The following is a 114,793-nucleotide window of genomic DNA, read 5'->3' on the forward strand; positions in this document are numbered from 1 at the left end:
AGCGTGACGCCCTGCGCTTTCGACACAGGTGTGCGACGTCAGGCCTGCGAGAACTACTTTCTCAATTTTATGCTCTTTAAGCTTTGCCAGCATGTCCGTGTTGACAAAGCTGTCAAATGTCCTGTGGCGGCTGATGATCACATCGCCCTCGACGGGTGCGAGCGGGGGAAAGAAGTCGGCACCCCACTCTCCCTTCCAGAACAAGCGGTTCTCCATCGCCCACTGCCATCTGGGATGAACATGCTTCACATCGTCAAAGCTGTGCTCATGCAAGCCGTGAGGCACATAGAAAATTTTCACGCCTGCAGTACGCGCACCGGCCACCAGGCGGCCAAGGTGCGCAATTAGGTCCGTCTTTCCGAGCATCGGACCAATGCGACCGGCCAGCTTGCCTTTCTCATCCAAGAAGTCGTTGAGCACGTCAACGAGGAGGAGGGCTGTGTCGTTTAGCGAATACGTTTCACTCATAGTGATTTCCTGACAATGTGTGGGTTAACGCTTGGACCGCCAAGGATCGACTAGTCGTCATGACTACTCATCATCGCGGGAGGTTGGCGGGATATGTTTTGCAGTGTAGTCCCCTGATTTTCCCAGCCACGTGTTTGAGACATAGGCGGGCGAATATTGGTGCCGCGCATGCCCCGCTTCTTCACTTCCGACGCCTGGCTTCAGAACCTGAATGTCATCATAGTCGCCCCCGTTTTGGGGAATGAACGGGATCGGTTCCGTGGTGGATGCGCTCAACAATCGTTCGACAAAGGTCTTTGCCATGGTCTCGACGGCATCCGGTTCGGCGCGATTGACCTCGTAGAAGACCGTTGGGGGCAGTACGTCAAAACCTGGGTAGTAGAGCACCCCGTGTTGGATGGGCCAGAGCAAGTCGTCGATCGCTCCGTTCACACCGCGAGGACCATAGTGCGCCATGCGTCCTCCGACGGTCATTGCTATCATCGCACGCTTTCCCTTGAATACTCCTTCGCCAAACCGGTTGCCCCAGTTGGCACCGCCAGATGGCCCGACACCATAAGTGAAGCCGTACGCGTAAACGCGATCGACCCAGCCCTTGAGGATACCTGGCATGCCATACCACCAGAGTGGAAATTGCAGGACGACAACGTCAGCCCAAAGCAGCTTCCGCTGCTCCTCCGCGACGTCGGCTGATTGTTCTCCGGCCGCAAACGCCTTTTTGGAAGCCCGTGAATAATTCAGAGGCCCCTCGTTCTCCGCCCGACTAGGGAAGTCTTTGGCATCGGCGACTGCCTTCCACTCCATTTTGTAGAGATCGGAAACCTCGACCTCGTGACCGGCAGCCGTGAGGTCAGCTACCGCTCGATCTTTAAGGTATGCCGAGAGAGATGCAGGTTCAGGATGAGCATGGATAATCAGATATTTCATTGGGGAACCATTCCGAATTTGATAATCTCGTGGCGAAGGGGCCAACGAGCCTGGGTCACTTGTTGTGTGGGGAGGCATAGCGGCTAGGAGGCTTTAGTCGCCTCTGCAGCGGCTTTCATTGCTTCAACCATTCCCTGAAACCGTGGACGAATCCGACCCACTGCAGCTTCCCTCGCTGCCGCGTCCATGGTCGTCTGATCATAGTTGATCGTGTAAATTAGCGTGGAACCGCGATCACCCGCATCCTCCAGCGCGACACTCCCATGATAGCTGAAAGCCGCCATTGGTCCCTTCGTCTGGGTGTAAGTGTAGGAACGGGGGCCTTTGCCCACCATTACCTCGACGATTGAATTGCCGATCGTTCGAACGCTTCCGATCCCTCCGTCGCCGCTTATCTGCTCGCTGTCGACATTGAGGTATTTACCCGCATCGCCGTAAGCGCCGATCGACGACCAAGCCTCATCAGCTGGCTTTGAGATTTCGATCTTAGAGATGATGACCATGAAGTCTGGGGCAAGCAAATCTGGGGATTTGGAGGCTTGACTGACTGACATATGCTGGGCTTTCTCGGTTTCCTATTAGCTTCACTAAATGAAGCTAAAATTCGGGATGTCAACTGATTTGCTTTTGCGCGTCCCTAGTGGTGGACTTCGCGCCGAAGGGCCTCTGTCGTAGCTTGACGTTTCCATTCTAGCTTCATATTTTGAAGCTTATTGGAATTTGCCGGTGCAGTTCTGTGCTGGTGGCAAACCGGCGAACTTTCGCCGAAATCGGAGATCTACCGTGAAGGTTCTATTTATTGTAACGAGCGCCGACCTTGGATACTGGTTGGCGGAACTCACACGCCCTTATTGGCACCTAACCGAACGCGGACACGAGGTCACTTTGGCGAGTCCCAAGGGCGGCAAGGTAAAGCATGACAGATTGAGCAATCCCCTTAGTGAGGGGTCATGGGAGGCCAACGACATTGTCAGCAAGGGCTTCCTCTCGGACAAAACGCTCGCCGAGCTGTTAGACACAACGAAATCACTCGATGAGATCAACCCCAGTGATTTCGATGCAGTTCACGTTGTAGGCGGTACGGGAGCAGCAGTCGATCTCTTCCCCAACGACCGAGTTGCCGCGATCCTTGAGCACTTCTGGTCGGCAGATAAGATCGTCGGGGCGATCTGCCACGGAACCATAGCTCTCGGAAACAATCCTGACCGTGTGAACGGCAAGCACGCGACCGGCTTCTCGCTTGATGAGGACCTCGCCGCTGAGAAGCTTTACGGGAAGAATTTTATCCCTAATTACCCGCAGCCCATTCTCGAAAAGGCGGGCGTCAACTTTTCACACGTTGAACAGTGGGGAGTGCGCGTCGTAACCGACGGCAAACTCATCACTGGCCAAAATCAGCAGTCTGCCTCGGAATATTCCCTGGCGTTCAACCATCTGCTTGCTAAGCAGAGCCCGGTTGTGGCGTTCTAATCAGGGCAGGGATGGCAGCCGTCGGCGCTATATTCCCCTGCCATATTACTCACTCGTGTGTCGTGCGATCGCCAGGGTGGCGATCGCTTTAGACCGAGTGATTGGGCAAATCCCAGCATCGAAAGTCAATGCAGTGACAGTATCATCTCGTGCGCCTTACACGCTCCGTCGCCTAGACGGGCTTGAGAAGGCCTTTTGGCTGCTGAACCAGAACCGCAGCACGCATTTTTGCACAATCGCGGAATTAGAAGGCGCATTCCCGGTGACCGACTGGCTGAGGGCGGCTGAGCATATTGGGCGGCAACTTACTTTCGCCTCGGCACAGATTAAAACGGACAATACCGGGCATGCAATCTTCGAGATTGGCGAGCCACGGGGAATTCCAATAACTGTGGCAGAAGGCGATCCCCGAGCATGGACCGACCACGTCGAGGATGAACTGTCTCAGCCTGTTGATGCTTTGGTCGATCCCCTAATCCGGCTGAAGGTGATCTCAAACGGATCTCTGTCGACTCTGATCCTTACGATGCACCACTCGGTGGGAGACGGGCCATCTAGTGTGCATCTAATCCGAGATATTCTTCAGGCAACCAATGGTCAGATGGTTACCGTAGCGGCTGACTTCAGGTCGCTGGAACAGGCAGTTGATGATCTTTCGATGCCGATCAAGTCGTTCCCACCGGTTCGAACTGATGCCCTTTTTCCGCCACCCGGATACCGACCGGCGGATATAGAAAGACCGCAAGTCAGGATCGGCTCCGTGGCGAAAGATGAAGTGACCGCCCTTCGCACCTTAGCGAGGGAGCAGGGTGCGACACTCCACGGTGCCCTGAGTGCAGCCGCCGCTCGTGCGTTTGCCGCATTGGCACCGCATTACGCCGTCGTACCACCCCGGGTCTTCTCACCAGTTGACGCGCGTCGCCGGCTTCTGAAGCATACCGAGAACCTGGGGGCATACGTCAACGCGGTTACAGTCGATACCCTTAAGTTCTCTGAGAACTTTTGGGAGGATGCTCGCCATTTCTCCTCAAAAGTCGGGCTTTTCAACGATCCGGACGTGCTCGCGTTTGGCGTTCGAGGTGTAAGAGCCGCGCTGGCTGGAAACCCGACTGTCGCAGAGACAGCCGCCGTATGGGCGCACGTTTACGGCGCTGAGATCCTAATGACCAATCTCGGAGTGCTGGAATTCCCGACTAACTTTGGAGATGTCAGAGTCACTGGGATTTGGGGGCCAGCCGTGTCGACGGGGATATCGCAAGAACAGACATTGGGCATTGCTTCATTGGAAGGAACGCTGCGCATCCTGCATACGAGCTTCGAACCACTCGATGGCCTTGTCGAAACCATGCTTGACATCCTGATCGGTCAACTCACAAGTCGATAAGGAATGCGCGGCTTAAGGAGGCCCGGCGAGAGAGCCGGTCTCCTGCCTGCTGATGTGAATGCAGACATAGCAATACGAGTGAAGCGATGAAATCCATAAAACACAGCCCGCAGGGACAATGGCCTGTCCAACGGCGCGGGATCCTCGACTGGCTCATGCTCGATGTCCAGAACGAGCGCTTCATAGACAACATTCTCGTGGAGCTGTGTCTGCGACTTCGATCGCAAGGTGTCGCCGTTGGCAGGGCGACCCTCCATTTCCGCACCAACCACCCCGAGTGGCTCGGCGCTCGAATTGTTTGGCGTCATGGAATGGCTCAGGCCGAGATCGACACGTTCGGCTACGACGTTGAGAGCACGCCTGCCTTTCTACAAAGTCCTGTAAATGAACTTTTTAGCGGCGCGCCGGTGGTCAGGCAGCGGCTCTATGGGCATCAGGGCGAGCCCGCGAAATATCCAATCTACGACGATCTTCGCGCAGAAGGCATGACCGACTACGTTGCCTGGCCTCTCGTGCACACATTGGAAAAAAAGCACATCATTAGCTTCGCTTGCGATGCCCCTGGCGGCTTTAGCGAAGAAGACATGCTGGTCCTTCAGGATTTGCTACCGGCAATCACACTGCACAGCGAGATACGAATAAAGAACGTTATCACCCGAACCCTTTTACGAACCTATGTTGGACCCCACGCCAGTGAGCAAATTCTGGCCGGTGCGACCACAAGAGGGAGCGGCGAGACGCTAGGCGCGGCAATCTTGATCTGCGATCTTCGAGACTTCACCACCATTTCTGACCTTTGGCCGCGCGACGATGTCATTGAGATGCTGAATGGCTATTTTGACGCCATGTCAGAGCCGATAGAACGGCACGGCGGTGAAATCCTCAAGTTTATGGGCGACGGGCTTCTCGCTGTTTTCAGGCTCAAAGATCCGGATGCCTGCGGGCGGCTTCTAGTGGCTATCGACGAGGCGAGAATCGCCATGGAGGCTCTCAACTTCGAGCACGAGCGGGACGGACGAAGCATTCTTCGGTATGGCATGGGCGTCCACGTGGGCGATGTAATGTATGGGAACATTGGCTCGCGAAAACGTCTGGATTTCACCGTAATCGGCCCGGCCGTCAACGTCACATCTCGGCTTGAAGAATTGACCAAGGAGACACAGCGCTCCGTGCTGTTTTCGAGAGCGTTTGTGGAAATGGGTGGCTACTCCGACGAGATGGAAAGCTTGGGCGCATATCCACTAAGGGGGGTGGGGGCACCAGTCGAGGTCTATGCCCTAAAACGACCAACGTAGCATTGAAGTTGAACGGCATCTCTATCCATCTACTCGATTAGACGCCGGAATGAAAACTCCAACCAATGCTACTCAGCCGAGACGATCGAGACAGTTGGTTACTGAGCGCGATAACAATAATCACTGTTTTGCCGTTCTAAGGCGTCGAAATGTTCAGCAGTTTCAGTAAGTCGGTTGACTCCAAGCATTATAGGCATCATGTTTCGTACTGCACGGCGGCCGTCGTGTGAAGCCGCGCCAACTACGCTGCGGTCTGCCCTAGACTGTGAGAGCTGTTGGTTTGAAGGCTGACGCGGGCCGCCTGGGGTTGGGCGGTCCGCGTTTTCCGCAAGAGCATTTCTAGGGCATTTTGATCTGCTGCAAACGGTTCGAAGAGTGCCCATTTGTTGCTGTTGCTCCAGCGCCAAAGGCCTGGTGATCACGATGCCATGCTGGTCAACATCGCGTTTTAAGATCCTCGCGAAACCGTGAACTGACACTCGGGAGCGTCGCTTGACCGCTCCCCTTTAGCTTCATATTTTAAAGCTGAATAAGCGACCCACAATTGCTGAAGAACACGTTGACCTATGCAAAAATGGAGAATGCATTGAAGATCCTATTCGTTACTAGCAGCTCGGACATGGGCTATTGGCTTGCTGAGTTGACCCATCCGTTTTGGCACTTCTCCGAACGTGGTTGTGAGATCGACTTCGCAAGCCCAGCAGGCGGCAAGGTCAAATACGACCCAATGAGTGATCCGTTTGCGGAAAATACCTGGGAGCCGGATGATCTTGTTTCCAAAGGCTTCCTGACCGACAAAGCCCTCGTTGCAAAGCTGTTTTCCACTATTGCGCTCAGGGACGTTGATCCGTCTAGTTACGATGCGATACATATCGTCGGCGGCGGTGGTGCTGCTGTAGACCTGTTTCCGAACGAGGATCTGGGCAAACTCTTGGAACACTTTTCTGCTGAAGGGAAGGTTGTCGGCGCGATCTGCCACGGATCTATCGCATTGGCAAATATTCCAGGGCGAGTTTCTGGACGACGGGCGACGGGTTTCAGCCGCGCGGAAGATGCGCAACTGGAACCGATGTATGGCAAAGACTTCCTTCCCCATTGGCCACAGGTAGAGATGGAGAAGGCTGGAATCGTCTACTCGGCCTCGACGGACGTTGGCACCCAAGTGGTGATAGATGGCAAGTTAATTACAGGGCAGGATCAGAAAGCCGCGTCAGAGTATTCGATCGCATTCATTCATCTGTTGTTTGGTAACGACGTGGTCGTCACTGTCTAGTGAGGCTGAGCGAGCCAGGTGCGCCACACCTCCGGCGCACCGGACTCACAAGTGCATCCAGGGACGCGCAAGCGCAAATTCGACGACCTCTGCTTCAGGCATTGGCTTTGACAGTCGGAAGCCCTGAAGCGTCGTGCATCCTAGCGCTCGTAGAATCTCGATCTGCTCGAAAGTCTCGACGCCTTCAGCTACGACCTCAATGTCCATTGATCGCGCGATATCGACGATCGACGAGATCAGCTTTCGTTGCGAGCTGGAATTGGCAAGCGGCTTGACTAGTTTCCGGTCAATTTTCAGCCGATGAGGAGCCAATTCGATCAAGCTGACGATCGACGCATGACCAGTTCCGAAATCATCGATTTCGATGTCGATACCCATTTTCCGGATGTTCTCGATAGCGGTGATTAATGTCTGGTCTTCACCATCGAAAGAGATCGACTCCAGTAGCTCGAACGACAACGTCCCGGGACTGAAATGCAGCGAAGAAAGTTTCGCAATGAAGCTCTCTTCCCGGAGACGCTGCGCAGACACATTGACAGATATACGGGGTAGCCGGAATCCCTGAGCTTCGAAACTCTTCAGAGCCGCAAGCGATTTGATGAGGATCAATTCGTCAATGGCACAAAGTTTGCCGATTTTCTCGGCGACAGGGAGGAAGGCTGCAGGGGATATCAAGCCCCGGACCGGGTGCTTCCACCTAACCAAAGCCTCGGTTCCAGCGATTTCCAATGTCCGCGCATCGAACTGAGGCTGGAAATAAGGCACGAACTGATCTTCCTCGAGCGCGATAAGGATTTCGTCGGCGAGCTGCCTACTCGTCACAAATTCGCTTCGAAGTGTAGGGGTGTAGAGCCGGACACGCCCTTTGCCTTGCTTCTTGGCTTCGTAGAGCGCGATGTCAGCGTCGGCAATGAGCTGGGAGATTTCGCACGAGTTGTCTTGGACGGCGATTCCTACGCTCGCTCCGAGACGCCATTCTCTGCCGTCCACTGAAATAGGCTTTGCGAGCTGCTTCACGATCTCGGAGCCGATTTCGCTCGCAAGCTCGCCCGCGTTTGACGCCTGGATGAAAATCACAAACTCGTCGCCGCCAATTCTCGCGAGGAAACATGCTGAGTTGCTAAGGGCAACCAGCGCTTGAGATATCGAGCGAAGAACGGCGTCACCGACATTGTGTCCCGCAGTGTCGTTCACTTCCTTGAAGCGGTCCAGATCAATGTGAATGCAGGCAATTGGTTTTCTTTCTGAAGGCGTCGCTGCTTTCAATCTCTCGATGAATCTATCCACATAGCGGCGGTTCGGCAGACCCGTAAGTGGGTCGTGGAGCGCCTGGTGTTCGAGTTTCGTTTGGGCCGCCTCCAGCTCCTGGTTTTGCTGCCGTGCTCGCTCTTCGGCTTCACGAAGCTCCTCATGGAGCAAGACGTCTTTAGTGACATCCCAGTTCGCGCCGATTATGACGCGCTCACCGCCCGGCATCGAATGCGTGACCCCGTAAGCCCTGAGGATACGTCTCTCTCCAGTCGGAGTGGTAATGCGAAACTGGCCAACCAGCTTTCGGCGGGCCTCAATGGCATCTGTCAGCGCTTGTTCTACTTCGGCTATGTCATCCGGGTGAACACGCCTGCGAAAATCGCTGTAATCGAGTGGCATTGATTGGGACGCGATGCCGAAGATATCCCTCATCCGGTCGTCCCATATCAACCGCCCCGTGGTCGGATGATATTCCCAAACGCCTACGCCTGAAGCCTCCAAAGCCAGCTCCAGCCTGCGGGAGACCAGAAGGAGTCGATCCTCGTGCTGATCCTTCTCGGGCTGACTGCCATCCGATCCTAACGTGGGCGAAACCGGCGATGAGGCCAATGACGAGCGTGGGAACAGACTTGTGATGGAGGAAAACCGAGTTCTGAGCGACGTGAAGCTTTCGATATATGACATGAACGCCCTGAATATTGGGTGGGATCTAGTGTCGCGCCAATTTGCATCGCATATGGCTGTGGTGACGGTGGCGTACCGAAGTGGCACTAATAGAAATATGATAAGGTTCTTAATGACCCTTTAACCTTGAGTGGAAAGTGCTCGAAAAAGTTGCACACTTACTCCTGGGGATTTCGAACTTCCTTTTTTCGAGGATTCCACGTATTCCGGACACAGGCGGGGAGGGCTTCGTGGCGAGCATTTCAGATCTTTTATCGAACGATACTTCGCTAGAGGCGGCTGCCGATTTGAAGTCGTTGCCGCGAGTAAGACGGATTGGACTTGACTATCTCTTGCAAAGTCTGAAACGATCGGTTTCATTCGATTACATTGCTGTTTGCGGATTAGATTTCGATGGCTACGAGTTGGAGACGGGCAAGTCGTTTGATACGGATCTCCCACCTCTATTCGTCGAAAAGTACCTTGCGTCCGGATGGCATGCTCGTGACCCATTAATATTGGAAGCAAAGAACGGCGAGAGACTGCTCGTAGACGGTCTCGAATATTATTCACTGCCGCATGAGCTTGCCGACCTCCTGTCGTTCTTCAACTTGAAGAACCGGGCGCTCATTCCAATTGAACGACAGGGTAAGGTTTACGGAGCCGTGATCTTTGTTCGCTCAGTTGCTTTTAAGACTGAGGAACTCGCGTATCTTGAGTTTATCGCGAAGCCACTTTACGACGCAGTTGTTCAGCCCTTAATGGAGAAGTTTGCGGCTGTCGAGCTCCAACTAACTGCGGGCGAGATCAACTGCCTCCGTCACGCAGAGTTGGGCCTAACCAGCGATGAGATTTCCGCAGAGCTTGGATTTGCTACGCAGACGGTGAATGCGTATATCCTATCGGCAACCCGGAAGCTCAAGGCGAACAACAGAACCCATGCGATTGCCACAGCGCTACGTCGGGGTTTGCTAGAGTAGCCGCTCAACCGGGCAGCGGGACTCCAGATACTTCAGCGCAGAAGGCCAGAAGTTTGTCCTGAACCACAACATCCCGCGTCTGAGCGTGAGGCTCGGCCTTTTTCAAGTGGAAGAAATAACTCCCAGTCGTTTTGGCGTTAGAATCGTCACTCGATGCGAGCCATGCCTGCGTTTCGCATCCTTCTTGCAAGTCGTCGGTCGCTGCAGCGCCTCCCATCCTTGTGGGTACCCAACCGGGAGAGAGGGTATTCGAAAGAACGTCCGGCCAAAGTCTAGCAAACGCGAATGCGAGCAACACGTCATAGAACTTCGATTCAGAGTACGCGGCCCATCCATCCCATGGCCTGGTCTTCCATGAGATGTCATCGGCATTAAAGTTGGCCTGCTTATGCATGTTGGAGCTGAGGTAGATTAGTCTCTTCGGCTTCGCAATTAACGCGGTCAGCACGTACGGTGCCAACGTGTTGACAGCGAAGATCTCGGGGAACCCGTCCGAAGTCAGAACCTTCGTCTCTTGGTGGCCGATCGCCGCATTATGGATGACCGCGTCGAAATGGCCGCAAGCGTTCACCTGCTCAGCAACACCTTTTGCTCCGTCGATTGTGCTCAGATCGCCAACGACAATGTCCTCGACCTCGGGCAGCTCGCGCTGCGCGTCAAATGCACGAAGCTCATTGCGGGCGTGAAGCGTCACCTGATGGCCTTGTGCAACGAGCAGCTTTCCGGCGAGCAAGCCAAGCCCAGTGGACGAGCCGGAGATAAAAATGCGTGACATGGTTGGGTCCTTGCTGTCGAAATCTTGGCAGTGGTGTCACCGCCACCTACGCGTACTGAGCGATACCGTTGCCGAACGACCAGTTTTCGCGTTTGACCTCAATCAGGTTGATGAACACGTCCTCTCTCCGCATGCCAGCGCGACTGTGGAGGTCATCAGCAACCCGCTGATAGAAGGCCTTCTTGAGATCGGTTGCTCTGCCTTCGTTGAGCGTTATCTGAATGATTAGCGCGTCCGAGGAGCGTTCGATCCCAAGGTATGTCGGATCCATGATGAGGCTATCTTGACTATGCTCGCTGATGATCTGAAAGCGGTCGTCCTTCGGAGCGCCAAGCACTTCCACAAGCGCCTCGTACACAATGCTGCCGATAACCTGCTTAAATTCGGGAGACTTCCCCACTGGGATTTCAATTCTGGCAAGTGGCATTTCTTCATCCTTTTCGTCGTGATGACTGATAGCGAATCCGGACAACTGTGCCATACGACATTCATGTTATTGACTTCAAAATTCGAAGCTGATCTGTGGCGCATACTCTCTGAGCACCTCGGTGCTTGGTATTCGCAGCTTACTCTGAATTTTCAACGTTGGAGATCAAAATGGAATATCGATATCTTGGCGGCTCGGGTTTCAAGGTTCCCGCGCTGAGCTTCGGCACGGCGACGTTTGGAGGGAAGGGTGACTTCTTCGGAGCCTGGGGCAAGACGGACGTCAGTGAAGCCAAGCGCCTTGTCGATGTATGCTTGGACGCTGGGCTAAATCTCTTCGACACGGCTGACGTCTATTCCGCTGGCGCTTCTGAAGAAATTCTCGGCCAAGCGATCGAAGGTAAACGCGGAGATGTATTGATCTCCACAAAGGCGACTTTTCGGTCTGGCGACGGTCCTAACGACGTTGGCTCTTCCAGGCATCATCTGACGCGGACGGTCGAGGCATCTCTCAAGAGGCTGAAGACCGATTACATCGATCTCTTCCAGCTCCACGGTTTCGACGCTAAGACGCCGATCGAAGAGACCCTTTCCACCCTCGACGACCTCGTTCGAGCTGGCAAGATTCGTTATGTTGGCTGCTCGAATTTCTCCGGCTGGCACCTTATGAAATCGCTGGCCGTAGCGGAAAAGTACAACCTCCCGCGATATGTCGCTAACCAGGCATACTATTCGCTCGCCAACCGTGAGTACGAGTGGGAGCTCATGCCTTTGGGCGTTGACCAGAGAGTCGGCGCGATGGTCTGGAGCCCGCTTGCGTCCGGACGCCTGACCGGCAAAATCCGGCGTGACAATCCCCAGCCAGCGGGCACTCGGTTCGCGGCTCGTCCGGGAGATGGTCCGTTCATCGATTCCGAGCATCTGTATAACATCGTTGATGCTTTGGATAAGGTCGCAGCCGAGACGAACAAGTCCGTCTCCCAGGTTGCCTTGAATTGGCTTTTGCAGCGGCCTACCGTCTCCAGCATCATTATCGGCGCTCGCAACGAGGAACAGTTGAAGCAGAATCTTACTGTGACCGACTGGAGCCTAACGAGTGAGCAGGTATCGTTCCTGGACGAGGCGAGTGCTCAGACACCTGCATATCCGTATTGGCATCAGGCCGGGTTCGGAGAGCGCAACCCATCGCCCATTGCTCAAGCGGCTAGCTGAACGCTCGACCATCGGTGAGGGTCAAAAAGTTCTTCTTGATGGTCGAACCAAGTTCAACACAAAATATTCGCTTCAAAATATGAAGCGTATTTGCTATGTGTGATCTCGACACCGCGAGCGCGGTGTCGAGATGCGCATGGATGATTGTTGCGCCTTGTCTCGTCCGGATAGCTATGAAGGCTAGGCGCGGATCAGCGTGAGACTCCAGATGATTTCAATAATTTCAACCATGCGACCGTTCCTCAGTGGCTTCCGGGGAGGGTCAAGCAAGGCAGATCAACCAGAAACGATCGAATTGCAGTCGGGTCAGCGGTCGACCGTGAGAACGGCGAACGCTTCGCTAGCGGTTAGCGCCATTCCGCAAGCAACGATCGATGCGTTAGCCGGGATCAATGTGTCGGAACAAAAGTCTGATCTGGTTGGCAAAGTCGGGGATGAGTTAGGCATCAGAACTTCTGATTTCGCTAAATGGGACGACTATCAGAACGCAATTGCTGCAAAGCTTGAAGAGCTGGGGCAGACCTCAGACGGCCAGAATGTCCTAGATGATCTCGAAGGCAAGCTTGGTCTGTCAAAGCTCGGTGTCTCGTTACAGATTATCCAAGGCGCGATGACGACCCCAGGCGGTGAGGACGATCAGAAACTCAATGCGGCGTTCCGTAGCGGGTCCGACATCGAGCGCGAGTACCAAGAGGCAATGCAGCGCTACCAAGGCTCTCACGATGACGGTACGTACAGTCCGAAGGTCGCGAAAACTAGGTGACTGCATTAATCGAATTTAAAAGGTTGGCCTTTGTAGCTGAGAGAATAGCTTCTGCGAGCGCCGGATCATCGGTTGCTCTCGCCAAGGATATCGAGCCTATCATGGCAGTTACAGCGGCAAGGGCCCGTCGCCCTCGCGTCACCTCGTCAGCGGCAGGGATTAGCTCGGCGATGATTGTTGAGAGCGCCTGTATATCGCCCGCCAACGCAGATCGAATCTCTGCACTCTGACGTCCGAGTTCCTGAGAAAGGCTGCTCAGCGCACAAGGTCCGCTCAATCCCGAAAGATTGGCGCTAGAGAGGTAGAAATCGAAGAGTGCTTCGAGCGGTGCTTCTGGGTGATCGTTGATGATCTGCTTCCAGTTCTGCTCTGTCTTGTGAAACAGATGTCGGCTTGTTTCGTAAGCCAGCTGCTCTTTGGAGTCGAAATGTCCGTAGAAGCCACCATGCGTGAAGCCCGCTGCCTTCATCACTTCCGCTACGCCAATAGCAGAGAAACCCTTATCGAGAAAAAGCTCGCTGGCAGCGTCTATGATCTTCTCGCGGTTTTGCGCGAACTGTGCGCGACTAACTCTCATCATCTGCTCCGAACATAATACTTGACAAGCATACATGATGAGTATCAGGAATGACAACAAGCCTTATGAATATCAGGCTTCAGCAGCTGCAGCTGAGCGCTCGTGACATCCGCTCTCGCTAGGCTGAACAGCACTAGGGACCCTCAATGGTATCGACAGTTCTCGCGTCAACTCTTGCTCGTCGCAACATCCACTACGGCTGGGTAGTGGTCGGAGCTACCTTCCTCACCATGCTTGTGACGGCGGGTGCGATGGGGGCACCAGGAGTCTTGATCAAGCCGCTCCAAGACGAGTTTGGTTGGAGCACGTCGGAAATCTCTTCTGCCCTCGCCGTGCGACTGGTTCTGTTCGGCCTGATGGGGCCTTTCGCGGCAGCATTCATAAACAACTTTGGCGTCCGCAAGGTCGTGGTTTTCGCCCTATTGCTGGTGGGGACGGGCTTCATAGGCTCTCTGTTCATGACCCAGCTCTGGCATCTCCTGGTTCTGTGGGGTTTGATCATCGGCTTTGGTACCGGGCTGACCGCCGTCGTTCTGGGAGCTACGATCTCCAACCGCTGGTTCACAAAACACCGAGGCTTGGTCATTGGGATGCTGTCGGCGAGTTCCGCTACCGGCCAGTTGGTGTTTCTTCCCATGATGGCCGCCCTCACCGAAAACTATGGTTGGCGAGCTGCCGTTTACCTCGTCTGTGGGATGATTGTCGTCGCAATGGTCGTGGTTGTCGCATTGATGCGCGATCATCCGGCGGATCTTAACCTCCCGTTGGTTGGCGAGGTCCATGTGACTCAGGTGAGTGGAAAGCCAAAGGACAGCCTGGGCAAGATGCTCCTGTCACCAATCACAATCCTGAACGAAGTATCTGGTTCATCGACGTTCTGGATCCTTTTTTCTACCTTCTTCATTTGCGGGCTGAGCACAAACGGCTTGATTCAAACCCACTTCGTGACCCTCTGCGGAGACTTCGGCATCAAGCCAATCGAGGCGTCCGGTTTCCTTGCCATCATCGGTATCTGTGACTTCATCGGAACAATCGGATCCGGCTGGCTGTCTGACCGCTTCGACAACCGTTGGCTCTTGTTTTGGTATTACGGGTTGCGCGGTCTCTCCTTGCTGTTCCTGCCATTCACCGATTTCGGGTTCTACGGTCTGTCGGTATTCTCGATCTTCTATGGTCTCGATTGGGTGGCCACAATTCCTCCAACCGTACGTCTGGCGGCTGACCGCTTTGGTCGCGAAAAGGTCGGACTGGTCTTCGGCTGGATCTTCGCGGCCCATCAGCTCGGTGCTGCGACGGCGGCGTACGGCGCGGGCCTCTCTCGCACAGAGCTCCAGAGCTACCTGCCAGCGTTCTTCATTGCCGGTGCCTTCTGCATCCTGGCTGCGATCCTATGCATCACACTAAACAAAGTGACCCGATCAGCTTCCGCTGCGGCCGTTGCTCACTGACCTTGTCACTATGATCGCTTTGGGCGGCGCAAATAATTGGATTTTCCATGGCTGAAGTAACCACAACACCCACCATATCGCACACCCCTTCGCTATACTGGCTGGCGCTGGGCACCTTCGCAGTCGGAACCGAAGGTCACATGATCGCGGCTATCTTGCCTCGGATCGCCACCGACCTCTCTGTTTCCGTTGAGGCAGCGGGGCAACTGGTTACGATATTCGCGTTGACCTACGCCTTTTCGTCTCCGTTGCTCACCACGCTCTTCGGGCATGTCGACCGGCGTAGAATCCTTCTGTCGGGTATGGGCCTCTTCGTTGTCTCCAACATTCTGGCCGCAGTTTCCTCCAGCTATGAACTTTTGGCTGTCGCTCGCGTGCTACTGGCCATGTCCGCCGGACTTTACGTCCCCAACGCAAATGCACTTGGTAGCGCACTTGTCCCTCCCGAGCGTCGGGGTAGGGCGCTTGCGATCGTCAGCGGGGGCTTGGGAGTTGCGGTGGCCATCGGGGTGCCATTGGGTTCGTTCATCGGAATTTCTTTCGGCTGGCGGATGCCGTTCGTCGGTGTCGCGATATTGTCCTCGATCGCTTTGATCGGCCTTCTCATTGGTCTACCCAAGGATATTGGCCAGGGCCTCTCTGCGCCAAGTCTTGGCGACCGCATCCGGGTGATCAAGAGACCGGGCGTCGGACTTGCTCTCATCCAGACCGTCTTCCTTGGTATGGGTGCTTACTGCGCATATACCTACGTCACGCCGTTCCTTGAGGCAGTGGGCGGCATCAAAGGCTCTGAACTCACAGGAGCCCTGTTCGCGTTCGGAGTGTCTGCTTTCGTGGGTATCATCGTAAGCGGCCACATAAGTGACCGTACAGGAAGCCGCCGTGTTGTCGCTTTCGCATTCGCTGCGGTGATCCTCGATTATTTGGCGATGTTTTTCATCCCACACCTTTTGCCGCCTGAAGGCGCGAAGATTGCGACATTCGTCCTCGTTGGTATCTGGGGCTTTGCATCATGGGCTTTCTTCCCAGCACAGCAGTCGAGATTGATTGCCGTCGCCGGGCACTCGGTTGGTCCAATTGTTTTGTCATTGAACGCGTCGGGAATGTACTTGGGCTTCTCAATAGGCGCGGGCATAGGGTCGGCGGTCCTCACGAGGCTTGACGTCGTCAATCTGGCGTGGGTGTCGGCACTCTTCGTGATGGTATCGTTCGCACTGCTTGTTGCGACAGGCGGTCGAGAACAGCACGACGTCTCTCGGCGCTAACGCGCCTCATCATCAAGAATTTGGAAATCTCAAATGTTGAATACCTGGCACCGATATCGCGCGATCCGCGATTTGTCATACGAAACTGCCGAGCTCACACTCGCAGAAGTCTATGGCTTGCCCGTCCGCCTGACACAAATTGATGAAAACGCCTTGGAGGCATTTGAGGAGCATTGGCTGCACCATCCGCATCGTCGATTTGAGTGGGATTGGCGTGAGGAGGTGGAGTCCTGGGAGAACCGTCCATCTCATTTCGAAGTCGCGATTTGGTGCAACTCATACCTGTCGGGGCTAGCTATCGGGAAGGTGTCCGATGGCAAGATCGTGTTGTCTATCTACCTTCTGGAGGGTTCGCCAGTCGATACCCATCCGCTCAAAGGCCTTGTTCGTTTCTGTGTCGTTGAAGCCGCTGAAGCCTATGGGTCGATACTTGGGTGCGACGAGCTTCATCTGCGTCAGCCGGTCGCCGAGGCGCTTCCTCTCTATTTCGACATGGGCTTCTCGCTTGAGACCAATGAGGCCAATATAGTAGTATGCGCGAAGGAGCTGAACCGATGAACCCCGAAGATCTACCATCTCTTGAAGAGGCTCGGGAACGAGCACGCCGTTTCGTGGCCAGGCGGAAGGCCGAGGGCGACGTCAGACTCCAGAAATACAAAGAGACTGCAAAGGCACTTCACGTCGAGGCAGCTGACGAGGCTGACGGCGATCTGACGTTGGACAAGAACGATCGTGAGACAGGTACCAAGTTCGAAATTTAACGTGGGATACGATGCCCCCGGTTGGTCACAAGCTTAGAGTAAACCCATCGAGGTAGATTTCCGGCAGAAGGTCGAGGTCTCCTCGCTCGTCACGTTGCCAACCGTGAAGGGTGTAAAGCCGTTGCACTCCATCAGCGCCACGTCTTACCCGCAGGCAAATCGCTGGGGCCTCCCAGGACTGGGCAAGCTTTTTCGCCTCCGCCAGGAAGATCGTGGAAAGGCTCTTTCCGGCGAAACGCGGCTCTATCGCCAGATATCGAAGCCCCGCAGAGCCATCGACCCAGGCCTCGTTACCTGATGCGCCCCAGCGGTAAAGAGTGATCGTCCCCGCGAGGATACCGTCAACCTCGCCAACGAGGACTGTAGCTTCTTCCCTCTTTTGCGCTCTGTTGCGCAGATCTGCATACCGCTCCGGGGAGGAAATGACCCCCGGCATTTTGGCGGAGTTCTGCGTGTCGAATGCCCTGACCAGAAGTTCGCCGACGGCATCGTCGTCCGCCTCTTCCGCGTGACGCAGCTTCATCATGCTCTATCCCCCTCAAACTGAGGCCTAAACTCTCTTGCCCTGGGCATCACTGAAGACCTCTGCTGCCAGACGAGACGCACTCATAGCAGAAGGCCACCCGGCGTAGAACGCGAGGTGGACGAGGATCTCTCGAAGCTCATCTTCGCTGATGCCGTTCTGTCTTGCCAGCTTGAAGTGATCGACTAACGGTTCGAGGCGTCCGGTAGCAACCAATGTCGTCACAGTGATCAGGCTTCGGTCGCGGTTTGACAGGCCCGGTCGCTCCCAAATGTCCTTGAATACGAGGTCCTTCGTCAATTGCGCCAGTTCGGGTGCAAACTCCGCAACATGGTTGATGAACGGGGAGCCTTCTTTAGCTAGCGTTGCCACGTTGATATCCTTTAAAGCCTGATGTTCATCATGTTTCGACGCAAAAGAAAAGGCCAAAGCTGAACCTTGGCGTTCCGTTAAAATCAGTGAATCCTCGGCACGTCTGGTAGCGAAGAAAGCTCGCATGCGGTAAGCGCACTGATGGCCACCAGCACTTCCTTGCGCGTGAAGCCACTCTCTTCGCCCTTGGCTATCAGGTCGGTGAATTCCACTGCGATCTCGCCACCGCAATCGGTTATCCGCTCCTGAGACACGACAAGAGCCTCTTCGATACTTATCATGATACCCTCCAATTGGCTGCCGTAATCCGACGCTATGGCGTCGATGCGTGCGCCGGGTTTGTTGCCTGGTGTGCCGTTGGCGTCTTCCACCCGTACAACCTTGGTATTCACGTGGTGACGGCGAGCGCGAGGTTCAAGTCCTTTCGCTTTGTATTTTGAAGCTTACAAAACCGGGTATGCTACAGGCGGGTGCCGACAGGTCAGCAGTGTCGGAGGTGCTTTATTGGATAGCGCCCCAGCTACGTTTGCAGGACAGCGGAACCGTGTACTACAGGTGCTTTCGCTTCAAATTTCGAAGTGATAATGTTTGCGCCGAAGCTGCTAGACAGGTGCCGCGAAATATGGATGACGAAACCAACACATTGGCCGCCAATGTCTCGCAACAAAAATGGGTTCTGCCCGTCTCGATCCTTGGAAGCAGCCTTGGATTCATCGACAGCTCTGTCGTCAATATCGCGCTACCTGCCATTCAGTCTGACCTGCACATTGGCCTCTCCGCCGTTCAATGGATATCGAATGGCTACCTGTTGACGCTCGCTAGCTTCATTTTGCTTGGGGGCGCTCTGGGGGACCGGTTTGGAACCCTTCGCGCCTTTTGTGTCGGGTTGAGCTTATTCGTGTTGGCTTCCATGGCGTGCGGGCTGGCAACCTCTCCCACAGTCTTGATAATCTCCCGATTTATCCAGGGAGCGGGTGCAGCTGCGCTAGTCCCGACGAGCCTCGCCTTGATAAGTCAAGCGTACACCGGCGAAGCAAGGGGCAAGGCAATCGGGACCTGGGCTGGAGCAGGGGGCGTCCTGATGGCGCTCGGGCCCCCTCTCGGCGGCTGGATGGTTGACCATGTGGGGTGGCGCTCGATTTTCTATATCAACGTGCCGATTGGGGCTTTGGCATTGTTACTCGCCAGAAATGTGCGTGAGAGCCGAAAAGCAGACGGATCACGCCAGTTGGACATCCCGGGATCGATTTTTGCCGTAGTCGCCCTTGGTTTGTTCACCTATGGACTGATTGCTGTCGGGGAGGGAGATATCTCTACCGGGCCAGCCATGTTGGCTTGCTCCGTAGCTGCAGGCGGATTGTTTTTATTTGTGGAGCAAAGGTCCCCTTATCCGATCCTGCCTCTGCGGTTATTCCGAAGCCGTAATTTCACGGGCTCTAACATCTTGACCATCATTCTATACGGAGGACTCGGTGGTGCCCTGTTCATGCTGCCATTCCATCTGATCAAGGTCCATTCTTTCTCGACCACGATGGCGGGCGCGGCGTTTCTGCCATTCTCCGTAATCCTTGGCCTTGGCTCTAGGCCCGCCGGTGGGATCTCCAGCCGGGTCGGACCACGGCTACCGATGATCCTTGGGCCGCTTATAACCGCCAGTGGCTTTGTTTTATTGGCCCTTTCCGGTGGGCAATCGGCGTATCTATCAGGATACTTTCCCGGTCTTGTACTCATCGGACTAGGTATGACCATCACAATACCGGCGCTGACCACTGTGGTGTTCGATTCCGCACCACCTGACGACAGTGGCGCGGCTTCGGGCATCAACAATGCCGCAGCGCGAAGTGGAAGCCTCTTCGCCGTGGCAGCACTTGGCATCGCGTTTGGCAGCTCGGATATCGGATCTCTAGCGCCTTCGGATATTTCCCAAGCTTACTCTGCGGTGATGGCTGTATCGGCAGCATCGGCGCTACTGAGTGCTTTGCTTGTATGGATCCTGATCGGCCCGGCTGAGCCGGACAAACCGGGCCTTTGAGGTCAGCGCTCGAACCAATCAGAAGAGATGACAGAATGGCAGCCTTTGTTTCCGGCTTGAGTACGAGCGGCTTTGACCTCTCAGATTACGAGGGCGCGTGGAGCCTTCATCGGCAATCGACAGACGGAGCCGAGATGCTTGGCCAGGCGACTATTACGCGTGACAATGAGCATTACCTATATGAGGAGAGTGGCGAGCTGACCCTTCCGACCGGCGAGAGGCTGCTCTTCAACCGAACGTACTGTTGGGTGGGCGACGGGGCTACGCTGCGTATCTTTTTCGACAGGGCCTGTCGTAACCTTTTTTTACATTTGATACCCGTTTTCGATCGCACGAATTATATCGGCAGAGCATCACACAAGTGTGGTGACGATTTCTATGATGCCGAATTTACCTTTGAGGGTGGTCAGGCGTTCCGAACAACGTACTCGGTAAGCGGGCCTCGCAAGGATTACGTTTTGACGTCAGAGTATAGGCGATCGAGGGACTGACCTGACCGATATTGGATTTCGCGACCTGCTCACCGCGAAGACGAGCTTGGATCGACTGCAGCAATTCATCTCGTCGTTGGCGACTATCTTGGTGCGGCTCAATCGTTTCGAAGCCGATTCGTTCCGGCATACGAATATTATCCGCTGGCGGTCTGACACGGCACCATTAGTTAGTCCCTGAGCATTTGCTTGAAGATAAACCTGTTGTCGCCTTTGCGGCCGCAGCGCTTGCAGTGAAGGTAGCGAGCAAGTTCGCTGGTCCGCGACGATGGACTGAATTTTTTGCGCGTCTTTTTGATATCGATTCCGCGAAAGTAGCCGCACCTGCAGAAACCGTACAAGATGAACCACTCGGGCACTTCGGAGAGCGCCATGTCCGCCAGCATATACGTCTCTGCTGGCAACTTAAGGGCGTCCACGGGCGATGGCTTTTCGTTGACCGACTTGAACGAGCTGTGCGGTGTCTCAAGTCGGCAGCCCATATGACCGCTCAAATCAACACGTTGGCACCCAAGGGCTCGGGCCAAAGTTACACCGAGGCTGCTGACGGCTACATCGCCCACCGCCGCAAGGACGCGCTCGACTGAACTGCTCTTGCTAACTCCGCAACCCGAGCAACGGATCTCGACGCTGCAACGGCTGTAAAACGAGAGCCAACGTATCCCATTGCGCCAATGCTCGTTCCGATCTTCCATGGCAACCAAGTAGGCGTGGCTTACGCGACTTTGCGGCAAAGCGCCTCAGCGATCTCGGCCGCTTCCAGACGACCTGACGTCTTGTACGGATAGTGCTTCCAACACCACCAATCCACGTGTTCAGCTTTACCGAAGCCGAAACCTGCCCAATCGCCACAATGGCATTTCCGGGCCACGAGCGTGGGAGCGCGTTTTAAAGTAGGACGATCGATGTCACTCATCGTGGATCCCTTCGTTGGGAGTGTCTGGACAGCAGGGTCGTTGTGCTCAGCTTTTACCAACGAAGTCGTTGTTCGCCGCTGCGGGCGTTCCTAGTTTGTTCTTTTTGTGCTAGGAGTCAAGGCAGGTGTTTGTGAAAGCAGGAGTGGAAATCGTGGCTAAGAAGTTGACGATCGCAACAATCAATCGTGGCTGGCCTCATCAGGTTGCGCTCCAGGCCGGTTCAAACGATGGTCTCGTGGAAAAGCAGTCACTTTTCTCCAAACGGCTGCTCCGCTGCGCCGAGATCCTCACCGTGACCCATGGTGGGCTGGCTTATAACGTCCACTGTTTCGCTACGCGGGCGGGCACTGTCGCTTTCATGTCAGAGTTTGGCGGCGAATGGTTTGATCTGAGCGAGAGAGGCAGGGGTCCACATACAGATCAATTCGGTCCGTCGACGTGCGGCGTTTGCTATTTAGCGGTTGAAGGCCTGGTCTTCGCCAGCTTAACCACGAGGCATTGCCGACGAAGCTCTTCAAGGTCGTTGGAGAGACCGGCATGCAGAAGTGCAGCACCGAGCATGCTCATGCAGGGCTCCTGGCCGAGAGCACTTTTAACATCGCCACCACCCAGGAGCTCACGAGCCGCATAAGCCGCAAGCCTCGCGTCTTCGGCATGTCCATCAGATACACCTGATGTGACGAAGGCTTCAAAGACTAGGATTTCGCCGGGCTCAGCGGGTAGACTTGTCCAATCTTGCCAAGCTTTGAGGCCGGGGATGTTTGAGGCGAGCCTGTCCAAAATCGCGGGCACCAAGGCCAAGGCCATCGCGGTGACGCTAGCTCCCGCTCCGGCGCTCCATGGCCGACCCGTCTCTCCGGGGCGCTGTTGAAGGGTTGCTCCGATATCGCGTTTGGTAGGTACATACATCGGAGCCTCGAACCCGAGGACGACCGGTCCAGCGAGAATTGCTTCGGTTAGACTGACAATCAGATCTTCAGGGCCGGTGCCCCCATCCTCGATGAAGGGGCCCGTGATCCACCAACCCAAGTTGCCTTGCTTTGGCGATCCAATATCAACTACGGCGTAGTGCATGCTTGTCCTCCAGACTGGGAGCTTCGCGTAGCTAAACCGTGCTCCTGCTACCGGAGATGAGTGTTGTCGCGAATTTGTCACGCAGTATGAAAGTTATCACCGCTGAAAGCTGGATGACTTGCCGGGAATCGGCGTTGGCTTTGAGATAGGCCGGGACCGAATAAGGGCATTGGGATGTTCAGGGTAATCGAAGGTGGCTTGAGCCAATCCAAATCTGTCGCTCAGAACAAGAATGAGCATATCGAGGCAGAAGGGCAAAGGCGTTTGCGGGAGGCGGGAGTGGACCGTTTTCAAGCACGCGAAAAACTGACCGGCGTCGCTATGCCTAGTTCACTCCGCCTATTTATGCTGCAGGTGGAATTCGCAGTAGAGGCGTTGTCTAAGCTGTCGCCGATCCCAATGAACATCATGGATGATGGCTACTGGCCGAAATATGACAGGGCTGCCCCATTCGAGACAGCCCTGATTAGGCGTTAGGCTGCTTTCGCGCCTTTAGCGTTCGCTGCTGTTTTGGCGAGCTGCGTTAGCTTCTGATCTGTCGCTTCCTCTTCCTCGAGGTTCGCCTGGAGCAGCGGGACCGCATCCTTCAGGCCAAGCTGGGTGGCCCAGGCGATCAGGGTGCCGTAACGGGCGATTTCGTAGTGCTCCACCGCCTGTGCCGAGGAAATCAAACCAGCGTCAAGGGCAGGGGAGCCCTTGAACTCTTCGATGATTTCCTCGCCTTCGGAGATGATGCCTTGGATCGCTTCGCAAGTCTTGCCACGGGCAGGCTTACCAAGGAGTTCGAAAACCTGTTCCAGGCGTTCGATCTGACCCTGCGTTTCATCGCGATGCTGAAGGAAGCCTGCTTTGCCTTCCTCGGACTGTGCGGCGCGGGCCATCTTAGGCAGTGCCTTGAGGATCTGCTTCTCGGCGAAGTAGATATCCTTGAGCGTATCAAGGAAGAGATCATCAAGCGTCTTCGTGTTGGTCTTAGTTGTAGCCATGGTGTCCTCCTATGAAATGACGATGGAAAACCCGCTAAGAGAGAAGCGGTTCCAATGTTCACGCCTGACTCATGGCTTCTTTTCAGCTCTGTACCCTAACGTACACGCGGTGCAGGCTGGCGGAACGTCTCGATCTCTTTTGCATTTCGAAACCGGGACCACGAGCGTGTCAACCGGACGCGACAGGGATGGTGAACGCAGCGATTTTTCCGGTTTCTCGCTGCGGGCAACGGAACGCCAGTCGAGCGCCCCACCTGTCCGCCGTGGTCCCGCCCTACCGGGGAACCAAGCCTCTCAGTGGACGTTGCCCCCGTGCGATTTAAAAAAGGAGAAAACACCATGATTTCTGCAGAACAGGTTCGCGAGCATATGGAAGTCATCGGCGCAGATGGTGCACATGTGGGCACAGTAGACCACATGGATGGCACATCGCGCATCAAGCTGACGAAGTCGGATTCCGACGATGGTCAGCATCACCTCATTCCACTTGATTGGGTCGACCATGTTGATCAGCACGTCCACCTGACCAAGAGCGCTGAAGACGTCCGCAGTCAGTGGTCTTCGGTCAACTAATTGTTTCAGGAGCCGCTTTCGAGCGGCTCCTTATTTATTCGCCCCCCGCCGCCCGCCATGCGAGACTAACCAGCCACCATGCCAAGAGTCGCCATCATCGGATCTGGACCCACCGGGATTTATTCGCTTGCCGGATTGATTTCCAGCGCCACGCCGCTGTCTATCACTATCTTCGAGGAAACACCTGACGCAGGGAAGGGAACGCCCTACCATCCGGCGGTCAATGACCGCGCTATGCTGGCAAATATCGCCAGCATCGAAATCCCTCGCATCGAGCATACGCTCGTCGAGTGGCTGTCGTCGCGGAGTGATAGCGAGCTGCAGGAACTGGGCGTAGAAAGATCAGGGATTGGCGAACGTGAGTTTTATCCTCGGATCGTTCTTGGCGAGTTCTTGGCAGCGCAATTTTGGGCCCTGGTTAAGCGGGGGCTCTTGCACGGCCATTCCATCGATGTGAAAGCCAGCCACCGCATTCTCGATATCAAGCTTGGTAACGATGATATATCGCTTAAGTTCAAAAGGCACGGCGGGGAGGATGCCACGATGTCGTTCGACCACGTGGTCATGGCCACAGGTCACGATTGGCCCGAGAACACGGAAACGTCGCCTGGCTACTTTGCGTCGCCGTGGCCTGCAGCGGCGATAAAGAGGATTGGCGCTGTCAATGTCGGTGTCTTGGGCACGTCGCTTAGTGGGATCGACGCAGTCGTATCCGTTGCCACCGCCCATGGCATGTTCCTTCGGGACGACAATGGAACGTTGCGATATGAGCCTGACACCTCGGGCACCGGCTTCTCTATCACTATGATGTCTCGTAAGGGTTTGTTGCCCGAGGCGGACTTCTATTGTGCGATCCCATACGAGCCTCTCAGGTTTTGCACGGAAGAGGCCGTACGGTTGCTGATGGAGCAAATGCGGGAGCGGCTTCTCGATGAGGTCTTTGAGTTGTTTCGGCGAGAGCTTGCCGCAGCCGATCCCGACTACGCTGCCAGCATTGGACTTGCCCTGGCGTGCGTGGAGGACATTGCCGAGCGCTATTTTCGGGCGCGACAGAAAGTAGACCCTTTCGTCTGGGCAGCGCAGAACCTTGCGGAAGCCAAGAAAAACAAAGCCGAGCGGCAAACCGTCCAGTGGCGTTACGCCATCCTCAGGATGCACGAAGTCATCGCACTTGCCATCCCTCGTTTGAATGACCGAGATCTGAAGCGCTTCCACAAGGATTTCAAGACAGTTTTCGTGGATGACTACGCGACGGTTCCGCACGAATCCATCGAACGGCTCCTTGCCCTGCATCAGGCAGGGAAGTTGTCCGTTAAAGCGCTGGGCGACGACTACGACATTGAACAACATGATGGAACCCCGGGTGTCGCCGTGATCGTTGATGGAAACGAGAGCAGGTACGATGCCTTCATCGACGCTACTGGGCAGCACGCGCTCTCCGCTTCCGATCTCCCATTTCCCAGCCTTCGTAAGACCGGCGCAATCAAGGAAGCAAAGACCCAGAAGTTCGAGGCCAGCGCGAACGACGAGACCCGTCGGACAGGTGGCATCGAGATTGACGACGACTTTCGGCCCCGCGTTGAAGCTGGGCTGTCGAACAATCTCTACTGTGTCTCGGTCCCATTCCTGTTGCATAAGATGCCGTTTATCCAAGGCATCACCAGTGCTCATGAAATGGGAAGTACAGTGGCAGCGGCGATCATCGATGCAGTCGCAAACTCGGATCTCCTTGTGCACTCCGGATAATGCTTATCCGACCTCGATCTTATCTCCAATGGAGATAACGCCTTCGGCACCGACGTCGGCATATACACCGAAACAGCGCTGACGGCTCCTGACGACCGTGCGGAGGACTTCGGGGTCTTCGGGCAGGTCAGTTTGCGCGATCATGGTCATGCCACAACGTTTGGTTTTCTCCGTGACGGTGCCACGGTAGTCGCCAATAGCGATTTGGCTGCCAATCCAATTGTTCTCGTCCGCACTGGTATCCATGACGATATTCGGGCGAAATCTGCGCACGTCCAAGACCGCCTGCGGGATCAGGCCAGACAAGTCCGAAAGTGACCTTGTTGACAGTAAATGGAGTGGGCTTGCGACATAGCGCGGGCTCAGCGTGACTTCACCCTCGTCGGTTGGGAGAGTGCTGCCAACACCACGGATCGCGCAGCGGAAGCCAAAATGGTCCGACAGTGCGTTATCCAACTTGGGATCATCGACGAAGAAGTTCCAATCAACCGAGGAGATCAAGAGGCCCCCATCGTCGGTGCGAGCATCAATCATCAGTGCCGGACGCCAGCGGGCAATTTTCTCTGGTGCAGCTATCTCCCCCGACACGAGGTCGACGAGAAGGTGACTGCGATCTCCTCGAATTCCGTCAGCCGTAACAGTATGGGTCTTGAGGCGCTCCCCACGCAGCGAACTGACGGGGTAGCGCCAAAGTGCCTGGACTGTAGCCGCGACCTCTATCGGGTCGCTCCCCAAATCCAGGCTACTGCCGCGACTATGCCAACCGCAGTGAGCGGGCGTTCTTTGACCAATTCTCCAACGCTTTGAATGACTGATTTGGCCTCAGCCTTGCCCACTGCTACAGCACCGCTGGCGACCTCCGAAGCATGATCCGACAAGCGTACAGCGTCTCTGCGAAGCGATTGAACGCGTCCGCGATCCTCAGTGCCGCCAAACTCGCCGGTCGATCGCAAAGCTTCATCGACAAGCGGGAACTCACCAAGATCGTTCGCGGAGTGGCTATCGACTGTGCTTGCAACGGATGACTGGGTTGCCGACACGGGATCGGACGCAGGGAAGGTTGCTTCGAGGCCCTGATCGAGATCATCAGGCTCGGCGGAGCGCTGCCGAGCTATTTCTGCATTATATGACTGAACGGCGGGTGACTTGCTGGGATCTACCATGGTGTCCTCCTGTTTGATTGAAGAACATCCTATTGCGATTTGAGTTCCTGCAAAACGTCACTTACTCGCGGATTTTGTGAGACCGTTGGAAGTGTGACCCGCTAGGCTGTTCGATCTCATCATTCTGGACGGCCGATATTCAGCCTTCACGTTAAAGGGCATCGCGCCGAACCCAAACGCTGACACTTCCGCCATTTGTGGGGAAAGCCGCTCGACCTTGATCGTCGACAGTAACTTCCGCTTCATGGTGACCCAAAAAGTCTACAAACAAGGCACTAGAGTGGTTTGGACCGAGATCAACCGAGATATGGCCAGCAGCGCCATTGGACATGACGACAACACAGCCGGGTTCGGTATCGGTTCCATGACGTGTGAAGCCAATCACGCTGGGGTCATCGAATTGATCGACTTGCGGCCCGTTTGCGAAACGCTGACGTGCTTCCATCAACTTGGGTAAGCATCCGATTGCTGGCATCTCGACCTGGTGCTGGCTCTCGTCGTCGCCCTTGTCGCTGTATTCCGCGCCGTATAAATCCGGATAGAACACGCAAGGCGTTCCTTGTTCCCGCAGCAGGATCAATGCGTAGGCGAGGGGCTTGAACCAGGGCTCAACCGTCGCTTCAAGCGACTGCAATGGCTGTGTGTCATGGTTGTCGACAAGCGTTACGGCGTGCTCAGGGATGGCCGAAACGAGCGACCCATCGAAGATGGTCCGCATGTCAAAGTCTCCACCCGCCTTGGAGGCATCGTGGAAACGGTGATGGAGCGCGATGTCAAAAAGCATCAGCTGCTTGTCGACAAGTTCCAGGTAATTCGTGAGCGTCTCCATGTGCGGATGCCAGTATTCGGCGACGACAAACAAATCGTCGCCGACAGTATCGCGCATATGGCCGACCCAATCCTTGAAAAACCATGCAGGAATGTGTTTCGCCGCATCCAGTCTAAAGCCACCAACCGGCACCTGTTCGGAAAACCAGCGTCCCCAGTATTTCAGCTCCTCGTAGACGGCTACGTTGCGGAACTCGACATCGGCACCCATTAGGTAGTCGAAGTTTCCAAGCTCATCGTCGACTTCGTCGTTCCACTGTCCCTCGCCATACTCGTTCATAAGCCGGAAAACACCGCTTTCATCGGGTTCCTCAATCAGGTCCACGCCACTGAAGCACTGTTTGTCCCAGATGAACTTTGAATATTTGCCGTTTCTGCCAGGAAAGGTAAAGCGCGTGTAGGCGAGCGCTTCCACGTCTTCTTCCGCGATTTGCGTCCGGTCGTCTGCATCGACGCGTCGAACGACCACGCTTTCCTTCTCGTCGGCACCCATCTTGTGGTTCAGCACGACGTCATGGATCGGCCGGATGCCGTGTTCGACAAGGGCCTGGCAGCTAGCCTCAAAGGCAACCCTGTCACCATACTTGGTCGCCTTGCTCCCTTTCTGATCGAACTCCCCAAGATCAAAGAGATCGTAGGTATCATACCCTACAGAGTAGGCTCCTGACGCACCCTTATAGGCGGGTGGCAACCACACGTCAGTGATCCCCATATCCGCGAGATCTGAAGCCTTCTCGGCGACCTCTTTCCAGAGACGGCTGTCGCCGAGCGAGTACCAGTGGAAGAATTGAAAGAGCGTCCGCTTGATCATCATTGCCCCAGATGAAATTTCTTGTGCGGTAGAATGACTTGGCCGTCAGGGACCATCCGCGCGGATGGCTTACCGGACTTTGCCGGGGAGACGGCAGTTTGCGAGCAGCTCGTGGAGAGTGGCAAACTGTCCGAACAGCCTCAGAAGATCGCGTTTCTGCTTTTCGTCCAACCCCTGCCGGTTGGCAAACTCGTCCACCCGGAGCACTTTGTGAACTCGGTCTGTCGTGAAGTCTGCAGTTTGGAAATGATTACTCACATTGACCCCTCGAAATTTTGCGCGGGGGAAATGAGTTTGGCGGGAATTGGTTCCACGGGTATTGCGCGGAAAATGAGTAATGAAGCTTTTCACGTCTTGGGGTACGCAAACTTACGAAACTTGTCACTCAGGCTCTTCGGGACAGCTTAAAAAGCATGTCCAAAACTGATCTTGAAAACGTGCAGCGCAGAAAAACGATGACCCGGCGGGAACGGTTGGATCATTCCAACGAACCCATGAGATCGCTATGTCGACGATAGCGTCTAAAGAGGAAGCGCACCGCAAGAAATCAGATCGACTTCGTGCAACCCGCGAGGCCGCGACGAAGGATATCGGGAAACGAGTAGCCTGGTCTGCAGGATCACCAAACGTTTGTTGTAAACTGTCAGCCTCTGCGTGTTTGTAGGCCATCAAGAGAATGTAGATGGAAATGCCGGGCAACTGAAAGCCGCCCGGCCGATATCGCTTAGGCTACCGTAGCGTACAGGGTACTGTTTCTGATGTAAGCGATGAAGTTTTCTCAGCGTGGGAACGTCAGGGTAAAAATTGTGCCCGACTCATTCTTATATTCGTATCGTCCTCTCAGCTGCGCCGCGAAATTGGTCACCAACTTGGTTCCCATCCCCTTTCGCTGCTGGACCGGATCAAACCCCGCCCCGGAGTCGGCAATGACTAGCTCGATCTCTGTATCAAACGTCTTCAATTCAACCCGAAGAACGCCTGACCCGTCGTCAGTAAGGCCGTATTTGAATGAGTTCGAGACAACCTCGTTTACGATCAGTCCCAACGGGAGAGCTTGGTCACGGTCAACCAGCACATGCTCCAGCTCGATTTCGAGAGCAACGGGCTTATTGTAGAGGGTGGCAATCTGGGTAACGAGTTGGCGCACATAAGGCTCTGCATCAACTCGCTCGTACTGGTCGGTGAGGTAGATTTGTTCGTGGACCGCCACCATCGCCTGTATCCTCGACGTCATGTCGGCCCGCGCCTCAGGCGGAAGCGGTTGAAGTCTGATCAACGCCATAACGGCCTGGAGATTGTTTTTGACCCGATGGTGTACCTCGCGGAGAAGAAATGTGTTCTTCTCGTTTGCCTTCTCCAGATCGTCGTTTCGACGGCTATACCGATGGAGTTGCCAAGTTAGCAGCCCAGCACCGGCAAAGGTCGCGATTGCAAGTGGCAGGACAAGTAGAAGCTCTGACCAGAGATTTCGCCAGAACACTGCAAGTACCTCTTGCCGGTCCACTGCGGCGAGGGCAACGATGGGCCAACCGTCTACCTTTTTGAACGACAGAATCCGCGATACGCCATCGATAGGAGATACAGGACTGTGGAAGATCCCCTTGTCTGCTGCGGCAAGCAAAGGATACCAGGCAGTTTTGCTAAGATCGACGGGCTCGGTGGGCTCAGGATGATGGGCGAGGAGCCGACCGTCCGCGCGGATAATGGATATCGTCGAGTTGTCTCCTAGTCCCATGGTCGACCAAAATTTCTCGACCGAAGCATTTGTGATGGTGATCGTCGCAACACCCTTAAAGACACCGTCTCTGTCGATCCGGTGGGCCACAATGAACGCGAAGCCATCTTGAGGCGTCTCCCTCTCTGCCCGCGCGATAGATAGGCGTTCACCTTTGGCCAGACGTTGAAAGTAGGGGCGATCCGAGTGATTGACGGCGAGCCAGTTCGCTGCCGTCGAAGCACGGAGTTGTCCAGTCTCATCGAAGACCGAATACGTAAAGCCGAGCGGCAAGTCACCCACGGCTCGTGCGATGTCTTGCCTTAATTCCTGTGAGGTAGCGCCGTCCGGACCAAGCGCAGAGTCGATCCGGCGAAGCGCTTGGTCGCTAGCCTGCATCATCCAATTTGCGTTGGTCGCGACTACGTTGGCCGCTGCTGATGCACGCATCTCGCCTTCTTGAATGGCAGAACTATAGTTCTGTCGCACTAGCATCGCTCCAGCGCTAAAAACTGCGGCCACGATCAACAGACCAATCCAGACGGGGAGGGACCGCCGGTTTGCTAGCATGGCAAATCTGCTGGGCATGGGGTCACCTGGTACAAACTTTCGAGAAAGTGATCACTCGCAAATTTCTTCACGGCTTCAGACCGGCGACGTCAAGGGCCTCCAAGAGCGACTTCTGCGAGATCGGCTTCATGAGGAATTGTGCCCCCTGGGGAAGGGAGCCTTGAACGGGATGATAGCGACCGGAAATGATTACTATCTTGCACTCGTTAGATTTTGCAGCGACATGGTGTGCCAACGCAATTCCATTCATGGTCCCTGGCATATCAATGTCTGTAAGGAGAGTAGCAAACTGCTTCTTCCCGAAGGCAATGAGAGCTTCATCGGCATTTGCCGCTTCGACTACCTCGTATCCAATGTCAAGGAGAGTGTCGGCGAGGTCCATACGGATCAAGCCATCGTCTTCTACGAGGAGAAGTGAGTTCGGCATCAATGCTCTCTCTGGAACGTTTCGAGATCAGCCTCGATCCGACATTTCAACCCGGTTGGGGCACTAATACGACTTTGCTATCCAAGGTGCCGTTAAGACCCGCTGTAATAAGCCTGGTACCAGACCCAGCTGAGTGCGGCTCCGTGACAGGGGGCCACCTGATTCAACCCACATCAATTCGAAGCGGTCGCTGTCCGGACCTGAGACAGCCCACTCGATTTTTACACGACCCGAGGGTTCCGAAAGAGCGCCGTGCTTAAGAGCGTTGGTCGCCAGCTCATGCAAGATAAGTGCAATTGACAGGGACGGCCTCGACCCGACCCGTAACTCGGGGCCATTGATCGTAAAGCGGGGATTATCAAGTTCATCGTGAAGCGCGATCATCTGTTTTACAAGCCGTCGAACCTTTGAAGTTCCGGTCCCGCCTTCAAGGATCGTATCATGAGCGTCGCTGAGGACGGCAATCCGATCCGAAAGTCGCTGTCGCGCTGTGGCGATATCTGGGGCGCTTCTAAGTGTCTGAGATGCGATGGCCTGAAACATCGCTAATTGGTTCTTTAGCCGATGCCCGAGTTCATGTGAAAGCAACTCCTGCCTTGCTTCTTCCGCCCGAATTTCGGTGACATCCCGAGCTTGCACGAGGATTCCTGTTACCGAGCCACCGTCATTGAGCATTGGCTGGTATACCAAGTCTATCAAGCGCGACTGTTTCTCGCCATCAGGACCACGGTTGAGTTCGACATGAAGGCTCTTTGCGACGAACGGCTCACCGGTCTGATAGACACCATCGAGGATTTTGATAAACCCTTGCCTCACCACCTCTGACACTGCTTCACGCACAGACTTGCCGATGATGGCCCGGCCGACGCCAATCATCGAATAGTATTCTTTGTTGGCATACTCGAATACGTGGTCCGGTCCCACTAACATCGCTATACCTCCTGGGCTGAGTTCAAACACTTGAAGCATGCGCTCCCTCTGTGTTCGCTCCGCTGTCCGCATCGCGACTTGCGCCGTGATCTCGGTGCATGCACAGAACATCCCAAGCACTGTTCCCCATGGGTCCCGAACAGGAGTATATGAAAACGCGAAGTGCGTTTCTTCCGGAAAGCCGTTTCGATGCATGAGGAACTGAATATCGTCCATCGCCGTTCCCTTTCCGCTATAAGCGTCAGCGATGATAGGCTCGACCTGATCCCATATGTCGTACCAGAGGCTTTGAAAGCTTCCGCCAAATGCTGCGGGATGCCGAGAGCCACACATCTCGGCGTATCCATCGTTGTAAAGGGTGGCCTGGGACGGGCCCCATACGATCAACATCGGCTGGAGCGATCCGAGCATGACGTTGCCTAAGGTTCGAAGCTCGACAGCCCAAGCTTCTATGGGACCTAACGGTGAATTTGGCCAGTCATGATCCCGGAAAAGCTTTCCGCAATCAGGGTTCGGTAATTGCATGCATTTTCCCCGGCACCGGATGTAGCGGGATATCTAGAGAGATTGAGTCAAAATCAAACGGCGCTGACAGAATATTCGGGGTGGACCTGAAGTGGCGAGGCCGGAGTGACGGTAGCTCATTAGCCAAATTTTAACTCTGGCTATTCAAGATAAGAACGTCGGAGGCTCCATCCTCTGGTTCTCCTAAGCCATTCAATGTGGCCACTTGGCGCTCGTCCCATGTTGTGCGTGGCGAGCCGCCTCTCTTCCTGCATTAGGCGGACAATGGAACAACTGTCAGATCTAACAGAAGACTTGGCGAAACTTCCGTTAAGTGAGCGGAGACGGCGAATCTTTCTGAAATGCGTCACCAAATATCGCGAGTTGGGCACTCCCATCGATGGCGATGCTAGGTTTTTAGAACTGATTGAGAAATGGATTGAGGGCGACATTGAGATGCGAGAAGTCGCAACTCTTCTGCGAGTGCCAAAAGGCGTAGATCCAGCACCGCTACCAGGAGGATTGTCGAGTGGTGAGGAGCGTCGAACTGCGGGTTCTCCTGTTTCGGTCGACGCACCGGATACGCCCCTCGAATTAATTAACGCTCCGCCAAATCCATTGTCCAGCGTCATCGATGAACTCGAGCTCGAAGTGTCTTGGGAAATTCGTTCGTCTAGTGATTAGACCTGTGCCAGGCGCGCAAACGCGGGAACCAACGCCTCCGGACGCATCCAGCTGGATGCCTCCGAAGGCAAAGGGGTAAGCTCGACGACAATGCTTTCCCTTAAGCGTACCGATCTTCATGAGTGAAGCGCTTTCAGGCGATTGCGCCCCCGTCTGCGGTTAAAGTTGCTCCGGTGATGACGCTCGCGGCTGGACTTGCCAGGAATACCACAGCGTTCGCGACTTCGCGCGGATCCCCGAAGCGTCCGAGCGAAGTGAGGCTGCGTTGAAACTCCGCAGCCGCGCCGTCCGATGGGTTTGCGTCTGTGTCGGTTGCTCCCGGCTGTACCAGATTCACTGTGATGCCGTTGGGACCGAGTTCGCGGGAGAGACCACGAGTGAAGGACGTGAGTGCAGCTTTTGACATTGCGTAAGGAGTGATCCCAGGGAAGGGCACGCGCTCCCCGAGCCCCGATCCAATCGTGATGATGCGGCCGCCGTCACCTAGATGTGGGATGACAGCCTTCGCGAAGAGCACTGGGGCTCTCACATTCACGTCCATGAGGGTCTGGAAATCGTCTTCGTTGAGGTCGGCTATCAGTCCCGCATGGCCGATTGCAGCGCTGTTGACGAGAATATCAATGCCGCCGAGCGCAGAAACCGCCTCGGTCACTGCACGGCTGATGGCAGCTGGGTCCCCGCTGTCGGCTTGAATGGCGACGCCTTGCCGTCCCGTGTGTCGGATGGCGTCCGCAACTTCCTTAGCCTTTTCCACCGCACGTTGATAAGTGAAGGCCACGTTTGCACCGTTCTCGGCCAGTGCAAGAGCGATCGCCGCGCCGATACCTCTCGATCCACCTGTTACCAGGGCACGTTTGCCGACAAGATCGATCATAAGTTTATCCTCTCGATTTGTTTCTGTAGGGCCAACAATCTGTCGGCCGCCCAAGAGATCAGATGCTTCCAGGCAGTATCCAAGTCTCAAAAGTCGCGAACTGTGTCGCACAAAGCGGAACGCAGAAACTGTTCCGCGTTGGGCAACAGCGTGTCACCGGCGTTGATCTGGCCATAGCGTTCGCATGCCTTAGATGAGACAAAGGCTCCACCGATCCGAGAGAGGTGAAAATTGAAGCGCATAGAATTTGAAAGTGGCTCCATCAACGTCGTCGGAAATCTTCACCTTCCTCCTGATTTCGACGAGGGTCGTGGCTATCCCGCGATAGTTCTTTCAACCCCGGGCAGCAGTGTTAAGGAACAGATCGGCGCTATCTACGCAAACAGACTTGCCGCGCATGGCTATCTCGCGCTGACCTTTGATCCCTCGTTTCAGGGCGAAAGTGGGGGAGAGCCGCGAGACTCGGAGGATCCGGCGGCTCGCGTTGGAGATATCCACTCCGCAGTTGACTGCCTGATGACGTTACCCTTCGTCGACGACCAGCGTGTTGGCCTGCTGGGGATTTGTGCTGGCGGCGGATACGCAATAAAGGCAGCTCAAACAGAACGACGGTTCAAAGCCGTGGGGACAGTGGTCGCCAATGACATCGGCGAAGCCATGCGACGGTTGCTTCCCGATTATCGTCAAACGCTTCTAGATGTCGCCGAGCAGCGCACCTCAGAAGCGAGAGGTGCTGAGTTGCGAAGAGATCCTTGGATCCCGGACAGCTTGCAACAAGCTGAAGCCGCAGGGATCGATGATCCGGAGCTACTCGACGCTGTCAGCTTTTATAGAGAGTCCGAATATCGCCATCCCAACTCAACCAATCGGCTGCTGTTTATCAGTTATGGTCCACTGCTAGGTTTTGACGCCTTCGGCCTCGTACCTGAGCTGTTGACCCAGCCGCTACAAGTGATCGTCGGCGGACGTCGCGGTCCAACTGGCCAGTATGAGGCAGGTCAGCGCCTGTTCGACTTGTCCCCGAGCGCACACAAGGATTTTCTCGTGATCGATGGCGCGGGACACTACGACATGTACCACAAACCCGAGTACGTCGACCAGGCCGTCGAGCGGCTTGCCGCATTCTACGCCCGATACTTGCCGCCGGGGTCATAGCCGCAACGGTGGCTTCTATGAACCTTTATCGAAGCACTCGATAAGCATATCGGTGAGCACCCGTACCTTTTTGGCTGGGTGCTGCCCAGGCGGCCTGACGACAAAGATTCCGGCTGGCGGCGGCGGGTAACTGGTCAGCACCTCAACGAGCGTTCCCGCCTTGATGTGTTCATCAGTCAGGCCGTTAGGAATCCTCGCAATACCAACACCTTCTAACGCTGCGGCCAGAAGTGCGACGCCATTATCGGCTTTGAAGCGCCCCTGCGGTCGGATGGTGCGGACCACCTCTCCATCCATGACTTGCCAGCTTTCAGTTCCCTGCATGAGAGCTTGGTGAACGAGAAGGTCGTCTGGCGTCTCAGGCAAACCATTTGCCTCGATATAATCAGGGCTTGCAACAAACTTCCCGTAGAGAGGGCCAACACGTCGGGCGACAAGGTTGGAATCCGGTAGGTAACCGACACGTATAGCGCAGTCATATCCCTCCGTTATCAAATCGACGAACCGGTCGGTGTAGCAAGAGGAAATCTGTAGATGCGGATGGCGTCGTGCCATCTGTGCAAGGACGGGTGCGAAATGTGTAGGCCCGAAGGAGAGGGGAGCAGCAACTCGAAGGCGGCCGCGCAACTCACCCGCAGGCAGGATCGTCTCGCGGGCAGCATCCATTTCGGCCGTAATTCGCGCCGCGTAATCCCTTAACGTCGCGCCTTCCTCGGTTAGGGCGATGCCCCGCGTGTTCCGAGCGACAAGCTGTGCTCCAAGCTCGGCTTCCAGCCGAGAAATGCGTCTACTGACCATCGACTTGGAGACGCCGAGCCTAACAGCAGCAGGTGTTACACCGCCCGCATCGGCGACTTCAACGAAAGTCCTGAGGTCTTCGATGTCCACGTGCGTTCCCCTTTGTGCAACACAGCTCGGCAGACCTGAGGACTACCCCATCACTGACACGGATGACAAGTTCCCTGCGGTTCGCTCCCAAACGGAGCTTTCCCTGTGCCAACGAACCGCAAACATAGGATAGTCCATGACCTTTCGTAACGGCCTCAACTCCCTCCTTCGACCCGAGGACTCCGTTCTCGTCCTTATTGACCACCAGCCGTATCAGCTGGCGAACGTGAACAGTCACGAGCCGACAATGGTCGTCAATAACACCGTCGGGCTTGCAAAGGCTGCAAAGGCTTTCGACGTGCCAACCATTCTTACGACCGTCATTGCAGAACGGGGCGGCAACCTTTTCCCACAGATTGCGGATGTCTTCCCGGGCCAGGAGATAATCGACCGGACCTTCATCAACACTTGGCAAGATCAGAAGGTCGTCGCCACGGTGAAAGCCACTGGCCGCAAGCAGCTTGTCATTGCTGGCCTCTGGACTGAAGTCTGCGTTGCAATGCCAGCGATCCAGGCCGCAGGCGAGGGTTGGGACGTTACTGTAATCACTGACGCCTCGGGTGCCGTCTCGGTCGAGGCCCATCAAGTGGCAATTCAGCGGATGATCGGAGCTGGCATCAACATGATGACGTGGCTGGCGCTTGCAGCTGAGTGGCAACGTGACTGGGCCCGCGCTGAGCAAGCCGCTAAAATTACGGATGTTATCGTGCAACACGTTGGCGGCAGCGGTATAGCCTACCTTTGGGAACAGCAGTTGCTGAACACTCCGGTTCCAAAGTCGACTACCGGAGCTTAACGACGGCTTGACCCTGACTGTCAACGTCAGGGCCAAGGCAGCTTCTAGCCGCTATCAATGAGCAGTTCGGGAGCGACAGCTTTGGCTGCGCGAAGAAGCCCCAAAGGCGTGCATATTTGCGATTCAGTGTCCGCCAGTTGTAGCCAGCGGATGCGTAACCGTTTAATCTGACGGAGGCGGTGTAAGTGAAACCCACTGCCACGAGGTCGTTCCAGCCAACCCATCCCTGGGGCGGCCTCACTAACCACGCGGCTATCGACGTAAACTCGGACCGGATTGAAGCAGCCCAAAACGGCAGCCTCGTTCATCGACCGCCCATTTGGCAGCGAGGCGGGATTTGGCCTAACAACAGGCTGGGCAGCGTGTGAGTTTGTCCCTGCTTCGTGTAGAAAACGTTTCAGCCGTCCGTCGTGCTATCGAACCACAAGCAAGGATCTTCACTCGTCAGCAGGGAAGCTCTAGGTTCGCGGACCTTCAGGACAGTTCGATATTGATAGCCTTCGGTCCCTTGCCGCGCTTGTCGGGTTCCGTGTCGAACGTGACCTTCTGACCTTCACGCAATGTCTGAATTCCGGAGGCTTGAAGAGCCGAGATATGCAAAAAGATATCTGCTGACCCGCTGTCAGGCGAGATGAAACCGAAGCCCTTGTCAGCGTTAAAGAACTTGATTGTCCCGGAAGCCATGCGTGTTTCCTCGATTATCCTGATTTCGAAAATAAGATGGCTTCAAACGCTCGACCATGCAAGCACAAAGCCGATCAAAGCATGGGGTTGCGCAGAAGCTGGCGACTGGGGAGTGCCGCCGCCCAGAAGGGGCTTCTGGGGCACATCGGCGACCTCAAAAATCGCTGGGGACGGTCGCGAGAAGAAGGCCCAGGCAAACTTGTCTCGATGCCTGTAACGATCAGCATTTGACGGCTGGGAGCGGTAGGGGGAGACGGCGACGTGATCCGCGCGCCTTCGCGAGCCGCCGACCTCGCGCACTCAAGGCACCCAAACTGCCGGTGCCTTGTCCAATTGCCGTAGCAACCCCGGTCTCTTTTGCGCGATGCCTACTACATGCTTGGCGAGACGCCGATGCGCGACACCTTCTCTTCGCCGTCGAAATCGACGCGAGTAAAGTCGGGATGGTAGAACATCTGGTCGCCGAACCAAGCCTGGGCGGGGTCAATACCCGCTTTGTGAGCCGCGACTGCTTTCTGCAGTGCGTCATCTTCAGAATTTGCGATCACGTCAATCGATGCTGCGAGCGATAGCTCAGCGGTGAACACAGGCATGCGCGTATTCCAAGTCTCGATATCATGATGGTTCGAGATATTTGAAGCGGCGTCAAGCGTTGGTTCAGCGGCCTTGAATTGAAAGCTTTGCATGCCCCTATTCCAATGGATCGACGTCCCTCTCCCGATCCACCGCATCGATGAGGTCGCTGGCGTGTAGGCGGAACTGGCGCGGAAAACGCGGTTTCGCGTCTTGGATTTCTGGCTGATGGCCGTCTTCTACTTCCGCAATCCAGCGCAGCAGCCTTGCCTTGAGATCGTCAGACACCTCCCGGAATGACGTCAGGCCCACCAAATTGACCATTTCGTAGGGGTCATTATCGAGATCGTAAAGATATGCCTCTTTGTAGATATCGGACCGGGGCTCGTCTTTGTCGTACGCTGACGTCACGCCGTACTTCCAGCGATGCGTCCTAACGGCGCGGCCTGTCTCCGTTTCCGAAATCTGGAAGAACACATCCTCCCTCCATGGCGCACGATGATCTCGAATGGCAGGCAAGATTGATTTTCCCGTCATCGCGTCCGGAACTTGGAGACCGGCCGCATCGATCAGGGTAGGGGCGACGTCGATGGTAGAGAACAGGGCGCGAACTTGCCCTCCGGCTTCAAAACCAGGGCCGATGACCATCGTAGGAACGCGCACGGCACTCTCATGGCAGGAACGCTTATATTCGTTGTTGCGCGTCTTGAAGTGGCAGGCGTGGTCAGAGGTAAACATGACGATGGTGTCGTCGAGCAGGTCGAGGCTCTTGAGAGCATCCACCAATCGTCCGAACGCCTCATCAAGGCGCTTCACCATACCGTAGTAGCCGCCTAGATGCCACGTGCTGGTGCCCTTCAGTGTCGCCAAATCTGGTGGCGTCCAGGTCTTGGCATCCATCATTTCGCGGGAACCGTCGGGGGCTGGGTATGCGTCCGTGTGGTTCTGATGATGCGGTTCCAAGAAGGATACGAACAGGAAGAAGGGATCGTTCTGGTGATCGTCGCAATAGCGGATCGCGGCATCCGTCAGCGCGTCAACGCGGTAGCCAGGAAGCTTCTTTCGCTGATCGTCGACATCGTAGACTACGGTATCGTAAGCGTCGGAGGTGAATTCCAGCAGGTTGGCTGCTAGCCAGCTCTGGTAGCCGCCGCGTTCCTCCTTGGGAACAGGGTCAGAGCCCCCAAGGTGCCACTTGCCGATGTAACCCGTTTTATAGCCATTTTTTGCGAAGACCTTTGCGATGGTCTCCGCGTCATCGGCTAACGGGATGCCGTTGCGGAATACTCCAGTCTGTGTTGCGAATTGGCCCGTCTGCATGGACGAGCGGGCAGGTCCACAAAGAGGTTGGCTCGTGAAGGAGTTGAACAGGTGAGTGCCCTTGGTCGCCAGTCTATCGAAGTTCGGCGTGAGCCCCATTGGATTGCCGTGAACACCGGTGGTGTCGTGCCGCTGCTGATCCGTAAAGAAGACGATGACATTGGGCTTACGCATTGGGGTGCTCCAAATTGGAATTTGGCGCGAAACTATGGAATTCATCTTGAAAGAGGAAATGACTTCGCAAACCTGCGTCCATAACTCGCGGGAATGGCAATCGTTTCGCTTGCGAGTTGCGGGAGAAGATCGAGGGCTCGACGCATGATCGGATACTCGCGCGACGAAGCTCTGTACCAAGCTCCAGATCCGAAGCTCCAGATCGGCTGTTCAAAATGGAGAGGCACCAAGCCAAATTGCTCGGCAACATTGGCAAGGGAAAGCGGAGCGAGTGTAAGTTTACTTGAACTGCCGACGATCCTAAAACTCGCGGCCAATGCCTCGACCTCCATCGCGATGTCAGGCGGAGGCAGGCAGTTGTCACTGAAGAAGCTTGTCATACGCGATACGATGGCGTCATCCCGGCGATAAATGACCCAGCGACGGTTGCTGACATCCTCAGGGCGAACAATTTCCAGATCAGCAAGACGATCGGACTTCCGGCAATAAGGCACAATGTCGACCTTGATAATCTCGGCGGTTTCGATTCCTTCGGGCGGACGGTCGTGAATAGCCCCGAGCATCAGATCGACCTCTCCGGCAACTAGGCGCGGCAGTGTCATGTCGGCGACATTGAAATCCAGCCGGATCTTGGTTTCCGGAAACTCATCGGAGAGAATGCGTGACAAATCGGGCGCTATCTCCATGTGGTAGGCGGCTCCCGCCCCAATCGAGAAGTGCGGCAGGGTGCCGGTTACCATCGAGCGTATCTCTTCCCGAGACTGGCGATAATGCACTTCGATACGCCTAGCCCGCTCGCGTAGCTTCGCTCCGGCACGGGTGAGGTTCATGCCGCGCGATGTTCGTTCGAAGAGAAGGGCACCATAGTCGCGCTCCAGCCGCCGGATGAGCTTGGTCAAAGCGGGCTGAGTCAAGCCAACTTTTGCAGCGGCCGATGTGAGGTTGCCCTCATCGGCCACGATAAGGAAAGCAAGCAGCGTCCTATCCACGGTATTCCTCCACGTTATCGCACATGATCGATAACATTCGCTGGCGCGCAAATCAGCGTCAGCAATTTCGCTAGATGGCGGCTCGGTAGAAAACTCTTGCTTTAACACGACCAGGTTTGTCGGCTTAATCGCATCCATTCGGATTTCGACGGAGGAAACCATGAACTTCAGGGATTTTGCGGCGTTGCTTGCCGCCGGAACGGTAGCAGCGTTTGCCACGCATGCAACTGCGGACGACAGCTTTCTGGACGTCGGTGAACAGGAGCCAATCACGATCCTGATCAATGCATCGCCTTGGTACAAGGGTTTTGAGAATGTGGTTGCCCTCTATGAGGAGCAGACGGGCAACAAGGTCGATCTTGAGGTCACTCCGTTCGACGGAATGCTTGAGAAGGCAAGGTCTGCCGTGCGGAGTGGGGACACCAGCCCATATGATCTCGTCAACATCAACGGCAATTCCACCGTGGAATTCTACCAGGGCGGTTTTCTCCAGCCTCTAAATGAGATAGATCCCGAGTTTCAAGTTCCGAAGGAAGTTTATGCCTTTGGCGACAGTGGCTGCTGGGACGACGCCAAGAAGTTTCGGACGTGCGCATCGGGCAAGCTGATGGGCTACTCTCCGAACGGAAACGTCCAGCTCTACTATTACCGGGCGGACGTCTTCCAGGAGAAGGGGCTGAAGGTCCCGACGACTTTCGACGAGGTGCTTGCCAACTGCAAGGTGCTGCAAAACCCGCCCCAGAGCTACGGTTATCTTCAGCGCGGAGAAAAGGGTGACTCCATCTATTACGACTTCATGGCCTATCTGCTGTCGTATGGTGGTTCGATCGAAAAGGATGCTGCTAACGGCGACTTCACCGTCACCATCAATAGCCCAGAGGTGAAGGCAGCACTCGACAAGTTCATCGAGGTCTCGAAGTCTTGCGGACCACAGAATTATGCGTCGCTGGGGCAGGGTGACCTCATCCAGCTCGTCCAGACGGGCAAGGGTCAGCAGGCACACGCAGTCGTCGCCGCGTTCCCGAACTTTGACGACCCACAGAAGTCAGCTGTCGTCGGCAAGGTCAATGCTGCCGTTCTTCCGAAGGCCAATGCCGACGGCGAGCCGGGCGTAGCGATAGGCAATTGGGTTCTGGCTGTGCCAAAGAACGCATCCGATGAAGGCAAGAAGGGCGCGATTGCCTTCTCGAAGTGGTTCCTTACTTACAAGGCGCAGTATGCTTACGCTGAAGGTGGCGGCATCCCCGTCCGCGAAGACGTCTTTTCGTCAGACCTCAAGGACCAGCCGAAGTTTCGTTGGATGCCAGCCTACCAAGAAGAAATCAAATATGGAAAACAGCTGCTTGGCTATTCAGAGGGACCAGCCGTCAATCAGGCCCTGGGCCTTCGGTTGAACCAGGCATTGATCGGGGAATTGTCCTCGGCGGCAGCACTCAATCAGGCTGCCAAAGATATCGAGGCTATCTTCAAGAAGGGCGGTCGAAAGACGGGACAGCTCGAAGCACTCGCCGAATAAGGTCTCTCAGGCAGCAGCCGATCTCGTTTGGGGTCGGCTGCGGATTGATTTCATGACAGCACATTCTGATCGAAAGATAACCGTTTCCGACTTCGTGGATCGCCATTTTCATTGGCTGGCACTCGCCCCGGCCGTGATTTTCCTGTTGCTCTTGACGGTGTATCCCGTCGTCGAACTTATTGCGATGGCCCTGTCGACAATCACTTTCGAGCGGGCAAGCGAAATCTGGAGCTTCACGCCGGGTGAGAACTTTCAGCAACTTCTCGACGATGACATCTTTCGCATAGCTCTCAAAAACACAGCTGTCTTTGCCTTGGTCAGCGTCTTGATTGAAGTTTTCTTCGGTCTCGGTCTTGCGATTCTCGTTTCCTCAACTGGCAAGTCAAAAGGCTTTATACGCACTGTTCTAATCATTCCGATCCTCATGCCGCCGGTGGCAATCGGCTCCATGTGGAAGCTGATGTACAGCCTCGATTTCGGCGTCTTGAACCAGGCGATTACCGCCGTAGGACTTCCACCAGTCAACTGGTTGGGTTCGACATCGCTTGCCTTGCTCTCAGTCGTGATCGTTGATGTGTGGCACTGGACGCCATTCGTCTTTCTCATCCTCTTCGCAGCGGTTGAGGCCGTGCCAAGTGACGTGGTCGAAGCAGCCCGTATTGATGGCGCATCGAACCGATCAATCATCTTCCGCATCATCATACCGCTCATCTGGCCGACAATCCTGGTCGCGCTGTTCTTTCGGACCATCCTCGCGTTCAAGGTTTTCGATCAAATATTCCTTCTCACGTCAGGCGGACCTGGGACCTCTACCGAGGTTGTCAGCCTTCATCTGTACAAGGTCTATTTCCAGCAGAATGACCTTGGCTACGGGTCCATGCTTTCACTCGCCGTGATAGCTGCCACCCTCGCATTTATTTGGGTGGCCCATCGCGCTGGCCGATTTGTGAGGGCGAAAGATGCTTGATCTCAGAGGACCAAGCCGCCTGATGGGCTACCTGATTTTGGCGCTGGGCGTATTCGTCATTCTTGCGCCATTCCTATGGGTGTTTTTGCAGTCGCTGAAGTATGAAATCGACATCTTGCAGGGCTCGTGGATCTTCAACCCCACGTCATTCAATTATGCGGACGTCCTATATTCCCGGCGCTCAGACTTCCCTGAGAACGTCTGGAACAGCGTCATCGTGGCCTTGCTGTCGACGATCGGCGTTCTAATCATTGGAACGTTGGCCGCCTATTCTTTGGTCCACTTCAAAGCCAAAGCGTTGATCTCTCGCATCTTCCTGGGTTGGACCCTCATTTTCAACATGATCCCGCCGCTTACCTTGGTCGGCCCATGGTATCTCATCTTCCGTGAGATTGGTCTTTCCGGGACGCTCAGCGCTGTTGTCCTTACCCACATTGCGCTGAACCTGCCAATGACGATCTGGATGATGATGGCTTATTTCCGCGAGATTCCTCAGGAAATCGAGGAGGCGGCGATGGTCGATGGATGTCGACGCCCGTCGATTTTCCTGAGGATTGCCCTTCCGCTCGCTGTCCCCGGCCTCATCGCGGCAGGCGTCCTCGCCTTTGTATTCTCGTGGAACGAGTTCTCGGTGGCACTAACGCTGACGAGCCGCCACACGGCTACCGTTCCCGTGGCGATCTCGCGTTTCGCTCAGCAATACGAGGTTCAATACGGCCAGATGGCTGCAGCCTCGATCCTGTCGACCATCCCCGCACTTTTCATGATGTTCATCGGACAACGGTTCATTGTTCGCGGCCTGACCATGGGCGCTGTGAAGTAGCTCCCAGCATTTCTAACTGGAGATAGATCATGAAAACGGTCTTCGTTCTTTTTGACTCTTTGAACCGTCATATGCTCGGAGCTTACGGTGGCGCTCGCATACCGACGCCGAATTTCGATCGGTTGGCGGCACGGACAAGTGTGTATGACAAGCACTATGTCGGTTCGCTGCCATGTATGCCCGCGCGTCGCGACCTGCTGACCGGCCGTCTCACTTTTCTTCACCGCAGTTGGGGGCCGCTAGAGCCGTTTGATAACGCGTTTCCGGAATTGCTGAAGTCCAAGGGCATTCACTCTCACCTGATCACCGATCACTATCATTACTGGGAAGATGGTGGTGCGACCTATCACAATCGTTATTCGACATTCGAGTTCGTGAGAGGCCAGGAGTCGGATCCATGGAAAGCCATGGTGCAGCCGCACTGGGAGCGGCTTCACGAGAAATATCATGCGGAACAGTCGGGTGGTGGGAAGTTCGGCCCGCACATGATCAACCGAGAATTCATCAAAGAAGAAAAGGACTTTCCATCGGTTCAGTGCTTTGCTCACGGCCTGGAATTTCTCGATATCAACCGTGACGCTGACGACTGGCTTTTGCAGATTGAGACATTCGATCCCCACGAGCCGTTCTTTGCTCCTGACCGTTTCAAAGAACCCTTCAAGACCAATTGGGACGGCCCAATCCGTGATTGGCCGCGCTATGGCAGAGTGGAGGAGTTGCCGGAGGAGGCAAACGAACTTCGCGCGAACTATTACGCAATCGTCTCGCTCTGCGATTTTCTGCTCGGCCAGCTCCTCGACTATTTCGACGAACACGATCTGTGGAAGGACACGGCCCTTGTTGTGACCACAGACCACGGGTTCCTGCTCGGAGAACATGATTTCTGGGCGAAGAACCGGATGAACATGTACGAAGAGATCGTCCATATTCCCCTGTTTATCCACGACCCACGATATCCCGGTGCTCGCCGCGTCTCGCGTCTGACCCAATCCATCGATGTCGGGCCTACGTTCCTCGACCTTTATGGCGTCGAGCCACCTGTGGAGACCGAGGGATATTCGCTTCTGAGTGATCGAGAGCGAGAGGCTGTCCTATTCGGGTACTTTGGCGGTGCCGTCAACGTCACTGACGGCCGCTATACCTACCACCGTTTCCCAGCCGACCTCGATAACCAGGAGATATTCCAGTACACGCTAATGCCTACTCATATCACCCAGCCGTTCACTCCCGACGAACTCCAGGCATCGACACTGGCGGCTCCGTTCGGTTGGACAAAGAATGTGCCCCTGTTGAAGGTGCCGGTGATTGAGCGCTCGCCGATGTACGCGAACTACGGGCCAGGCGCTCTGCTTGAGAAAGATACCCGTCTTTATGATCTGGTGAGCGATCCAGGTCAAATTGCTCCGCTGGCCGATCCGGCTGTCGAGAAACGCATGATCGAGCTCATGTCATCGCTGATGCGATCAAATGAGGCACCGAGCGAGGCGTTCGAGAGGCTGGAGATTTCTGGTAACGGCAGCACGGCACCTCTGCCTATACCGGAGTAGAGAGCTTCGGGTGATCGCGCCTGCCGCGATCACGTTTGATGGTTCTTTCGCCCGGCAGCCCTATTTCAGTCGATAGCGAGCAACCAAGCAGAGCGACTTTGACTGAACACAGCAATTTTCGTTTCGAGCCATTCGACCTAGAGATTATTCACCGCGTGGTGGAACGATGGTCGCGAGACAACGGACTGAATGTCGGTCACGCAGACACCACCATCTGGGCCGCCCGCCAGGCGTTCTATCTATACCGAGACGGCATGAACGAGACCGAGCTGCTAGGGAAGTTGCACGGCTCACTGAGCAGGCGGCATTAGCCGCAGACCGTCCCTAGCCCTCATGATCCGTGGAGCCTGTCTGTTGGGTGCAGCGGTTGGCCAAATTTTAAGCCTTTCAACTTAGCGTAGTCGTTCGGATTGAGAGCATTGGGCAGGATATGCTTAGCGAAGAAGACGTTGCCTATTTTCGGCGTCGCATCGGCGAGGTGTTGCAAGACGAACGCGCCACTGAATGGCAACGGCAATTTCTGAGCGACATGCGCCAAAAGATGGACCGCTATGGAGTTCGAACGAAGGTCAGTGAAAAACAATTCGCGATACTCAAGCGTCTGACACATGAGCATTCAAGCTCGCCGAAATTGCATGTGGTCACTCAGACAAGTACAGCTCCGCGTCAGCCGCGCCAAGAGCCAGCGGGCCATCGCTATTCGTCAGCACCATTCGAGAGATCTCCCCGCAAGCGCAGTCCTTTCCGCGTGCGCGATCCTTTTCGCCCGCGCAATCCCTTCCGGATCCGAAACCCGTTTCGGCCGCGCTATCCCTTTCGATCGATCGCTGGCGCTGGCCGAGGCAGCTTCCTCATTGTCCTCGGCTGCATCCTCTTCGTCGGCCTGATCGGAAGCTTTTTTGGCGGCGGGGGCGGCAATATAGGATCTTCAAGCGGGCCGAGGTCCGTGACCAGTGCCCCATCACCAACTTCAAAGGGCCAGGCAAATTTCACGATCACCGACGGAGACACGATACGTTTGAGTAACGGCACCCGTGTGAGGCTTGTTGGGTTCAATACGCCGGAGAAGTTCGAGCCGTTGTGCTCGAATGAAGCAATGCTGGGGAACCGTGCTTCTGAGCGGTTGTGGGAGTTGGTTGGCCAAGCGACAACGACAGACGTAAGCCTGGTAGCTTGCTCATGCAAGCCGGGCACTCAAGGAACGAAGAAATGCAACTACGGCCGGAGCTGCGGTAAGCTTGAAGTAGACGGCCGCGACGTCGGGCAAATTTTGATCAGCGAAGGACTAGCTGTGCCATTTGTCTGCGGGGCGACCGGCTGTCCGCCCACCCCGCGACCTTGGTGCGGGTAAATAGAATGATGTCGCAAAGATATCGGATTCAGAACATCAGAGCCCACCGACGTCGGCAGGCGAAGATCGCAATCGCGAGTCTGTTCCTAGTAGCGACCATGGCGGTTCAAGGGTCACAAGCGAACACGCCTTGCAGCGGACGAAAAGGCGGGGTCGACCACTGCCAAGGCGAGACCTTTATTTGTCGAGATGGCTCCGTGAGTGCCAGCAAGAAGTCGTGCGAAGCGGCGATGGGCGGGGCGGGACTGCTGAGCTCTGATGCAGAAGAGATGCAGCCAAGCTCGTCTGGCGACTGCTCCTGCCGGGGGGGCAGTTATTGCACCGGACCACGGGGCGGGCGGTATTGCATGACAGATAGCGGGAAGAAGAGCTATCTGCGGAAATAAGGTAACGAATCCGACCGATACGGTTTTGTGTTGCGCAGGAGTCGCCTCTGCGGGCGATGCTTTTCCACCGCCTTCGTTGCGCGTAAGACGGGTCAAACAAATGTCTAATGGGGACTACGAAGCGGCGACCGATGGATTTCCTGCTCCGGCCGCTTCGTGATCTACAACACCCAACTTTGCCAGAACGTCTCCGAGGTTGATGGGCGTGAAAAACACTTCCTTTTCGGGCTCCGCGCGGCCAGGGCCTTCCGAAACGTGAAATCCTGTCTTACTGACCTCGTTCTTAAGGGAAGCGGACAGTAGCAAAAAGAAATCGTGAGCCTTCTTCAAGACAGCGGCGTTAGCAATCGGCTTGTCTATCACCGGCTCAAGCGTCTTAGTCACTCTTCGCGCAACGCGTCGCAACTCCTTTGGCGTGGTATCATCTGACGTAATCGCGGTGGCAAGGGCAAACATCGCGCGGTAGCTTCGTGCCACTTGGGCGTTTTCCAGCCAATCGAGGTAACGTTGGGTCATGGACCTATAAACGTTCAGTCCGCCGAAAAGTCTCGCCTCCGAGAGCGGTGACGGCGGCGACCGTTAACGGCGCGTTAATGCTGTTTTAGGCGTTGCTCATGTGCTGCGGTTCGCTTGGGTTTCTGTCTTTTTGATTTTGAGGCTCAACGCCTGCACTTTCGCCTTTCGGATCTTGTCGATCGCGGATACGCCATATGTTTCGCATTTCCATCCGGTAATGCCTATGACATGGATGACTCTGATTTTTTGCGTTCGACCAGCGGCTTAGGCAACCCCTTGGATGGAACGCTGAGCGGATGTCAACAACAGTGCTGCTGACCAATGCCCGCGACACGGGTCCAAGTGGGAGTAATGTCAATGAGCGAAGTCGAACTGTGGGACTGGCGGCAGAAGATCGCAAATCTCTATTACGACATACGACACCTGGAAGATCCTGAAGCAGCATGGCGGATGTGGTGCGACACACGAAGCAGGCTGTTTCGGTCCCATCCGCAATCACCTATCGAGCCAGGTGAAAAGGCGAAATACCAGGGGCCCACAATATTCCCGTACGATCCGTCGCTCCGTCTGACCGTGGAGTTGACTGCGCCTCCTGAAGAACGATTTTCTATCGCGACGGGAAACGACGGGCAGATAACAGTGCACGCCTTCGCCCGAACAAATGGGCTCGAGGATAAATTGGGTGGCGAGTTGACCCTCTATTGGATTGAAGGTTATGGCGGCGGTGTCTTTCTGCCGTTCGCTGATGCCACCTCAGGAACCGAGACATACGGCGGCGGCCGCTATCTTCGCGACACCATCAAAGGAGCGGATCTCGGTCCAATGCGCCGAGATCACACCATGGTGCTGGATTTCAATTTCGCTTACTTCCCGTCGTGCGCTTACTCCGCACGTTACGTTTGCCCGCTCGCACCCTCAGGCAATCGGCTGAAAGGAGCAGTGCGGGGCGGAGAGCGAATACCGGCGTAAAGCACATACCCTGCGAAACGTCATAACGCTTCAAAGGCTGCTATTGCAGCGGCGGCGGTGGAATGGGCGCTGAACGGATTCGCACCAGTAACCAAACGGCCGCTAGTGACCGAGAAATCATCGAACGGTGAAGGCGGCGCTACGTAACGACCACCAGCCTTCACCGCGCTTTCTTCGGTTGTAAGGACGCCGTCCTCGTGAATCTTGTCGAGCACGCCCGCCAATTTATCAGCTTCTGTTGAGAAGCCTGTGAGTTCAAGGCCGTCAACGATGGATCTACCGGTTTCCGCATCTATTGCGCCCGGAAAGATCGCTCCGCCGTGACAGACAGCAGCCACTACCCCACCACGTGCCCAAACGTCCGACGCTACGCTTTGCAACACGCTTGCGGTCGGATAGTCGTAGACACTAGCGAAACCAGCTGACGCGAAGAACATTCCGTAATCTTCAGAGGTCAGATCAGCTGCCTTCTTGACGCCGCCTTTGAGTAGCTTGTTGACCGGATGTTCGGTGTCGCCCACAATGTCGACGTCGCCACCCGAGATAAACTGAGGGCTCAGGGAATAGGGGTCGATTGTCAACGTCCCTGTTTCACTAGCGAGATCGACCTCGAACCCAGAATTCGTCAGAGCAACGTAAGGATGAAGGATTTCCGTATAAAAGGCACCGTTAATGCCTCCGTCCGGATAAAACTTTGCACTATGGCTTGTAACAGCGATCACGGCTTTCTTCGGCAATTTCGACGTCATCTGAGGCATCCTTTTGCAGCGGCTCTTGTGAGCACAGATCCTAACGGTCGTTGCTACGCGAATGGTGCCTCTGAAGTAATCATACATAGGTCGTATTGAATGGTGACAACTTACGTACTGGAGACGTTCAGATAACGAAAAGCCATCCGAATGGTCCCTCCTTCGACAGCCGTTTTTCTTGATAGTTTGATCCCAAGACCACGGGCACTCAGTTGATTGAGCAGCCCCTCAAAAACAGTGCAGCGCACGATCTCGCACGGGCGGTAATCTCAGTGTCGCTAATGGTATCTATCCGTCCAAGCATCAGTGCTCTTTGGGGCTCCATGGCCATCATGCCACGGAGCATGCCTGTCGTTTCGGGAATGTTGTCGATGCGCAACTCGCCAAGCGATACCCTGTGTTTCAGCCAGCCTTCGATAGCAATACTTGTGCGGCGGATAGCCTTCTCATAAAAGACTGCCGCCAGTTCTGGGAAGCGGCCATACTCGCTGAAAACGAGCCGCGTCATGGCAACGGTATCGACCGACAGGGTAAGGCGGCCGTAAGCAGACAGCACCTTCTCCAGGCTTTCGACCAGCGGCGTATCTGCCATGCCCTCAGTGTCGAGAGCCAGCAGATAATCCTCGATCCTCATGGAGATCACGTCGGAAAAGAGATCGGCCTTCGCTGGGAACAGGCGATAGAGCGTCTTTGTAGAGACGCCAGCTGTTTTCGCGATATCACTGATACTGGCGGCAGCGTAGCCCGCGATCCTGAACTGATCGTCAGCCGCCGTAAGGATGACCTCCTTCGTTTCGTCATCCGATCTGACCTGAGGTCGACCCCGGCACCGCTTAGCAGTCTTGGCTTCCATGTTCTTCTCCATCCCCCATCAGAATAAATCAAATTTGGAAAGCTGCAAGTTTCCCAAATCGGTCCCGTCGATGCTCGCGAGTAGCTAACGAGCGTCAACTGACGCAAGGATAAAACAGGAATGCTGTTTTGAAACAGACATTTACGTCGCCATGTAAAAAGCGCATCCATTACTGCATTTGATTGTTATCGATTTTGGAAAAGAGTTGTCTTCCAAAATGAATTGACTCTATCAAAGGTGCGCCTATTTTTGGAAAACATTGGTTTTCCGAAATGTCCGACCAGGGTCGCCGGACGCTAGCTGGAGTGACTGGAATGGATGAGAAAATTGTATCGCTTAGCGGCAAGCTCGAACGTAAGACCGCTGCGCCAAAAAAGGCCCCGGAAACTCTGGAAGCGAAGCAGCAGCCGTTGGCGGCTCCAGCGGAGGCCCCTTCGGCAACGGACACTAAGGTCCGCCGCTCCGGCGTAAAACTGACCCTCGCAGCGACAGTTGCGGTGGCTGCCGTCGCTGCAGCAGTTTATTTCGGTCATAACTACTGGGCAGTTGGTCGCTTCCAGATCTCTACGGACGATGCGTACGTAAAGGCAGATAGCACGACAGTTGCCCCTAAAGTTTCTGGCTACCTGGCACAGGTGCTGGTGAGTGATAACCAGGAAGTGAAGGCTGGCCAGCCTTTGGCGCGAATTGACGACCGTGATTTCCACACGGCACTGGATCAGGCAAAAGCAGACGTCGCTGCCGCTCAGGCAACAATCACCGCCAAGCAGGCTTCGCTCGAGATTCAACAATCGACTATAGCCGCAGCCCGAGCCACGCTCGACGTTGACAAGGCGAACGCGACATTTGCCGAGCAAAACAGCAAGCGGTACTCAAACTTGGCGACGAGCGGCTTCGCGCCAGTCCAAACCGCGCAACAGGCTACGGCGGCGATTGCGGCTGCACAGGCGACGATCATGCGTGATACCGCTGCCCTCGACGCAGCAACCAAGCAGGTTGACCTGCTGAACGCCGAGGTTGCCCAGGCGAAGGCGACGCTCGCACATGATCAGGCTGTTCAAAGTCAGGCAGAGCTGAATCTTTCCTACGCGACAATTGTCGCGCCCGTCGATGGGACCGTCGGCAACCGTACTCTACGAGTTGGTCAGTATGTGCAGGCCGGAACGCAGCTGATGGCAGTGGTGCCGACTAGTGCAGCCTACATCATCGCGAACTACAAAGAGACGCAGTTGACCGATGTCCATCCGGGTCAGCCGGTCGAGATCGACGTCGACATGTTCCCAGGGAAGACCTATCGCGGGCACGTCGATAGCGTGTCTCCGGCAAGTGGACAGGAGTTTGCGCTTCTTCCGCCTGACAACGCCACAGGCAACTTCACGAAGGTCGTTCAACGCATACCGGTTAAGATCGTCCTCGACGGCGAAATAGCGAAGCAAGGTGAGCTGCGTCCTGGAATGTCAGTCCAGCCGAGCATTGATACCAAGGCCGATGCGGCGAACCGCTAGGTGCGGGGGTAGGAGATCGTGTTATGTCTGCTATTGCAGCAAGCGGGGGTGCTTTTTCGCAACCACGTGCAACAACAAATGATTGGATCGCAGTTCTCGCTGGTATGATCGGCGCGTTCATGGCGATCCTCAACATCCAGATCACGAACGCTTCGCTTCTCGATATCGAGGGTGGGATCGGGACGGGCGTCGATAATGGCGCTTGGATCTCCACGTCCTACCTGATTGGCGAGATCGTCGTCATTCCTCTGACGGCATACTTCAGCAACGTATTCTCGTTTCGACGGTACATCCTCGTAAACTCAATCCTCTTCCCACTGTTCTCAATGGCCTGTGCTTTCGCGCACGACCTGGGAACAATGATCGTCCTTCGCGGTCTGCAGGGCTTCGCGGGCGGTGTTTTGATCCCGATGGCATTCACGATGGTGCTGACTAAACTGCCCAAAAGCCAGCAGCCGCTTGGTCTCGCAATCTTCGCTCTCTCCGTGACCTTCGCCCCTGCGATAGGTCCGACCATCGGCGGTTATCTCACGGAAAACTACGGGTGGCAGACGATCTTCTTCATCAACACGGTTCCGTCTCTGATTATGGCGATAGCCTTGGCGCTAACCTTGGAAAAACGTCCGATGCAGCTCGGTCTGCTGAGGGAAGGGGATTGGGCTGGTATCTTCACGATGGCGATCGGTCTGTCGGCGTTTCAGACTGTTCTCGAAGAGGGCAACAAGGAGGACTGGTTCTCCTCGCCCTTCATCGTGAAACTGAGCATCGTGGCCTTTGTCTTTCTTGGTGCCTTTATCTGGATCGAGCTGAATGTAAAGAAACCACTGGTCAAGCTTAGCCTCCTGACGGAACGCAACTTCGGCATTGGCGTTCTGGTCAATGTTCTGGTCGGTGTCGCTCTTTTCGGAACCGTCTACATCCTGCCTCAGTATCTTGGTCAGGTGCAGCATTATAACGCCGAGCAAATTGGCAACGTTCTCGCGTGGACGGGTCTGCCGCAGCTACTGTTGATTCCCCTGGTTCCGGTCCTCATGAAGCGCTTCGATGCCCGGTACATCGGGTTCATCGGAATTTCGATCTTCGCAGCGAGCTGCTTTTTGAACATCACGCTTTCGGCCGACAACGCGGGCGACCAGTTCTGGATCCCGAACATCATCCGCGCCATTGGTCAGGCCCTGGTGCTAACTCCAATCACGGCCATCACCACGGCTGGGATCGCGCCATCGGACGCCGCAGCTGCATCCGGTCTGACGAACATGCTTCGCAACCTGGGCGGGGCGATAGGCACAGCGACACTGGGCACCGTGTTAACGAAACGCGAGCAGTTCCACTCGAACATCATCGGCCAATCCATTACGCTCACTCGCGATGAAGTCCGTGATCGGATCAGCCAGCTAACCGCCTATTTCGTCCAGCACGGCGTCACCGATCCGGCGGTCGCATCGCATAAGGCTGTCGCCGCCATCGGCCAGGTCGTCAGACGCCAGGCTCTAATTCTCGGGTTCAGCGACACGTTTGCCGTGATCGGTATCGTTCTGTCCGTCGCGGCGGTCGCGCTGTTGTTGACGCGCAAACCGAGAGCCGGAGGAGGGGCAGGCGCACACTAGTGTTTACAATGCGCTGAATTCATCGCGCACTGATAGGGCGGCGGCGCGTGAGGACATCTGGGGGCAGTGCGTTTTGCATTTGCAAGGCGATGTTCAACCTTAGGATTCAGCTGGAGATATCCTAATCCGCAGCTGACGCTGCCGGGCTTCATCGGGAGGCTGAGCCGACGGAAACTCCGTTCCCTGTTACATCGGTGACCCATTTGATGTGACACGGTTTTAAAAAACCGACCGGCTGGCAAAAGAAGATACCCAGTTATGAAAAGGCGGGCAGATATGCTCGCCTTTCATTGTTTCGTAAAAGATGCAAATCGAAGCTCCCATCACAACAGTGTGGAGGGCCTCACTGGCGCTTTTCCTCGGTTATTATCGGGCTGAGTTGTTAGGCTACTCTGGCTATGCCTACGGTAGAGAATTCCAAAAACGGGATTAGGATTCATCGGTCAACGCTTACAGCAAGCAACCTCCAGCTTCCTGCGCCAAATAGAAAGCTCGACGCGGCTCGGGGTGCTGCAGCTGCATAAGTGTTGACTTCGAATTCTCTGCAGTTGAAAACAACTTGCCTATTAGGGGAGAAAACTGATGGCTGACGAACTGAGCACACCTCCTGCCGCCGACGCGGCCGGAACCGATAATGCTGCTAAGGCACCTGCGGTCAAGAAGACGCGTGCGCCGCGACGCCCTAAGGCTGTCGCAGAAGCAGTTGCTTCTGAGGCGGTTGCCGCCCCTAAAGGTCGACGCGGCGGTCGTAGGAAGGCGGAAGTTGCGGAAGCCACCGCTCCTGCAGAGGCAAAGCGCAAAGGCCGTGGACCTGGGAAAGCAGCAACCGCCTCAAAAGCTTCAAAGCCTGCTACAGCGATTTCCCTTTCCGATGACCTTTCGGACCTGCTTCAGCTTGAGGAAGAAAACAAGCGTCTTCGCAAGACGCTCGCCGAAAAGCTTCGCGCCGAAAACGCTGATCTTCGCAAGCGCATCGGATCTTGAGCGAACCGGCAGTAAGCGGCTGCTGACCTCCATGACGCGAACGGGATTGCATTGGAACTAGCGGTCCACCGATGCAATCCTCTTCCCAAATTCACGGAGACGATACCCAAATGAAAATGCCATGGTCGTTCCTGACACGCCGTCGTACGGCTGAACTGTCTCCGACTGAGATTGCCGAGGCCAAGGCAGCGTTTGATCCCGGCGGTGTGTCTTCGGATCTGCTTGAGCAGCCGCCCGCTGCCGTCCCCAGTCCCGTAGCGCCCACAGATACGGCGGCTAATTTTGAAGATACTTCTAAATCATTGGTGCCTGCGCAGGGCCGTCGTGAAGAAGCAGAGCACGCGGTTGCTGAGAAAGCCGAAGTCCAAAGCTCTCCGCCTGCGATCAAACCTAGTTCGCGTCGCGGCCGCCCGGCCACGCGCGAACAGCGTGGATTAGTAGCCGTACCTGCGCGAGACAGTTCGGCTCCTCTTCCGAAAGCTGATATGCGGGCAGTCAAGTCGTCGGTCCCGGAGCCGACACCGAATGAAAGTTTCGTCATCCACGCTTCCATATTAGACATGGAAATCGAGCGCTTGCGGCGCGAACTTGCGGAAAAGCTTAAATTGCAGAATGCCCAGCTGAGAGAAATGCTTCAGCGTTTCGATCCGTCCTAAAGGGCTTGAAGACAGGGAAGTATGAGAAGTCAGAAACGCGAATTTGTCGTCGAGTATAAAACTCGCCGACGGACCCAGTTCAGTCCGAAGTCAATCTGGTCAGGCATCGATCTCAAGTCAGCGTCCAAAGCGGTCGAAGCGGATGCGGAGCTGCTGTTCAAGCAGTTAGACCCTGTTCCTACATGTGTGGACAATACTACATCGCTGAAACCGGCCTCGACATCGGAACCAGCTACTTTACCCTCAGTCAGCTTAGCAACACGTGACGGCCCGTTGCGCGCAAACGCATCTCAGCCTATTGCGGCTGAGACGGATAAATTGGCCGCACACGTGAGAAGCGACCGACTAGCGAAGCCACAGGCGCAGGGCCGGATAAGGGCTTCCACAAGCCGGGGAGGGGAGTGGGATCCGATTGCTGTCAATGACAGCGTGATATCCAACGAGAAGCTCAGAGAATTGGAAGCTGAGAATGCTCGTTTGAAGCTGGCGCTTAAGACGAGGCTGCTACGGGACAACGCTGTCTTGCTGGCGATGCTGGAACGGTTTGAACGATAGTTATCTTCTGTGAAGCCACGAAGAAGCTCATCACAGTGGGATTGCGATCTGCTATACCACGTCGGCAATCGGCACCGACCGAAGTTTCGCGCGTTTCGGTATTGGATGTCGCAAGAGGTGCGAGAATTATTGCGCACCGCGCAGAAGCTGGAAACCGATGCCTCGGTAGGTGGTCTGCGACACCGCTTACGCTGTGCTTCAGAAATCGAATGGGACCACTTCAACCAGTTCGAATTGATTGGCCGTCAGGAGTGACGCTGCAGATACGAGCTAATTGTGTCTCCAGCTCTTTACCAACCTGATTGCCTCAAGCAAAAGTTTGTCGTGGCCGCTTCTCGGCGCGAAGACAATTCTGGACGCCTCGCGTGGTTCAAGCTTTAACATTCCGCCACCCAGGGGATGTCCTTCCAATTCGCAGCTGAGCCGGGTCAATGGAGACCCCCAATGCTCCAGGGCGGCCGATGCTATTTTGCTGTCGCTGATCTGAACTGCGTGGACGCTGTTCGTGCAGGCCGCCGCGCAGTCGTTTCTCGCTAACCGTACCTCCGACCCGGACATGTACTGCAGGAAATAGTCTGGTCGCACAACGCCCGGCACCGAGAACCATGCAGAACGGGTCCGGCATTTGTAAGAGCGTCGGGCCTCCAATCCTTGATCGGTGTCTAGGTATCGCGCGACAGCGGGATGACGGCTCCCGTTTGGAGGGATAGAAAGCAGCAAAAACGCTTCGTCAGCTGCTTGCCACCCTGCAACCGTCGAGTGATCGATCACATCGGCTTTGAGATGCTTGCCGCGCCGCACTGAAGGAATAAGAAATTCATCGGGGATCCCAAGTTCGGACGCCCGTGTAGTCGTGAGGTGGAAAAAGTCATTCGCGCCACTGATATAACCAATGCCGATTTTCGCGACATCACCAAACCGAATGGCGTCTGGTTGCCTGGCTGCCGCCAAATAGGCTTCTCTCGCGGCTGGTGACAGGAGCAGGGGTCGCAACCGCCCCCGCCAATCTCGCTTCAAGTCAGCCCACCTATGCAGAACGCCCACCGGTGGGGATCCGCATTCATTAAACTGTTCCATATGCGCAAACCGTACGTAGTCAGTCACTCCTCCGCGATCCTCGCAATAGAGGATCCAACAATCTTCGGACAGATGCGGAAATAGCTTGTCTCGAACGGCCACGACCTGGACCTTTGAGAAATGGGCAACCAGATAGTCGAGAAGCGCGACAGCGTAGGTCGCGTGGCCGATCTCGGCTGGGACTACGAACGCCATGTGGCCACCATCTCGAAGCAACGTGGCTGTCGCGACAATGAAGGATGGCCAAGCTGAGCTCAGTCCGCTCAACGAAACGCCGTGTGCGTTGCAGATCGAGGTTGCAGCAGCTTTCGAGAGACCTTTGAAATTCTGGTAGCGGATGAAAGGCGGATTACCGGCAGCACACTCAAACCGCTCGGTAGTCGTGGAAGCCCAGGTGAAAAAGTCCGTATTGTCGATGGATGCGTGCGGCAATCTTTCATGAGCAACCCATGCAGAGTAGGGGTTTTGCTCTATGCCCCGCGAGTTGCCGTGATGAGCAAGTATCGCGCCTTCGCCGCACGACGGATCGAGAAGGCGGTCGGTCGAAGTGCGAACGACCCACGAGACGAGTGACTTTGCCACAGCTTCGGGGGTGAAGAATTGACCCGCGATTTTGCCGGTTATCGCGGCGGATGAGACGAGATTCATGTGGGATTGATTGACGGGATGCAGTCAATAGATTGTCAGCGCTGATGACTGCGGTTGGCAATAGCCGAAAGGTTATTTCTGCCACATGCTCATTTGCGCACACGACGCACGGGCTATGGCGAGCTTCAGCTGCGTGGTGAAGAAGCATAGATGTCGCTATGAAGCTCTCAGAGGTTCGATCTAGCGGCCTTTACATCATACGCGGGGATGATGACGGGGAGGTATGGATGACGCGCGTATGTCATCGTCCACCGAGGGCGGGCGTCGGTTCGGTCCACGAGACAGCAGAAAGGATGGGTCTTATCTCTTCGGCCAGTCCATCCAGCCTCTCGCTCACGTGCTTTCCAAGCGCCAACTTAGACGCGACCAAGGAAGAACGGTGAAGTTTGACGGAGGTGCGTTGGAGCTTGTCATTTTGCGTGGAGGCCCGGACAAATGAGTCCGTCATTTTTCCGTGGCTTCGCAGCTTCTTATCGAACATGCCGAGACCGTGGCAGAACAGAAACTTGTCGATGATGCGGTTCGTGAGGAATGGATGGAACCCGTGCCTCACAACCGCCTTTGAAACTGCGGCCGAAACTTCTTTGAAATCTGGAGCAAGGCGATCATAGAAGCTCTCCATTTGCATAGTTCCCGATCCTATGCGTCGTAAGACCGCGACGCCGACGTATCGGTCAAAAACAGTCCAGTCCTCTGGGCGAAGAAACCAAGTTATCTTCGAGAGTGCGGATGCCAGTTCGCGGTTCACGCTACGGCCAGTTTCCTTGTAAATGACTGAAATGGCGTTGGCGCGAGTAAATTCGACGAGCTTATCCTTCCTGGCGCACATCGATCCAAGCAAGGAAGCGCTCATCTCAGGAGACGATAGCTTTTTAAGGATTTTGCCTGCAACATCATCCTTGGGTGAGCCGGGTACGTTTCGACTTACGCCGTAAGCGTCGGCGATGTCACGGAACGTGGAAAGATCCATTCGGCCGACCTCGTTGTCAGTTCGCTGCCCAGTGGCATCGAGTACCTCTGTCCGCTGAAGGAACTCGAAATCGTTGTTCACCCACCATTTGAAGGCGTCGATTACGGCCATGGATGTTAGATCATCTGCGAGATCGGTCATTTTCAAATGGCCTCTGGGAATGCCAATAGCTCCGGCGGCTCTACAGCAGCCAACATCGCGTTGCGGCGAGCGAGTGTTTCGCGGTACTCTTGAGCTTCAACATCCTTGAAGAAAGGGGCTCCCGGCGCAAGCCTGCCGACGGCCTGCTCGACCTCGTCGATAGAAACGCGGAAAAACTCCTTGCGGAAGTTCTGGGCATTGATGCGGGTTTTCTGAAACTCATTGTGGAGGGCACGTTCAAGGGCAGGGGCGTCGTCACTGTAGATAATGGCGTGAGTATCGAAGACAAATGGCACGCTGGCATCTCCAAGCTCCCGCACGCGATCAGCTGGATCTAGCCGTCTGGTAAGTCCGATTTTCACGACTTCCTCTCCGAACGACCCGATGTTTGAGATGATGTAAACGTAACCCGAACGCGTTTTCTCAGCCATTGCCTGAGCTCGCTCAAACTTGGCGTGAGCGTCGGCTAAGTCTTTCTCAAGAAGCTGGATTTTCTCATTGTATGCGCCGATCTGGTCAGCTGCGGCCTTGCTGGCATCGGACCTGGCTTTCTCCAAGAGCCGCTGGTACCGATCTTCCTCCTCCTCAGCTCTCTCCATATCCCGCAGAAACTTCTGCTCTTCCCTGGCGGCGCGTGCCATCTCGGCCCGTTCCTCCCGTTCGGCCTTCAGCTTTTCGCGGTACTCATGGGTCAACTGAAGCTCGACAAGCTTTTGCCGAAGATACTCATCGGTGATGTGGATATCGTTTGTGGCATTGAGGTTGTCGATTTGCTGACGCGCGTTGACGATCCGCTTCTCCATCGCGTTCGCGTTGTTCCATCGAACGTTCGCCACAGCCGCATCGCACTCATTGTTGAAAGCGCGGAGAGCAAGCTTGACGTTGCGGTTGTTCATCGTTTGGCCCTTGGCCTTGCTGCCGCTGACCGTCCACTCGGTCCTTGCAACAGCGGCGCTCTTGTTCGAAACCATCCGCTTTTGGGTCTCGCGGTTGTCGAGGATTGCCTGCTTGTACTGCTCACTGTCGGTATAATCGAAGTGCGGCTCGTAGACGCCCATTTCTGCAAAGGCCAACTTCTCGTCGAAGATCGCAACCTCCTTTACCAAACGATCGAAGATCGCCTTTTTCTCGTTGTACGAGGAGCGTAGGTTCGAAATGTCCTGTGACACGGAGTTAGCAACGTCACGGAGCCGTTGCAGCTCAGCTTCTTCGCTGACAATGGAAGCGTACTTCTCTTCCATAGCTTTAACGCTCGCCTCGGCGATCTTCCGTCGCCTTACCTGCTTCCACGCAAGGTAGGTCCCGATCAGGGCCCAAACCGGAAAGCCGACAATACACACCAGCGCGAAAATTTGACCACCCGTCATGACACCCCCAACCACGGCGAGTGTAAACGCTATCGTGAGTCAACAAATTTGCAAGTAGGTGTTGTAGGTATTCTCGATATTGTTTTTCGGGCAAAGCGACCGGTGAGGATCTAGTCTGCCGCGTAACGCCGGAGGCTGGTGTGACTAAACGGTCACAAACTAAACTGACCGGATGCGTGGATCAAAAATGGGTGGGTATTTGAGGTTGTGAACGATTGACTTCATTCACCACACTTGCAGAGTCGGCGGCGGGGTCGACGCGTGGCCCAAACACGCAGGTGGGGCAAAAGCATTCAATGTCGGTACTACTGCGGACTATTTCGGCCTTTCCGACAGGCCGCACGACCAGCGAATTGTTGGCATTGCTTAACATTGATTTTGACCCGCGAAGGCGGGCAGCGGTTTACGCCGAACTTTCAGCGCTTAGTGAAGCCGGGAGGGTGGCTAAAGGTCGGGACGGCAAATGGCGTCCAGTATTTACCGCACCTCGCGGGGCAACAATTGCAGCCCCCCATTCCGCCGATAGCAATCTTCTAAGGCCCGTTCACGCCACGTTTCGATCATCGACTGTCGTTGTAGACGATCTCAAAGCGGTCGAAAGCGCCGCTTCCATCGATCCCAACGCATTGCTGCGATACTATCGATCCGCTCTACGATCAGACCCACGAGGAGCAATCACCCAAGTCGAAGACCGGCACTCCGTACAGTGGCAGTTGTTCACGGGACTTGGTCCGCTGACACCCGAGGACGGTCAGGTGCTGACCATCTCTATCCCACTCGAAGAGTTGCCGGACGACTTTCGCCAAGCGCTAGTGAAGCGGGAGGCGAATGAACAAACGCTCGCTGTCGGATGGCCTCTAGGGGTTGGCAAGAAGCAAGGCGTGTCTGTTGTTTGGCCGGTAGGTTTGATCAGCGCTGAGTGGAAGCGCAGTTCGACCCACCTTGAGGTGGTCATCGATACAGATGACATTGTTGCAAACCCCGACTGGATCAAGGGAGTCGCAAGGAGCGCCAACTGGAAAGAGGCTGGCCTGCAGGATGTCTTCGCTCAAGCCGAGGGCTTGGGACTCAGACAAGAGGAGTTTCTCTCGCGCTTAAAGGAAGCTGTTTCAAGCACTTTTCGAGGAAAGATCACGGGACAGCAGATGCGGATCGATCTGGATCCAAACAGCGTGGGTGTTCACGACATCGCGGCTCTGTTTCTTCCCACCGACACGACGTTCACCGCCGGTGCCGTGCGTGACCTTGATACAATAGCTTCCTGGTCGAAGGAGAAGCTAGCAACGACAGCATTGGCCCCGATTCTTGGGCTGGAAGCGCCTGCCACGGCACGACTGACGCCGGTGATCAACATCGGTGATCTGAACAAAGAGCAGATTGATGCGGTCAGGCGGGCAATGACCGCGCCGCTAACGGTGGTGACCGGGCCGCCGGGAACCGGAAAAAGCCAAGCTATCGTCTCCATAGCAGCGTCTGTGATCGCCGACGGCGGCTGCGTTCTCGTGGCGTCGAAGAACCACCAGGCACTGGACGCCGTAGAGTCCAGGCTTGGTGGGATCGCTCCGCAGGCCCCATTTCTGGTCCGAACCCTCGATCCCTCTCGCGATATCGACCAGTCTTTCGATCGGGTACTCGATGATCTTGTAAGCGAGCCGTCTATGGGGGCAGCCGAGCCGGACCCGGTCTTACGCTCCAAGATTTCAACGCTCGCCCAAAATCGAAACCACATTCTTGACGAGATTGATCGCGTCTCGCGCATACATGGTTCGATCGCGGAGCTTTTGGAGCGAATCGAAGCTCTAAAAGGCGGCTCCAACGAGGTAGGAACCCCGGTTGTTGAAATCGCCAAGGTCGGCACCCTTGCAAGAGTGGTCAATTTCTTGCTGCGAACGCTCGGCTTGGGAGCGGGGACCAATGATCAGGGGCAACTAACAGGTGAAGGTGCGACGCTGGCCACCTTGAACCAGCGGCTCGCGAAATTGCGGGCGGAGCTGGCAACGATGGAAGTCAGGGGTGATCCAGTCGCGGTCACGAATGAGATCGGGGAAATCGCCAGAGAGCTACTCCCCAAAGTTCTGGCGTCTAAAGTCAATCTCACCGAAACAGACCGCCGAAGATTGGGCGAAGAGCTGGCCAATTTGGAGCTATCGCAGAACTCCGGACCGCTACCAGCTAACCTAGCTGGGGAAGTCGTGAGCCATCGGCCGCTTTGGCTGGTATCGGTTCTCGGCGCGGCCCGACGAGTGCCTTTGTCCGAGAGCCTCTTCGATCTTGCGATCTTCGACGAAGCCAGTCAGTGCGACATCGCATCTGCACTTCCAATTTTCGCTCGCGCCAAACGCGTCGTGGTCGTGGGCGACAACAAGCAGCTTTCTTTCATCAGTCAGCTCGGTATCTCGCATGATCGCAATCTAATGCAGGCTCAGGACCTTCCAATATCCAAGATGGGTCGGTTCGCGCAAAGCCGTCAGTCATTGTTCGATCTTGCGGATCTAACACCGGGCGCAGCAAAGGTAATGCTTCGAGATCAATACCGATCCGCTGCAGATATTGTCGGTTACATAAACGAGCACTTTTACGGTGGTCAGCTCCGGGTTGCTGGAGACCAGGAAAAACTCCGGTCACCTAATGGGATGAAACCGGGCATAGCTTGGACTGACGTACCGGCACCGACATCGCCCATGATCGGTAACGTCAACACCTCGGAGGTGGCTGCCGTTACCAAGCATATCCGCATGCTCATTATACAGCAGGGGTATAACGGATCGATCGGGGTCATAGCACCCTTCAGGCCGCAAGTTTACGCGCTGGAACAGGCAATTTTTGCCGAAATAGATGAGAAGCTTAGAGAGAAAGCAGAGCTTCGCGTGGGGACGGTCGATAGTTTTCAAGGCCAGGAGAGGGATCTCATTCTTTTCTCGCCTACCCTGGGACATTCGAGCGCCACCAGCGCTGTGACATTCGTCCAGAAAGACTGGCGGCGTTTGAACGTGGCGATCAGCCGTGCGCGGGCAGTTGCGCATATATTCGGGGATTTGGCCTACGCCCGATCCGGAAAGGTTGGGAGCCTCCAGCGGCTTGCTGCAACTGCGACGGAACCGAAAGGGCGCGTGGGCGAGGGCACCTTTGACAGCAATTGGGAGCGGATCGTCGACGCGGCGCTGAGGAAGCGTGGTCTCAATCCGATACCTCAGTTTGAAGTCGCCGGTCGCCGACTGGATTTTGCTCTTTTTGGTAGCGGAGATGTCAAGCTGGACCTCGAAGTCGATGGTCGCCACTGGCATGCGGACACCGATGGAAAGAGGAAAATCGGCGACCACTGGCGCGATCATCAGTTGAAATCCCTTGGCTGGAAAGTCCAGCGCTTTTGGGTGGACGAACTAGCTCAGGATCTGGAGGGATGCATTGAACGCGTCGCAAAACAACTTTCCTAAATCGCGACGGTTTACCTATGTCGCTTTAGCCCTCGGAGTTCTTTCGGCAGGGGCAATTTCGGTCGCATTGTTCCAGGTCGATAAGCTCGAACGTGAATATGGTGCCGTCCGCACCGATATTCAGCGTTACAACACCGAGCGCATTGAAGCGGTAAGCCGTCGTGATGACGTCTTGTCTGACATCTCTCAACGAAGCGTGGAGGCAGACGGCGTACGGAAGACGATAGCTAACCTAACGGCTCAGAGGGACCGTCTCAACGCGGAAATCAAGCAGCAAACTGCTTCCCTCTCAGACGGTTCCGAGAAGCTTCGTGCGTCCCAGGAGCAAGCAAAGGCAGCAGCCGACACTATTGCAGAGGCCGCCACAGCTCAGAAGACCTTAGTCAGCCTAAGGTCGCAAAACGCCGATCTGCAAAAAGCTATCGCTGCAAATCAGTCAAAAATCGATCAGACCAATAGTGAGTTATCTGAGGCGCAAGATCGAAAGAGCGCGGCTGACGACGCCGCTGCGACCAGCGATAAAGTTCTCCGCGATAAGGAAGCAGAGGTAGCCAAGCTCAGCCAACAGCTTCAAGATTTGGATGATCGCCAGCGCCAAGTTGCGGATTTGACCGCCCGGCAGGCCGCCTTGACATCACAGATCGCCAAAATCACGAAGGACATCAGCGACAAGCAACGTACTTCACAAGACCTTGATGCGGCCATCGCGAAGCAGCAGGATCAGGCTTCGAAGGCCAAGGTTTTGTCAGCTAAGATAGAAGCGGATATGGCTCGCCAGGAAACCGACAGGGCCGATCTTGCAGACCAGGTTAGCTCGATGGAAAGCAAAAAAGCATCCTTGAATGGGGACCTCTCCAGTCTGACGGCATCGGCTGATCGGGCGAGGGCGGATGTCGCTGCCGCAGACGGAAAACTTAAGGCTTCCCAGGACGCGTTGGAGCAATCTCAGGCAGCTCTTCCGGTCGCTAAGGCGCAGTTAAGTGACCTTCAGGCGGATATAGCTGCCGCGATGTCTCAGCGAGACAGCATTAAGCTCGAAGTTACCGATCTCCAAGCGCTACGCGCCAAGAACAGCATCGACAAGGACGATGTCGATCGAGCGAGCGCAGAGAAAGTCACATTGGAAACAGCGGTGACCGACCTTCAGAGCAAGCAAGCTCAACTAGCCAAGGAGCTGGAGCTGAAGCAGAACGAATTGAGCGCAGCAAGGGACGAGCTGGCAAACCTAAATGGCCGCAAGGGCGTCCTTACTCAAGAAATCGCTGCACTCAACGATGTAAAGACATCGAGGGATCCGGCGCAATCGGCTTCTCCGCCTCCTGCCGCACCACCGGCACCTAATATCGCTCAGCCTACGCAGCCGTAAGAAAAGAGCATCTCCATGTTGACCGGAAATATCTTGATTCTGCTCTTTGCCGCGCTGGCCATCGTTGTGCTGATTATCGTTCAGACAACCTTTGCAGTGCTTCATGACCGCGTCGTGACCGCTGCTGGTCCGACAAGATCCTTGGAGTCGCTGGAAACCGCAATCGCGGACAAGCGGATGGCGCTGAGCGACATCGACAACGAATTGGGCGAGCGGCGCAAGGCCTTGGCGAATATCGCTGATGTTCAGGCAGACTACGATGCTACGAAGCGACAGCTCGACGAACTGAACGCTGAGTGGCTTCAAAAAGATGAACGAAAGGACGAAATTCGCGCTCTTCGTGAAGAGGTGGAAGCCGAAATCATCCAGAAGCAAGCCATTGACGCCGAACTTGCCTCTGCCCGGGCCGACCTTGATGCGGTCCATGACCGATTGGCAGCTGCCGAGAGATTGTTCGCGTTAAACGATGAAATGAAGCGGGAGCAGGCCGCCTTGGAAGCTAAGATCGCCGAAATGCGATCCGAAGCTATTCAGCTCAGTGAGGCTCAGGAGCGCGTCCAGCGCCTGGAGAGCTTATCGCAGGAGCTGGGTCGCGATCTTGTTCGCATCGAGGGTCTTCAGCGTGCTGGCTCTGAGCAGCTTTCCCAGATGCAAGAGACTCTCGGGATGGAGCGCCAGGCAACTGCAGCCGCTCATGCTGAATTCACGCAGACCTCAGCGAAGATAGCATCAGCTGACGAGCGGCTCCGGTCCGTGGAAGGGGAAATTACCTCTCTTGAAGATCGTCGCTCCTCACTTTTGGCGCAAGTTGCGAAAATGGAGAGTGACATCGCCGAGGCGACCGGAGGAGCAGGGCAGGCGACGGAGGAGGCAATCGAAGAGCGGTTGAAGGAGCTGAAGGCACTGCCCCCCGTCCTATCGCAGATGCAGAATTGGAAGAAGCGGGCAGCGGAAAACGAGGCGGAAGCCGTTCAGCGCGTGCTTCAGCGACTAGAGCAGAGTGGCCTGCATTATGACCGGCGTATCGTTTACGCCTTCCATACTGCCATGAAAACCAATGATACAACCCAGATGGCAGTCCTCGCTGGTATCTCGGGCACAGGTAAGAGCCAATTGCCTCGGCAATATGCTGCTGGCATGGGCATCGGCTTCCTGCAGGTTCCGGTCCAGCCTCGGTGGGACAGCCCGCAAGACTTGATGGGGTTCTACAATTACATCGAGAAGAGATATCGGCCAACCGATATGGCCCGGGCGCTGTTCCATCTAGATGTTGTGAACAACGAAAAGAGCGAGTTCAAGGATCAGATGATGATGATCCTGTTGGACGAAATGAACCTTGCCCGTGTCGAATATTACTTCTCCGACTTCCTGAGCCGTCTTGAGAGCCGTCCTCCTGTAGCCCGCGTCGGCGACAGATCCTTACGTAAGGACGCGGAGATTGAACTCGAAATACCAATGCCAAGGGGCATGGATGCTCCCCGCATCTTCCCTGGTTACAACCTTCTGTTTGCGGGAACAATGAACGAAGATGAGAGCACTCAATCGCTTTCGGACAAGGTGGTCGACCGCGCTAACGTCCTCCGTTTCTCTGCTCCGAAAACCATCCGTACGGCTGCGCAAGGCGGGGTGGTAGCCGAGCCAGAAGCCCTATCCGCAGCACGGTGGCGGTCATGGGTTAAGCCGGTATCTTCGGTAGAAGGTGATCATATGGTCACCGACAGCATCGACCGGATGGTTGGGCTTATGAAGGGCTTCAAGAGGCCTTTTGGTCACCGGCTTGGTCGTGCGATCATGGGCTACGTCGCGAATTACTCGTCATTTGATCGAGCGCATGATGTCCGCGTTCCATTGGCGGATCAGGTCGAGATGCGTCTGTTGCCGAAATTGCGCGGTATCGAGGTAGAAGACGGCAACGACCATGCGTTTTCCGAATTGATGAGTTTCGTCGGCGACAGCTTGCAAGATGACCATCTAGCGAAAGCCATCGAAGATTCGATCCGCTCAGCGAAAGAAGGATCGGGCCAGTTCGTGTGGAACGGGGTGTCTCGCTGATGCTTCATCTCGGCAGGCCATGGGATCGTAGGTCGGTACCGGACTCAATGTTTGGCCCCGGCGATTGTTTGGTTAGCGAAGTTAGAGGGGAGGCCGTTCGTGGCGGAGGCCACTCGCGCCTGATGTCGGGGCGTCTCCAAGATGGACCGATAGAACTTATTCTACATCCATACCCGAAAACGGCAAACGCACAACGTCCGGATAGGATCGGATTTCCGGTTCGACCTCGTGGCGTGAAGGAACACGAGACCCCCGACGATGTGCGGGCGAGAGAACTACTTCGTCGAATGAATGAAGTCCTGGCGCGCGTCCAGGAGCTTGGCGAAGCCCTTGAGGACCCTCTCCATGCCTGGCCACGCCTGCGTGACGCATGGGAGCGTGCCGAAAATGAAGACGATCCTCGGATGGCCGAGATCGTACGCCAGGCACAAGAAATTCTTCCTCGGCTGAAAGCATTGGAGCCGCGCATCAGACGGGTGCTCCGCCGTACACGGGAACTGACCTCCCTTGATCGCGTCCAGGAGATGGACCGGGCGTCAATGCGATGGCTTGTTCGCCAGCCGGGACGCACGATTGCGGAGAGGGCTGGAACCAGCCAGAGAATTCTTGCCACGGTCAGACGAGAGAATTTCGATACGCCCGAGAACCGTGTGCTCCACGCTTATGCCCGGCTCGCGTTTCAAGTGTCACGAGAGTGGATGCAGGAGCATCCCCGCGCGAAGCATAGCCGTCGGTACGGCCAGGTCGAGCATTTTGGCCGGTTTTGCAAGGCATTCGCCCAAATTCTCGCCGATCTTGATGTGAGCATTGCGGATGCTGGCGTCGTTCCGAACTACGTTCTCATGCAGGATGTCAGCTACAACGCCATCTATGAAGCATGGCGACGCCTGCTCGAAGAGGACAAGGTTTTAGACGACCTGTGGGCTTGGCAAGCTGAAACCTGGACGGATTTCTCGGTGCTTGCTGTCGTTCTCGCTTTAAGCGAGCTTGAAGAGACTGAGCTTGTCGCCCAAGCGCCTATCGTTTGGCGATCAGAGGCGTCGCTTGGAAGGTGGTTCGAGCAAGATCGCCCGATCGCAGTGTTCTGGATGAAGAATACTGGTCGCATTGTTGAGGTGCAGTCCAGGCCCGAGGCTCCGGGGCGAATGTTGACCCTCACCCGAGCGCACGTTTCCCTTCGCATCACGGATATCGAGAAAGGTGGCATGCCCCGCAGGGTGGCAGTCTGGACGCCCCACGCGATGACCCGCATCGATCTCGACGATGCAGTCAGAAAAGCAAACGAGCGCCTCGTGGAAATACAGCCGTTCGGCCACACTGAGGTGCTGCGCGACGGGCTTATTCTGACCCCCTCTCACGGCCAGTATGAAGCTTGTATCTCCCAAGGCGGCCGAACACGAGTCGACGGCATAGCTTTTGAGGCCTCTGGCGCGGGGTTGCGCCAAGGTCTTGACGCGATCCGAGCCTTCGCGCGAAGCGAAATTTACGCCACCGCCTCATGAGAAAGCTGTGTGGATACGATTTGAATGGCTGGCGCGACAGCGTGGCGCGGAACTGGATAGTCGAACCAGACGGCGAAGAGAAAGAGGTGGCAAGTTCGCACATCGAAGGGGGCATCTTTGGCGTGGTGGTTGAAACTAGCGCAAAGGCCAACGGTGGCCTCGTGGGCGGTGTGCAGGCGTCGATTTCTCCCCACGGCCTTGGAGCTGGCTGGGGCCTAATCGGTAGTGCTGGCAAGCGCTTAAGGGTCTCCGACATCTTGAGGACGCAGCCATCGATCCCTCATCTGGTCGCAGCCCTCAAAGGAATGTCGTCCGGCGCAAGCTGTGGCGTCGCTAGCCTCGACGACCATGCAGAGACAGGCGAACTTCTTCAGGAACGCCTTCTGGCCTCGTTGCGGAAGTCCAAAGTTTCTACCCCACTCTTAGTGTGGCGATCGGTTCTCGCAACGATCTTCGCTATTGATGAGGGAACAGTTGGTGAGGGTCAGAAGGTCGGGATTGTGTCCCAAACGGCCGACGGCGTCACCGTCCAGAAACTCAGGGTCCGTCGTGAACGAAGCCATGGCGAAACTGTGCTGGCACCCGAGCGTCGATCAACTGGAATGTTGATCCGGTCTGAGTGGGGATACCATGGACTCGCGACTATCGCCGAGACGGCCGTGAAAAATGCCTCGTCAGTCGATCGTACGGGGCATCTGGAATGGGCTCGCGCAAACGGGCGTCTCGCTCTCGGCATGCCCTCGGAGGCTGAGGTACTCCGCCAGGACAATGGCGATTGGCAGATATTAAAGCCCCCGTCGGCAATCGACCACCAGCGGATATCTGGGCTTCCTGACCTACGGCACGCTCTTGCTGACTGCGACACAATTTTGCTGGAAACGCTGATCGAAGGGAACCTCCGACATGCCTTCCAGTCGACGGTCGTGTCGAGTACAGGACGCGATGTTGTCGTCCTGCCGGTCGATGCGGTCGCCGAAGGTGCATTGTCTGCCGCGAAGCGTCTGAGCAAACGCGATCCGATTTACTTCGACTTCCTGCCACAAATTTCGACAATTGTTCAGCGTCGAGACGCGGTCGAGAGTTATGATCTCGTAGATTCGGATGAGACCCTTCCGGCTGGGGAGGTTTATCGGAGCCCGAAACCGGCTCGGTTGGCCATCCAAGCCGGGCAAGATCGGTTTTCCATCTTCTTGCGTAAAGAGACCGCCGAGTTTCCTCGCAAGGCAGAGGTCAACATCGGCGTGAAGGTCGGTCAGACGGTGCCGGTTGAGTTGTGGGTTGAGCAAAGCCCTGCTTCAGGTCGAGCAAAAATTCTCGTTCATTCTCAGAAGCTCGGTCATCAGTTTCAGGTCGACTGGGATGGTGCGGCGGAGCTGAGCGAAAGCTGGGAAACCCTGATCGAAGGGTTTCAGAGACCGGCACCGACGATCCCTGGACGGTTGGTGTTGGCCTGTGGCATCGATGCATGGAACGATAGCCCGCGTGGCGACGGCCTTTTCAGTCTACTAGAGAAAAATGTTGACCGCACCGACGTTGATTGGAACGCGCTCGCAAATCGATTGTCGTCGCGTCCTGGTGGCAAATACGCAATTTCCAGCGACGGCATCATCCCGTCCGGTGTCGATGCTGCTGCGGTCGCTAAGCTCGATCGCCTAGCGGAGCGGGCCCTGGACGAGGTCAGACGCGGCCTCAAGGGAGAGGCCGTTGGCACGCAGTCCTTCCGATTCTTGACCTGGCAATTCCGCCGATGCCCTTCCGAAGTGTCGCAGTGGCTACTAGAAGCTTGGGAGAAGGAGGTACGCGGCCACCCAATCTTCACGACAGGCCCGAGCTGGAAACTCGCCTATCAAGGCCTAGGCCGCGTCGCTCGTGACCAGAATTTCGAGTTGCAAGCCATCCATAAAATCTTGGGCAAAACTATCGACCTTTGGAAATGGCAAAAAGAGACGGCCGCGATGGCGTTCCTGTTATCCCGATCCGAAACAGCGCCCCGGCTTCTGACGCGGAAAGATGTCGATCGTATTGCCAAGCGTGTTCTTCGTGAGTTCGAGGAAAATCTTGGCTCGACGTACACTCGCTTCCAGTACGCACCGATGCTGCTCGTAGGACTGCTCCGATGGAGAGCTGTTGAGCCGTTTGCACTGGTGGAAGGGCAGGATCCAGTTGCGGATAGGCTTGCACGAGCTGTCGAACGGACGATCGAAGACCTCAAGCAGAAGGACCGCCCTAGAGCCTTCGCGAAATATGGCCGCATCTTGGAACAAGTCTTGGAGGAGTTGCGAGGCGAGGGCTCCAACCCCGAGCTTCTCCTCGATATTTATGGTGGGGCAGACGGTATTGACCCCGACGAGACTACATGAGGTGCTTGTAACCACTTTTCTCTTGATATTGAATTGCGAGGTGTGCACCTCGGCTTCACGCTACCGAACACATGGAGCGCTTTGGTCGGAGGCCAGTTCCCAAGTTGCGCGTCTAGCATCGCAACGAGGCGCTTGCGCGATCGTCCAGCGCCCTGTTGACGGCCCCTGATTTTCGCTCAACACTTAAGATCCCGAGTACACGTCGAAAATATCAAATGTGGGTAAATCTAGATAACTCCGAGGTCGCATCAATCGTAGCGGCGCTCGGGGAGGGCACTGCTGTCGATAAGCTTTTGGCGAGGCCGCATAAAGGGACGGGCGAATTCGTCGCGGCTGCGGAAAGAAAAGCGGGCGCGCAAATTGCCGTCGAAGACGACGGCATAATCGACCGCTGTCCGCTGGGGGCGTACGTAATGAGTTGGATGTGGGTGTCTGAGCAAGATGCGGGGCTTCCGATGTCGTACGAATGGTTGAACCTGCCAGATGAGCTTGTGGCGTCAATGAAGGCTCTCGATCGCTTCCGCATAAATGAGCTTAATGACGAGGGCGGCAAAACGGCCTGGGGCCAATTCGCAGATTACGAATGGCATTTCGAGCAGACCGCAACGAAATGGAAGATGTCGGCAACGTCGTACGTGAATGGCCATGAGTTCGTCCACGGGGAACGTATGACCGAGGAGGTAAACTCATGCGATCCCCATGGATTCGGACGGATCTTAAAGGCTTTGCAGATCCTCGAACGGCAACTTGAGGCAGTGTAGAGACACGACGGGCCTACAGACACATTGGCCTGGGGTCAGAGCCAATTCGATGGAGTATTCCTCGTATTGCCGACTACTGACGCGCTCGTTCAATTGATTGCGCCGATGGCAGTCCCGTGGAAACATAATTAAGACTGCCATGGTGTCCACCAATGACTGAGAAACTCTATCCGAACGAAATTCTACTCTCCGAGCTCGTAGATCTCGGTTACTCAAAACATTTCGCCGTGCAGCTCGATTTCTCGAGTAACATCGACGATATCGATTTCTCCAGGTACGACGAGCGCGATAAAGAGTTATGGGGACAGACGCCGATGCGCGCTGACGCCGCTGTCGCTCGCAACGAGGATGGCGCAAAAATTTGTGGCTATTCCAGCGATTGGATTGAACCGCACTTTAGGCTGATCTGCGTCGGAGACAACGAGGGTGTGGCGTTCAACATCCTTTCCGCCCCTGACCGACTACTAGAGATTGCCATCGGCCGTGTCGTCAAGATGATAGGCCAAACGTCCAAAGTTCAGTGATCAAGTACGAAGCGCAACAAGCGCGTCCGCATGAGTGGAACTGCTTTGGCAATTCATACGCGGAGCCAACGGCGACGCCTAGCATACGAAACCGGTCGTCCAAAGTGCAAAAAGCTATTTCGTCACTCGGTCGAGTAGTTGATCGCCTGGTCTCAGAACACTGGCAACCCGTCAATCGGCTCCTCCACGTCATCGAATAGTATCAGGTCGTAGCCGTTCTCAGCGGCGTACGCGAAGTCCCGCCAAAGCTCCTTGAAGCGGCGATTTCCAAAGTTCGCCTCTGCATCTTCGTCGACGTGGAAGATCCAACCGCTGTCGCCATATGCGCCACCGATAGTGGGCCACTGTGTGTGTGGAGTGCTTGAGAGAAAGCGCTGCGTAGCCTGGGACAGATGAGAGGTACTGAGACAGATTAGTTGGCGCATGGAATTGGCTCGGACGCGGTTGTTCAATGGTCGTATCAGCGAATCCGATCGTCAAGCCCAAATGACTCCAAGCACCGCTTCGCTGATGAGATGACTTTCTCGCAGCCGATTTTGCTGCCGCGAGACGGCGACGAAAAAGGCTTTCACCTGCCAGCCCATTGGAAACGCGGAAAAGCGCCTGGAAACGGCATCGGCCTGCTTGAGCCGTTGCTTCAAGACGCTGTCCGAGCCGACGCAAATTTGGGTTGCCCGTTCACTCTGAAGTGGATGCAGCCCAAGGCGCAGGCCTAAGTAAACTGATGAGGAGCGTTATAACCTTGCTTCTCGATCCGATAGCCGATGAGCTGACCAGCGAGCTGCATAATATCGTCGTCGCCCAACAGAGTGAAGCTTATGTCCGTGGTGGCAAAGTAGTGCTTGAGACGCTTCGCCAAGCCGCCGATTTCAAGAATATTGAAACCCTCCGACAATTTTCTGATAGCCGCATTAAGCTCAGCGGCATAAGCGGGTTCGTCTTTGCTCAATGGCCACCGCAGGGAAAGTTCGCAACCCATTGAAATACCGACAACGGTGATGCTTGGCGAGAGGATCAAGGGGTACTCTTCGTCATTCAATCCCTCGAACTCAAACCATTGGGCGGCTGTCTCCCAATGCACGGCGTTGTCGTCCAATTCGGTAACGAACGCTTCAGCTTCAGCGAGCGATGCGGCCTTAACAATTCCCGTAGTGCGAACCTGGACATCGACCGTAAAGACCGGCAGCTTCCCTTCGCCATACCAGTCAGCAGAATGGGGCAGGACTGAAGCTTTCAGGTTTTGCTCGCGTGATATCAATTCTCGCAGAAGCTCGGATTCTCCGATCTCATTGCAGCCGGTACCAGTCGGCCTCAAGAGAGTCATCGATGTAGCGAAGCTGAGCTCGGGCAAAAAAAAGCTGCCAAAGGGCGCGTTGGAAAACCAGCGTTTGTCTCGGGCATCAATGCCCTTAGAAACGATCTGATCAAATTTCGCTTTGGCTTCAGCTAAAGATGCTGCCTGGATATAAACAGTTGCAACCAGGTCAAGGGGGAGGGAGAAGTATGCCATTTCGTGATCTCATATGCGGATAATGAAATGGTTCTGCGGATCAGCGCCGTTGTCAACTTGTTTTTAAGCTCCTTTCGGTTTGCAAGATCGATATGGCTGCCGTGCTTGAGTCCAGCCTTGTCCCAACACTAATTTTGAACCGGTAGATGCTGGCGATCAACGCCGTGCCGACCAGGTATTTCGCGGTGCCTTAGGGCGCGTAAACTGGCTCGAAAATAAAACTGGCGCTCAATCCCCGAGGTCGGCCTTGTCGGCTTTCTCACTGATCAGTTGCCATGATTATGGCTGGGGCGAACATTGGCCTGACGCCTGGATCTCTTGTTGACTACGTGTCGTTACGTCAGACCCCTTAGCTCTGCACGGGTCGCCCCCCGAAGATTTGCTGGCTGCCTCTGCTATGGCTTGACGAGAAGCGGCGCATGACTGCCCATCGGCTGATATCGTCTGGTCGCCTTGGTCTCGGTTGCTCGTGTCGAAGCAAAAGTAGCGCCTGGCTACAAAAAATTGGCCGCCGTCGGCGAGAGCTGGAAGGGCAGTGGCTAGAACCAGTACGCCTGCAATAACCAGTTTTGACATGTCTCAAGATCCCCGATTTTCCCAAGTCGCGTAGAGCTGCGCCTACTGCCTGCATGTCACCATGGCCCAATCGTAGCCGCATCGCCCGCCGCTGTGGCTTCCCTGTTTTATGACAGTGTAGGGAAGAACCGTCTTCTGTCCATTCTCGGTTATGGTACAGACAGACTCCGCAGCTTGGTCGAGCGAAACACAGCCGAACATGGCATCGTGCGAGACGGGACACCCGTTAGCTTGATCCTCCCCCGTGCATACTCGCACTTTGTAATCCGCCAGTGCAATCAAGTTGGTCGGGAGACTTGAGCCGATGGCCAACATTAATACTAGCGTGCTGCGTTGAAGAGCATTCATCGGACCCTCCTAGGGTTCGCGGTACGGGTTTTACGTTCTGTCGCTACTTGCACGTATCGGCGTATTCGCAATAACACTGATTACTGCTGAGAAACTCGGCCGGACGTGCATTGCTGGGGCAGTTCAGCTGCGTGCCGTTGGCACAGGTGTAGGAACCGCCGCAGGAACCTGTGTAATCGACCAAGGTCGTCGTAGGCAAAGGTTTCCCGTCGAGGACGAGGAAATGGAATTTTGTCATAGGCGGATCGGGTTCAGAGCCATTAGCCATTGACCCGTTAGACATGACGGCAGCGATCGCGAGAGCTAAAATAGAGATACGCATAATCGATCTCCGCATGTGTGAGATAAACTTCGAGCTGGGTACAGCGCAACGCGATGATCCGGGAACAGCAATGCCGAGCACGTTCAACGGCACTTAGTCAACCTATCGTAATCGGGATGGGCCGGTAAAGTCGCTAAAAGGTAGTATGTGGAGTGCGCCCGGCATACGCATTCGAGTGCCGGAAGAGCTGGACCGCAAGCAGTTTTCAAACGTGCCTGCTCGCACCGAATGGTAGCTTGCAGATCGTCTTACTGTAACGTAAACCTGAAGAGGCGGGCCTGTAGCTCAATTGGTTAGAGCCGTCGGCTCATAACCGATTGGTTGCAGGTTCAAGTCCTGCCGGGCCCACCAAAGCCCTCTCGCGTGTCACCATTGGCTACACGACCTCCGGATCAGGCAGACTATGTCGGTCGAGCAATTGCACAATACTCCCTTCTTTCCTCAGCCCCGCGATGATTTGATCCACATTCTCTCGCGTTAACCATTCCTCGGGATCAAAGTTGGAGCCGCCCCAAATCTCCAGGATTGGAAGGCAGAGACGCCTTAACGTACCAAAATAGTCGACTAACAAATCGGCACGGTTGACCGTCAACCTGCTGAGAGATTTGTCGTCGAGGGATTTGAGGTGCGTATGGACCCGAAGTCCATAATCCATACCTCTTGCCAGGATACGATCCTTTAGGCCTCTGTGATCTGTAAATAGCGCGACGCTCTCAGCACTGGGCACCCTGGCCACCGTGAGCGCAGCGTGCGCAAGAAGATTATGCACCCTAATGAAAAGGTTCACTGACGTAAGGAACGGATGATCAATGCCAAATCGGATCCGGTGGTAATCCTCTCGATAACTTTTGGCGGTAATAAAAACTGAATTCCCATAAGCTCGCCAATAATCGTACTCGCCGAAGTAGACGGTCTTCTCACCGACCCGCATCCCCTCGACCCCGCCATAATCCTCTCCATTAATCGACCACAGACGCGTGCGGGGAGCTACGTCGGAGTTGGTCAACACGATGAAATCATGCCAGCCGAACGAAGCGACCTTGTCCATCTCATCGCTCACTTCTCTCAGCAGCTTATGGGGACGCTCTAGGGTGAGAAAATTGGCTCTTGCGTCCAAGAGGGCATAGCCTGACACAACGTGTTTTCCAGCGATCGATTGAACTTGCCGGTCTGTGTCAGACGTCCCGAAGTCGAATTCGTTGATCTGGGCCACGAACTCCTGTCGTACATCTTCCGCGAGAGCATCTATTGTCGCCCAATCGACGCTTGGTTCGGTGTCACGAGCATTGCTCATGCTTTCGGCAAGGACTTTCAGAACAGAAGTAGTCACGGATTCCGTGATGGCCTTTGTCATTGCCTGCGTCCTCGTGAGTTCATCCTCCTCACGCGTCTGAACCGCCTCGACATCGCGGAGACGCATGCACCGTTTAAAAATTGTATCCCACTGTTGGAAGCTGGATATCTTCACCGATTCCGGCCCGACGCTTCGCACGTAAACATGCATAAAGCTGTTCTCGTCTTTTGCCCCAATGGGCGTCGTGCCGTGCGGAGGTATGTAAACTACGGGATACGTCACGCCATTCGTAAACTCAGTAAACCGAACCTCACACTGGACGGCGGGCTCCAGACGCGTTTTAAGCAGATTATGGATAGCGTCAGACTTGTAGTGCTCTAGAGGAAAAGCGTCCGAGCGAGGTTGGGCATTCCCGTCATCATCGACACCGAAGTAAAGTCGGCCGCCACCAGTATTCGCAATTGCCGCGATGTGTCGCGCGATCTTCGCTTGACCATCCTTGTTCGCTTTTGAAATATCCATCCAGGCTTTGAACTCGACGTCGAGTCTTTCACTGCGGTGCCTCAGATCCGCTTCCATTTGTTCAACATCGGTCAAGACGGACATCTCGGGCTCCCATCGGCTTCGTTGCGATGAAGATGGGGCTTCCCGGACGCGGACATCAAGACGAAGTCACGGCGGAAGCTAAGCACCTGTGGATAAACCGCGCAGAGCGCTGCTTTAGGACGACAGTAAACCGGCTTTAAGTCAGCTCTTGAGATGGCCGACGGTGTAGAATCTCCTTGTCTGCTGATGAAGTTCGACCCGCTGACTGCTCTCTTCATTTGTAGGAACTGACGCGATGGCAGGAACTCGACGGGACGGGGAGGGGTATTGCAGATGATTCATAGCGGTCAATTTGAAAGGCTTTGACGGCGTAGGTCCTTCAAGGCCGCAGTGGTGCCATGGACAGCGTGCAATCGCTTCGCGGCTGCTAGAACAAGCTGTGCCGATGGTGAACACAGATCGTCATTGCTTCGTTCACGCAGGCATCGATCCAAAATTACCACTGGACCAGCAGGATGACAGGACGACCCGTTGCATTTGAAACGATTTCCTTGATCACAGGGACAGTTTCGAAAAAATTGTTGTCCATGGGCATACCATCACCGAATCCGATCTTCCCGTAGTGCGATCTAATCGTATTGATCAATACCGGTTCATATCAAATGGCGAGAATTAGCGCCGCCATATTTGAGAACGATGCGCTCGCTGGCTTAGTTTGTGCGGAGCAGGACGGAGGAGACGCCCGGGTCCGACATTTCGACGCTGTTTGCACGAAGATGTGCTGGAGTTGGCGAGCACCTAACCTAGCGCCCAACAATCAATAACGCGGGCCGGTCGATCTCCGGAGACCAGTGGCAGCGAATGTCGCGGTCGCGGATAGTGCATAACACAGTGTCATGCCTCCGGGCATCACCCGCTCCCGGTTGAGATAGTCTGCAGCTCGCTTTAGGTCCAGCTTCTCTTCGAGCGGGAGGATGCCGGTGCTGATGCGCGCTCCGACCTTGACGGCGGCAGCAAAAGCGCAGCTGTCCATCGTGCGCCGACCTGGTTCTTCACACACGAATGTCAGCTCGATGCAGGGCTTTCCGGTAGCAGCAACCTCGCGAATATAGACACCGTCAATGCGACCACCCCTGATTGCATCGAGTTTCAAGCGCGGATCATGGTCAAATTCGATATATGAGACGGTTGGCGGTAGGTCAGGGACCTCAACGGAAGCTTCAACTGCCTATGTTCTCAACCGGTCCCGCATGATACCTCGTCTCGCCGTCTATCCGCCAATCAGCGATCAAGCGCTCTATATGGCCGAGACGGAGGCTATCCTTCCTCATTGCATCTTCTGTCGTTCCAGTGCCCTCAATCTCAAAAAAACCGGGGTCTGGCATCGCGAGCGGCCTGGCGTCGGTGATGCCAAGCGAAAGCCGCTCAAGGCGTTCAAGCTGGCTTCTGAACGCAGTGGGATATCTGTACGGATGCGGGATCGTCATATCGGTCTCCTGATGTCCCCAGGAGTGTTTGGCCGCCGCTTGCAAGAAAGAAGCGCTGGCTCATCGCAAATGACGATAGCCGGGAATGCTCCCGCGTTTTTCGAGTGAATGGCGGTAGCCATCGATGAGGCTTCCGCAAGGTGCGCACGTCGAAATGATGATACGAGCGTTCATGCCACCGAGCGGGTGTGCTTGAACTCGTCGTAGAACGCGAGGACCCATCTAGAAGCGACGCGGCTCAGGAGGCTTGTTCCCGACGATCTCATTTACACGCGACAGGACATCTGGCGTTAGCTTGGCTTTGTGGTCGAGCGCAGCGAGGTTATCCTGAAGCTGGGTAAGACGAGACGCACCCAGTATGACGGTGGAAACACGCTCGCTGGTTAAGCACCATGCCAGCGCGAAATGCGTCATCGACATTCCAAGCTCACCTGCAAGTTCAGAGAGCTTCCGAACCTGCCCGAGTTGAGCCCGGCCAACATCACTGTTGAACCGCTCCTTGAGCCACTCATAACCTGGAAGATTCATGCGGCTGTCCGATGGAATGCCCTCGTTGTACTTGCCTGTCAGAAGCCCGGACGCGAGCGGAGACCAGATCGTTGTTCCCAGCCCGATGAGATCGTAGAGCGGCAGATAGTCGGATTCGACCTTCTCGCGCACAAAGATGTTATACTGCGGCTGCTCCATCGTCGGTGGGGCAAGACGCAGGTCCTTCGCGACAGCATAGGCCTCGGTCAGCTGCTGAGCAGACCACTCGGCGGTGCCCCAGTAGAGAATCTTTCCCTGAGCGATCAGATCGTTCATCGCACGGACGGTTTCCTCGATCGGCGTATCGACATCCGGCCGGTGGCAGAAGTAGAGGTCGAGGTAGTCAACCTGCAATCGCTTGAGGGCCGCGTGCGCGGCGTCGGTTACGTGTTTGCGGGACAGCCCGCGCTGAGTGGGTTTTTCACCACCCCAGAACACCTTGCTCGAAACGATGTAACTATCGCGGCTCCAGGCAAGCTTCTTGAGGGCCTCGCCCATGACAATTTCCGAGTTGCCCTTCTCGTAGCCCTCAGCGTTATCGAAGAAGTTTACGCCATTATCGTAGGCGTATTTCATCAGGTCGACGGCGCTGCCGCCATCGACCTGCTTGCCAAAGGTGACCCAAGACCCGAACGAAAATTCGCTGACCTTGAGCCCGGATTTTCCGAGCCGACGATACTCCATGAAACACCTCCCTCGATGATCTGTTGCGTTCGAACAATGCTAGACGGCGATCCGAAGCTAGGGCGGCGCTGACGTTTATCGAGAGGAAGGGCCTTTGCAGCGAATCCCAGCCCAGCCGTTGCTTGTATCGATATGCCTAAGCGCCTTGGACAGAGTAAACAGTCATATCAGGATAATCTTCCTAGCGTTTCATTGTGCCGGATTTCTTACGGGCGATTTTCGGAATCTCGGCCCAGATTCTAAGGAAAAGTGAATCTGCTCTACAAACACCGGCATCTTGACGAGTCACTAATCTATGTGAAATGCTAAGATGTCAGACCAATTTAACCGATCGGCTGCCTAGAAAAATATTGGGGAACCATGAAGGCACCAAACAGCGATAGGCCGGTAATCCGGCCGCTTCCGGCGATGGATCGCGCGCGCCAGGTAACGGACGCGCTGGCGGACTATGTGGAGGATGCGCGCCTGCAGGCCGGCGACCGGCTGCCCGCCGAGCGCGAGCTGATGGCGGACCTCAGGGTTGGGCGCTCGACCATTCGCGAGGCAATCCGGCATTTCCAGGCGCTCGGCGTGATCGAGACGCGAAAGGGTAGCGGAACCTATCTGCTGAAGCCGATCTCCAAGGCGACCATTCATATGCCGCTGTCGCTGCATGCAACGGACCTGCGCAACGCCCTGCTGCAGACGCTGGAAGTGCGCCGCGGGATCGAGTGCGAGGCAGGCATGGTGGCCGCGAAGAAGCGCACCGCCCAGGATCTTGTTCTCATCGAAGAGAAGCTCAACGAGATGGAGCGCGTCCATCTGGAAAAGGGCACGTCGGGTCCCGAGGATCTCGCTTTCCACCTCGCCATCTATGACGCCAGCCACAATCCGCTGTTTCGCCAGCTTCTCGAGCAGATGCGCGAGACCTTCTGGCAATTCTGGCAGCACCCTTTCGAGCGGCAGGATTTTGCCCGCCGTTCCTTTCCCTTTCATCGCACGCTCTTCAACGCGATCGCCGCGCGCGATCCCGAGGCGGCGCGCGAAGAGACACTGAAAATCCTCGCGGTCGTCGAGGAAGACATCAAGGAAATGTCCCAATGAGCAACGGTTCAGACCCGTTCGAATTCGCATCCCTCATCACCGCGCACGACGAGGGTAACTTCGCCGAAGCCGTTGTGCCGCCGATCTTCCAGACATCGCTGTTCACCTTCTCCGATTACGACGAGATGATCGCCTCTTATCGCGGCGAAAAGGTGCGCCCGATCTACACCCGTGGCCTCAATCCGACGGTGCGCATGTTCGAGGAGATGCTGGCCAAGCTCGAGGGTGCGGAAGACGCGCTCGGTTTCGCCAGCGGCATGGCGGCGATTTCGTCGGCGGTGCTCGCCTTCGTGGAGCCCGGCGACCGCATCGTTGCGGTAAAGCATGTCTATCCCGATGCCTTCCGCCTGTTCGGCACGGTCCTCAAGCGCATGAGGGTCGAGGTGACCTATGTCGATGGCCGCGACGAGGAGGCCGTCGCCAAGGCGCTGCCCGGCGCAAAGCTGTTCTACATGGAGAGCCCGACGAGCTGGGTCATGGAAGCGCATGATGTCGGCGCTCTCGCCGCTCTGGCGAAGCAGCATGGTGTGATCTCCATGATCGACAACAGCTGGGCTAGCCCTGTGTTCCAGCGGCCGATCACGCTCGGCGTCGACCTCGTCATTCACTCGGCGTCCAAATATCTTGGCGGCCACAGCGATGTCGTGGCCGGCGTGGTGGCCGGCTCGAAGGAGATGGTCGCCCGCGTCAAGGCGGAGTCCTATCCCTATCTCGGCGGGAAGCTGTCGCCCTTCGATGCCTGGCTCCTGATCCGCGGCATGCGCACCTTGCCCATCCGCATGAAGGCGCACGAGGCGGCCGGCATGACGATCGCCAAGCGCCTGCAGGATCTCGATGTGGTCGAGACGGTCTGCCATCCCGGCCTCGCCAACCGCCTGCCTGCAGGCCTCAACGGCACGTCGGGGCTGTTCTCGTTCATATTCCGCGAAGGCGTCGATATCCGCGCCTTCGCCGATCACCTCAAGCTCTTCAAACTGGGAGTGAGCTGGGGTGGGCATGAAAGCCTGATCGTACCAGGCGAGGTCGTCCTTCAGCAGAAGGCACAGCCCAATTCCGCGCATACCTTCGGGATCCATGCGCGGTCCGTACGCCTCCATGCCGGCCTCGAAGGAACCGAGGCGTTGTGGAGAGACATCGAGGAGGCGCTTTCCGTCGCTTCGTAAAAGTCCAGAAACAGAGGAAAAACCTGGAAGGGGGAACTGAGCATGAAAAGACTGATAACCGCAACGCTGCTGGCCACGATGATGGCGGGTACGGCGATGGCCGACACGACGCTGAAGCTCGTCGAGGTGATCACCAGCCCCGAGCGCACCGAAACCCTGAAATCGCTTGTCGGCAAGTTTGAAGCCGCCAATCCCGGCACCAAGGTCGACATCATCTCGCTGCCCTGGAACGAAGCGTTCCAGAAGTTCGCGACCATGGTATCGGCAGGAGATACGCCTGACGTCATGGAAATGCCGGATACCTGGCTCTCGCTCTACGCCAACAACGGCATGCTCGAAAGCCTCGAGCCCTACCTCGAAAAGTGGGAGTACACCAAGGGGCTGACGCCACGCGCGCTGGAGCTCGGCCGCGACGTCAAGAACACCGCCTACATGCTGCCCTACGGCTTCTATCTGCGCGCGCTGTTCTACAACAAGAACCTCTTCAAGGAAGCCGGCGTTTCCGAGCCGCCGAAGACGATGGACGAATTCGTCGCCGCGTCTGAAAAAGTCTCCAAGCTCCCCGGCAAGTCCGGCTACTGCCTGCGCGGCGGACCGGGCGGCCTGAACGGCTGGGTGATGTTCGGCGCGACGATGGCCGGCTCCAACAAGTTCTTCAACGATGACGGCACCTCGACCATGAACAGCGAAGGCTGGACCAAGGGTCTCGAATGGGTGGTCGATCTCTACAAGAAGGGCCTGGCGCCGAAGGACAGCGTCAACTGGGGCTTCAACGAGACCGTCGCCGGCTTCTATTCCGGCACCTGCGCCATGCTCGACCAGGATCCGGATGCCCTGATCGCGGTGGCCCAGCGCATGAAGCCGGAAGACTTCGGCGTCACCAAGATGCCGGTCGGTCCGAGCGGCAAGGGCTTCACGACTATCGGCTTCGCCGGCTGGTCGATGTTCACCACCAGCCAGAACAAGGATCTGTCCTGGAAGCTGATCGAAACGCTTGAATCGCCCGAAGGCAACATCGAGTGGAACAAGCGCACCGGCGCGCTGCCGGTTCACACCTCGGCCGAGAAGGACCCCTTCTATGCGAGCGAGCAGTTCAAGGGCTGGTTCGATGAGCTGGCCGACAAGAACATCGTTCCGACCGTGATGCCGACCTACCTCGAGGAATTCGCCTTCTTCAAGGATTCGCTCGCCATCAAGACGACGCAGCAGGCGCTTCTCGGCGATATCACGCCGAAGGAACTGGCTGACCAGTGGGCGGACTATCTGACTAAGGCTCAGCAGAAGTACCTCGCGAAGAAGTAAGCGGGTGAAGAGGGGGCTTCGCATGTGTGGCCCCCTCATCCGCCTGCCGGCACCTTCTCCCCGTAGGGGCGAAGGGATGTGCTGCAACCTCTCCGTCTCTTCTCCCCTTAGGGAGAAGGTGGCCTGGGAAGGCTCAGGTGCAACTTGTTGCACCGGGGATAAGGGGGCACGAGTGCTGAAGCCGCAGTGAATCTCAACATGAAAGCCGCCCAAGATGACCATGACTGCCGATACGCTCGACAGTCGCCGTGACCGCAGGTCGTGGCTGAAGCGCGTCGCCGATGCCTCGGAACCCTATCTCTACAGCGCCCCATCGCTCGTCCTCATCATCGCCGTGATGCTGGTGCCGCTGGTGATCGGCGTGTCCTATGCGTTCCGCGATATCCAGCTTCTCAACCCCTTTTCCGGCGGCTTTGTCGGGCTCGAGCATTTTCGCGACCTCTCCAAGGATGCCGCCTTTTATGGCGCGCTGAAGAACACGCTCTGGTGGACCGGTGCCTCGGTCGTGCTGCAGTTCATCTTCGGGCTCATCCTCGCGCTTTTGCTCGACAAGCCGTTCTGGGGCCGGGGCCTCGTTCAGGCCTTGGTGTTCCTGCCCTGGGCCGTCCCGTCGTTTCTCGCCGGCCTCAACTGGGCCTGGCTGTTCAACCCCGTCATCGGGCCAATCCCGCACTGGCTCTACGCGCTCGGCCTGATGAGCGAGCCGCGCAACATCCTGTCCGACCCGCAATATGCCATGTGGGGACCGATCATCGCCAATGTCTGGTGGGGCATCCCCTTCTTCGCCATCACGCTGCTCGCAGCCCTTCAGGCAATCCCGCGTGACCTCTACGAAGCGGCCTCGATCGACGGCGCCACGTGGTTCCAGCGGTTCCGCTCGATCACGCTGCCGTTTCTCGCGCCAACGATCGCGATCACCGTGCTGCTGCGCACCGTATGGGTGTCGAACTTCGCCGATCTCATTGTCGTCATGACCGGCGGCGGCCCGGCCGACAGGACGCAGATCGTTGCCAGCTATATCTTCACCCAGGCGTTCAAGCGGCTCGACTTTGGTTACGCCTCGGCGATCGCGCTTGTGCTGCTGGTGTTGCTGCTCGCCTATTCCATGCTGATCATCCTGCTGCGGCAGACCCTGCTGAACAAGGATTGAGCCATGAGACGATCCATCATCCCCACTATCGCGCACCGTCTGGCGATCCTGTGCTACATCGTTTTCGCGCTGTTTCCGCTGTTCTGGCTGCTCAAGGTGTCCGTAACGCCAAACGACCTTCTCTATTCAGAGGGTGTCCGGATGTGGCCGTCGCGCACGACCTGGGAGCATTACAGCTTCGTCCTCCAGCACAGCGCCTTTCCGACATTCTTCAAGAACAGCCTGATCGTTTCGGCCTCGACCGCCGTCGTCGTCACGATCTGTGCCTCGCTCTCGGGCTACGCGCTCTCGCGCTTCAATTTCCGGGCGAAATACTGGATCGTGGCGCTAATGCTGCTCACGCAGATGTTCCCGCTGGTCATGCTGGTCGCGCCGATCTTCAAGATCCTGACGCCGCTGCATCTCACGAACAGCCTGACCGGCCTCGTCGTCGTCTACACCGCCTTCAACGTTCCCTTCGCGACCTTCCTGATGCAGTCCTTCTTCGACGGCATTCCTAAGGATCTCGAGGAAGCGGCAATGATCGACGGCGCGACGCAATTCACCGCGTTTCGCCAGATCATCCTGCCGCTGACATTGCCGGGGATCGCAGCCACGCTCGGCTTTGTCTTCACCGCGGCGTGGAGCGAGTTGCTCTTCGCGCTGATGCTGATCAACGGCAACGACGCCGCGACCTTCCCGGTCGGGCTACTGACCTTCGTGGGCAAATTCTCGGTGGACTTCGGACAAATGATGGCGGCGGGTGTTCTCGCGCTCATCCCGGCCGGTCTCTTCTTCCTTCTCATTCAGCGCTACCTCGTCCAGGGTCTCACAGCCGGCGCGGTCAAGGGTTAATCACATGGCATCGATCGATATCCAAAACGTCAAGAAATCCTTTGGTCATGTTCACGTCCTGCAGGACGTCGAGCTGAAGATCGAGGATGGCGAGTTCGTCGTGCTCGTCGGTCCGTCCGGCTGCGGCAAATCCACGCTGCTTAGGATGATCGCCGGCCTCGAGGACGTGACCTCGGGCGAGATCCGCATCGCCGGAAACCGGGTCAACGAGCTGCATCCGAAGGACCGTGACATCGCCATGGTGTTCCAGTCCTATGCGCTCTATCCGCACATGAACGTCGCCGGAAACATGAGCTACAGCCTGAAGCTCCGCAAGACGGCCAAGGACAAGATCGCCAGCGTCGTCGGCGCGGCTGCCTCCAAGCTCGGCCTCGACCCGCTGCTCGAACGTCGCCCCAAGGCGCTATCCGGTGGCCAGCGCCAGCGCGTCGCGATGGGGCGTGCGATCGTGCGTCAGCCCAAGGCGTTCCTGTTCGACGAGCCGCTGTCGAACCTCGATGCCCGCCTGCGCGAGCAGATGCGCGCCGAAATCAAGAAACTGCATGGCGACCTGAAGGCGACCTCGATCTACGTGACCCACGACCAGATCGAGGCAATGACGCTGGCGGACCGGATTGTTGCCATGTATGGCGGGGTGGTGCAGCAGGTGGGCAGCCCGCTCGAGCTCTATGATCGCCCCGCCAATCTCTTCGTCGCCGGTTTCATCGGTTCGCCGGGCATGAATTTCCTCGACGCGACCTACAAAAACGGCGGCGCGCAGCTGAAGGACGGCACGGTTATCGCGCTGTCCAATCCGCTCAAGCTTGCCGACGGCGACAAGGTGACGCTAGGCATTCGTCCAGAACATGTCGTCATGACGTCGGAAGAGACCGGAATGAAGGCAGGCGTCGAGCTGATCGAGCCGACGGGCTTCGGCATTATCCTGCACCTCTCGCTGCATGGGTTGCCGTTCAAGATCTTCACGCTCGATCGGGCGGCGCTGGCGGCGGGACCGGATGTCAATGTCAGCTTCCCCGCACAGCATGTTCATGTGTTCGACGCGAAAGGCGACAGGGCCAGCTGATCGCCTCTAAGTCTCGAAGATCAAGAGGACATAGGCGACGAAAAGAACGAGGTGCACCGCTCCCTGCATCAGATGCGTGCGGCCGCTGGAAAAGGTGATGATGCTCAAGGCGAGCGTCAGCACCAGCATGATCGGGCTGCTGTGATCCAGGCCAAGAATGACGGGATTTCCCGTGAGATGGCTGATGACAAGCATGGCGGGGACGGTGAGGCCGATGGTCGAAAGCACCGAGCCGAGGAAGATGTTGACCGATCGCTGCAGGTGATTGGCGACCGATGCGCGCACCGCGCTGATCGCCTCGGGCGTCGCGACCAGAACGGCCATGATCACGCCGCCAAGGGCCGCCGGCGCGCGCAGCGTCTCGATGAAATAGTCGATCGGCGGCGCCAGTTGCTCCACCAGGAATACGACCAGCGACATATAGAGAGCGAGCATCACGATCGGCCACCAGAGTGGCCCCTGGTGATCGTGGTGCCGACTTTGAGGTAGCGCTTCTTCCGTATCGTCTATGAAAAAGCCCCGGTGGCGTCCTGTCTGCAGCATCAGGAACACGCCGTACAGCCCGACCGAGATGAACGCCAGCACCGTCTGCTGGACGGTCGAATAGCCCGGTCCGCCGTTCGGGTGGGTAAAATTCGGCATGATCATGCTTAGCGTCGCCAAGGGCACAATTACGCCGAGATAGGCGTTCGCGCCTTGCAAGTTATGCCTCTGCTCATGCCGCCGCCAGGCACCAAGCAACAACGATAGCCCCACCATCCCGTTCAGGATGATCATGACGACGGCAAACAGGGTATCGCGGACCAGCGTCGGGTTGTTCTCGCCGTGTTGCATCACGGCGGTGATCGCCACGACCTCGATGGTGGTGATGGCGAGCGTCAGTATCAGCGTCCCGTAGGGCTCGCCCAGGCGCTCGGCAAGGTGATCGGCATGACGCACGACTGCTAGTGCCGAGCCGAGCACGACGGAGAAGAGCCAGATGAAGATCAGCGTCAGCCAGAGGGGATTGGCGAGCAGCGCGAACAGCGCCTGGCCGCGAAACAGGAAGGCGAGGCTTGTCAGCGCGCTGATCGCAAGGAACCACTCCCGCCGCAGCAAACTGCCGGTCGGAGGGCGGTGCAGCGTTCCCGCATCTGCTGTCACGTCGCAATCTCCCGCAGGTTTCCGCCCCAGATGATGAAAGCACGGGCCTTGATCGGCCTCAAGCTCAAATCAACCGAGCGTTTCGCGCGAGGTTGCTATCTTTGGGGTCAGAGGTTGCGTTTGCTGTGGGCGATGAACGCCCGAACAGTTGGAGACGCCTCGGTCTTTCTGTAGGCGACGACGAGATCGGACGTTACGTTGGCATGCGGCAGCGGCACGTATCGGATACCCGGCAGCCTGACGCATTCGAGCGATTTCGGCACGATCGCCACGCCTGCCCCGATCGCAACCATGCTGCCGATACCCGTAAAGTCCCAGGAAGTGGAGTTGATGTTCGGCTCGAAGCCCGCTTCCTTACAGGCGGCATGGGTCGTGCCGTGGAAGCCGACGTCGCGCGGTTGCTGCGGCGTCAGGAATGTCTCGCTAGAGAGAGCGGCAAGATTGGCGCCGCCTCGCTCCAGCGTCAGCGCATGCCCATCCGGCACCATCAGGACTAAGGGCTCGCGGCGGATGATATGGGTGGCAAGGCCATCCGGGATGGGCGCAGGGCCGCGGATGAAGGCGAAGTCGAGCAGTCCCTCGACGATGCGGGCGAGTTGCTTGCGCAGTTCCATCTCCGTCAGTTCGATCTCGACGCCGGGATGATCGCGCTTGTACGCCTTGATCGACTGCACGACGGCGCCGGAATAGGCGGCCGAGGCCACATATCCGATCGAGACCCGCCCGGTCTCCCCGCGACTGACCCTGTTGACCGCCACCATCGCGACATCCGCCTGCGCGAGGATCTTGGTCGCCTCGTCGTAGAGCACCTGGCCGGACTGCGTGAGATGGACGGACCGTCTCGTGCGATCGAGAAGCGACGTTCCGAGAATCTCCTCGAGGCTCATGATCTGCTGGCTCAGACCCGGCTGCGCGATGCCGAGCCTTGCGGCCGCGCGCTCGAAATTGCGCTCCTCGACAAGCGCCACGAAATATTTGAGGTGGCGCAGTTCAAAGGAAGGATTGCGGGCAGGCCTTCGTGAGTCCGGGTTCTTCATGTGAGGTGTGCTTCAGAATAATCATAAACTATGAGGGTCTGAAAATATCATAAGCAAGAATGATGAAAATACCCCCTGTTATTTATTGGATGAAATAGGATAAGGTGACTAAACAAGTCCAGTTTTCGGATCGTGACTGGATTGGGCGGCAGAGTGGCAAGACACCTTAGTTTCATGGAAGCGCTGGCAGCAACGGCAGTGGTAGGCGTATCGGTAGCGGCTCCGGGCCAGTTGCGCGCCGAGGATGGCGACAGCGCAACAGCGCTTGCACCGATCACCGTGCAGGCGAAGGGTACGGAAGATCCGAAGGCCCCCGTAAAGGGCTTCGTCGCGAAGACCAGTTCGACCGCGACCAAGACGGGGACGTCCTTGCTTGAGACGCAGCAATCCATCTCTGTCGTCACTACCGATCAGATTCGCGCCCAAGGCGCCGAAACGGTCGGGCAGGCGGTCGAATACACGCCCGGTGTTTCCGGCACGCCCTACGGCTCCGATCCGCGTTTCGATTCGCCGAGAATCCGAGGCTTTGATGGCCGCCAGTCGCAATATCTGAATAGCCTGAAGATGATGCGCACCGCCGGCGCGCCGGCGGTCGATCCCTATCAGCTGGAGCGCATCGAGGTCCTCAGGGGCCCGGCGTCGGTCATGTACGGCCAGGGTAATCCCGGCGGCATGATCAATCTGATCAGCAAGCGGCCGGTGTTCGAGCGTTTCGGCGAAGTCGGCCTGCAGGCCGGAAGCTATGACACCTATGGCTCGTTCTTCGATGTCGGCGGTCCGCTCAGCGACGGCTCGGACTTCGCCTACCGCGTCACGGGCCTCGTGCGCGCCGCCGGTGCCCAGACCGACAATCTCGATAACGATCGCTACTTCATCGCCCCGTCGCTGACATGGCAGCCCGGTGACGACACCAAGCTGACGATCCTGACCAGCGTCCAGCACGACAATCCGAGCACCCCGTCCAGCCTGCCGGCCCAGCTGACGCTCAACGCAACGAACAATCGGCTCTCTCGCGGCTTCTTCGTCGGCGATGAGAGCTTCGACCGTTCCTCGCGGACGCTGACAAACCTCGGTTACGAGTTCGAACATCGGCTGAACGACGTCTGGACCTTCCGCCAGAATGTTCGCTATTCCAATTTCGACTGGAGTTACCAAGCGCTCGGCATGGCCACCTCAGGTCTCGCCGCCGATGGCCGGACCATCAATCGCAACGCGACCTTCCAGGACGAAAACCTCAATACCTTCAACATCGACAACAACTTCCTGGCCGAATTCGATACCGGCGATGTCGAACACAAACTGCTTGTTGGCCTCGACTACCGTTACTTCTCCAACGATGCCAGCACGCAATTCTGGAGCGCGACGCCTCTCGATGCGTTCAATCCCGTCTATGGTGGTCCGATCAGGCTGACGTCCAAGACGACGGATGCGCACGTCGTCTCCGACCTGCAGCAGCTTGGCATCTATATCCAGGACGAGATGGCCTACAACAACTGGCGCGCGACGCTTGGCCTCCGGCAGGATTGGGCGAGCACGAGCGGCACCTCCTTGAATGGCAGAACCAACGTCGAGCGGCCGCTCGACAAGGATGACCAAAAGCTGACCGGCCGGGCCGGGCTGGGCTATGTCTTCGATAACGGCATTGCCCCCTATATCAGCTACGCCACCTCCTTCGAGCCGGTTCCGGTGCCGACAACAGGCCAGTTGCTCGACCCGACGACAGGTAAGCAGGTGGAAATCGGCGTCAAGTATCAGCCCGAGGGCTGGAATGGCTTCTTCTCCGCCGCCATCTTCGATCTCCGCCAGAACAACGTCTCCAACACCGTTGCTCTTCCAGGCGGCGGAACGACGATTGCTCAGATCGGCGAGGTGCATGCGCGGGGCCTCGAACTCGAAGGTGTGGCAAGTCTCACCGACGGGCTGGACCTGCACGCCGCCTACACGTACATGGACACGGAAATTCTGGGGCGAACGGACAATGGCAATCGGCTGGACAACGTTCCGGCGAATGCCGCAAGCCTTTGGCTCGATTACACCTTCCAGGAAGGAAGCGATCTCGATGGTTTCGGCATTGGCGGTGGCGTCAGATATGTGGGACAGCGCTATGGCGATACCGCCAATACATTCGATCTCGGTGGTGTCGCGCTTCTCGACGCTGCGATCCGTTACAAGAAGGATGGCGTTACCGCGTCGCTCAACCTCAAGAACATCGCGGACAAGAATTATGTCTCAAGCTGCTCCTCGTTCGGCTGCACCTATGGTGATGGCCGCACGGTCATGGCCAGGTTGAGTTTTGCCTGGTAGGCGGCAGATAAAGTGGGCGTATGGTTTCAGACAATTCCAACAAATCAGCTCTGATCGGGCGGCGGCAGGCTCTTGGCCTGCTCGCTGCCCTTGCCGTTGCATGGGATGCTAAGGCGGCTGTAACGCCAAGCCGCATCGCGGCGATCGACTGGGCGATGCTCGAAACGCTGATGGCGCTCGGCGTGACCCCGATCGCCGCGACGGAACTCCTTCAATTTCGCAGCGACGCCGTCGAGCCGGAGATCCCGTCTTCCGTCGTCGATCTCGGCCTGCGCGGGTCACCCAACTTCGAGCTGCTGCATCTGCTGAGGCCCGAACTCATCCTGATCTCGCCATTTTATGTCAGGCATCAGCCGGCGCTGGAGGCGATAGCCCCCATCTACTCGCTACCTTTCTACGTCCAGGGCGAACCGCCCTATGCCAAGGCGCTGAACGCGGTCTCGCAATTGGGCGGTGTGCTCGGTCGCGCCGATGCCGCGGCCAAGGTGCTGGCGGAGCAAGAGGCATTTCTGGCGGGCCTTCGCCAGCAGCTCGCTCCCTTCGCGGCGCGGCCGACCTACATCATCAATATCGGCGATTCCCGTCACTTCCGCGCCTTCGGCGCCGACAGCATGTTCGGAGACATCCTGCAGCGGCTCGGCCTGCCGAATGCCTGGACGGACCGATCGCGCTTCACCTTCGCAGCGCCGGTACCCATGGAAAACCTTGCCGCCAATCCAGAGGCGCGTATCGTCATCGTCTCCGATATCCCCGTCGAGGCGCGCAGCAGCCTTCGCAACAGCATGATCTGGAAGTCGCTCAAGCCGGTGAAGGAGGGACGCGTCGTCAACATCGGCAACGTCAACCCCTATGGCGGCATCACCGCCGGCCTTCGCTTCGCGCGGCTCTTGAGTGAAGCGCTCGGCAAAGGCGGAGAGACGCTTTGACATCTCGCACAGCCTGGATCTTCTTCGCCGCCGCGACAGCACTTGCGGTCCTGCTCTTCCTGCAGCAGGCACTCGCCTTCCTGCCGCTTTCCGCCTGGCCATCGCTGCCGCTCGTACCTGACGGCATGACCACCGAGCAGATCATCCTGGCCTACGGCGTATTCCCAAGAGCCGCCGTCGCCATATTGGCCGGCGCCGCACTTGGTCTTGCCGGCGCCTTGCTGCAGCGGCTGCTAAGAAACCCGATCGCCGATCCCTCGACATTGGGCGTCTCGGCTGGCGCCCAGCTTGCCATCGTCGCGACGACGCTGTTTTTCCCCGCGATCCTCGATGGCTACCGCGCGCTTGTGGCGCTTGCAGGTGCCGCCGGCGCAACGGCGCTGGTTTTCCTGCTCGGCTGGCGCCGCAGTTTCGATCCGGTCACCATGGTCGTGTCCGGACTGCTCGTCGGCATTACCTGCGGCGCATTGTCGGCCGCGATGACGCTTTCGCAGGGCGAATACCTCATGTCGCTGGTGACATGGAACGGCGGCGCGCTCGGCCAGCAGGATTGGTCGGTCGCCTCGACGCTGGCGCTGGAATTATTCGCGGGCCTTGCCGCCAGCATCCTGCTGCTGCGGCCATTGGCACTGTTCGGCCTCGGCGATAGCGGCGCGAAATCGCTCGGCGTCGGGCTCGTTGGCATACGGGTGGCGGTCGCGGTCATCGCGGTGGGCCTGGCGGCGGGTGTCGCAGCGAGCGTCGGTCTGGTCAGCTTCGTCGGCCTTGCTGGCCCCGCCCTGGTACGCGGCCTTGGCGTCAGGAAGCCGCATGCCATCATCCTCGCGTCGCCCATCGCGGGTGGCTTGTTGCTCTGGCTGTGCGATGGACTGGTGCAATTCCTCGGCTCCACCACCAGCGAGACCTTCCCGACCGGCGCGATGACCGCCCTGATCGGCGGCCCGCTGCTGCTCTGGCTGCTGCCGAGGGTGAAGCCGGTCGAGCTGCATGAGGAGCGTGCACATGTGACCGCGGCGAGGGCGCCGCGCACATGGCTGATCCTGCTTCTCGCTCTCTTGCCGGCGGTTGCTCTGCTGGTGCTTTTCCTGGCGCGGACTCCCGCCGGCTTCACACTGCTCTCGGCGCAGGACTTCACCGGTCTTCTTCCCATGCGCTGGCCACGACTGCTGGCCTCGGCCGCTGCGGGCAGCCTGCTCGCGATGGCGGGCACCATTCTGCAGCGGCTGACTGGCAATCCGATGGCAAGCCCGGAGGTCCTGGGCGTCAGCGGCGGCGCCGGTATCGGCTTCGCGGCGGCGATCACCATCGTGCCGGCCGCAGGCGTCGCCGAGCTTTTCGCCGGCGCAGGCATAGGCTCCATGATCGTGATGATCATCGTCGTCGCCTTTGCCAGCCGGCGCCAGCTGTCGCCCGAACGGCTGCTGCTCGCAGGCATCGCCATCAGTTCGCTGACGTCGGCTATTCTGTCGGCGCTGCTAGCGATCGGCGATCAGCGCTCATGGCAGATCCTGTCCTGGCTCGGCGGCTCGTCCAACACGGCAACGCCGGCGTCGTCGATCGTACTCGCGGTTCTGGCGATCGCCTGCACCGGCATCGTGCTCTTCTTCACGCGCTGGCTGACGATCCTGCCGCTTGGCAACGCGGTGCCAGTTGCGCTCGGCGTGCCGGTGCGCTCGGCGCGCACCGCGATGATCTTCGTTGCCGGGCTTGCGACCGGCGCGGCGTCGCTGCTGGTCGGGCCTTTAAGTTTCGTGGGGCTGATGGGACCGCATATCGCGCACCGCGCGGGCTTCATGAAGCCGGCGCATCAGCTTCTGGCGTCGTCGGCGATTGGCGCACTGCTGATGATCATCGCCGATCTCGGCGCTCGCACGGCGACTTTCCCTTACGAGTTGCCGCTGGGTCTGTTCGCGGCGCTCGCCGGCGCGCCCTATCTCGTCTGGCTCATCGCCCGCAGGCGGTGAGCGTCAAGACGATACTGGCGGCATTGCGACGCCGAGCCGCTCGGCATGCCCGCGTAGCCCATCGATAATCCCCGGAAACAGGCGCACGCCGTCGGCAAGCGCGCCGCGCTTGCGCGCTAGCCCGTTTTCGCCGGGCAGGCGGACGCGCTCGACGCCGGGGCGCGGCGGATTGTCGTGGCAGGCCTCGACGAGCCATCCAGTCTGGCGCAGGAAAGCATCACGACCGCCGAAGGCGGACGGATCGAACACCTGCACCGTGACGGCGGCATTTGTCCCCTTCGGCGCGTCGGCGCGGCCATAGCCTGATAGCGCCTGCGTGAAGGCTTCGACGTGCAGCGCCATGCCGTATCCCTTCTGACCGTGGTCCAGCCCACCGGTCGGGAGCAGCGTGCCGCCGCTTTCGATGACCTTAGGGTCGCGGCTGGGGTTGCCGTCTGCGTCCATCAGCCACTCATGCTCGTATTGACGGCCTTCGCGGATCAGGCGTTGCGCCATGTTGGCCGTGGTGATCGAGGCGCTGATATCGATCAGGATCGGATCGCCCGACGTCGGAATGCCGTGCGCCACGGGGTTTGGCGTATAGACGCCCCTGCGGCCGCCGAATGGCGCGACCTGTGCGCCGGAAGGGCTTGAGCTTGCGATACTCACCATGTAGCCCCTTTCCGTCGCGATCGACAGATAGGCGGCAAGGCAGCCGATATGGTGGCTGTTTGCGATGGTGATCGTCGCCGTGCCATATGTCTCGGCTCTGTCGCAGGCGAGCTTTACCGCCTGTGACGTCAGCCATGCGCCGGGCAGGCGTTTCCCGGCCCAGGCGACCGCGGGTCCACGATCCGATATAACCTCGGGGCTGCCCTCGCGCGTCATCACGCCGTCGGCGATGCTCTGCAGATACCAGCCGGCGAGCGCCAGGCCATGGGTCGTGTGCCCCATCAAATCTGCTTCTACAAGATAGCGGGCCACGGCCTCGGCTTTGTCGTCCTCAAGGCCAGCGGCCGCGTACAGGTCCTTGGCAAAGCTGCGCAGCGTGTCCGGCGCGTAGCGGATATCGTTGGTGTCGCTCACCAGTCTCTCCGTCGGTTGTTGAAGCTGCGATGTGCTCAGCGCGCGAGAAAGCGCGGCTCGAGCGCCTTTCCATCCAGCGCATCCAGAACATTCCTTGCCGCCATCACCGAAACCGCGCGCTTGGCATCAACAGTCACGCCCGCCACATGCGGCGAAACTAGCGTGTTGGGCAGCTGGAACAGCGGATTGTCGGCGCCAGGCGGCTCGCGCTCGAAGCTGTCGAGGCCAGCGCCGGCGAGATGGCCATCCTGCAGCGCGCGGACAAGGGCTGATTCATCAACGACTTCGCCACGTGCGGTATTGATCAGCAGCGAACCGCGTTTCATCAGCCCGATGCGGCGGGCATCGATCAGCTTGTTCGTCTCCGGCGTCAGCGGACAGTGCAGGCTGACGATATCCGACGACGCAAGCAGCGTATCCAGATCGGTCTCGCGGCGAACGCCTGAGACAAAGGCGCTCTGGGGCGTATGTGGATCGAAGGCGATAATCTCCATGCCGATGGCGCCGGCCATTTTTGCAAGCGTCTGGCCGATGAAGCCGAAGCCGACGATGCCGAGCGTCTGGCCGCGCAGCTCGCGGCCCTGATACTGGTTCTTGTCCCAGATGCCGTCACGGATCAACGCGTCCTGGCGCGGCAGATCCTTGGCGAGCGCCATGATCATGGCGAGCGCGTGTTCGGCGACCGAATGGCCGTTGCTGCCTGTTGTCATCGATACCGGAATGCCGAGCGCGGTGGCGGCCGCGACGTCGATGTCGTTGGTCCCGACCCCATGCTTGGCGATATGCTTGAGCCCTCCGCCGGCCTTCATCTCCTCAGGCCCGAGCTTATCGGCCAGCAGGCGGATGATGACCGCATCCGGCTTGTGGGCCTTCATGATGTCGATCACGGCCTGGCGGTCGATATATGGCTCCGTCGTCACGACCGTGGCACCGGCTTCAACCAGCAACGAGAACCCTTCCGGCGCCAGCTGGCCGCCGAGCACGATAACCGTCTTGTCCATTGCGCATCTCCTCCCGAGAGAATGGCAGGCCGCGGCGCGCGATGGCGCCAGGGCGTTCCAGATCTCCGTTAGGATTAGGCTGCCTGACGACGCGGCGAGCGGGCCATCAGTCGGGCATAGGCGATCGCAGATAGCATGTTGACGTGATTGGCCTTGCCGGTGCCGGCGATGTCGAAGGCAGTGCCGTGATCCACCGAGACGCGGTCGATCGGCAGGCCGAGCGAGACGTTGACGGCCGTCTCGAACGCCACGAGCTTGATCGGGATATGTCCCTGGTCGTGATATTGCGCGATCACCAGATCGAAGGCGCCGTTATAGGCACGGGCGAAGACGGTATCAGCCGAGATCGGCCCGACGACGTCGATGCCCTTGGCCTGCGCCAGTTCGACGGCGGGCGCCAGGAATTCGGTGTCCTCGGTGCCGAACAGGCCGTTTTCGCCGCAATGCGGGTTGAGACCGGCAACGGCGATACGCGCCTTCTTGCCGAGCCGCAGGAAATGCTTGTGCCCGGCTTCGATGGTCGCCAGCACGCGCTCCGTGCGCGCCCGCTCGATCGCGCCCTTCAGCGAGATATGCGTGGAGACGTGAATGGTGTTGAGGCGCTCGGAGGCGAGCAGCATGAAGGAGCTCTTCGAGCCGGTCAGGTGCGCCAGAAGCCCCGTATGGCCATCGAAGTGATGGCCGGCGAGGTTCATCGCCTCCTTGTTGATCGGCGCGGTCACGATGACATCGGCCTCGCCGGACATCGCAAGCTCCACGGCACGCGTGATATAACGAACCGAAGCGTCGCCCGCGACCGGGCTGACCTTGCCGATTTCGGGGAGGGCAGCACCCAGGTCCACCTCGTCGACAGCGATCAGGCCCTCGCCAGCGGAACCGGCAGGCACGAAGCGCAGGCCGGTCTCGGCCGAACAATTGGCGCGTTCAAGCGCTTCGGTGTTGCCGACGATGACGAAATCGCGGCGCTCGATCTCAGGTAACGTCGCCAGCGCCTTGACGATCACCTCGGGGCCGACACCGGCGGGATCACCCAGCGTCACCGCGACCTTTGCATTTCTGTCCATCAGTCACATTCCTTATTGGATCAAACGCACCTAGTAGGCGGCTTCGTATATCGAACGTATGTCGGCGCGCGCGAGATCGCGCGGGTTATTGTCGAGAAGGCGGCGAATGGCGAAGGCATCGTCCGCCATGGCGTCGAGATCGCTATCCGGTACGCCAAGCGCCGAGAGCTTCATTTCGATGCCGAGATCGGCGCAGAAGCTATAGGCGGCATCGAAGACCGACTGTACGTCGTCCGATGTCTTGCGGCCAAGCGCGTCCATCACCGCCCGCGTCTTCTCGGGGGCCGATGGCGTGTTGAAGGCCAGCACATGCGGGAAGATCAGCGCGTTCGCGGCCCCGTGGGCGATATGCCAGCGCGTGCCGAGGGGATAGGCCAGCGCATGGCCGCCAGCCGTGTTGACCGGGCCGAGACAGAAGCCGCCGTAAAGCGAGGCGAGCGCCAGCCCGGCGCGGGCTTCCGCGTCGGCGCCATCTTTCACGGCGCGGGCGAGATATTTACCGACCAGCCGCGTTCCCTCGATCGCGTAGAGGTCGATCATCGGGTGTGCCTTGCGATTGGTGAAGGCCTCGACGCAATGCGCCATGGCGTCGACACCGGTGGCCGCGGTCGTGCGGGCCGGAACCGTGAAGGTCAGCGCCGGATCGATGACGGCGATATCGGCCAGCATGTGAATGCTCTCGACGGCAAGCTTGGCCATCGTTTCGGGATCTGTGACCAGCGCGCGAATGCCCGCCTCGCTCCCCGTTCCAGCCGTGGTCGGCACTTGCGCCAGCGCGACGCGGCGGGGTCCGTTAACCTTGTTCGGACCGACGACGTCGCGCAGCGTCTGCGACGAGCCGGCAAGAACAGCCGCCAACTTCGCAAGATCCATCGCACTGCCGCCGCCGAAACCGACGACCAGCTGCGCATCCGCCGCGTTGGCGGCCGCAAGCACCTTGTCGAGATTGGCCGTGTCGGGCTCAGGCGTGACATCGGCGAAGACCGTGATTTCACCCTTGAGACCGAGCGTGTCGACACGCGTGGCATTGAATGCGTCGGAAATGACCAGGATGCGGGCATAGCCCTTGTCGCTCGCCCATTTCCCCAGGCGCTCCGCCGTCCCGACGCCGAACTCGATGATTTCGGGCCTGATGATTGTGATAGGCGAATCCAAGCTGACCACCGGATTACTCCTCCCCCTGCGGTATCGCGGCATCTTTCGGCGCCGCCAAGATGTAAATTTGTTATACCAGCTGTGTCGCCTTGGCAAGCTTGGACATCAAATTTGGCTGGAAAAATGCGATGTGGTGGGATAACCGGCCATTGCACTAGTTCCTATGGAGATTTATCTAATTGAAATCGCGCACTTAATTGATGAAAGGAGAAGCTTGTCGCCCGCAGCCGCGCTTCAAGCGACGCGCCCAAGCATGAGCAATAAATTTGTAAAGTCAAAGCAACAAACTACCAGATCGGCGTGCCAAACAGGTCTGCTGGCACGCCGAGTTTACAAGCGACGCACAATTCCGGCGTCAGCCGACGGCATCCGGAGACAGCCGCACATATTTGATTGCGCGCCGGTAGTAGGTGTAGGCGATATGCACCGTGCCGTCGGCCCCTTGGGTGATCGACGGATAGGAAAACTCGCGGTTGACGGCGTCCTTCGAGTTGTTGCTCAGGCAGTAGCCATCGCCGGTATCGAGGTCGATCCGGCGCGGAAAGCTGCGGCCGCCATCCGTCGAAAAGGCAAGGCTGAGCGGCGCGCGCGGCACGCCCCATATCGCCTTGCGCCTCTGGCTGGGCTCACTGGCGACGGGTGCGGCCGCCTCATCCCCTTCGATTTCGTCATAGAGCGACAGGCGCCGCGCATCGGACATCGAGGCGTTGCAGTGGTTGTAAACCATTGCGATCGAACCGTTTTCCAGCTTCACCGCCTGAATGGACGAGTTGTTGTTCGGTAGGTCGGTCGGCTCCGGCGCGCTCCAGCTCTCGCCGTCGCGCGAGCGGCTGGACAGTACGGATTCGGCGAAACGGTTGCGATAGAAGGCGACGAATTCGCCATCTGGCAGGGGCACGATGTTCATGTGCACCGCGCCGATGCTGTCGGGCACCTCGGTCATCGCCCAGCTTTTGCCGGCGTCGCGCGAGATCAGCACGCCCGCGGTATCGGCGTCACCCGTCCAGCGTTCGCCGGGCAGTCCGATACAGCGAAAAACCGGCAACAGCCAGGTGCCGGCGCCATTTACGACGATCGGTTGGCGCACGAATGTGCCGGGAATATCGCACAGCACGCGGACCTCGCCAAAGGTGCGGCCGCCATCCGTGGAGATCCGACATTTGACAACCGAGCCATCCTGGTTGCCGGATGTCTGCGACGTGTAAAGCAGCCAGACATCTTCGCCAGGCGCGTTGAAAATCAACGGATTCTGCTCGGATTTTGCCGGATCGTCCGACATCTTTTCCGGCTGCGACCATTGCGTTGAACCAGGCGTCAGGCGCGACATGTAAATCGAGATGTCGCCCATGCCCTCCATCGTGCCGCCGAACCAGACGCAGGTCAGCGTCCCATCCGGCAGGAAGGCCAGGTTGGCGGCGTGGTTCTGGATGCAGGGGGAGGGGAGATAGGCGTCGAAACGCCCGCTCTCGCTGGGATTGGCGATGATTTCGCCGGTCATAAGAGCCGGAACGGCGTCCGGTTGCAAACCCGTGAAGGCCATGGTCGTCCTCCTTTAAGGCAGTGTCTTGTAGGCTTCGGCAAGCGATGCGTAGTCGGCGTCGCTGATCGGCATCAGCGGCGCGCGCGTGCGCTTCCAGGCCGGGTTGCCGGTCTTCAGGCCGACCATCGCCTTGATCGTCGGGATCTGCACATAGGAGTTGGACAAAGTACGGTAGGCGTTGATGCGCGCCTGCGCTGTCTCGACGGCAGCGGCACCGCTTTCGTCATGGACCTTGTCATAGACGGTGCGCAGCGAATCCGCGACGAGGTTGGAGGTTGCGGTGATGCAACCGGCGCCGCCGGCCTTCAGCAACGGCAGCAGCAGCGGATCGGCGCCTGCGAGAACAGAGAAGCCGGGATAGGCGGCGATGATTGCCTGCATGTTGTTGAAATCGCCCGCCGATTCCTTGATGCCGACAACCGTGTCCGGGAAGGCTTCGATCAGTCGGCCAATCAGCGGAACCGACAGTGGAACGCCAGAAACCTGCGGAATATGATAGAGGATGACCTGCAGCTTGCTGTCGGCGATCTTCTCCAGGATCTGCGAATAGGCGGTAAACAGGCCGTCGTCGGAAACGCCCTTGTAATAGAAGGGCGGCAGCATCACGACCTTGGTGACGCCGAGCGACAGGGCATGCTTGGTGAGATCGACCGTCTCCTGGATGGCGACGACGCCGGTGCCGGGCAGCAGCTTGTCGGCGGGAATGCCGGCCTTTAGTGCCGCCTCGAGGATCGCCTTGCGTTCGCTCGACGAAAACGAGTTTGCCTCGCCCGTGGTGCCGAGCAGCGCCACGCCGTGGCATCCCTCGGACAGCAGTCGCTGGCAGTGTTCGGTGAAGAGGCCGAGATCCGGACTTCCATCGGCATTGAGTGGGGTTGCGGCGGCGCTATAGACACCGGTGATCTTGTGCTTGTTCATGTCGTCCTCCTCGGATGAACGCCGCATATGGCGGCAAAAGGCGGGAAACCCGGCCTGCAAGATACGGTTTTCTTCATCCTCGTCCGGCATGTTGTCAATATGACAATAAGCATTCCAATCGATCGTATTTTTCAAGTCATTGAAAATATGTGATAAAATTTTTGTCGATTTTGTCAAAGTGTGGATGAATTAATTTTTGTTGACATATTTACATTATCGAGCGAGTGTCTGCGCCATGTCATGACGCACTTTCGGGATGGAGCGAAAGAGCCAGGCGTCATCGGTTTTGTCATGGGAGGATGGAATGACTGATCGGACGAATGAAAATAACGGCCAGAATAGCGGAATGTCGCGTCGCGAGGCGCTGAAGCTCGGCCTCGCCGCGGGCGTTGGCCTGACGGTTTTTGGCCTGAATGCACGCATCGTGCTCGCCGATGACGGCCAGGTGCTGAAGGTCGCCAACCCGGCGTTCAACCAGGATTGGTCGCCGCTGCGCGGCGGCGGCGTTCCGTTCCGCTGGAACTCGATCTGGTGGGCCTCGCCGATGTATTTCGACAGCGAAGGCAAGATCAAGCCTTACGTCTTCACCAGCTGGGAATCGCCTGACAACAAGGTCTGGACCTTCAAGATCGACCCGAAGGCGACCTTCTCCGATGGCAGCAAGATCACCTCGGCCGACGTCAAGGGTTCCTGGGAAGTCGCTTCCATGCCCAACACCAAGAGCCAGCGCGCCGACCAGGTGCTGAGCAAGGTTCAGGGCTACAAGGAAATCGGCGCCGGTTCCGGCAATGAACTGACGGGCGTCGCAACACCTGACGAAGGCACCGTCGTGGTCACGCTGACGGAAGCCGATCCGATCTTCTTCATGCGTCTGGCCAACCACATCGCGCCGATCACCAAGGCCGCGCAGTCCCGCGGCAGCGACGGCGAGGAAGTGGCCGACTGGTACAAGCCCGACAGCAGCGCCGTCTATTCCGGCCCGTTCAAGCTCACCAGCATCGATATCGACGCCGGCAAGCTGGTGTTTGAGCCGAACGAGAACTTCTTCGGCCCGAAGCCGAAGCTGGCACGCATCGAAATCACCTCGATCGAAGACAACGTCACCGCGACGTCGCTCATCAAGTCGGGCGAGTTCAACGCCCATACCGAGCTCGTCACGTCGACGATCATCCAGGACCTCGGCCCCGAATTCTCCGCCGGCCCGCTGATCCCGACGAGCCAGCACTTCTGGTTCAATGTCACCCGCGCACCGATGGACGATCCGAAGGTCCGCCAGGCGCTGATCATGGCGATCGATCGCGACGGCCTCTTCAAGGCGTCCTATCCCGATGGTCCGCACAAGAAGGCCGACCAGATCCTGAACTCGGTCCCCGGCGCCGACAATTCCGGCTTCGAGCCCTTCCCCTATGATCCGGCAGCCGCCAAGAAGCTGCTGGCCGAATCCAGCTACGGCGGCCCTGAGCGCCTGCCGAAGATCCTCTTCGTCGGCATCTCCGCCCCGGCCATCCAGGCAGCGGCGCAGTACATTGCCGAACAGTGGCGCCAGAACCTCGGCATCACCGCCGTCGACATGAAGCCGCAGCAGGACTCTTATGCCGGTCCGGACCAGAACGCGGTGCAGATCTTCCGCGATGACGTCGGCACCCGTGTTCCTGACGCCGTCTCCTATCTCGCCGGCTGCATCGCCTCGACCTCGTCCAATGCCCAGAACAAGCTTGGCGGATACAAGAACGACAAGGTCGATGCCGCACTCGCGGAAGCCGCGACCAAGGCGGCGGACGATCCCGATCGCATCAAGCTCGCCCAGGATGCCCAGAAGGCATTCCGCGAGGATTGGGCCTTCATTCCGTGGTACTCTCAGGCGATGTCGCGCTGGGCCACCAAGGAGGTCAAGGGCATGGAGAAGAATCTCGACTGGCAGGTCGTGGCGCCCTGGGACATTTCGATCGGCTGAGCCGGTTAGAAACCTACGAACAGATAGCCCACCCGTGATTGGATACTGGGCAACTTAGCAACCGCGCGAAGACCGCAAGGCCTTCGCGCAAGTTTCAAGAAGACATCGCATGTCCGCGTGAGCGCGGAAACGTGTCTACCAACCGGTGGGAGGTGACCTTGTTACGCTACGTGCTAACCCGGTTTGCCATCTGGATTCCGTCAGTCCTCATTGTCATGCTGGCCGTCTATGCGTTGGCTTTCTATGGCGCTGGCGATCCGATCAAGCTGATCTTTCTGCGCGCGCCTGGCGATGTCGCCTATAACCCGCAGCGCATCGAAGCCATCCGCGAAAGTGCTGGCCTGAACAGGCCCTTCATCGAGCAGTTCGGCCTTTACATCTGGAACCTACTGCACGGCCAGTTCGGCAATTCGCTGACATCGGGCCGCTCGGTTTGGGCCATGGTCTCGGCTGCAGCCCCGGTTTCGTTCAAGCTGGCGCTCTGTTCCATCATCCTCACGACGGTCATTGCCATTCCGCTCGGCATGATCGCCGCGATGAACCAGAACAGCCGCCTTGATTACACGATCCTCGGCTCTGCTCTCTTCCTCTGGGCGATCCCGGCCTATGTCGCCGGCCCGCTGCTGATGGTTGGCCTGATCGTGCTGATGCCGATGATCAAGGTGCCCTATGGCTGGGGCGGCGTCTTCGACGTGCGCATCCTCTTGCCGCTGATCGTCCTTTCCTTCCAGCCGATCGCGCTGATCGTGCGCCAGACGCGCGCCGCCGTCATCGAGGTGCTGTCGGAGGATTTCGTCCGCACAGCCCGCGCCAAGGGCGTGCCTGAAATGGTGGTGGCGCTGCGCCATATCCTGCGCCCGGTGCTGACGCCCGTCGTCACCCAGCTCGGCCTGATCATGATCACCATCGTCAACGGCGCGATCTTCGTCGAGCTCGTCTTCGGTCTGCCCGGCCTCGGCCGCCTGACCGTGCAGGCGCTCACCAATTCGGACTATCCCGTCATTCTGGCGATCACGCTTATCGGATCCTTCCTGGTGATGATGTCGAACCTTCTGGTCGATGTTCTTTACCCGCTGCTTGATCCGCGTGCCAACGATGCAAGAAGGAGCCGCTGACCATGTCCGCCATCCCTCTCTCTCCCGTCGCTCAGCAAGAAGAGGCCCCCGTCAGCCTGTGGCGCGATGCCTGGTATCGCCTGAAGCGTAACAAGCTTTCCGTCTTCGGTCTCGCGGTCGTGCTCATTTTGGCCTTCGCCGCGATTTTCGGCCCCTATTTGACGCCCTATGACTATCTGAGCCAGGACCTGCAGGCCCGAAACGCCGTTCCGTCGCTGGCGCATCTCTTCGGAACCGACGATCTCGGCCGCGACGTCTTCAGCCGCGTCGTCTTCGGCACACGCACGGCCTTCCTGGTCGCGGTCATCGTCACCGTCATCGCGGTCTTCATCGGCACGCTACTCGGCGCCATCGCCGGCTTCTTCGGTAATCCGTTCGATCGCGTCATCATGTGGCTGACAGACATGACCATGTCGGTGCCCAACCTGCTTCTCGTCGTCGTCATCAACGCATCGCTGAAGTCGCCGATCACCAAGTGGATGGAAGCGCAGTATCTGGCGACCCTCAATCCTTTCTACCGCCAGACGATCTGGGTCGATTTCATGCTGGTCTTCGGCTCGATGGCGCTGATCTCCTGGCCGCCCTATGCACGCCTCGTTCGCGCCCAGGTCCTGTCGATCCGCAGCCGTCCCTATATCACGGCCGCCCAGGCGCTCGGTCTGTCGAACTGGATCATCATGAAGCGCTACGTCATTCCGAACGCGCTTGGTCCGCTGATCGTCTCGGTCAGCGCCGGTCTCGGCACGGCCATGGTGTTGGAAAGCGCCTTCAGCTTCCTCGGCGTCGGCGTCAATCCGCCCACGCCCAGCTGGGGCAACATGATCTCCGACGGTCTGCGTGTCTGGCAGCACTATCCGCACCTGCTCGCCGCTCCGGCCGCCGTCCTCGGCCTTGCCTCGGTCGCCTTCAGCTTCCTCGGCGATGGTCTCAACGACGCCCTCAATCCGCGGGGTTCCAAATAATGAACACGACGCGATCCAATGAGAAACTGCTCGATGTGCGCGGCCTGACCGTCGAGATCGACGGCAGGAACGGCCCGGCGGTCGTGGTCGATGGCATCGACCTCCACGTCAACAAGGGCGAAACGCTCGGCGTTGTCGGCGAATCCGGCTGCGGCAAGAGCCTGACCATGCTGAGCCTGATGCGACTGCTGCCGAACAAGATCAAGGTCACCAAGGGCTCCGCAAGCTTCGATGGTCACGACCTGCAGAAGATGTCGAACAAGGAACTGCGCAAGGTGCGCGGCGGCGATATCGGCTTCGTCTTCCAGGATCCGATGACCTCGCTCAACCCGGTCATGCGCATCGGCGACCAGATCTGCGAACCGCTGATCTACCACCGCGGCATGAAGAAAGCCGAGGCGCGCACCCGCGCCGTCGAGCTTCTGCGCCTCGTCGGCATCCCGGGCCCGGAAGAACGGCTGCAGGCCTACCCGCACGAGCTCTCCGGCGGCATGCGCCAGCGCGTGATGATCGCGATCGGCCTTGCCTGCAATCCGAAACTGCTGATCGCCGATGAACCGACGACGGCGCTTGACGTCACCATCCAGGCGCAGATCGTCGATCTGGTGAAGGACCTGCGCGCCAAGCTCGGCATGTCCGTCGTCTGGATCACCCACGACCTGGCGCTGATCGCCGGTCTCGTCGACCGCGTCGCCGTGCTTTACGCCGGCACCGTGGTCGAGGATGCGCCTGTCGACGAGCTCTATGCTCGCCCAAGCCATCCCTATACGCGCGGCCTCCTGGCCTCGATCCCGAAGCTGTCGGACGCGCCCGCAAGCCGTCTGAGCTCGATCGGCGGCACGCCGCCGGAGCCCGGCCGCCGCCCCAAGGGCTGCCCCTTTGCCCCGCGCTGTCCGTTGGCGGAAGCCGTCTGCCACGAGCGCGTGCCGAAACTCGAGCCTATTTCAGGCGCCGGAAACCACCGCACCGCCTGCTTCGTCGTCCAGAAAATGCAGGAGGCCGCGTGATGGGTGCCCAACCGCTGCTCAAGGTCGAAAAACTCGTCAAGCATTTCCACGTCAAGCTCGGTGCCTTTGGCGAGCGTTCGGCGACGGTCTATGCGCTCGACAACGTCAATCTCGACATCATGGAGGGCGAGACGCTCTCGCTCGTCGGCGAATCCGGTTGCGGCAAGTCGACGACGGGCTTCACCATCCTCAACCTCTACAAGGCGACCTCGGGTAAGGTCGTTTACAAGGGTCAGGATCTGGCGACGCTGGATGAAAAGCAGATGCGGCCCTTCCGCCGCGACCTGCAGATCGTCTTCCAGGATCCCTATTCGACGCTCAACCCGCGTATGACGATCGGCGAGGCAGTGGGCGAACCGATCCTCTTCCACAAGCTCTGCACCAAGGCCGAGCTGAAGGACCGCGTGGCGGCACTGCTCACCGACGTCGGCTTGCCGACCCGCTTCGCGCAGCGCTATCCGCACGAGCTTTCCGGCGGCCAGCGCCAGCGCGTCGTCATTGCCCGCGCGCTCGCCTGTCAGCCGAAGTTCATCGTCTGCGACGAGGCGATCTCGGCGCTCGACGTCTCGATCCAGGCGCAGATCATCAACCTGCTGCTCGACCTGCAGGAAAAATACGGCCTGACCTACTTGTTTATCGCCCACGACCTTGCCGTCGTGCGCCATATCAGCACCCGCGTCGGCGTCATGTATCTCGGCCGCCTTGCGGAGCTCGCGACCCGCGAGGAACTGTTCGAAAACCCGCTGCACCCCTACACCAAGGCGTTGTTGTCGGCCGTCCCGGAGACCGATCCGGAAATTGAGCGCACCCGCACCCGCCAGATCCTACAGGGCGACGTGCCAAGCCCGCTCAACCCGCCGAGCGGCTGTCGCTTCCATTCGCGATGCCCGATCGCCATGGATGTCTGCAGCAAGGTCGTGCCGGAGTGGAAGGAAGCCAAGCCCGGCCATCTCGTCGCCTGCCACGCGGTCAACACGGGACAGGCTGCATGACGTTGAAGGTCGCGATCATCGCCGACGATTTGACCGGCGCGCTCGACACGGGAACCCCCTTCGTCGACGCCGGTCTTTCCGTCGCCGTGGCGATCGAGATCGAGGCCATCGAGGACGCTCTGGCGACTGGTTCCGAGGTGGTGGTGGTTAACACCGCCTCGCGCGCCCTCCCGGAGGGGGAAGCGGCGAGAAGGGCCGGCCTCGCGGCCAGCGCTCTTCTTGCCGCACACCCCGATATCGTCCTGAAGAAGATCGATTCCCGGCTGAAGGGCAATGTGGCGGCCGAAAGCGCGGCTATTGCCGCGATCTTCGGCCATCGCGAGATCACCATCGCGCCAGCCATTCCTGACCAGGAACGCTTCACTCGCGACGGCCATGTGATCGGGCGCGGCGTCGATAAGCCGTTGTCGGTTTCCGCTCTTTTCGAAGGCCGTGACGACTGGGCCGTTGTCGTCGATGCCGACAGCGATGCGGATTTGGACCGGCTCGTCTCCGGGCATGATTGGCAGACGACGCTTGCCGTCGGCGCGCGTGGTCTCGGCAGCGCCATTGCCCGTCGCCTTCGCCGCGCACGCGATGCGATGACTGTATTCGAACCGGCCCGCAACACACTTTTCGCATTCGGCTCACGCGACCCGATCACCGCCGCGCAGATGGCCCGGCTCGAGGCATCGGGCACTCTGCGTGTGTCGATTTCAGCGCCGATGGGCGCGCTCTATGAGACAGAAACGCTGAGCTTGCCGGCGCTGCTGTGCTGCACCGGGGAAATGTCGGAAGACGCGGTCGCCGTCGCTGATCGTTTCGCCAAGGGTGTTCAATCGGCGATCGAGCGGACGCAACCTGATATGCTGATGGTCGGCGGTGGTGATACGGCGCTGGCGGTGTTTCGCGCGCTTGGCGTTCGCACACTTTTGCCCAAGGGGGAAATAGAGGCGGGGATACCCTGGTTCGACGTGACCGATGTCGATGGTCGCCATTTCCGTTGCGCGGTAAAATCCGGGGGCTTTGGGAATTGCGATAGTTTGCTAAGACTGATTCCTCAGAATCAGGCGGCGTAAAGTAATGCCGGCGGGGAGAATGGACGTGGATGAAGCAAACGGTGCGCCGGCAACCCCGGCGCCGAAGCCGGAGCGCGGCAAGCCCATGAAACTGGTGGACCGTGTGTTCGATCAGTTGCAGGAGCGTATTCGTGCCGGAAACTATCCGCCGGATTCAAGGCTGCCCGGCGAGCACGAGCTGGCGTCCATGCTTGGCGTTTCCCGGCCTATCGTTCGCGATGCGCTGGCCAAGCTGCGCGACCAGGGCATGGTCTATGCCCGCCAGGGCGCCGGCACCTTCGTCAGCGGCAATAGCTCGCCGACGACGCATCTTTCCTATTCGCCGGTCAAGACGATCGCCGATATCCAGCGCTGCTACGAATTCCGCCTGACGATCGAGCCGGCCGCCGCCTATTTCGCCGCCAAGCGCCGCGACGAGGCCGCGATCCAGAAGATAGCCTCGGCGCTGGCCGATCTCAGGGAGGCCACGAGCCATCAGCTGCACCGGACCGACGCGGATTTCAATTTCCACCGCGCCGTGACCGAAGCCGCCAACAACCACTATTACACAGCCTCGATCGATGCGCTCAAAGCCCACATCGCGGTTGGCATGCATCTCCACGGTCTGTCCCTGCTGGGGCCGAGACCAGGTCTCGAACAGGTCTTCCAGGAGCACAACACCATCTACAAGGCGATTGCCGAAGGCCGGGCCGAAGAGGCGCGCGACCTGATGCAGTCGCATCTCGAAGGCTCTCGCGATCGATTGTTCGAGGGCAGGGCGCTCGATCTCTCCTTCTGATGCTTTTGGGCGTCGGGTGGCTTGCCGCCACAGCGTTTCGCGCGCATGTAGACCGGATCAGGCTGCATGGAGATTTGGCATGACGTTTCCACTGTTCGACCTCACAGGCAAGCGCGCGCTGGTGACGGGATCGTCGCAAGGCATCGGGCTGACCTTGGCGCGAGGGCTCGCCGAACACTGCGCGTCGGTCGTGATCAATGGTCGCGACGCCGGCAAGCTCGCCGCGGCATCGCGTAGCCTGTCGGAAGCCGGGCACGATGTTCATGTCTCCACCTTCGATGTCACGGATCACGACGAGGTGAAGAGCGCCGTCGATGCGATCGAGCGTGATATCGGGCCGATCGACATCCTCGTCAACAATGCCGGCATGCAGTTTCGCGCGCCGCTCGATGTGTTTCCATCGGACAAATGGGACCAGCTGCTGCGCACCAACATTTCCAGCGTCTTTTACGTCAGCCAGTCGGTTGCAACGCATATGATCGCGCGGGGCCGTGGCAAGATCATCAACATCGCATCCGTGCAAAGTGAATTGGCCCGCCCGGGCATCGCGCCATATACGGCAACCAAGGGCGCGGTGAAAAACCTAACGCGCGGAATGTCGGCCGATTGGGCCAAGCACGGCCTGCAGGCAAATGCCATCGCGCCGGGCTATTTCGATACGCCTCTCAATCAGGCGCTGGTCGACAGCGAGGAATTCACCGCGTGGCTGGAAAAGCGAACGCCCGCCGGACGCTGGGGCAATATCGACGAGCTCATCGGCGCCGCCGTGTTTCTGGCAGCGCCGGCATCGTCTTTCGTCAATGGCCACACGCTTTATGTCGATGGCGGCATCACCACCTCTCTGTGAGAGGTGGTCGCACTCTTGTCAGGTCGGCGGTGCGCCAAGTGCGTGGAGGATGCCACGTAGCTCGGCAAGGCCTCTCAAGCGACCGATCGCCGGATAGCCTGGCGTCGTGATCTTGGTGAGGTCGTCGAGCATGCGGTGGCCGTGGTCCGAGCGGAAAACGATCGTCTCGTCGGCCTTGCGATTGCGGTCCTCCGCGACCAGTTCCTTCAGCACGGCGACCATGTCGACATCGCCTTCCAGGTGAGCGCTCTCGTGGAAGCTGCGGCCGTCGCCTTCGCGTTTGGTCGCGCGCAGATGCGCGAAATGAATACGGGACGCGAACCGTCGTGCGATGGCGGGCAGGTCGTTATCAGCACGTACGCCGAGACTGCCGGTGCAATAGCACATCCCGTTCGCCGGCGACGGGACAGCATTGAACAGCGCCGCATAATCCTCGGCGGTGGAGGCGATGCGCGGCAGGCCGAACAGCGAGCGCGGCGGGTCGTCTGGATGAAGCGTCAGCTTGACGCCACGTGCTTCGGCCACCGGCGCCACAGCCTCGAGAAACTCGATGAGATGCTGGCGCAACCGGCCGGCGTCGATGCCGACATAGGCGGCGAGGCGGTCGCGAAATTCCGGGATGGTCAGCGGCTCGGTGGTCGATCCCGGCAAGGCCGAGGTGATGTTGCGGGTGATGTCGGCAATGTCGCTCTCCGACATGGCTTCGAATGCGGCGCGGGCGCGGGCTTTGTCTTCCTGCGAGTAGGCCGCATCGGCGCCGTCGCGCTGAAGAATGAACAGATCGAAGGCGGCGAACTTCTCGTGGTCGAACCGCATCGCCGTCGCGCCGGTGTCGATCTCGTGGTCGAGGTCGGTTCGGGTCCAGTCGACGACGGGCATGAAATTGTAACAGACGATCGGGATGCCGCAGGCTGCCACCGCCTCAAGGCTTGCGATCCACGCCTCGATCTCCGCTTTCGCCTGCCCACCCTTGCGCTTCACCGCATCGGGAATAGGAATGCTCTCTACAACCGACCAGGTGAGCGTCGAGCGCCCCGGTGGCGTCATCTCGATCATCGCCTGGCGCTCGCGCACCTCGGCCTCGGTCCACGCGCGGCCGATCGGCACCTGGTGCAGCGATGACACGATGTTGGTTGCCCCGGTCTGCCTCACCTCGTCGAGCGCGACCGGCGCATCCGGTCCGAACCATCTCCAACCCTGCCGCATCTGTTTCCTCCTTCAATGCCTTTTGTTTTGGTGTCGCTGTTCGTCAGCAAAAATAGTCGGGGTAGCGCGTGCGCAGCTCCGCCACATCGGGGATGACGGCGCTCAGATGATGCGTCATCGCGGCGCGCGCGGCCTCTACGTCATGCGCGGCGATCGCGTCGCGGATGATCGCATGCTCACCGACAACATTCTCCATGCGGCCGAGCACCGGCAGCGTCAGCCGCCGCGCACGGTCGATCTGAACCTTGACGGATTTGAGGATACCCCAGATGCCTGGATAGCCGGCAATCTGCGCGATCGCCTCGTGAAAGGCCTCATCCTCTTCGTGAAAGCCCGAGGTGTCGCCCAGTATGGAGAGCGCCCGCTGGCGCGTGATGATGGCGTCGAGGCGAGACAGATCAGCCGCCGAGGCGATCTCCGCTGCGCGCTCGACCGTCGTGCCCTCCAGCGCCTTGCGCACGACGACGGCCTCGGGGATCGCCGATACCGGCACGCGCGACACGACGGTGCCCGACTGCGGATAGATATCGACCAGCCCGCCTTCCGACAGCCTGAGCAGAGCCTCGCGAACGGGCGTTCGGCTGACCGCGAAATCCTCGGCGATCCGTTTTTCCTGCAGCGCCATGCCGGGTGGCATCTTGAGCGAGACGATATCGTTGTAGAGCCGGTCGAAAATGGCGTCCGCCGTCGTGACGCGCCGCAGCTTTGCCGGCCGCTCGGCCTGCGCCGAAAGCTCGGGAATGGCGGTGGCTGCGGCTGGATGCATGTAGGGCCCTAACGTTGACTTGAGTGTGCATACTAGTATATCAATTCTACATGGCTGCCAAGATACACAGCGGAGGAACGGTGTTTCTGGCAAGGAATTCAGGAGGTTCCAAACAAAGCCGGCCAGAAAATCCGACCGCATAAATGGATCAGGATACGCACGTGCACGGAGTTGGTGTGCTCTGTGCGGCCAAAAGAGGAGGAGAGAACAGCATGAAATTTACCCGCAGAACATTCGTCGCAACCGCAGCCAGCGCTGCCGTTGCCGCCATGCTTCCCGTCAAGGTGTGGGCGCAGGCCAAGAAGCCCGCAAGCCCCGTGACCATCACCATCGCTGACGTCGCCGGCAACCTGGCGCTGACGCAGGGGATGTTTGAAGCCTATGCATCCGAAAAAGCCGATTGGGTTTCGAACTTCGCCTTCACTAAAGCGCCGGCCCCCGAACTGCCCGGAAAGATCAAGGCGCAGCAGGCGGCCGGAAAGGTCGATATCGACCTCGTGCTGACCGGTACGGACGCGCTCTCGGCCGGTCTCGACCAGGGCCTCTGGCTCGATCTCGCCGCGCACAAGGCGGACCTACCCGACATCGAAAAGATCCTGCAGCCGCAGGCATTCAAGATGCAGGCGCTCGCCAAGGATCAGGGCATCGTCATCACCTATTACCCATCGGGCCCGCTGATCGAATACATGCCCGACAAGGTCGCCACGCCGCCGAAATCGGCGCCCGAACTTCTGGAATGGGCGAAGGCCAACAAGAACCGCTTCATCTACGCCCGCCCTGCCAATTCCGGCCCCGGCCGCACCTTCCTCATGGGCCTGCCCTATCTGCTCGGTGACAGCGATCCCCGTGATCCGGTCAAGGGTTGGGACAAGACCTGGGAATATCTGGCGGCACTTGGCGAGCACATCGAATATTACCCGACCGGCACCGGTCAGGTGATGAAGGAACTCGGCGAGGGGACGCGCGACATCGTTGTCTCCACCACTGGCTGGGACATCAACCCGCGTGCGCTCGGCATCGTTCCCGCCGAGGCGAAGGTGCAGAAGCTTGAGGGCTTCCATTGGGTGACGGATGCGCACTACGCCGTGATCCCCAAGGGCGTCTCAGACGAGAAGATCGCGGTGCTGATCGACGTCTTGAACTACATTCTGCAGCCCAAGCAGCAGGCGATCGCCTATGACGCCGGCTATTTCTATCCGGGACCCGCGGTCAAGGACGTGACGATTGAGATGGCGCCACAGGAAAGCCAGGACACGATCAAGGAGTTCGGCCGTCCAGAATATGCCGACTGGATCGCCAACAATCCGCTGGAGGTGCCGCTTGAGCCGAAGCAGCTCGTCGAGGCCTTCCGGATCTGGGACGAAAAGATCGGTGCCAAGAAGGGCTGATCGCTGACATCGCCGGCGCCGGTTGTCATAGCCGGTGCCGGCCATTTCCGTCGTGACATGGAGAGTGGTTTGAACTCGGTAGCGAATACGGTGGCCTCTTCGCGCGGCACCGCGCGTCTTGAACTCGATGGGCTGAGCCGCTCGTTCGGCGCCTATAACGCGCTCGATGGCATTGATCTTGCGATCGAGCCCGGCGAATTCGTGGCGCTGCTCGGCCCGTCGGGCTGCGGCAAGTCCACGGCGCTCAACTGTATCGCCGGCCTTCTGGGGCTGTCCGGTGGGGAGATCCGGCTGGGTGGCAAGCGCATCGACCAGCTTGAGCCCGAGCGTCGCGGGTTCGGAATGGTGTTTCAGAGCTACGCGCTTTTCCCGCATATGAGCGTGCGCAAGAATGTCGGCTTCGGTCTGACCATGCAGGGCATCAAGGGACCAGAGGCCGACAAGCGGATCAATGACGCCTTGGCGCTGGTGCGCCTGGAAAGCCAGGCGGACAAATTGCCCGGGCAGCTCTCCGGCGGCCAGCAGCAGCGCGTGGCGATCGCCCGTGCCATCGTCATCCGCCCGCCTATCGTGCTCATGGACGAGCCCTTGTCCAATCTCGACGCCAAGCTGCGTCTGGAGATGCGCGCCGAAATCCGCGGCATCCACGATCAGATCGGCTCGACGACCATTTACGTCACGCATGACCAGGACGAGGCGCTGTCGCTGGCCGACCGTATCGTCGTCATGAGCCAGGGACACATCGAGCAGATCGGCTCTCCGCAGGATCTCTATCAGCGCCCCGTCAATGTCGGCGTTGCCGACTTCATGGGCTTTCGCACCCGCGTGCCCGGCAAGGTCGTTTCGGTCTCAGGCGACGAAGCGGAGATCGACGTCGCCGGTGCGCGCATTACCGGGACGATGCGCACACCGCTCAAGCCCGGCGACGCCGCTACCCTCTCAGTGCGCCCCGAAGATCTGGTGGCGGCCGACGAGGGGATCGCGGCCACCGTATCAAGCATGGAATATCGCGGCCGCGCCTTCTTCGGGCTGGCGCGCTCGGCCGACGGATCTGACCTCTATTTCCGCGCCGACGACGCGTTGCCCCGCGGAACAGCAACGCGGCTGAAGCCGATCGCGGGCAGGGCGCTGGTATTCGGGGACAGCGCACGATGAGCGCGCCGTCGCTTCGAACGCGGTTGGCTGCCCGGGGCTTCGACGGCACCACCATGCTGATCCTCCCCGGCCTTGCCTTCATGATCGCGCTGTTCGTCTATCCGTTTCTCTATGGCGTCGTGGATTCGCTGACGCCGAAGGACGGCGCATGGTACGCCAACTACGCCAAGTTCTTCAGCGATCCCTTCCAGTACAACACCATCGGCGCGACGCTCTGGCTGGCGCTGCCGGTAACGATCATCAATCTCGCCTTCGCCGTGCCGGTCGCTTTCCGTGTCCGGCTGATGCACCGCCAGCGTCTGCTGACGACCATTCTGGTGCTGCCGATCACGCTCGGCACAGTTTTCGTCGCCGATGGCTTGCTGACATTTCTCGGACCGCGCGGCTGGTTCAACCACACGCTTCTCATGATCGGCATCATCGACAATCCGATCAAGCTGACGAACAATTACTGGGGCGTCTTCGCGTCGCTCCTGATCACCGGCTTCCCGTTCGCCTTCCTGCTGACGCTGTCTTACATCACCGGCATCGATCCGGCGATCGAGCAGGCCGCCGCCACGCTTGGCGCCGGCCCGAGGCAGCGTTTCATACGCGTTTTCCTGCCGCTGCTGGTGCCGGGGCTTGCGGTGACGTTCTGCCTTGCCTTCGTTCAGGCGTTCGCCGTGTTTCCGTCGGCCGTGTTGCTGGGAGCACCGGCAGGCCCGACCCGTGTCATCTCGATTGCCGCCTATCAGGCCGCGTTCGAGCAGTATGATCACTCGCTGGGTTCGGCGATCGCGCTCATCATGGGCGGCGTCGAGCTTCTAGTGGTGCTGGCCGTTCTCGGCGCACGCTCGTTCTTCTACCGCGGCCCCGCCGGCGGCACGAAAGGCTGACCATGATCCGCGACCAAGGCCTCACCTCGAAGATCTGGCGTTTCGCCATATGGGCGCTGGCCACACTCTTCGTCCTCAATTTGCTGGCGGTCATTGCCGCCGTCGTCGTCAACTCGTTCGCGACACGATGGCTGGGCACATGGCTGCCGGCTGGCTGGACAACGAAATGGTATTTCAGCGCTTGGAAGGAATTCCAGCTCTCCAGCGTCGTCCTCGTCACCTTCGAGATCGTCTTCACCGTCGTCATCATTTCCGGCATTCTCGGCGTGATGACTGCCTATGCCCTGGCGCGCCGCGATTTCGCGGGCAAGCGCGTGGTCATTCTGCTCTTCCTTCTGCCGCTGCTGATCCCGCCGCTCACCTACGGCATTCCGCTTGCGACGGTGCTTTATCAGCTCGGACTTGGTGGAACCTTCTGGGGCGTCGTTCTGATCAACGTGGTGCCGTCGCTTCCCTTCGTGGTGCTGGTGATGATCCCCTTCATCGAGCAGATCGACCCGCGCATCGAAGCCGCCGCCCGTGTCTTCGGCGCAGGCACCACCAGCCTGTTCCTGCGCATCCTGCTGCCGCTGCTCCTGCCCGGCATGCTGGCAGCGCTGCTCTTGGTGCTGGTTCGCACCATCGCGATGTTCGAGCTCACCTTCCTCATCGCCGGGCCGACCACGCAGACCCTCGTCGTATCGCTCTATTATGCCGTGTTTGCATCCGGCGTGCGGGCTGGCCAGTCGATCGATGCCATGGCGGTCGTCTACATGGTGACG

At 57.7% G+C, this 114,793-nt stretch carries 106 protein-coding genes and 1 tRNA gene (2 of these 107 cut by a window edge); 58 read left to right on the top strand and 49 right to left on the bottom strand.

Annotated features, from left to right (window positions below; all coding sequences use genetic code 11):
- From ACCD05_RS06430 to ACCD05_RS06440, 3 genes are all read right to left on the bottom strand, one after another.
- Positions 1-468, bottom strand: the 5' portion of a protein-coding gene (locus ACCD05_RS06430; protein WP_413391842.1) for an isochorismatase family cysteine hydrolase. It extends 159 nt beyond the left edge of the window; 468 of the gene's 627 nt are visible here — the first part of the coding sequence; the start codon lies at positions 466-468; its stop codon lies off the left edge, out of view.
- A 63-nt stretch (positions 469-531) separates the two neighbouring features.
- Complete coding sequence (locus ACCD05_RS06435; RefSeq protein WP_413391843.1) at positions 532-1,395, bottom strand: NAD(P)H-dependent oxidoreductase; 864 nt, start codon at positions 1,393-1,395, stop codon at positions 532-534.
- Between the two features lie 83 nt (positions 1,396-1,478).
- A complete protein-coding gene (locus ACCD05_RS06440) occupies positions 1,479-1,949 on the bottom strand; it encodes an SRPBCC family protein (protein WP_413391844.1) in 471 nt (156 codons plus the stop codon).
- 229 nt (positions 1,950-2,178) lie between these two features.
- Here ACCD05_RS06440 and ACCD05_RS06445 point away from each other — a divergent pair, with 229 nt between their 5' ends.
- The 4 genes from ACCD05_RS06445 (at position 2,179) to ACCD05_RS06460 (ending at position 6,817) form a co-directional block, all read left to right on the top strand.
- Complete coding sequence (locus ACCD05_RS06445; protein WP_413391845.1) at positions 2,179-2,865, top strand: type 1 glutamine amidotransferase domain-containing protein; 687 nt, start codon at positions 2,179-2,181, stop codon at positions 2,863-2,865.
- Between the two features lie 262 nt (positions 2,866-3,127).
- A complete protein-coding gene (locus ACCD05_RS06450) occupies positions 3,128-4,249 on the top strand; it encodes a phthiocerol/phthiodiolone dimycocerosyl transferase family protein (RefSeq protein ID WP_413391846.1) in 1,122 nt (373 codons plus the stop codon).
- Positions 4,250-4,335: 86 nt separating this feature from the next.
- Complete coding sequence (locus tag ACCD05_RS06455) at positions 4,336-5,544, top strand: adenylate/guanylate cyclase domain-containing protein (protein ID WP_413391847.1); 1,209 nt, start codon at positions 4,336-4,338, stop codon at positions 5,542-5,544.
- Positions 5,545-6,088: 544 nt separating this feature from the next.
- Positions 6,089-6,817, top strand: a complete 729-nt coding sequence (locus ACCD05_RS06460; RefSeq protein ID WP_413391848.1) for a type 1 glutamine amidotransferase domain-containing protein — start codon at positions 6,089-6,091, stop codon at positions 6,815-6,817.
- Between the two features lie 45 nt (positions 6,818-6,862).
- On the opposite strand, the gene ACCD05_RS06465 is transcribed toward ACCD05_RS06460, so the two are convergent.
- Positions 6,863-8,752 carry a putative bifunctional diguanylate cyclase/phosphodiesterase gene (locus tag ACCD05_RS06465; protein WP_413391849.1) on the bottom strand — a complete coding sequence of 630 codons (1,890 nt, stop codon included), beginning with the start codon at positions 8,750-8,752 and terminating at the stop codon, positions 6,863-6,865.
- A 137-nt stretch (positions 8,753-8,889) separates the two neighbouring features.
- Here ACCD05_RS06465 and ACCD05_RS06470 point away from each other — a divergent pair, with 137 nt between their 5' ends.
- Entirely contained in the window at positions 8,890-9,711 is an 822-nt protein-coding gene (locus ACCD05_RS06470) for a response regulator transcription factor (RefSeq protein ID WP_413391850.1), read from the top strand.
- 4 nt (positions 9,712-9,715) lie between these two features.
- Here ACCD05_RS06470 and ACCD05_RS06475 read toward each other — a convergent pair whose 3' ends face one another.
- Positions 9,716-10,486, bottom strand: coding sequence for an SDR family NAD(P)-dependent oxidoreductase (locus ACCD05_RS06475; RefSeq protein WP_413391851.1), 771 nt, complete (start codon positions 10,484-10,486; stop codon positions 9,716-9,718).
- A 46-nt stretch (positions 10,487-10,532) separates the two neighbouring features.
- Positions 10,533-10,967, bottom strand: coding sequence for a tautomerase family protein (locus ACCD05_RS06480; RefSeq protein WP_413391852.1), 435 nt, complete (start codon positions 10,965-10,967; stop codon positions 10,533-10,535).
- A gap of 116 nt (positions 10,968-11,083) precedes the next feature.
- On the opposite strand from ACCD05_RS06480, the gene ACCD05_RS06485 reads away from it, so the two are divergent.
- Both ACCD05_RS06485 and ACCD05_RS06490 read left to right on the top strand, forming a co-directional pair.
- Positions 11,084-12,124: an aldo/keto reductase gene (locus ACCD05_RS06485; RefSeq protein ID WP_413391853.1), complete on the top strand. Its 1,041-nt coding sequence runs from the start codon at positions 11,084-11,086 to the stop codon at positions 12,122-12,124.
- A gap of 208 nt (positions 12,125-12,332) precedes the next feature.
- A complete protein-coding gene (locus ACCD05_RS06490) occupies positions 12,333-12,887 on the top strand; it encodes a hypothetical protein (RefSeq protein ID WP_413391854.1) in 555 nt (184 codons plus the stop codon).
- Here the strand turns inward: ACCD05_RS06490 and ACCD05_RS06495 are convergent.
- Positions 12,880-13,464: a TetR/AcrR family transcriptional regulator gene (locus ACCD05_RS06495; RefSeq protein ID WP_413391855.1), complete on the bottom strand. Its 585-nt coding sequence runs from the start codon at positions 13,462-13,464 to the stop codon at positions 12,880-12,882. The two genes, ACCD05_RS06490 and ACCD05_RS06495, sit on opposite strands and share 8 nt — an antisense overlap.
- Before the next feature lie 146 nt (positions 13,465-13,610).
- Between ACCD05_RS06495 and ACCD05_RS06500 the strand changes: the two genes are divergently transcribed.
- The 4 genes from ACCD05_RS06500 to ACCD05_RS06515 are packed head-to-tail and all read left to right on the top strand — an operon-like array spanning position 13,611 to position 16,938.
- Positions 13,611-14,912 carry an MFS transporter gene (locus ACCD05_RS06500; RefSeq protein WP_413391856.1) on the top strand — a complete coding sequence of 434 codons (1,302 nt, stop codon included), beginning with the start codon at positions 13,611-13,613 and terminating at the stop codon, positions 14,910-14,912.
- 47 nt (positions 14,913-14,959) lie between these two features.
- Complete coding sequence (locus ACCD05_RS06505; protein WP_413391857.1) at positions 14,960-16,177, top strand: MFS transporter; 1,218 nt, start codon at positions 14,960-14,962, stop codon at positions 16,175-16,177.
- A gap of 33 nt (positions 16,178-16,210) precedes the next feature.
- Positions 16,211-16,735, top strand: coding sequence for a hypothetical protein (locus ACCD05_RS06510; protein WP_413391858.1), 525 nt, complete (start codon positions 16,211-16,213; stop codon positions 16,733-16,735).
- Entirely contained in the window at positions 16,732-16,938 is a 207-nt protein-coding gene (locus ACCD05_RS06515; RefSeq protein WP_413391859.1) for a hypothetical protein, read from the top strand. The genes ACCD05_RS06510 and ACCD05_RS06515 overlap by 4 nt, the downstream gene beginning before the upstream one ends.
- Before the next feature lie 25 nt (positions 16,939-16,963).
- Here the strand turns inward: ACCD05_RS06515 and ACCD05_RS06520 are convergent, their stop codons facing one another.
- From ACCD05_RS06520 to ACCD05_RS06530, 3 genes are read right to left on the bottom strand one after another with little or no spacing between them, the layout of a single operon-like run.
- Entirely contained in the window at positions 16,964-17,464 is a 501-nt protein-coding gene (locus ACCD05_RS06520) for a GNAT family N-acetyltransferase (RefSeq protein ID WP_413391860.1), read from the bottom strand.
- A gap of 24 nt (positions 17,465-17,488) precedes the next feature.
- Complete coding sequence (locus tag ACCD05_RS06525; RefSeq protein ID WP_413391861.1) at positions 17,489-17,959, bottom strand: carboxymuconolactone decarboxylase family protein; 471 nt, start codon at positions 17,957-17,959, stop codon at positions 17,489-17,491.
- Positions 17,917-18,204: a hypothetical protein gene (locus ACCD05_RS06530; RefSeq protein WP_413391862.1), complete on the bottom strand. Its 288-nt coding sequence runs from the start codon at positions 18,202-18,204 to the stop codon at positions 17,917-17,919. The genes ACCD05_RS06525 and ACCD05_RS06530 overlap by 43 nt, the downstream gene beginning before the upstream one ends.
- Positions 18,205-18,455: 251 nt before the next feature.
- Here ACCD05_RS06530 and ACCD05_RS06535 point away from each other — a divergent pair, with 251 nt between their 5' ends.
- Complete coding sequence (locus ACCD05_RS06535; protein WP_413391863.1) at positions 18,456-19,865, top strand: MFS transporter; 1,410 nt, start codon at positions 18,456-18,458, stop codon at positions 19,863-19,865.
- Positions 19,866-19,900: 35 nt separating this feature from the next.
- The gene (locus ACCD05_RS06540) at positions 19,901-20,356 is read left to right on the top strand and encodes a DUF6314 family protein (RefSeq protein ID WP_413391864.1); all 456 of its coding nucleotides are present in this window, start codon (positions 19,901-19,903) and stop codon (positions 20,354-20,356) included.
- Between the two features lie 170 nt (positions 20,357-20,526).
- Here the strand turns inward: ACCD05_RS06540 and ACCD05_RS06545 are convergent, their stop codons facing one another.
- The 3 genes from ACCD05_RS06545 to ACCD05_RS06555 form a co-directional block, all read right to left on the bottom strand.
- Positions 20,527-20,742 carry a hypothetical protein gene (locus ACCD05_RS06545; RefSeq protein ID WP_413391865.1) on the bottom strand — a complete coding sequence of 72 codons (216 nt, stop codon included), beginning with the start codon at positions 20,740-20,742 and terminating at the stop codon, positions 20,527-20,529.
- Positions 20,743-21,071: 329 nt separating this feature from the next.
- Positions 21,072-21,272, bottom strand: coding sequence for a hypothetical protein (locus tag ACCD05_RS06550; RefSeq protein WP_413391866.1), 201 nt, complete (start codon positions 21,270-21,272; stop codon positions 21,072-21,074).
- 451 nt (positions 21,273-21,723) lie between these two features.
- The gene (locus tag ACCD05_RS06555; protein ID WP_413391867.1) at positions 21,724-22,347 is read right to left on the bottom strand and encodes a hypothetical protein; all 624 of its coding nucleotides are present in this window, start codon (positions 22,345-22,347) and stop codon (positions 21,724-21,726) included.
- Between the two features lie 174 nt (positions 22,348-22,521).
- On the opposite strand from ACCD05_RS06555, the gene ACCD05_RS06560 reads away from it, so the two are divergent.
- Positions 22,522-22,824 carry a hypothetical protein gene (locus ACCD05_RS06560; protein ID WP_413391868.1) on the top strand — a complete coding sequence of 101 codons (303 nt, stop codon included), beginning with the start codon at positions 22,522-22,524 and terminating at the stop codon, positions 22,822-22,824.
- Here ACCD05_RS06560 and ACCD05_RS06565 read toward each other — a convergent pair.
- Positions 22,821-23,333 carry a ferritin-like domain-containing protein gene (locus ACCD05_RS06565; RefSeq protein ID WP_413391869.1) on the bottom strand — a complete coding sequence of 171 codons (513 nt, stop codon included), beginning with the start codon at positions 23,331-23,333 and terminating at the stop codon, positions 22,821-22,823. The two genes, ACCD05_RS06560 and ACCD05_RS06565, sit on opposite strands and share 4 nt — an antisense overlap.
- A gap of 339 nt (positions 23,334-23,672) precedes the next feature.
- On the opposite strand from ACCD05_RS06565, the gene ACCD05_RS06570 reads away from it, so the two are divergent.
- Positions 23,673-23,906, top strand: a complete 234-nt coding sequence (locus tag ACCD05_RS06570; protein ID WP_413391870.1) for a DUF2171 domain-containing protein — start codon at positions 23,673-23,675, stop codon at positions 23,904-23,906.
- A 78-nt stretch (positions 23,907-23,984) separates the two neighbouring features.
- Entirely contained in the window at positions 23,985-25,652 is a 1,668-nt protein-coding gene (locus ACCD05_RS06575) for an FAD/NAD(P)-binding protein (RefSeq protein ID WP_413391871.1), read from the top strand.
- A 3-nt stretch (positions 25,653-25,655) separates the two neighbouring features.
- Here ACCD05_RS06575 and ACCD05_RS06580 read toward each other — a convergent pair whose 3' ends face one another.
- The 6 genes from ACCD05_RS06580 to ACCD05_RS06605 all read right to left on the bottom strand — a co-directional run bounded on the left by ACCD05_RS06580 (position 25,656) and on the right by ACCD05_RS06605 (position 32,620).
- Positions 25,656-26,387: an MOSC domain-containing protein gene (locus ACCD05_RS06580; protein WP_413391872.1), complete on the bottom strand. Its 732-nt coding sequence runs from the start codon at positions 26,385-26,387 to the stop codon at positions 25,656-25,658.
- Complete coding sequence (locus tag ACCD05_RS06585; RefSeq protein WP_413391873.1) at positions 26,369-26,815, bottom strand: hypothetical protein; 447 nt, start codon at positions 26,813-26,815, stop codon at positions 26,369-26,371. The genes ACCD05_RS06580 and ACCD05_RS06585 overlap by 19 nt, the downstream gene beginning before the upstream one ends.
- Before the next feature lie 151 nt (positions 26,816-26,966).
- The gene (gene amyA / locus ACCD05_RS06590) at positions 26,967-28,454 is read right to left on the bottom strand and encodes an alpha-amylase (protein WP_413391874.1); all 1,488 of its coding nucleotides are present in this window, start codon (positions 28,452-28,454) and stop codon (positions 26,967-26,969) included.
- A gap of 778 nt (positions 28,455-29,232) precedes the next feature.
- Entirely contained in the window at positions 29,233-30,690 is a 1,458-nt protein-coding gene (locus ACCD05_RS06595; RefSeq protein ID WP_413391929.1) for a sensor histidine kinase, read from the bottom strand.
- A gap of 115 nt (positions 30,691-30,805) precedes the next feature.
- Positions 30,806-31,165 carry a response regulator gene (locus ACCD05_RS06600; protein WP_413391875.1) on the bottom strand — a complete coding sequence of 120 codons (360 nt, stop codon included), beginning with the start codon at positions 31,163-31,165 and terminating at the stop codon, positions 30,806-30,808.
- Between the two features lie 63 nt (positions 31,166-31,228).
- Positions 31,229-32,620, bottom strand: a complete 1,392-nt coding sequence (locus ACCD05_RS06605; RefSeq protein ID WP_413391876.1) for an HWE histidine kinase domain-containing protein — start codon at positions 32,618-32,620, stop codon at positions 31,229-31,231.
- Positions 32,621-32,884: 264 nt separating this feature from the next.
- Here ACCD05_RS06605 and ACCD05_RS06610 point away from each other — a divergent pair, with 264 nt between their 5' ends.
- Positions 32,885-33,283 (top strand): hypothetical protein, encoded by a 399-nt coding sequence (locus ACCD05_RS06610; RefSeq protein ID WP_413391877.1) that lies wholly within the window; start codon positions 32,885-32,887, stop codon positions 33,281-33,283.
- A 133-nt stretch (positions 33,284-33,416) separates the two neighbouring features.
- Here the strand turns inward: ACCD05_RS06610 and ACCD05_RS06615 are convergent, their stop codons facing one another.
- Positions 33,417-34,157: an SDR family NAD(P)-dependent oxidoreductase gene (locus ACCD05_RS06615; protein ID WP_413391878.1), complete on the bottom strand. Its 741-nt coding sequence runs from the start codon at positions 34,155-34,157 to the stop codon at positions 33,417-33,419.
- A 231-nt stretch (positions 34,158-34,388) separates the two neighbouring features.
- Between ACCD05_RS06615 and ACCD05_RS06620 the strand changes: the two genes are divergently transcribed.
- On the top strand, positions 34,389-35,312 hold the full coding sequence (locus ACCD05_RS06620; protein ID WP_413391879.1) for an alpha/beta hydrolase: 924 nt from the start codon (positions 34,389-34,391) through the stop codon (positions 35,310-35,312).
- Positions 35,313-35,327: 15 nt separating this feature from the next.
- Here ACCD05_RS06620 and ACCD05_RS06625 read toward each other — a convergent pair whose 3' ends face one another.
- Positions 35,328-36,200, bottom strand: a complete 873-nt coding sequence (locus tag ACCD05_RS06625; protein ID WP_413391880.1) for a LysR family transcriptional regulator — start codon at positions 36,198-36,200, stop codon at positions 35,328-35,330.
- A 136-nt stretch (positions 36,201-36,336) separates the two neighbouring features.
- On the opposite strand from ACCD05_RS06625, the gene ACCD05_RS06630 reads away from it, so the two are divergent.
- Complete coding sequence (locus ACCD05_RS06630; RefSeq protein ID WP_413391881.1) at positions 36,337-36,996, top strand: hydrolase; 660 nt, start codon at positions 36,337-36,339, stop codon at positions 36,994-36,996.
- Positions 36,997-37,470: 474 nt separating this feature from the next.
- Here ACCD05_RS06630 and ACCD05_RS06635 read toward each other — a convergent pair whose 3' ends face one another.
- From ACCD05_RS06635 to ACCD05_RS06650, 4 genes are all read right to left on the bottom strand, one after another.
- Positions 37,471-37,680, bottom strand: coding sequence for a cold-shock protein (locus ACCD05_RS06635; RefSeq protein ID WP_413391882.1), 210 nt, complete (start codon positions 37,678-37,680; stop codon positions 37,471-37,473).
- 371 nt (positions 37,681-38,051) lie between these two features.
- A complete protein-coding gene (locus tag ACCD05_RS06640) occupies positions 38,052-38,366 on the bottom strand; it encodes a hypothetical protein (protein ID WP_413391883.1) in 315 nt (104 codons plus the stop codon).
- Positions 38,367-38,370: 4 nt separating this feature from the next.
- Positions 38,371-39,747: a sulfatase-like hydrolase/transferase gene (locus tag ACCD05_RS06645; protein WP_413391884.1), complete on the bottom strand. Its 1,377-nt coding sequence runs from the start codon at positions 39,745-39,747 to the stop codon at positions 38,371-38,373.
- Between the two features lie 41 nt (positions 39,748-39,788).
- Positions 39,789-40,874: a LysR family transcriptional regulator gene (locus ACCD05_RS06650; RefSeq protein ID WP_413391885.1), complete on the bottom strand. Its 1,086-nt coding sequence runs from the start codon at positions 40,872-40,874 to the stop codon at positions 39,789-39,791.
- 22 nt (positions 40,875-40,896) lie between these two features.
- Here ACCD05_RS06650 and ACCD05_RS06655 point away from each other — a divergent pair, with 22 nt between their 5' ends.
- The 5 genes from ACCD05_RS06655 (at position 40,897) to ACCD05_RS06675 (ending at position 46,940) form a co-directional block, all read left to right on the top strand.
- Positions 40,897-42,252, top strand: a complete 1,356-nt coding sequence (locus tag ACCD05_RS06655) for an ABC transporter substrate-binding protein (RefSeq protein WP_413391886.1) — start codon at positions 40,897-40,899, stop codon at positions 42,250-42,252.
- A gap of 52 nt (positions 42,253-42,304) precedes the next feature.
- A complete protein-coding gene (locus tag ACCD05_RS06660; protein ID WP_413391887.1) occupies positions 42,305-43,219 on the top strand; it encodes a carbohydrate ABC transporter permease in 915 nt (304 codons plus the stop codon).
- Entirely contained in the window at positions 43,212-44,042 is an 831-nt protein-coding gene (locus tag ACCD05_RS06665; RefSeq protein ID WP_413391888.1) for a carbohydrate ABC transporter permease, read from the top strand. Before ACCD05_RS06660 ends, ACCD05_RS06665 begins: the two co-directional genes overlap by 8 nt.
- 29 nt (positions 44,043-44,071) lie before the next feature.
- Positions 44,072-45,589 (top strand): sulfatase, encoded by a 1,518-nt coding sequence (locus ACCD05_RS06670; protein ID WP_413391889.1) that lies wholly within the window; start codon positions 44,072-44,074, stop codon positions 45,587-45,589.
- Positions 45,590-46,019: 430 nt separating this feature from the next.
- Positions 46,020-46,940: a thermonuclease family protein gene (locus ACCD05_RS06675; protein WP_413391890.1), complete on the top strand. Its 921-nt coding sequence runs from the start codon at positions 46,020-46,022 to the stop codon at positions 46,938-46,940.
- 500 nt (positions 46,941-47,440) lie between these two features.
- On the opposite strand, the gene ACCD05_RS06680 is transcribed toward ACCD05_RS06675, so the two are convergent.
- Positions 47,441-47,842, bottom strand: coding sequence for a hypothetical protein (locus ACCD05_RS06680; RefSeq protein WP_413391891.1), 402 nt, complete (start codon positions 47,840-47,842; stop codon positions 47,441-47,443).
- Between the two features lie 357 nt (positions 47,843-48,199).
- On the opposite strand from ACCD05_RS06680, the gene ACCD05_RS06685 reads away from it, so the two are divergent.
- Positions 48,200-48,811 carry a DUF1684 domain-containing protein gene (locus ACCD05_RS06685; RefSeq protein ID WP_413391892.1) on the top strand — a complete coding sequence of 204 codons (612 nt, stop codon included), beginning with the start codon at positions 48,200-48,202 and terminating at the stop codon, positions 48,809-48,811.
- Between the two features lie 20 nt (positions 48,812-48,831).
- Here ACCD05_RS06685 and ACCD05_RS06690 read toward each other — a convergent pair whose 3' ends face one another.
- Both ACCD05_RS06690 and ACCD05_RS06695 read right to left on the bottom strand, forming a co-directional pair.
- Positions 48,832-49,560 (bottom strand): hypothetical protein, encoded by a 729-nt coding sequence (locus ACCD05_RS06690; protein ID WP_413391893.1) that lies wholly within the window; start codon positions 49,558-49,560, stop codon positions 48,832-48,834.
- 208 nt (positions 49,561-49,768) lie between these two features.
- Positions 49,769-50,425, bottom strand: coding sequence for a TetR/AcrR family transcriptional regulator (locus ACCD05_RS06695; protein ID WP_413391894.1), 657 nt, complete (start codon positions 50,423-50,425; stop codon positions 49,769-49,771).
- Between the two features lie 302 nt (positions 50,426-50,727).
- Between ACCD05_RS06695 and ACCD05_RS06700 the strand changes: the two genes are divergently transcribed.
- The 4 genes from ACCD05_RS06700 (at position 50,728) to ACCD05_RS06715 (ending at position 55,165) form a co-directional block, all read left to right on the top strand.
- Positions 50,728-51,918, top strand: a complete 1,191-nt coding sequence (locus tag ACCD05_RS06700; protein WP_413391895.1) for an HlyD family secretion protein — start codon at positions 50,728-50,730, stop codon at positions 51,916-51,918.
- Positions 51,919-51,941: 23 nt separating this feature from the next.
- Positions 51,942-53,525, top strand: coding sequence for a DHA2 family efflux MFS transporter permease subunit (locus ACCD05_RS06705; RefSeq protein WP_413391896.1), 1,584 nt, complete (start codon positions 51,942-51,944; stop codon positions 53,523-53,525).
- Positions 53,526-54,107: 582 nt separating this feature from the next.
- Complete coding sequence (locus ACCD05_RS06710) at positions 54,108-54,509, top strand: SyrB-like regulator (protein ID WP_413391897.1); 402 nt, start codon at positions 54,108-54,110, stop codon at positions 54,507-54,509.
- 110 nt (positions 54,510-54,619) lie between these two features.
- Positions 54,620-55,165, top strand: a complete 546-nt coding sequence (locus ACCD05_RS06715) for a hypothetical protein (protein ID WP_413391898.1) — start codon at positions 54,620-54,622, stop codon at positions 55,163-55,165.
- Positions 55,166-55,990: 825 nt separating this feature from the next.
- Here the strand turns inward: ACCD05_RS06715 and ACCD05_RS06720 are convergent.
- The 3 genes from ACCD05_RS06720 to ACCD05_RS06730 all read right to left on the bottom strand — a co-directional run bounded on the left by ACCD05_RS06720 (position 55,991) and on the right by ACCD05_RS06730 (position 59,923).
- Entirely contained in the window at positions 55,991-57,445 is a 1,455-nt protein-coding gene (locus tag ACCD05_RS06720; protein ID WP_413391899.1) for an N-6 DNA methylase, read from the bottom strand.
- 241 nt (positions 57,446-57,686) lie between these two features.
- A complete protein-coding gene (locus ACCD05_RS06725) occupies positions 57,687-58,556 on the bottom strand; it encodes a hypothetical protein (protein WP_413391900.1) in 870 nt (289 codons plus the stop codon).
- Positions 58,557-58,558: 2 nt separating this feature from the next.
- Positions 58,559-59,923: a DUF4041 domain-containing protein gene (locus tag ACCD05_RS06730; RefSeq protein ID WP_413391901.1), complete on the bottom strand. Its 1,365-nt coding sequence runs from the start codon at positions 59,921-59,923 to the stop codon at positions 58,559-58,561.
- A gap of 296 nt (positions 59,924-60,219) precedes the next feature.
- Here ACCD05_RS06730 and ACCD05_RS06735 point away from each other — a divergent pair, with 296 nt between their 5' ends.
- The 7 genes from ACCD05_RS06735 to ACCD05_RS06765 all read left to right on the top strand — a co-directional run bounded on the left by ACCD05_RS06735 (position 60,220) and on the right by ACCD05_RS06765 (position 71,922).
- A complete protein-coding gene (locus tag ACCD05_RS06735) occupies positions 60,220-63,357 on the top strand; it encodes an AAA domain-containing protein (RefSeq protein WP_413391902.1) in 3,138 nt (1,045 codons plus the stop codon).
- Positions 63,329-64,723: a hypothetical protein gene (locus tag ACCD05_RS06740; protein ID WP_413391903.1), complete on the top strand. Its 1,395-nt coding sequence runs from the start codon at positions 63,329-63,331 to the stop codon at positions 64,721-64,723. The genes ACCD05_RS06735 and ACCD05_RS06740 overlap by 29 nt, the downstream gene beginning before the upstream one ends.
- A 15-nt stretch (positions 64,724-64,738) precedes the next feature.
- Positions 64,739-66,775 carry a chromosome segregation ATPase-like protein gene (locus ACCD05_RS06745; protein WP_413391904.1) on the top strand — a complete coding sequence of 679 codons (2,037 nt, stop codon included), beginning with the start codon at positions 64,739-64,741 and terminating at the stop codon, positions 66,773-66,775.
- Positions 66,776-67,062: 287 nt separating this feature from the next.
- Entirely contained in the window at positions 67,063-68,277 is a 1,215-nt protein-coding gene (locus ACCD05_RS06750) for a DUF2357 domain-containing protein (RefSeq protein WP_413391905.1), read from the top strand.
- 20 nt (positions 68,278-68,297) lie between these two features.
- On the top strand, positions 68,298-70,637 hold the full coding sequence (locus ACCD05_RS06755; protein ID WP_413391906.1) for a hypothetical protein: 2,340 nt from the start codon (positions 68,298-68,300) through the stop codon (positions 70,635-70,637).
- A 215-nt stretch (positions 70,638-70,852) separates the two neighbouring features.
- A complete protein-coding gene (locus ACCD05_RS06760; protein ID WP_413391907.1) occupies positions 70,853-71,398 on the top strand; it encodes a hypothetical protein in 546 nt (181 codons plus the stop codon).
- 152 nt (positions 71,399-71,550) lie between these two features.
- Positions 71,551-71,922 (top strand): hypothetical protein, encoded by a 372-nt coding sequence (locus ACCD05_RS06765; protein WP_413391908.1) that lies wholly within the window; start codon positions 71,551-71,553, stop codon positions 71,920-71,922.
- Positions 71,923-72,398: 476 nt separating this feature from the next.
- Here the strand turns inward: ACCD05_RS06765 and ACCD05_RS06770 are convergent, their stop codons facing one another.
- The 3 genes from ACCD05_RS06770 to ACCD05_RS06780 all read right to left on the bottom strand — a co-directional run bounded on the left by ACCD05_RS06770 (position 72,399) and on the right by ACCD05_RS06780 (position 74,678).
- Positions 72,399-72,563, bottom strand: coding sequence for a hypothetical protein (locus tag ACCD05_RS06770; protein WP_413391909.1), 165 nt, complete (start codon positions 72,561-72,563; stop codon positions 72,399-72,401).
- 71 nt (positions 72,564-72,634) lie between these two features.
- Entirely contained in the window at positions 72,635-73,432 is a 798-nt protein-coding gene (locus ACCD05_RS06775; protein WP_413391910.1) for a hypothetical protein, read from the bottom strand.
- A gap of 967 nt (positions 73,433-74,399) precedes the next feature.
- Positions 74,400-74,678, bottom strand: a complete 279-nt coding sequence (locus tag ACCD05_RS06780) for a hypothetical protein (RefSeq protein ID WP_413391911.1) — start codon at positions 74,676-74,678, stop codon at positions 74,400-74,402.
- Between the two features lie 274 nt (positions 74,679-74,952).
- Between ACCD05_RS06780 and ACCD05_RS06785 the strand changes: the two genes are divergently transcribed.
- Positions 74,953-75,029: transfer RNA gene (locus ACCD05_RS06785), tRNA-Ile, on the top strand.
- Between the two features lie 25 nt (positions 75,030-75,054).
- Here the strand turns inward: ACCD05_RS06785 and ACCD05_RS06790 are convergent.
- The 4 genes from ACCD05_RS06790 to ACCD05_RS06805 form a co-directional block, all read right to left on the bottom strand.
- Positions 75,055-76,578 carry a helix-turn-helix domain-containing protein gene (locus tag ACCD05_RS06790; protein WP_413391912.1) on the bottom strand — a complete coding sequence of 508 codons (1,524 nt, stop codon included), beginning with the start codon at positions 76,576-76,578 and terminating at the stop codon, positions 75,055-75,057.
- Positions 76,579-77,335: 757 nt separating this feature from the next.
- On the bottom strand, positions 77,336-77,671 hold the full coding sequence (locus ACCD05_RS06795; protein ID WP_413391913.1) for a hypothetical protein: 336 nt from the start codon (positions 77,669-77,671) through the stop codon (positions 77,336-77,338).
- A 67-nt stretch (positions 77,672-77,738) separates the two neighbouring features.
- Complete coding sequence (locus ACCD05_RS06800) at positions 77,739-78,005, bottom strand: hypothetical protein (protein ID WP_413391914.1); 267 nt, start codon at positions 78,003-78,005, stop codon at positions 77,739-77,741.
- Between the two features lie 222 nt (positions 78,006-78,227).
- The gene (locus ACCD05_RS06805; protein WP_413391915.1) at positions 78,228-79,217 is read right to left on the bottom strand and encodes a potassium channel beta subunit family protein; all 990 of its coding nucleotides are present in this window, start codon (positions 79,215-79,217) and stop codon (positions 78,228-78,230) included.
- A gap of 360 nt (positions 79,218-79,577) precedes the next feature.
- Between ACCD05_RS06805 and ACCD05_RS06810 the strand changes: the two genes are divergently transcribed.
- The 6 genes from ACCD05_RS06810 to ACCD05_RS06835 all read left to right on the top strand — a co-directional run bounded on the left by ACCD05_RS06810 (position 79,578) and on the right by ACCD05_RS06835 (position 85,812).
- Positions 79,578-80,300 (top strand): FadR/GntR family transcriptional regulator, encoded by a 723-nt coding sequence (locus ACCD05_RS06810; RefSeq protein ID WP_112949487.1) that lies wholly within the window; start codon positions 79,578-79,580, stop codon positions 80,298-80,300.
- Positions 80,297-81,463, top strand: coding sequence for a PLP-dependent transferase (locus ACCD05_RS06815; RefSeq protein ID WP_112949488.1), 1,167 nt, complete (start codon positions 80,297-80,299; stop codon positions 81,461-81,463). The genes ACCD05_RS06810 and ACCD05_RS06815 overlap by 4 nt, the downstream gene beginning before the upstream one ends.
- 42 nt (positions 81,464-81,505) lie before the next feature.
- Positions 81,506-82,765: an ABC transporter substrate-binding protein gene (locus ACCD05_RS06820; RefSeq protein WP_018901262.1), complete on the top strand. Its 1,260-nt coding sequence runs from the start codon at positions 81,506-81,508 to the stop codon at positions 82,763-82,765.
- 214 nt (positions 82,766-82,979) lie between these two features.
- Entirely contained in the window at positions 82,980-83,915 is a 936-nt protein-coding gene (locus tag ACCD05_RS06825; protein ID WP_018901263.1) for a carbohydrate ABC transporter permease, read from the top strand.
- Between the two features lie 3 nt (positions 83,916-83,918).
- Entirely contained in the window at positions 83,919-84,749 is an 831-nt protein-coding gene (locus tag ACCD05_RS06830; RefSeq protein WP_047503993.1) for a carbohydrate ABC transporter permease, read from the top strand.
- Between the two features lie 4 nt (positions 84,750-84,753).
- Positions 84,754-85,812, top strand: coding sequence for a sn-glycerol-3-phosphate ABC transporter ATP-binding protein UgpC (locus ACCD05_RS06835; RefSeq protein ID WP_112949489.1), 1,059 nt, complete (start codon positions 84,754-84,756; stop codon positions 85,810-85,812).
- A gap of 6 nt (positions 85,813-85,818) precedes the next feature.
- On the opposite strand, the gene ACCD05_RS06840 is transcribed toward ACCD05_RS06835, so the two are convergent.
- Together ACCD05_RS06840 and ACCD05_RS06845 are read right to left on the bottom strand one after the other, a co-directional pair.
- A complete protein-coding gene (locus ACCD05_RS06840) occupies positions 85,819-86,955 on the bottom strand; it encodes a calcium:proton antiporter (protein ID WP_413391916.1) in 1,137 nt (378 codons plus the stop codon).
- Between the two features lie 107 nt (positions 86,956-87,062).
- Entirely contained in the window at positions 87,063-87,992 is a 930-nt protein-coding gene (locus tag ACCD05_RS06845; protein WP_112949490.1) for a LysR substrate-binding domain-containing protein, read from the bottom strand.
- Positions 87,993-88,166: 174 nt separating this feature from the next.
- On the opposite strand from ACCD05_RS06845, the gene ACCD05_RS06850 reads away from it, so the two are divergent.
- Genes ACCD05_RS06850 through fhuB form a run of 3 tightly spaced genes read left to right on the top strand, consistent with a single transcriptional unit; the run spans position 88,167 to position 93,186 of the window.
- Positions 88,167-90,296: a TonB-dependent siderophore receptor gene (locus tag ACCD05_RS06850; protein ID WP_112949491.1), complete on the top strand. Its 2,130-nt coding sequence runs from the start codon at positions 88,167-88,169 to the stop codon at positions 90,294-90,296.
- A 20-nt stretch (positions 90,297-90,316) separates the two neighbouring features.
- Complete coding sequence (locus tag ACCD05_RS06855) at positions 90,317-91,222, top strand: iron-siderophore ABC transporter substrate-binding protein (protein WP_112949492.1); 906 nt, start codon at positions 90,317-90,319, stop codon at positions 91,220-91,222.
- Complete coding sequence (gene fhuB, locus ACCD05_RS06860) at positions 91,219-93,186, top strand: Fe(3+)-hydroxamate ABC transporter permease FhuB (RefSeq protein ID WP_112949493.1); 1,968 nt, start codon at positions 91,219-91,221, stop codon at positions 93,184-93,186. Before ACCD05_RS06855 ends, fhuB begins: the two co-directional genes overlap by 4 nt.
- 3 nt (positions 93,187-93,189) lie before the next feature.
- Here fhuB and ACCD05_RS06865 read toward each other — a convergent pair whose 3' ends face one another.
- The 6 genes from ACCD05_RS06865 to ACCD05_RS06890 form a co-directional block, all read right to left on the bottom strand.
- Positions 93,190-94,251: an Ldh family oxidoreductase gene (locus tag ACCD05_RS06865; RefSeq protein ID WP_112949494.1), complete on the bottom strand. Its 1,062-nt coding sequence runs from the start codon at positions 94,249-94,251 to the stop codon at positions 93,190-93,192.
- Between the two features lie 35 nt (positions 94,252-94,286).
- Positions 94,287-95,252 carry a hydroxyacid dehydrogenase gene (locus ACCD05_RS06870; RefSeq protein ID WP_112949495.1) on the bottom strand — a complete coding sequence of 322 codons (966 nt, stop codon included), beginning with the start codon at positions 95,250-95,252 and terminating at the stop codon, positions 94,287-94,289.
- 74 nt (positions 95,253-95,326) lie between these two features.
- Positions 95,327-96,316: a 4-hydroxythreonine-4-phosphate dehydrogenase PdxA gene (gene pdxA / locus ACCD05_RS06875; protein ID WP_112949496.1), complete on the bottom strand. Its 990-nt coding sequence runs from the start codon at positions 96,314-96,316 to the stop codon at positions 95,327-95,329.
- Positions 96,317-96,346: 30 nt separating this feature from the next.
- Complete coding sequence (locus ACCD05_RS06880) at positions 96,347-97,480, bottom strand: iron-containing alcohol dehydrogenase (RefSeq protein ID WP_112949497.1); 1,134 nt, start codon at positions 97,478-97,480, stop codon at positions 96,347-96,349.
- A 346-nt stretch (positions 97,481-97,826) separates the two neighbouring features.
- Positions 97,827-99,011, bottom strand: coding sequence for an exo-alpha-sialidase (locus ACCD05_RS06885; protein ID WP_112949498.1), 1,185 nt, complete (start codon positions 99,009-99,011; stop codon positions 97,827-97,829).
- Positions 99,012-99,023: 12 nt separating this feature from the next.
- Complete coding sequence (locus ACCD05_RS06890) at positions 99,024-99,929, bottom strand: dihydrodipicolinate synthase family protein (protein ID WP_112949510.1); 906 nt, start codon at positions 99,927-99,929, stop codon at positions 99,024-99,026.
- 304 nt (positions 99,930-100,233) lie between these two features.
- Here ACCD05_RS06890 and ACCD05_RS06895 point away from each other — a divergent pair, with 304 nt between their 5' ends.
- The 8 genes from ACCD05_RS06895 (at position 100,234) to ACCD05_RS06930 (ending at position 108,642) form a co-directional block, all read left to right on the top strand.
- Entirely contained in the window at positions 100,234-101,883 is a 1,650-nt protein-coding gene (locus tag ACCD05_RS06895) for an ABC transporter substrate-binding protein (protein ID WP_111560449.1), read from the top strand.
- A gap of 158 nt (positions 101,884-102,041) precedes the next feature.
- Positions 102,042-102,998: an ABC transporter permease gene (locus ACCD05_RS06900; RefSeq protein WP_026283501.1), complete on the top strand. Its 957-nt coding sequence runs from the start codon at positions 102,042-102,044 to the stop codon at positions 102,996-102,998.
- Between the two features lie 2 nt (positions 102,999-103,000).
- Positions 103,001-103,960: an ABC transporter permease gene (locus ACCD05_RS06905; protein WP_112949499.1), complete on the top strand. Its 960-nt coding sequence runs from the start codon at positions 103,001-103,003 to the stop codon at positions 103,958-103,960.
- Complete coding sequence (locus ACCD05_RS06910) at positions 103,960-104,967, top strand: ABC transporter ATP-binding protein (RefSeq protein ID WP_018901280.1); 1,008 nt, start codon at positions 103,960-103,962, stop codon at positions 104,965-104,967. Before ACCD05_RS06905 ends, ACCD05_RS06910 begins: the two co-directional genes overlap by 1 nt.
- Positions 104,967-105,959 carry an oligopeptide/dipeptide ABC transporter ATP-binding protein gene (locus ACCD05_RS06915; RefSeq protein ID WP_112949500.1) on the top strand — a complete coding sequence of 331 codons (993 nt, stop codon included), beginning with the start codon at positions 104,967-104,969 and terminating at the stop codon, positions 105,957-105,959. Before ACCD05_RS06910 ends, ACCD05_RS06915 begins: the two co-directional genes overlap by 1 nt.
- Entirely contained in the window at positions 105,956-107,017 is a 1,062-nt protein-coding gene (locus tag ACCD05_RS06920; protein WP_112949501.1) for a four-carbon acid sugar kinase family protein, read from the top strand. Before ACCD05_RS06915 ends, ACCD05_RS06920 begins: the two co-directional genes overlap by 4 nt.
- Before the next feature lie 19 nt (positions 107,018-107,036).
- Complete coding sequence (locus tag ACCD05_RS06925; RefSeq protein ID WP_112949502.1) at positions 107,037-107,795, top strand: FadR/GntR family transcriptional regulator; 759 nt, start codon at positions 107,037-107,039, stop codon at positions 107,793-107,795.
- Positions 107,796-107,874: 79 nt separating this feature from the next.
- A complete protein-coding gene (locus tag ACCD05_RS06930; RefSeq protein WP_112949503.1) occupies positions 107,875-108,642 on the top strand; it encodes an SDR family oxidoreductase in 768 nt (255 codons plus the stop codon).
- A gap of 18 nt (positions 108,643-108,660) precedes the next feature.
- Here ACCD05_RS06930 and uxuA read toward each other — a convergent pair whose 3' ends face one another.
- Positions 108,661-109,848: a mannonate dehydratase gene (uxuA, locus tag ACCD05_RS06935; protein ID WP_112949504.1), complete on the bottom strand. Its 1,188-nt coding sequence runs from the start codon at positions 109,846-109,848 to the stop codon at positions 108,661-108,663.
- Between the two features lie 43 nt (positions 109,849-109,891).
- A complete protein-coding gene (locus ACCD05_RS06940) occupies positions 109,892-110,614 on the bottom strand; it encodes a GntR family transcriptional regulator (RefSeq protein ID WP_112437235.1) in 723 nt (240 codons plus the stop codon).
- Between the two features lie 212 nt (positions 110,615-110,826).
- On the opposite strand from ACCD05_RS06940, the gene ACCD05_RS06945 reads away from it, so the two are divergent.
- The 4 genes in view from ACCD05_RS06945 to ACCD05_RS06960 are tightly spaced (at most 57 nt apart) and all read left to right on the top strand, a layout consistent with a single transcriptional unit that may run on beyond the window.
- The gene (locus tag ACCD05_RS06945; RefSeq protein ID WP_047503942.1) at positions 110,827-112,002 is read left to right on the top strand and encodes an extracellular solute-binding protein; all 1,176 of its coding nucleotides are present in this window, start codon (positions 110,827-110,829) and stop codon (positions 112,000-112,002) included.
- 57 nt (positions 112,003-112,059) lie between these two features.
- Positions 112,060-113,157: an ABC transporter ATP-binding protein gene (locus ACCD05_RS06950; RefSeq protein WP_112949505.1), complete on the top strand. Its 1,098-nt coding sequence runs from the start codon at positions 112,060-112,062 to the stop codon at positions 113,155-113,157.
- Entirely contained in the window at positions 113,154-114,032 is an 879-nt protein-coding gene (locus ACCD05_RS06955) for an ABC transporter permease subunit (RefSeq protein ID WP_112949506.1), read from the top strand. The genes ACCD05_RS06950 and ACCD05_RS06955 overlap by 4 nt, the downstream gene beginning before the upstream one ends.
- A 2-nt stretch (positions 114,033-114,034) precedes the next feature.
- Positions 114,035-114,793, top strand: the 5' portion of a protein-coding gene (locus ACCD05_RS06960) for an ABC transporter permease (protein ID WP_112981189.1). It continues 84 nt past the right edge of the window; the window shows 759 of its 843 coding nt (coding positions 1-759); it begins with the start codon at positions 114,035-114,037; the stop codon falls past the right edge of the window.

The organism is Rhizobium sp. Rhizsp42 (assembly GCF_047304155.1).
Classification (GTDB): domain Bacteria; phylum Pseudomonadota; class Alphaproteobacteria; order Rhizobiales; family Rhizobiaceae; genus Rhizobium.

Bases quoted from the DNA above. Each gene is read 5' to 3' on its own strand.
- ACCD05_RS06435 (WP_413391843.1), bottom strand. From the start codon at position 1,395: ATGAAATATCTGATTATCCATGCTCATCCTGAACCTGCATCTCTCTCG.
- ACCD05_RS06440 (WP_413391844.1), bottom strand. From the start codon at position 1,949: ATGTCAGTCAGTCAAGCCTCCAAATCCCCAGATTTGCTTGCCCCAGAC.
- ACCD05_RS06455 (WP_413391847.1), top strand. From the start codon at position 4,336: ATGAAATCCATAAAACACAGCCCGCAGGGACAATGGCCTGTCCAACGG.
- ACCD05_RS06465 (WP_413391849.1), bottom strand. From the start codon at position 8,752: ATGTCATATATCGAAAGCTTCACGTCGCTCAGAACTCGGTTTTCCTCC.
- ACCD05_RS06475 (WP_413391851.1), bottom strand. From the start codon at position 10,486: ATGTCACGCATTTTTATCTCCGGCTCGTCCACTGGGCTTGGCTTGCTC.
- ACCD05_RS06480 (WP_413391852.1), bottom strand. From the start codon at position 10,967: ATGGCACAGTTGTCCGGATTCGCTATCAGTCATCACGACGAAAAGGAT.
- ACCD05_RS06485 (WP_413391853.1), top strand. From the start codon at position 11,084: ATGGAATATCGATATCTTGGCGGCTCGGGTTTCAAGGTTCCCGCGCTG.
- ACCD05_RS06490 (WP_413391854.1), top strand. From the start codon at position 12,333: ATGATTTCAATAATTTCAACCATGCGACCGTTCCTCAGTGGCTTCCGG.
- ACCD05_RS06495 (WP_413391855.1), bottom strand. From the start codon at position 13,464: ATGAGAGTTAGTCGCGCACAGTTCGCGCAAAACCGCGAGAAGATCATA.
- ACCD05_RS06500 (WP_413391856.1), top strand. From the start codon at position 13,611: ATGGTATCGACAGTTCTCGCGTCAACTCTTGCTCGTCGCAACATCCAC.
- ACCD05_RS06505 (WP_413391857.1), top strand. From the start codon at position 14,960: ATGGCTGAAGTAACCACAACACCCACCATATCGCACACCCCTTCGCTA.
- ACCD05_RS06510 (WP_413391858.1), top strand. From the start codon at position 16,211: ATGTTGAATACCTGGCACCGATATCGCGCGATCCGCGATTTGTCATAC.
- ACCD05_RS06515 (WP_413391859.1), top strand. From the start codon at position 16,732: ATGAACCCCGAAGATCTACCATCTCTTGAAGAGGCTCGGGAACGAGCA.
- ACCD05_RS06520 (WP_413391860.1), bottom strand. From the start codon at position 17,464: ATGATGAAGCTGCGTCACGCGGAAGAGGCGGACGACGATGCCGTCGGC.
- ACCD05_RS06525 (WP_413391861.1), bottom strand. From the start codon at position 17,959: ATGCGAGCTTTCTTCGCTACCAGACGTGCCGAGGATTCACTGATTTTA.
- ACCD05_RS06535 (WP_413391863.1), top strand. From the start codon at position 18,456: ATGGATGACGAAACCAACACATTGGCCGCCAATGTCTCGCAACAAAAA.
- ACCD05_RS06540 (WP_413391864.1), top strand. From the start codon at position 19,901: ATGGCAGCCTTTGTTTCCGGCTTGAGTACGAGCGGCTTTGACCTCTCA.
- ACCD05_RS06545 (WP_413391865.1), bottom strand. From the start codon at position 20,742: ATGCTGGCGGACATGGCGCTCTCCGAAGTGCCCGAGTGGTTCATCTTG.
- ACCD05_RS06550 (WP_413391866.1), bottom strand. From the start codon at position 21,272: ATGAGTGACATCGATCGTCCTACTTTAAAACGCGCTCCCACGCTCGTG.
- ACCD05_RS06555 (WP_413391867.1), bottom strand. From the start codon at position 22,347: ATGCACTACGCCGTAGTTGATATTGGATCGCCAAAGCAAGGCAACTTG.
- ACCD05_RS06560 (WP_413391868.1), top strand. From the start codon at position 22,522: ATGTTCAGGGTAATCGAAGGTGGCTTGAGCCAATCCAAATCTGTCGCT.
- ACCD05_RS06565 (WP_413391869.1), bottom strand. From the start codon at position 23,333: ATGGCTACAACTAAGACCAACACGAAGACGCTTGATGATCTCTTCCTT.
- ACCD05_RS06570 (WP_413391870.1), top strand. From the start codon at position 23,673: ATGATTTCTGCAGAACAGGTTCGCGAGCATATGGAAGTCATCGGCGCA.
- ACCD05_RS06575 (WP_413391871.1), top strand. From the start codon at position 23,985: ATGCCAAGAGTCGCCATCATCGGATCTGGACCCACCGGGATTTATTCG.
- ACCD05_RS06585 (WP_413391873.1), bottom strand. From the start codon at position 26,815: ATGGTAGATCCCAGCAAGTCACCCGCCGTTCAGTCATATAATGCAGAA.
- amyA (WP_413391874.1), bottom strand. From the start codon at position 28,454: ATGATCAAGCGGACGCTCTTTCAATTCTTCCACTGGTACTCGCTCGGC.
- ACCD05_RS06600 (WP_413391875.1), bottom strand. From the start codon at position 31,165: ATGCCGAACTCACTTCTCCTCGTAGAAGACGATGGCTTGATCCGTATG.
- ACCD05_RS06605 (WP_413391876.1), bottom strand. From the start codon at position 32,620: ATGCAATTACCGAACCCTGATTGCGGAAAGCTTTTCCGGGATCATGAC.
- ACCD05_RS06610 (WP_413391877.1), top strand. From the start codon at position 32,885: ATGGAACAACTGTCAGATCTAACAGAAGACTTGGCGAAACTTCCGTTA.
- ACCD05_RS06615 (WP_413391878.1), bottom strand. From the start codon at position 34,157: ATGATCGATCTTGTCGGCAAACGTGCCCTGGTAACAGGTGGATCGAGA.
- ACCD05_RS06630 (WP_413391881.1), top strand. From the start codon at position 36,337: ATGACCTTTCGTAACGGCCTCAACTCCCTCCTTCGACCCGAGGACTCC.
- ACCD05_RS06635 (WP_413391882.1), bottom strand. From the start codon at position 37,680: ATGGCTTCCGGGACAATCAAGTTCTTTAACGCTGACAAGGGCTTCGGT.
- ACCD05_RS06640 (WP_413391883.1), bottom strand. From the start codon at position 38,366: ATGCAAAGCTTTCAATTCAAGGCCGCTGAACCAACGCTTGACGCCGCT.
- ACCD05_RS06645 (WP_413391884.1), bottom strand. From the start codon at position 39,747: ATGCGTAAGCCCAATGTCATCGTCTTCTTTACGGATCAGCAGCGGCAC.
- ACCD05_RS06650 (WP_413391885.1), bottom strand. From the start codon at position 40,874: ATGGATGCGATTAAGCCGACAAACCTGGTCGTGTTAAAGCAAGAGTTT.
- ACCD05_RS06655 (WP_413391886.1), top strand. From the start codon at position 40,897: ATGAACTTCAGGGATTTTGCGGCGTTGCTTGCCGCCGGAACGGTAGCA.
- ACCD05_RS06660 (WP_413391887.1), top strand. From the start codon at position 42,305: ATGACAGCACATTCTGATCGAAAGATAACCGTTTCCGACTTCGTGGAT.
- ACCD05_RS06665 (WP_413391888.1), top strand. From the start codon at position 43,212: ATGCTTGATCTCAGAGGACCAAGCCGCCTGATGGGCTACCTGATTTTG.
- ACCD05_RS06670 (WP_413391889.1), top strand. From the start codon at position 44,072: ATGAAAACGGTCTTCGTTCTTTTTGACTCTTTGAACCGTCATATGCTC.
- ACCD05_RS06675 (WP_413391890.1), top strand. From the start codon at position 46,020: ATGCTTAGCGAAGAAGACGTTGCCTATTTTCGGCGTCGCATCGGCGAG.
- ACCD05_RS06680 (WP_413391891.1), bottom strand. From the start codon at position 47,842: ATGACCCAACGTTACCTCGATTGGCTGGAAAACGCCCAAGTGGCACGA.
- ACCD05_RS06685 (WP_413391892.1), top strand. From the start codon at position 48,200: ATGAGCGAAGTCGAACTGTGGGACTGGCGGCAGAAGATCGCAAATCTC.
- ACCD05_RS06690 (WP_413391893.1), bottom strand. From the start codon at position 49,560: ATGACGTCGAAATTGCCGAAGAAAGCCGTGATCGCTGTTACAAGCCAT.
- ACCD05_RS06695 (WP_413391894.1), bottom strand. From the start codon at position 50,425: ATGGAGAAGAACATGGAAGCCAAGACTGCTAAGCGGTGCCGGGGTCGA.
- ACCD05_RS06700 (WP_413391895.1), top strand. From the start codon at position 50,728: ATGGATGAGAAAATTGTATCGCTTAGCGGCAAGCTCGAACGTAAGACC.
- ACCD05_RS06705 (WP_413391896.1), top strand. From the start codon at position 51,942: ATGTCTGCTATTGCAGCAAGCGGGGGTGCTTTTTCGCAACCACGTGCA.
- ACCD05_RS06710 (WP_413391897.1), top strand. From the start codon at position 54,108: ATGGCTGACGAACTGAGCACACCTCCTGCCGCCGACGCGGCCGGAACC.
- ACCD05_RS06715 (WP_413391898.1), top strand. From the start codon at position 54,620: ATGAAAATGCCATGGTCGTTCCTGACACGCCGTCGTACGGCTGAACTG.
- ACCD05_RS06720 (WP_413391899.1), bottom strand. From the start codon at position 57,445: ATGAATCTCGTCTCATCCGCCGCGATAACCGGCAAAATCGCGGGTCAA.
- ACCD05_RS06725 (WP_413391900.1), bottom strand. From the start codon at position 58,556: ATGACCGATCTCGCAGATGATCTAACATCCATGGCCGTAATCGACGCC.
- ACCD05_RS06730 (WP_413391901.1), bottom strand. From the start codon at position 59,923: ATGACGGGTGGTCAAATTTTCGCGCTGGTGTGTATTGTCGGCTTTCCG.
- ACCD05_RS06735 (WP_413391902.1), top strand. From the start codon at position 60,220: ATGTCGGTACTACTGCGGACTATTTCGGCCTTTCCGACAGGCCGCACG.
- ACCD05_RS06745 (WP_413391904.1), top strand. From the start codon at position 64,739: ATGTTGACCGGAAATATCTTGATTCTGCTCTTTGCCGCGCTGGCCATC.
- ACCD05_RS06750 (WP_413391905.1), top strand. From the start codon at position 67,063: ATGAATGAAGTCCTGGCGCGCGTCCAGGAGCTTGGCGAAGCCCTTGAG.
- ACCD05_RS06760 (WP_413391907.1), top strand. From the start codon at position 70,853: ATGTGGGTAAATCTAGATAACTCCGAGGTCGCATCAATCGTAGCGGCG.
- ACCD05_RS06765 (WP_413391908.1), top strand. From the start codon at position 71,551: ATGACTGAGAAACTCTATCCGAACGAAATTCTACTCTCCGAGCTCGTA.
- ACCD05_RS06775 (WP_413391910.1), bottom strand. From the start codon at position 73,432: ATGGCATACTTCTCCCTCCCCCTTGACCTGGTTGCAACTGTTTATATC.
- ACCD05_RS06780 (WP_413391911.1), bottom strand. From the start codon at position 74,678: ATGCGTATCTCTATTTTAGCTCTCGCGATCGCTGCCGTCATGTCTAAC.
- ACCD05_RS06790 (WP_413391912.1), bottom strand. From the start codon at position 76,578: ATGTCCGTCTTGACCGATGTTGAACAAATGGAAGCGGATCTGAGGCAC.
- ACCD05_RS06800 (WP_413391914.1), bottom strand. From the start codon at position 78,005: ATGACGATCCCGCATCCGTACAGATATCCCACTGCGTTCAGAAGCCAG.
- ACCD05_RS06805 (WP_413391915.1), bottom strand. From the start codon at position 79,217: ATGGAGTATCGTCGGCTCGGAAAATCCGGGCTCAAGGTCAGCGAATTT.
- ACCD05_RS06810 (WP_112949487.1), top strand. From the start codon at position 79,578: ATGAAGGCACCAAACAGCGATAGGCCGGTAATCCGGCCGCTTCCGGCG.
- ACCD05_RS06815 (WP_112949488.1), top strand. From the start codon at position 80,297: ATGAGCAACGGTTCAGACCCGTTCGAATTCGCATCCCTCATCACCGCG.
- ACCD05_RS06820 (WP_018901262.1), top strand. From the start codon at position 81,506: ATGAAAAGACTGATAACCGCAACGCTGCTGGCCACGATGATGGCGGGT.
- ACCD05_RS06825 (WP_018901263.1), top strand. From the start codon at position 82,980: ATGACCATGACTGCCGATACGCTCGACAGTCGCCGTGACCGCAGGTCG.
- ACCD05_RS06830 (WP_047503993.1), top strand. From the start codon at position 83,919: ATGAGACGATCCATCATCCCCACTATCGCGCACCGTCTGGCGATCCTG.
- ACCD05_RS06835 (WP_112949489.1), top strand. From the start codon at position 84,754: ATGGCATCGATCGATATCCAAAACGTCAAGAAATCCTTTGGTCATGTT.
- ACCD05_RS06845 (WP_112949490.1), bottom strand. From the start codon at position 87,992: ATGAAGAACCCGGACTCACGAAGGCCTGCCCGCAATCCTTCCTTTGAA.
- ACCD05_RS06850 (WP_112949491.1), top strand. From the start codon at position 88,167: ATGGAAGCGCTGGCAGCAACGGCAGTGGTAGGCGTATCGGTAGCGGCT.
- ACCD05_RS06855 (WP_112949492.1), top strand. From the start codon at position 90,317: ATGGTTTCAGACAATTCCAACAAATCAGCTCTGATCGGGCGGCGGCAG.
- ACCD05_RS06870 (WP_112949495.1), bottom strand. From the start codon at position 95,252: ATGGACAAGACGGTTATCGTGCTCGGCGGCCAGCTGGCGCCGGAAGGG.
- pdxA (WP_112949496.1), bottom strand. From the start codon at position 96,316: ATGGACAGAAATGCAAAGGTCGCGGTGACGCTGGGTGATCCCGCCGGT.
- ACCD05_RS06885 (WP_112949498.1), bottom strand. From the start codon at position 99,011: ATGGCCTTCACGGGTTTGCAACCGGACGCCGTTCCGGCTCTTATGACC.
- ACCD05_RS06890 (WP_112949510.1), bottom strand. From the start codon at position 99,929: ATGAACAAGCACAAGATCACCGGTGTCTATAGCGCCGCCGCAACCCCA.
- ACCD05_RS06895 (WP_111560449.1), top strand. From the start codon at position 100,234: ATGACTGATCGGACGAATGAAAATAACGGCCAGAATAGCGGAATGTCG.
- ACCD05_RS06905 (WP_112949499.1), top strand. From the start codon at position 103,001: ATGTCCGCCATCCCTCTCTCTCCCGTCGCTCAGCAAGAAGAGGCCCCC.
- ACCD05_RS06910 (WP_018901280.1), top strand. From the start codon at position 103,960: ATGAACACGACGCGATCCAATGAGAAACTGCTCGATGTGCGCGGCCTG.
- ACCD05_RS06915 (WP_112949500.1), top strand. From the start codon at position 104,967: ATGGGTGCCCAACCGCTGCTCAAGGTCGAAAAACTCGTCAAGCATTTC.
- ACCD05_RS06920 (WP_112949501.1), top strand. From the start codon at position 105,956: ATGACGTTGAAGGTCGCGATCATCGCCGACGATTTGACCGGCGCGCTC.
- ACCD05_RS06925 (WP_112949502.1), top strand. From the start codon at position 107,037: ATGGACGTGGATGAAGCAAACGGTGCGCCGGCAACCCCGGCGCCGAAG.
- ACCD05_RS06930 (WP_112949503.1), top strand. From the start codon at position 107,875: ATGACGTTTCCACTGTTCGACCTCACAGGCAAGCGCGCGCTGGTGACG.
- uxuA (WP_112949504.1), bottom strand. From the start codon at position 109,848: ATGCGGCAGGGTTGGAGATGGTTCGGACCGGATGCGCCGGTCGCGCTC.
- ACCD05_RS06940 (WP_112437235.1), bottom strand. From the start codon at position 110,614: ATGCATCCAGCCGCAGCCACCGCCATTCCCGAGCTTTCGGCGCAGGCC.
- ACCD05_RS06945 (WP_047503942.1), top strand. From the start codon at position 110,827: ATGAAATTTACCCGCAGAACATTCGTCGCAACCGCAGCCAGCGCTGCC.
- ACCD05_RS06950 (WP_112949505.1), top strand. From the start codon at position 112,060: ATGGAGAGTGGTTTGAACTCGGTAGCGAATACGGTGGCCTCTTCGCGC.
- ACCD05_RS06955 (WP_112949506.1), top strand. From the start codon at position 113,154: ATGAGCGCGCCGTCGCTTCGAACGCGGTTGGCTGCCCGGGGCTTCGAC.